Raw genomic sequence first — 115343 nt, 5'->3', positions numbered from 1 at the left:
CCCGATTCCATATCCTGCTGGAGTACGAAAACGCAGATGGCGAGGACGCTATCTGGGCCGATTGTCCCAGCTGTGGGACAGTTGTCCATCCCGAACCCACTGACGATGCTTGAGCGCATTCGGGAGCTCGTGAACTCATCACAGCAGCTCCACGAATGCCGGCAGTGCGGCTGCACTGTCGACCAGTCGACGGAAATCTGTCCCGAATGTGGCTCCTCAAGCATTGCCCAGTATAGGGTCCACTAGCGACCTTCAAAACAGTCTCTGACGAACTGCACCACCAACTCTATCTATCATCTGTACAACTCCCCAGCTGTCGCGGGAGGTTCTCGAACTCCCCCCAGCAATACTCCCGCGACGTTACTCCCACGGATAGCGACCGTGGCGCTCGCGATGGGCGTCTCAATGACTGTCGTCTACTACGCGCTTGACCCGAACAACACAACCTGACGCAACTCGCACTCATTGTACTGACCAACTTTCGTCTTACCAGCGGCCGTTGTAGAAGCCCTTAGTCGTGGATATGGGTCTGGAGACGCTGGAACCAGAGCCGAATCGTTGTTACCGAGAGGTCGACGGCCTCACTTAGTGTCTCCTGCGTGATTCGCTGGTCGGCGCTCCGACTGGCGAGATACACTGCGGCGGCTGCGATGCCGACCGGATTCCCGTTGATCTGTGCAGACTCGGTGGCCTGCTCGGCTAGCTGGCTCGCGTGCTGCTGCACGTCGTGGGGTACCCGTTGGGGAACATCCGAGCAGACCTTCGGCACCCAGTCGACGGGCAGGGCAACCGGAATCGAGAGATCGAGTTCCGCCTGGAACGTGCGATAGCAGTTCCAGGCCTGCCCTTCCGAACACCGAGCGACGTCGGCTACGTCGCTCATCCGAACGACGCCGTTGCACCGGCCAGCAGCGTAGACGGCGGCCGCTGCACCGCCTTCGATCGACCGGCCGTGCAGGAGATTAGCGTCCTGGGCCTGCTGGAAGAGCGTCGCGGCTCGCTCTCTGACCGCGTGGGCCTGTTCAAGGGCGCTGACCATCCGCCGGATCTCGCCGAGGCCGTGCGCGAGGTTCCGATCGCGCTTGCTCTCGAACTTCGACTGACTGTGGAGTCGCCGCTGTCGAGAGAGTCGCCGCCGCCGACTTGCGGAGATGTCCGAGTTCTCGGCGGTCCCGATAGTCGTCGAGAGGCCTCGGTCGTGGCGCAGGACTGTTCGGGGAGCGCCGGTCCGCTTCCCTTTGCACTCGTCGTTGTACGAGCGCCACTCGGGGCCGTGGTCGACGGGCTGCTCGTCGACGACCAGGCCGCACTCCGTACAGTGGGTCTCCTGGCCACTCGTGGCCAGGCTGGCGCCACACTCGGGACAGTTCTGCGTCGATGCGTCGAGTCGTGTCTGGACACTTCGCGAAGACATGGAGAATCGCTCCTCTACCCGCCCAGGGAGTCAGAAAACAACCGCGTCACTGCTGATTATGCGTCGGGAAGCTTGCCGTCGGGACGGGGCACCAGCCCCTCGCGGATTTCGATATCGACACGCCGGAGGTGCTTGCACCGACCGGCGGTGTCGGGACAGGTACACGTCTCCTCGAGGACGTCGACCTCGTAGCGACTGTCCGACGCTGAGTGGACTTCGTAGACTCCGGGCTGTTCCAAGAAGGCGATGTCGATAGATTCGCGTTTGGCTCGCTTGGTGCGTGGCTCGTCTTCGGAATGGACTGCGAAGGGGTCCTCTGCTGGATCGGTGACGCCGCCATCGTCGACGCGAGCCTGCGCGACGCCCCCGTCGGCCATCGTTCGGCATGGCTCGCCGTCGACGTGCATCCCAAACTGGTCGTCTAGGGCGCCGGCGTTGATCCACTCGGGGATGGGTCGCTCGCCGGCCGTGAAGCCGACCCGCTTGCGGTGCTTGCACTCCTGGCCGGGGTTGTACTGGGACCAGGGACACTCGCACGTTCCCTGGTAGGTGTCGACGAGATACTCCGAGCCAGAACTGGAGTTGACCAGGAACAGACCGGGTGCGTCCCGCACTCGACCGATGGAATCTAAGACGGTCATAACCTCGGTCAGTGCGGCGACAGTGCGTTTGTCCGGGCCAGCCTCCTCGACGTCAATCTGTGTGCTCTCTGTGGTAGCCATGGATAGCAGGCGGGACGCCCCATTGGGACACCCCTCACCCACCGGGGGTGCAGAAAATTAGCTCGGGGTCTGCTCACCGGACTGGGCTTTGTCGCGTCGAAGCTCCCGCGCTCGCATCCGCAAGTGCGACTGGACCGGCGTCCGGTTCCGGTGCCGGTTCTCGTAGGCAAGGTACTGCTGGACGGTCTCGACCGAGTCCATACAGCGAATCCCGGCCAGGATCGGCTGGAGGTGATCGCTGTCCAACAGCCGCTCGGGTGGGAGTTCGTCGAGGATCGCGTCGCGATCGTCGCTCATCGCTGGCCCCCCGGACGCTCTTGCATCACGAACTCACGCGAGCAGAGTGCGGGCGGCCACCTCTCGACGAGGAACTGCATCGCGGGGACCTCCTCGAGTGCCACGGCCCCGGCAATGGAATGGTCCTCCAGGTCTCCGGTACCCGATCGTTCGGCCTGCCCGCGTTCAGTATCGTGTACGTCTCGCCAGGGGCCGCGACCAACGAAGACGGAACCTATCGGGACACAGACCACCGCTACCTCAACGAGTACGTCGCTCGTGACGGCGAGGCGGTTCGTGTCCCCGGCTCCGATCGGCTGTCGTTCCTGGGGCAGACAGACGCACAGAGCGACCTCCGGCGCTGGGCTTAACCAACACTGGAGGGGATAATCGCGGGTTCGTTGGTTAAGACGCAGCCGACCCCCATTTTCTGTTCCTCCAGAGGGTGAGAGGATGTCGACAGACAGTTCCACTCCGACCGAGGCAGCGACTCCTGACCAGTCCGGTGGCTTCCAGTTCACCAACCTCGCTGGCGACCACGAGATCGAGGCGGCCTACTCCTGGCGGTACGTCGACCGTATCCAATTACGGGAGGGCGATACAGTCCGAATCGAGGACACCGACGGCTACTACGCGGAAGACGAGGAGTTCTGTTGCACCTGTGGTGAGGAGTTCGAGAGCGAAGCAGCGGCCAAAACCCACCTCCGGGAGCAGGCAGTCCAGGGGCCGCCAGTGCCCACCGCCGACGCCCCGACCCCCATCTCCTGGCAAAAAGAGGTGACCGACGAGTGTGACGGGTTCGTCCAGCTCCACCTGGGTCGTGGTCGTTCCACCGGTAAGGTCGTCGACGGACAGGAGTATCTCGTCGCCGTCTCCCGGGAAACGTACACGCCGCCAGCAGGGTTCCGGTTTGACGCCTGGGGGCCACTGGAGTCCGGACGACTCACGTTCCCGTCGGGCCGACCACTGTTCTCGGCGCGGTTGCTGTCGCGAGCGCTCGCAACGCTCGTCGACGGCCACCGGTACTCCCCCGAGCGGTACACGCTGTACTTCCTGGGCGAGGACGGGATGCTCTTGGAAGGGCCAGCCGACGCTGTTCTCGTCGCGCCGAAACAGTCCTCACAGTAGCCCACACCGCGGTTTTCTGTTCCTCCAGCGAGTGAGAGGATGGCCACTCACCCACCAGCGAACTCGTTCCAGCATCGTCCGTCGACGACCTCCTGTGACTGTCCGATCCACGCTGGCGGCGATCCGTTCACGGCGCCGCTCGGGGTCCGATTCGCAGACCACGTCGACGTCGCCCCGATCGACCGGGAGACCGCAGCCGCCGTCTACGAGGCACATCATTCCTACATGGACTCGCTGCCGTCGGTCAACCTGGCACACCATGGGCTGTACTTTCAGGAGTCGCTCGTCGGCGCGTTGACCTACCGCTACCCGCTCATCTCGAAAAAGCGAATCCGATACGGCGTCGACGGCCAGCTGCGACCCGAACCCGTCGACGTCGAGGCATTGCCACGAGGCATTCGGCCAACAGCCCGCCGGGTCCTCCCGGCGACGGACGAGCCCGTCGTCGACAGCGAGGTCGTCGCTGGCGACACGATCGTTGAGGCCGCGCGGATCTGTCTGGGTGTGCGGATGCCCAACCTCGCGTCAGCAGCGCTGGCCCGCTCCCAGGAGCGATTCGTTCGTGACTACGAGGACCGCGGTATCCGGTTCCTGTTGACGTGGGTCCGGGCGGATTTCGACGGCGCGATGGTTCGGGCCCTCCGAGACAAAGGCTGGACCTGTACGGGATATCGAGAGCCCGGCCAAGCGAGCAACCGCGAGGACAAGCCGATCCGCGAGCGCTACAAGTGGCGGTTTCTCTGCCCGGTCGAGCGCGTCCGCGAGCAGTCGACACTCGGACGGTGGTCCGAGTGACCGTCCAGTGTTCGACCTGCGGGCAACACTGGGAGCGCGACCCCGCGCTGGAAGTTGCCTGCCCGTCCTGTGGCGCAGACGTCGGCAGCCAGTGTCGCCGTCCAAGCGGGCATCCCTGTGCTGTTCACGCTGGGCGAGACAAGCGAGCAGCTTCGACTTGATGCTCTTTCACCCGGCTCATGACGGCGGTTTTCTTGCCTCCAACCGAAGGAGTTGTTACGAGGGCTGCCATTCAAGTATCGAGGGAGTCAACAGATTAGTATGAGTCAGGTGGCACGTCAGATCGTTCGGGAACTCCATGACGAGCCACATTTAGAGGGACGACGAATCACGGTTCAGTTCATCAAGACACAGATCGAAGACCGTGGTCTCAGTCCTCGAACCGTGGCTGACCGCCATGATATTGATGTCGCGGATGTGTATCGTGCTCTCACGTACTATTACGATCACCCGGAGGAAATGCGGACCGTCGAAGCTGACAGACAGGCTGCGATTGAAGAGCACGAACACCTGACCACCGATCCTGAAGACGTCCGGAACTGATGGCGTATCGTATCTTGGCCGACGAGAATATTGAGCGTGCGACGGTCACGTATCTCCGGAAGCTCGGTCACGACGTGGAGTGGATTCGGGACGTCTCAGATCTTGGGGTCGGTAGTTCTGATATCGCTATCGCCAGTTACGCTACGTCGGAAAATCGGCTAATTCTGACCCAAGATGACGATTTTTTCACCGAACTGGACCTTTCTCAGAGTCCAGGGGTTCTCTTCCAGAAAGACCAGACGCTCGCTGCACGCGAGGTTGGCGACATCGTCCACGAACTTTCGGAGTATCTCGATCAAAAGGATGTCACGCTGGAATATGTCAGTTCTAACTGGCTCTGAGAGGGTTTGACAACTCGTCGGTTTCCTAATATTACAGGCCAGCTACCTCTCTCCCCCCGATTTTGTGTTCCTCTGGGGAGGTGATAGGATGTCTCGAAACCAGTCTCGACCCAGCAGTGTGGGTGTCTCGTGTCAGAATCGCTCGGCGTTCGTCGAGTCCATCGTGCAGAGCGCTCGCGAAGACGCCAGCGACCACGACCTCGAAGCCGTGGTCCTGCGAGCGGTCGCCCGGCACTCGGAGATCCTGGATCTGCCGGATGTTCTGGAACTGCGGACGGTCCTGGACGTCAACCTCGACGAGACGGCGCGGCTGGAAGTCCGCGTCGCGACGATCGTCGACGCCATCGAGGCGACGGTCGCTAGCTGGCCCCGACGGGAGGTCCCGGCATGAGCTCGGAGGGGACCGCAACGCTGGGCGATTTTGGTGCCGGTGGCCGGCGGTCGGAGGCGATGATCGACAAGGAGCAAGCAGCGATCGACGCCACTGTGGGGGAGTGGGAGTTCCAGGTCCACACGAGCAACTCGATCGGGTGGAACGTTCCCGACACGACGGCGGCGCTGCTCCTTCGGTCGACAGATCAGGGTTGGGCGCTCCGGCGGGCTGGGAAGTTGATCGGGTCCTGCGATACACTCGACGAGGGGCTTTCGTTGGCGCAGAAGCACACCGTCGTAGCTGGCCTTCCACGGCTTGAGCGGGTCCAGATCCTGGTCGGGGCAGACCCGTGCCGTCGTGTCGTCGAGCAACTCGACGACGAAGGGATACTGATTCCCGAAGTGGTAGTCGTAATCCGGAGACCGCCGGGCTCGCTCGACGTGTGTCTCGACTGCTTGGCTGGCCATTTCCCGACTCGGGAACAAGCCCTGCCAGCTACAGTGATGGTCAGCACAGATTGCCAGGAACCCAGTTTCAGTGGTCCGGATCGTCTCTCGATCGAGCGGTGTGCCGACACGGACGTCCGCTGCCCGTTCGATATGACGAGTTCGTGAGCTAGACATCCCGGCCTCCCTCCCCGCCGTCGGTGGCGAGACTCGTCTGCCTCGTGGCACGGAACCGGTCGGGGACGTCCTCGAACGCCGCCAGGCCTGCCTGCTCGGTGCCGTCGACGTCGACGCTGCTGTGGCGCGTTTGCCACGTGGCACGCTCGCGCTCGAAGCCCCCGTCGAAGGCCGAGAGCTCCGATTCTCTGGCGGGCGTGGCGGCTGCATCGAGGGCCTCGGCCCGGTCGGAGAGCCAATCCATCTGCTCGAACATCCCGTCGAACTCCCGCTCCTGGAAGGGGAACCGGACGGTCGCTTTCGGCGGGAGTGCTCGGTACGTCTCGCGACCGGTTCGAATCGCGGTCGGCCGTCCATCGAAGATCTCGCGCTCGCGAAGCGCGTCGACGTAGTCGCTGCCAGCCAGCACGACCAACTCCCGGCAGGGCGACTCCTGTTGATCGGCGGCAAAGGGGCGGCGAAGCCAATCGCCCACAGCCGAGTGGACACGAAGCGCCCACTGATCAAGGCGGGTCTCGGCTCGGTCTCCCGACGGGAGTTCGTAGTTCGGGTCTCCGTCGATCGGTTCGCCCCGCAGATCCTCGATCGTGGTATCGTAGGGGGCGACCGTCTGGCGGGGCATCAGGACGCCGTGTTCGGCGGAGAGGACGCCCCAGGCGTTTGCTCGTCGATCGGCGGTTCGCGCCCACTGGACGGCTGCCTCAGCGTACTTGCGCTTGACCGCGAAATAGGATGAGGTGTAGAGGTTGCGAGCGTCGGCTGGATCGTCGGTTTTTGCGTCGCCACAACCGATGAGCACGAAGCGGCCACGGGTTCGCTCGGTCTGCGTGTTGGTCATCGTTGACTCCCTCTCCTCCCCAGGGAGTCAGAATAATATGCCACCATATGCCCCTCTACAACACGGTTTCAACCAAATATCGGTACAAATAGGACCCATATATAAATATATATCTTAGTATAGAGCTAAAATGGTGGGATATACTAGAAAAACAACGAATATAGACAAATATATGGTAAATTAGGACATTCAAGCTATCATCTAGAACCAGATGGCTGCTAATTGTGTAATTAATTATGGGTGGAAACTTATATTCAGTACTGTATATTATAGTATTATTAAACTTATTATCAGATCAATGTAGTCTCCCCTCCCTCGGCATAAAGAATAGATATAAATTTATTTTGGTTGAACGTATGGCCAATATATGGGCTTCGCAACAGACTTGACTGCGTTCGACCACCGTGATTGGCAGACGACTACAGAGGGAACAGTTCGGTTTGCGCTCATCGGGCTGGGTTGGTGGACGGTAGAAAAAGCAATACCTGCAATCGAAGCAACTGATCACTGCGCGACGTCGGTGTTGGTAAGTAGTACTCGCGACAAGGCAGAACGGGTTTCGGACTCCGTTCGGACTGCGACTCGTGGGATCACCTACGAAGAATTCCACGACGGTGTGGCGACAGACGACTACGACGCGGTGTACATCTGCACCCCGAACGCCTTCCACCTTGACTACGCACGCTCGGCGGCAGAACATGGAAAAGACGTCCTTTGCGAGAAGCCAATGGAGGCAACAACTGAACGGGCAGCTGAGATGGTTGATATATGTGAGAGTAACGGCGTGTCTTTGTTGATCGGGTATCGGATGCATACCGAGCCAGTAGTACGACGTGCCCGCGAGATCATTAGAGAGGGTGTCATCGGCGAACCCAGATACGTCCATGGAGCAAACACTCAGCGCCTGCTCGACATTTTTAACAGCCCGAATCAGTGGCGACTTGATCCCGACCTAACGGGATATGGCACTTCGGTCATGGATCTCGGCATCTATCCGCTGAATACGACAAGGTTCCTGCTTGACGTGGATCCAGTGAGTGTCCAAGCGACGATGCGATCCGATCATGATGCATTCGATGCCGTACCCGATGAACATGCGTCGTTCTCGATAACATTCGATGATGGTGTCTATGCTACCTGTACGGCCAGCCAGAACGCAACTGCTAGGTCACATCTCGAAATAACCGGCACAGAAGGTACGATTCAGTTCGATCCCGCGTTCCACATGGAAACGAAACTCGCTGTCACCGTTGGCGAGGATACAGTTCGGTTTGATATGTCTCAGCGCGATCAGATGACCGAGCTATTTGATTACGCCGGCCACAGTTTCTTGACCGAGGAACCAACCAGTCTCGATGGTGAACACGGACTCGTCGATATGCGGACTATCGAGGCTATCCACGAGGCCGCTGACAGCGGTGAGCGGGTCTCGATTCGGACAGTATGTTAGGAAACTGGCAGTTTGGACTCTGGTGAGGATTACCACTCAGCTACGCTACCATCGTTATGTCGCCAGACGGGATTGTGCCAGTCGACATCTTGTTGGGCCATCTCCCGGACGTGGTCCTCATCGATAGTAATTCCAAGACCTGGATCCTCTGGAATAGCGACGTAGCCGTCCTCATACTCGAATACTGATGAATCTATGAGATAGTCCAGTACGTCACTTCCTTCGTTATAGTGGATGTCTAGGCTCTGTTCTTGAATGAGCGCGTTGGGTGCGCAAGCATCGACCTGGACACACGAGGCCAGTGCAATAGGGCCCAGCGGACAATGGGGAGCCATGGCCACGTCGTAGGCCTCGGCCATCGACGCGATTTTTGCGACTTCGGTGATACCACCAGCATGCGAGAGGTCCGGTTGGATGATATCAACACAGCCGTCCTCGAAGATCTCCTTGTAGTCCCACCGGGAGTACATCCGTTCACCGGTGGCTATCGGAATTGTCGTGTGTGCGGCGATTTCGGGGAGTACATCGTTATGTTCGGGGAGAACGGGTTCTTCGATGAACATCGGCTCAAGCGATTCTAGTTCTTTCGCTAACCGCTTGCTCATCGGTTTGGAGACGCGACCGTGGAAATCTATACCGACATCGATATCCTCACCGACAACATCTCGAACCTCCCGAAGCCTGTCTTTTGCAGCTTGGATTGTCGTTGGAGCGTCGACCCGTTGAACTTCAGGCACTGCGTTCATTTTCAGTGCGGAGAACCCAGCATCGACCTTCGCTTCTGCTTGGTCGGCCACATCCGCTGGACGATCGCCGCCGATCCACTGGTATACTCGCACGCGCTCTCGCGCTGGCCCACCTAAGAGTCGGTGAACAGGTGCGCCGAGTTCCTGCCCCTTAATGTCCCAAAGTGCTTGGTCGATACCCGCGATCGCACTCATGAGAATTGGGCCACCACGGTAGAAGCCGCCCCGGTACATCGTTTGCCAGTGATCTTCTATTCGGGACGGATCTGTCCCAACAAGGTATTTGTCGAGTAGCTCCTCTACGGCGGTCCGAACGGTACGTGCTCGTCCTTCGACCACCGGCTCCCCCCACCCAATCGTTCCATCGGCGGTCTCCAACCGCAGGAATAGCCATCGGGGCGGTACTTCGAACAGTTCGTAGTCAACGATTCGATTTGTTGTGTCGCTGGCCAGTTGTGAACTCATGCTTGCTCCTGTGCACATCCATCTCTTGCCGCAGCCTCATACTGTTTCAGGCAGTGTAAATTTGGATGTTAAAAGACAGTTCTCTGGCAACCTATTTAATGTTTTGGGACAGTAGGAACCGTCTCGCTGCTGTGGCAATTCATATTATGTGAACACAGATTAATCCCTCTCAGCCGACCGAATTGATCACAGTAGGATACTGGATAAACGAGCGTCACAGAGACTAATCCGTTGCTTTACTTGCTCAGCCATGGCTACGGGACTTGATGAATATGTTCATATATCGTGAATATTGTATGTGCATCGACACCAACTGTTGACCGTTTCTCCAGCATCATCTCGATCCAATATCAAGTGTACATCTGTTAGAATATGGCACTAACAGTGGCCGATTCAGTACTCGGTAAACCCCCGATCGCGTGCTTTGATCTCTGGTTTGACATCCTCGATTTCTGTGAGATATTCTAGTAACGTTTCACGGAGATCGTCAGCTACGTTGCGGTAGTTAGGACGACCAGCAAGGTTGACCTGTTCAGCGGGATCCTCGTAGAGATCATAGAGGTAACGCTCGACGTACACGTCACTCGCCGGGTCACCGTTGCCGCCACGCCAGCCAGTGAGCTTCGGTGCGGCGACAGCGTATTTCCACCGATCGGTACGAATCGCTCTTCCGATTTGTGATTCACTGATTTGGATGAACGCTTCGCCATCTTCGTCGAGTTCATCGCCGCTTACAACGTCGAGAAGGCTATCACCGTGCATAGAGTCTGGCGTTGGCAGCCCGGCAGCATCGAGAAGCGTCGGGGGAATGTCGATGAGACTAGTAACACGATCAATGTTCCTCGCATCTTCGAACCCTGGACCAGATAGCAGTGCAGGCACCCGGACTGCGGATTCATGGGGCGTTCGTTTGTACTCTCCAGGACGTGTCCGGAAGTGACAGCCATGGTCAGAGGTATACACGAAAACCGTGTCGTCACGTGCCCCTCGATCCGCCAGTCCGGTCAGTAAGTCGTCGACCGCTTCGTCCAATCGTTTGATCATCCCGTAGTAGTCAGGAAGCTCTTCGAACCAATCACCTGGTTGGGACTTGAGATCGGCAGGAATAGATGGTTCCGAACCGTGTCGCTCTGCATAGTCCTCAGGAGCAACGAATGTCCACATATCGTTCTGATGGTGGGGTTCGAGATACGAGATGACGAGAAAGAACGGTTCGGTCAGGGTTTCGATGGCTTCGAGTCCGTACTCGGTGAATGCGTCCGTCCGATAGCTGTTGAAAGTGACTTTCTCTCCTGACTCGTCGTAGAGATGTCCTTCCGTCGGTTGAGAGGTAAATTCAGGAACGTCGGCAGCACGCCAGAAGTCCATGTACCCGCCCCGGAGCGACTCCGGCACGGGATCTTCGAAGGTACCGGCGAGGTACCAACCCCCAACAAACCCTACATCGTAGCCGGCCTCGGCGAACTGCTCAGGCAGTGTACGCACCCCATCGTCAAGTCTCATTCCGCCACGCCAGACGCCGGTCTCCGTAGCGAACTGCCCGGTCTGGATACTGGCTTGAAACGGCATGCAAACCGGTTGGGGGGTTATTGCTTGTTTGAGTACCGTCCCGGACTCGCCGAGCGTATCGAGAGTCGGCGTGAGGTCCATCGGTGAACCGTATACACCGAGCGTATCCCACCGTTGCTGGTCCGTGAGCACCATCAGTACGTTGGGGTGAGATTCTATTGAATTCATGCCATAACCCCACTCTGTGCCTCGATCACTCTGTCCGACTGCCAGGGATCGCGACTCATTGCATCACCTTGTTGCGAATCGAGGTTGCTGTACTCCCGACGATACTGGGTATGTCGTACTCGGACGATTCCATCCGCATCCGCTCAGCCGGTCCGGATACAGTCACTGCACCGACGGCGGTCATCTCCGAATCAGTAATCGGGGCTGCGATGCAGTGCCGGTCGAGATCTAACTCCCCACGGTCACGGGCGAGCCTGTCATCTCGAACAGACCGGAGTTCTTCACGGATCGCATCTTTGTCGGTGACCGTATTTTCAGTGTATGCGGTGGGCTCGTAGTCGTCCAGTACGCGTTCACGCTCGGCGTCCGGAAGGTAGGCGAGGATCGCCTTCCCGCCGGCTGTCGCGGGAAGTGGAACGCGCTCCCCCTCGAATAACTCAGTGCTGGGCCGGGTCTCGTCTCTGATGGAAACCATATAGACTCCCCACTTTCCTTCTTTAATCATCACGCTCGCTACTTCACCTGTCGCCTCTGCGAGCTTCTGTAGTGGTTCGTGCGAGACACGATACAGTTCCATCTGTGCACGCACGCTAGCTCCGATCTCCATAAATCCGATACTCAATCTGTATTTCCGGTTTTCTTTGACTACGTAGTCTAATTGCTCCAGAGTCGTGAGGTGCTTGTGTACAGTTCCCTTCTGTAAGGAGAGTTCGTCAGCTAACTCACTGACTCCGACGGCTTTTCTCCCGGTCATTGCGTCAATGACCCGAAAGCTCGTCACCGTGGTCTTCGCGACGGGCTTGTCCAAGTCGTCTACATTTGGGATGAGATGTCTGGGCATGAGACAGTGTTCAGACGCGAGCCATATAATTCTATTCATGGATTATGAACACGAGTCCTTACTGTTACACTTACAAAACATCTCTTTGATAAAGTGAGTCCCACATGCACGGGACTGCCGAGGGTTCGGCACGTTGGCCGTTGCTACACAAATTTGTCTATACCACCGTCGAGAAAGACTGATAATTCATTTGATGAGTCTTCTTTTCTACCGGCAACGCTCGGGTCGTGGCAATCGGAAATACCAGAAGTACATCTGTTACCTTCGGCGGCGAATACATTTCACGCGACTCCACTGCCAGCGAACCGACCAAATTGAAATCTGTTCATATTTTGTGAATAGCATACTCTTGATGCTGCTTCTCTGCCTTCATTCATTAACGCAAACACCGTTTTCCAGGCGTGAGTCACCAACCCACACAAACTGGGAAATAGTTCATGATATGTGAATTTCTTATCGCAGGCATTGACGCGTTTCTGAGTCTCATCTTTCCGATAGCGCGGGTGGTGCGAGACGACGATGTGCGAGGAGAGTCAACAGCGTGATACTGTAGTCGAACGACAGCAGATGAGGCATCGATAGAAGCACGTCCCACTGTGTCGCCTACGTCCCGTTCACTCAAGACGTGGCAGATATTCCTGATTGGCGTCGATCAGTTCCTCGGTCATCTCGTGGATCTCGGGAAGAGTCAACTGTGCCGCCGTGAGTGGGTCTTGTTTGACTGCACGGTGAATCTTCTCGCGATCGTTCTCCAGTGCCCCCTCGACGACGAGTTGGTAGACGTTAGTGTGCTGTTGGGGGAAGGTACGGATAGATTTGGGGAGTTCGCCGACAGAGCATGGATGAAGACCTGTCCCGTCGACGAGGACCGGAACTTCTACACAGGCGTCGTTCGGCAGAGATTCGATGGCGTTTGTCTCGTTGCTGACGTTGAGGTTGAACCGTCGGGCCGTATCCGTCTCGATAGAGTGGATGAGCCGTGAGGCGTATTCCTCTGAGCGTTCGACACCGACGTCGTCCAAGTCAACGCCGAGTTCGGGATCGTCGCGTTCCTCCGATCGGGCCTGCCACCCTTCGAGGTACGTTCCGGTAGGCATGCGTTCGGCGTAGTCTGTTCCCCCCATCTCCTCGATACACCCATCCTCGGTCCGGAAGTACGGGACGTACTCCGACATATGGTGGGAGGATTCAGTTGGGAAGTAGCCGAAGTGGTTCATCATCTCGAAACGAACGGTGTCCCGCTCGTAGGTTTCGGGATCGTCGTAGGCCTCGTGCAGTGCTGGATAGACACTCTCGCCGTCGTGAGTGGCTTCAATAAACCACGCAACGTGATTGACACCTGCAACCCAGTACTCCAATTCTTCTTCGGGAACATCGACGTAGTCCGCGATGGCTTCGGCGGTGTGAGGGACACTGTGGCACAGTCCGACTGTTTCGATCTCCGTCGCCTCAAACATCGTTTGGCAGAGAATCGACATCGGGTTGGTGTAGTTCAGTAATAGGGCGTCTGGGCAGACCTCTTCCATATCACTCGCGATGTCTAGCATAGTCGGGATCGTTCGCAGTCCACGGAAGATGCCTCCTGGGCCTATCGTGTCCCCGATGGCTTGCTTGACGCCGTACTCCTCTGGAATTCGAATCTCGTTTTCGAACGGCTCGGTGCCGCCGACATTGATCATGTTCAGGACGTAGTCGGCGTCCTCTAGCGCCTCGATACGGTCGGTCGTCGATTCGACTGTCGCGTCGAGTCCTTCGTTTTCGACCATCGCCTCGGCTACTTGGGTCGTCTGATTGAGTCGATGCTCGTCGATGTCCATCAGGGCGATGGTACTCTCCTCCAGCTCGTCGAATGAGAGGATATCACCGACTAGTTTGGTTGCGAATACCATGCTCCCTGCTCCAATGAAGCTTATCTTCGGCATACGTGCTATCGTGCTTGATAGGTAATAATAAATGTATCGCTGATCAGATCCACGCTACTCTCTGTGCTACCAATATCCCACACACTCTCGTCATTACTCTACAGGAGAATTAGGCCATTTTGAGACCGATTTCAAGCAAATTTCCCAAGTCCAGTATCCACTCCTTGACCTCGTTATACGTTTCGCGAGGTCCGCGTTGGGATTGACTGATTTTGGGGCACCCCCTTCCGACGACGTAAAATATAAATAGTAACAATTAGATGGTTGAACCGGACAGACAATGTCTCCAAGTCAAAGCATCAGCCGTCGACGCTTAGTGAGTGCCATCGGTGCGGGTATCGCAACAGGAATTGCAGGCTGTAGCGGTTCCGACAACCAAGCAACGACTGACACTTCCAATAGCCAAGAGGGAGGAAACAGTAATTCGCAGACGACAACACTCAACGTGGCAAGTTGGGGTGGTGATGTCGAGTCCGGTATCGTCGAGAGTATCCTCGAGGACTACGATTCATCTAACCAGAACATCAATGTCGAATACCAGAACATCCCCTTCAGCGAGTACTCGACCAAGCTTCAGACGCAGTTCTCTGGGGGAACTGAACCCGAAGTCTTCTATCTGGCCTCGGGTTCAGCACCTCAGTACATGCAAAACGGTGCGTTGCTTGCTCTGGACTCCTATGTAGAGGGGTCGGACGGGTATGCATACGACGACATCCTGGACAATCTCCTTTCGGCGTTCCAATACGAAGGCACAACCTACGGAATTCCGAAAGACTTCACCCCTGTTGGCCTGTTCATAAACGGGGGTCACCTTGAGGACGCAGGGGCGAACACCTCGCCAGAAACCTGGAGCGAACTTCGCTCCGCATTCGAGACGGTCAAGGCGAATACGGATGTCGAGTATCCGTTCGCGTTCGGAAGCCGACCACGAAACACCCTTGTTCAGCTCATCTGGCAGAACGGTGGACGCGTGCTTGCCGAGGATAACTCGGAATGTGTCGTCGGTTCCACGGCTGCTATCGAGGCACTACAATACCTTCTCGATCTCCGTAATGACGGGCTCGCAGCCGTCTATGGGAACGAAATCAGTCCGACGTGGGCAGCGCCGTCGCTTGGTCAAGAGACCGTGACAGCTGCAATGACCGGTGCCTGGTCGATCTCGACACTCAACGAAGAATACGGGTCGGTTGCTGATTCGTTGTCGGTCGCGGATCCGATGCCGATTCCAAGTGGTGGGCAACAGGCGACGATCGTGTTCACAACCTCGTGGTCGGCCTCCTCACAGCAGGACACCAAGCAGGCCTCTGCGGAGTTGATAAAGTCTCTCACCAGCAAAGAGGGGATGTGGCAGTGGACAAAAACCGGGACTGCACTGCCTGCACGGGAGTCACTTCTTGATAAAGAGTTCTACGACGACCGACCGTTGCTCGACGGGATGACGAACTTGGCCGATTACGGGCGGCCGTTCCTGTTCGGAATCAACCATTCGGAAGTCGTCGACACGGTCATGTCTGAGGTAGAAGGCGCTGTGACCGGCGCGAAATCTGCTGATGCGGCCTTGAAAGACGCCGAACGCCAACTCAACAGCGAAGTATTCTAGTAACGATGGCAGATACGACACTCACCGACGTTAGAAAACGTTTCGAGAGTGACGGAAACGACGTGGTCGCTGTAGATGACCTGAGCATCGAGATCAAAGATGGAGAGTTCTTGGTCCTCGTCGGACCGTCAGGATGCGGAAAATCGACGACTCTACGGCTCATCGCCGGGCTCGAAACTATTTCCGATGGTGAGATCAAGATCGGTGATACTGTCGTCAACGACGTTAAGCCCAAAGACCGTGACATCGCTATGGTGTTCCAGAACTACGCGCTGTATCCGCAGCGAACTGTCCGCGGGAACATGTCGTTCGGGTTGAAAATGTCGACCGATTTGCCCGACGAGGAGATCACTGAGCGGGTTGAGGACGCGGCAGAGATGCTGTCGATCACAGATCTGCTCGATCGTCGCCCCAAGGCCCTTTCCGGTGGGCAACAGCAGCGCGTGGCGTTGGGCCGGGCCATCGTCCGCGACCCGGAGATCTTCCTCATGGACGAGCCGCTCTCGAATCTCGATGCGAAACTCCGGACACAGATGCGGACGGAGCTTCAGGAACTACACCAACAGCTCGGCGCAGCGACTGTGTACGTGACCCACGACCAGACAGAGGCGATGACCATGGGCGACCGTATCGCAGTCCTCAACGATGGACAACTCCAGCAAATCGGGACACCGCTGGAGTGTTACTACGAGCCCGCAAACCAGTTCGTCGCGGGTTTCATCGGTTCACCGTCGATGAATTTCATCGAAGGGACACCGGCTGATGGAGAGCTCCAACTGGACCTGATACGGTATCCCCTCACTGACGAGCAGCAGTCGGCAATCGAATCGGCGGCCGCGAGTTCGGTGACAGTGGGGATCCGACCTGAAGACATCGAACTAACCGACGAAGATGGGCCTCGGACGATGGAGATGAACGTCAGTGTCGTGGAACCGATGGGGAGCATGAATCTCCTGCATCTCGAACAAGACGGTATCGAAATAACCGCTTCTGTTACTGGCGAACATATCGTTGACGAGGGAGATCGTGTTCGCGTTCGGTTCCCTGCTGACCGTATCCATGCGTTCGACCAACAGACCGGCACTGCGGTGTTCAATCGCGAACGCAGTGACGAACGACCCCCCGGGATTCTCAGTCGAGAGGGGGTGTCAAGTCATGGCCGTTGACGATAAGACAGACTCCGTCACCGTCCGACAGCGGATCGGCCGCCTTAGCGAGTCCGTTACCAATTTCGGACACGCCGATCAGAACAATCTTGCCGGATTACTCCTTCTGCTCCCGAACTTCGTCGTATTCTCGCTCTTCCTTCTTGGGCCGGTGCTGTTCGCGCTCTTCCTCTCGACACAAAACTGGAACGTGTTCACGAGTTCGGGCGAGTGGGCGTGGACCACGCTCTTTGGCGTCCGTCTTCCAATTCAAAACTACGTCGAGGTACTGACGCCGTGGCCGTGGGAGAACAACTGGGCATCGTTGCGGAGTCCGTCGTATAATCTGTGGTGGTTCGCACTTCGTAACACCATCGCATACGTCATTGTCGTTGTCCCCGCACAGATCGTTGGTGCTTTCTTCCTCGCACTCGCACTCGATATGCGCATCCGTGGGAAGAAACCACTACGGGCAGCCTACTTCATGCCCGTGATGCTGACATCTGCAGCCAGCGGTGTCATCTGGCGGTGGCTGCTCGCGAACAACGGGGTCGTCAACGAGTTCCTGCGTCCGTTCGGGCTCGCGAACGCGTGGGCGAACGACCCCGGGACGGCACTCGGTAGCCTCATGCTCATCGGCCTCTGGGGCGGTATTGGATTCAATATGATTTTCTATCTCGCTGGCCTACAGAGTATCCCCGAGGAACTGTACGAGGCTGCGCGTATCGACGGCGCGACCGGTTGGCAACGCATCAAAGAAGTCACGTGGCCCAATCTACGGAACACGCACTTCTTTGTCATTGTTCTCTCCATCATTGGGACCTTCCAGGTGTTCGGTATCGCGCTCGTTTTCGCCAGAGGTGGGCCGTACCATGCGACGACGACCACAGTCGTGCTTATCTATCAGACGGCCTTCGAGAACAGTAATTACGGAGAGGGAGCGGCGATGGCGTTCATACTGTTCGCAATCGTCTTCGTATTCAGCTATTATCAGTATCAGCTCAATCAACAGAACGAGGTGTCGTACTAATGCCACGGTCAAACTACGATTATCCCGGATACGAACGGTCGGGTACAACCTACTGGACGAAGACTACGATTCTCTATGCTGGAGTCATTGGGGGAGCCTTGCTCTGGTCGCTCCCGTTTTGGTGGATGCTAGCGACGTCGATCACGGCGAATCCGTCGGCAGCGTCAATCAAACTCTTGCCGTCGAACCCAACACTTGAACACTTCCAGACATTGTTCAGAACCCAGCCAATCGGTAAGTGGTTCCTCAATACAATCGTCTTCGCAGGATCAGTCACCGCCTTCAATCTGGTGTTTGACAGCCTTGCCGGCTACGCACTCGCGAAAGTGGACTTCGTCGGCCGGGAGAAGTTCTTCCTCCTGTTCATGTCGACAATGATGATCCCGGCGATGGTGACGCTGATTCCTGTCTACGTATTCTTGGCCGAACTCGGATGGGTGAATACCTACCAGGGACTTATCGCACCGATGATAGCGAATCCGATCGGCATCTTCCTCCTACGACAGCATTTCAAGGGGATGCCTTCGGCACTCGGTGACGCCGCAAAGATTGACGGCTGTAATGAACTGCAGACCTTCTACAAGGTGTACTTGCCACTGGCAAAACCAGCACTCGCAACGCTGGGGATCTACACGTTCATCATGACGTGGAACAACTTCCAGTGGCCACTCATCATCTCAAGCAGTGATCAGATGTACACGCTACCGGTTGCGCTATTCAGCGTTCGAAATCAGTTCTTTACCGAATGGGGCCTCGTAATGGCTGCAGCGGCTATCATCGTGATGCCTGTGATCCTCGTCTTCCTTTCGGCCCAACGGTACTTCATTCGTGGAATGACTCTCTCGGGTGTGAAGGGGTGACTGATTCGATCCGATACCCTCGTTATCGACGCGCGTAACCAGTCCGAATTTTTCCCGCTCCATCACCGAATAGTTCTTCGAAAGCGACGGTTTCAGTCACAGCCAGAAGCCCAGGGCCCAAGAGGACGAAAGCCGGGGGAAAAATCTGCGTGAGGGAGATTATCAACCCGCCCCAGACGAGGTACAACACGGTGAAGGCAGGCTCTTCGACGAGACTGTAAGCGGCTCGTTCCATCGTCTCCCGGAATCCCGATCTGGACTGTGATTGCGTTCGCATCCGGATACTGGCCGCTCTGAAAACCCAGACAAGAACGATCACGATCAGATAGAGGCTAAGTAGCGCCCAGAGGAGTGCAAAAAGATTGGCACTCGTCAGGCCAATTAGCAGGTACAGATATCCCCCACCTGCGATAACAAGCAATAAGACACTGTACGGAAGGCCCACGAATAGATTGTTTCGCCACTCAAAAATGAACATGGTAAGGCGGTCCCGTTCACTAATTGGTTCTCCCTCTGACTCGGACGAAATCGTCTCGATCCACATCTCGATAAGCGCAATGATTGATGCACCGATCGTGAGTAACAGAATCGAACCAAGAATAGTTAATAAACTTGACCAGGCGAGTGTGAGCGCATCTTTGTAGCTAACCTGTATAATGCCACGGCAAACATCTCCCAGGCTAATCTCAGATTGGGCCATTGTCTATATGTTCTATTCACAGGTCAGTACATCATAGTATTTGTCTAATCTATTCAGACTGCCGCGGTAATCAACAGGTTGACAGAGATAAGGAAGCTGAAATTAGTGTCTTTAATCATGATCGAGACTTATTCAATAGGATGTAAGTCATAGTATAACGGTAACTGAGAAAAGTAATAACAAATTTACCAAATTTCAGCATAAGTACTCCTAACTATGTACAAAAATTTGATAAATACCAATATATACTTCTCTTTTGTACATATAAGAGATAATTATATATGTGCTCAAACTATCTTAGTCGGCGTCATCCCCTCGCGATATTCGATTCGCTCTCGTTCGTGCTGATCGCGGAAGGCGAGCGTCTGGCCGTTCTCGTATTCGACGACGATGGCGTCCTCCAGAGCCTCCGCAGTCGCCCGGCTGCCGTCGACGGCCCAGACGGGGTCCATCGGCTCGGTCTCCAGCGGACTCCGAGTGTCTCCGCTGCTGGGCCAGACGCCCTTGTCCTGCCAGAATCGCTTGATCCAGTCCAGACTCTCGCGAACCGTCTCCCGGATCGAGAGGTGGTCGGCCGTGCCGTAGCCGTGTGGCGTGAAATACTCGCCGTGCAGCGCCGCCAAGTGGATGCCATTCCAGTCGAGCCCGACGATATCGGCTGGCTCCTCGCCGGTCACACGCGGCTGTGTGAGCGCCTCGATGGCCTCGTACTGTTTGGGCGGACTCGCACCCAAGAGATGCACCCGCCGCCCGCGCCAGTCCACGATATCCGTGTACTCGTCGGCGGTCTTGTTCGAGTACCCCAGGGGATACCCCAGTACGATGTCCTTGTCGATCGCGTCGATGGCTGCCCGGCACTTCGGGACGATGATGACCTCTGTCCCCGGAAACTTCCGCTTCAACTCCCGTGCGGCCTCGTTGTACTGTCTGGCCTCCTGGCGGTCGTATGCATCGCCGAGTATCCCGACCGACGGCTCGTGGGCCTCGAACCGCTGGATGTACCGGTCAAGGTCGGGATTCCGAAAGTCGTTGTCGAGGATCTCGACCGGGACGTCGACGTTCCGGAGCGAGGACTGGTAGGAGTAGTCCTCGCGGACGCCGACGGCGAACCCCCGTGCATAGGCGTCGATCACGAAGGGTTCGCGATGGAGGAATCCGATGTAGTCTGCGCGCTGTGCGTCGCCGATGGCCGTCGCTGACCAGGAGTGGAGCGTTTCTGAGGACATCGAGTATCGCGCGCCACTGTCGGGCGCGCCCAGCTGGCAAGCGCGCCACAAAACCCGCCCTACTGGTTACAGAAAGATGGGCTAGGGTGGATTCGAGCGCGTATTGACAAGCGTGGGGTCGTCACGTTCCAGTGCTGTTCGCCAGCATTTCAACACGGCTCGCGTGATGACTTCGACCGCTTCGACCTCGATACACGAGGGAACTCTCGTGCTCGCATCCGGTGGTTCGTGGAAGTGCTTCTCTGCGACGTTCGGTTCCGGATGGCGATCGAAGCGAAAGTCGATGCCATCTGGTTCGGTGTAGTGACATCCTCCGCGCCGTGAACGGCGCGGCTTCCCTGCATAGGAATACCAGCTAATCGCTGGCAGTGGGTTTCGACCCGAACTCAATGAGCGTCATCTGCTCTGATTCGCTCTGTTCGGTGTGGGTCGTGGTGCTGTCACAAGCACTCCCGTCCCGTGACGAGTCATTGCCTGCCGGTTTCAGCGGCACGCTCTCTCCCCACGGGTCTGCCCGCTGTGCGATATTGATAGCGCCGTTTATATCACCCTCAAACGTCGTGATATGGCACTCGTCATGCGTACAGTGGAACTCTCCGCCACCGTCTCGATAGCCGATGTGACCACACTCGTGGCATGTTTGCGAGGTGTATGCGGCGTTCACGTATTCAACCGGGATACCCGCCTCTCGCGCTTTGTCCTCGATACGGCCTTGCAATCGAGCGAACGCCCATGCGTGGAGTCGACGGTTCATGAATTTGCCACAGTCCAGCGATTCGCGGATGTACATCAGGTCCTCCATCACCAGAACTGGCTTCTCGAATTGCCGGGCGTACTCGATAGCCTGCCGAGACGCCTTCTCGACAATATCTGTGAGGGCGTTCTGGTAGTGGTCGAACCGTTCGTCTATCCGCCACTCGGCGGCGTCACGCTCTTGCAGTCGTTTCAGGGTGGTGTGCATCTCTTTGCGGAGATGCTTCGCACGGCTCCCGTCACACACAAGCGGGCGGGTCGGTGAACCGTCTCTGAGGGCACAGCCCATGATAAGCGACGATTCACCAATATCCAGACCGATGTGCGTCACGTCGTCGCTGTCGGTATCATAGTCGGAGTCTTCGGTTGAATACTCGACAGCGATGTGTAGCGTCCACGACGCGCGATTCTGTATCAGCTGGAGTTGACCGGGCGACACGTTCCCGTCCAGTAGGTCAGCCCACAGTTGCTCCTGTTCAGGGTTGATGCAGAGCGGAATCCAGAAATTCGTCCCACGTCCGGGTTGGGGGACTTCCCACACGTAGCTGTGTGTTCGGTCCTCTGAGTAGTCGAAGTGAGCGGCACGGTTGACCATCCGCGTCGGGTGGTCGTCACTCAATTCCTGTGCGTCGTCTAACGACGGCACGTAGTTTTTGAGTGCGTCTTTGACCTGATACGGCAGGTCGTAAGGCGTCACGATGTCGTTGACTGCCGACTGCGTATCAGCGCCCGCCTCGAACGCTTCGTGTAGTCCCTCATGATACAGGTCGTGGAGTTCCTGTAGCTTGCGCTCTTTGTGGGCTGTCGGCGGCGCGAGTGTCGCTTCAAGCGTCTTAGTCGGCATCAGCTGCTTCTAATCCCTTTTCGATTAGCTCGCGGTATGCTCGTGGGTGGCGGATGCCGTTTTCACGGGCATACTCCTTGACCCGTTCGTGTAGGTCGCCGTCCCGCTCCATGTCTACGTCGGTTCGCACAGAGCTATGTAAGTAATCATGTAACTAAACGTTTACGTCTGGTATTCAGTCAGGCGACAGTCCCGGCGGTTGTCGCCCGGAGCTTACGCGATTCCCTCCCGCCCTGTTCGTTCCTCGGTTCCGACTGAGCGTCGGAACACTCGTCACTCACTGGAAGGGCGGGATTCCCTCGCTATATGAAGATGGAAATTGTAGCAGTCTCGTTCCGTCCAGACAATGTCGAACCTCCCGGACGGGCTAGCGCCAAAGCCCTCGTCGACCGTAATATTCAGCTCTGGCTGTGGATCGAGCTGACCACTGAGGTCGTGATGGGTCACCAGCGGATCGCTCTTGAGAAAGATATCTCGGATTCGCTGGAGTGCCTCGTAGTTGATCGGCCCCGTATTCCCTGCAAGATACGTCATTGGTCAGACAACCACTTTTTCAGCATCGTAGAAGCTGATCGCTGCTTTCGCGAGGTAGAGATTCTTCTGGGCGGTTTGCCACGTCCTGTGGTCCTCCCAGCCGTCATGATCATCGGGGTCAAGCTGTTGTGCGAGTTCCGCAGGTGACTCGACGTCATGTTTGGTTCTGATCTCGTTGACTGTCTGTTTCAGATCCTGCAATGTCTCGACCAGTTCCGCTTCCGAGTACGCATCGTGCAGCTCCAACACCTGCTGATAGATATACATCTGATCGTTGCGCTTGTACAGCGCGCCCTGCCCACTGTCAATTGTCTCGACGAGTCCGATGTTCGTGAGTTCCTTGAGCTCATCACGAACTACTGGCTGACTCGCTCTGGCTTTCTCGGCTATCTCGGACGCCGGCGTTGGCTCAGTCGTTCGCGTGATTACGGCTTTGATTCGCTCTCGCGTCGTTGTCTCGTCCTTCCAGTCACTAACAGCAGCCTCATTTACGTCGTCGTATTCCTCGGTTGGATCGAAATTCATGCGTATGCCCTGTCTCGTTTTCGGGGACGCCGGATCAGTTGTCGATGTTGCATCCGATATCGTGGGAGATCCACCATGCCCTACATAAGATATTATTTGAGGTGGAAATATAACTTACGCCAGAACGACTTTCGAGCGAGAGGGGGTGGCCCTTGATCTAGTTATCTGACCACCTCATGGGCCGAATATTTAGCCGACACAACTCTCTCCGTCCGTTTCTCGTATTCGATCGGCACTATCCCTCGACGGCGTCGATGAGATCCGCTGCTGTCGACGAGATCCGATCTAGTCGGTCCCGCAGCGTCTCGGCCGCCTCCCCATCCCAGGCCGCGAGATAGAACGCCGAGTTGTCCGGGTCCAGTCCGAAGTGTCGACTGACGATGTAGGCGACGGCCTCGGCTTCGACCTCACGCTTGTCCCGCTCCGTCTCGTCCTCGACGTCGAAGTGGAGCTTGGCGTGGGCGAACTCGTGGATCAGCACGCTCGCGACCGCGGCCCTGTTGTCCTGGTGTTTCACCTCGACCACGGGATTGGTCGTCGTCACGCTCCGGCGCGAACAGACGCCCTTTGCCGCCCCATGGTCCCAGTCGTCGGAGTCGACGAGCTGGGCGTCGACGCCGATCTCGTCGGTCGCAGCCAGGAGGTCCTCAACGAGTCCAGCCGGGTCGCCGTGGGTCTCGGTCTCCAGTTCCGGGAGTGGCTCGCCGTCGGTCTGGGAGATGTCGAAGACGCTGGCGGGGCGGAATCCAACCAGTCCGCGCGACCACTCGTCGGGGTCGGTCTCGTCGTAGTCACAGTCAGTGTTCTCGTGGTAGGACGGCGAGTTCCCGCACTTGGGACACTTGTTCGTGATGATCGGCGCCCAGATCCAGATAGCCGACTCGCCTTCCTGGACGTAGCGGTCGAACTCGTTTTTCCAGGTGTTGTACCCCGCAACGCGGGTCGCTTTGGGACACTGCATCTTGATCAGCAGCGTGTTCCGCGCCGAGTAATCGTGGAACTTCGATTGGACGTCCAGCCAGCGCTGGAATTGCTCGCTGGCCTGGGCCTCGTCGGTGAGATCAGCGAGGTCTTCGACCCACGCATCGAGGCGATCACGCATGTCGTCGGCACGGCTGTCCGAATCGTCGAAGGTAGTGGTCTGGTGGCTGTGCTCCTGGTCGGGGAGGTTGCTCTGTATCGTCGACATCGGTCTGTGTCGGATCGCGCTCTCGGGCACGATCCCGCACCTCCCCTGGGGGGCAGAAAATACCGCTGCTGTGTGGGAGTGTCTGTTCTGGCTGTCAGAGTGCAGTGCTGTTTTCAGAGCTACTGGGAGGATCAGCCGATCAGTAGGTGTGCAAAATGAGCACGGTGAACTGACCCTGAGATTCGAAGTTATCGGCACCACGGAACGAAGTTTCTATCGACGACGAGGATGTGCGATAAACTGGACCCGCTATGAGAGGTCGGATAGCAGCGTTGCGACGAACTGTATTTTCTCTTGGTATTCGACGCCGTGTTTGAGGAACGACCCCATATCATCGATATCCCACTGTCCGTGCTTGTCGATGTATAGCAGTAACAATCCGTCAAGCAGTAATTTCGCCCCATTTCGGTGGCCTTGATGAATCTCGGTCTTCAACCCATCATGAACGAGTTCGTGGCGTTTTTCTTCTAGCTCTTCGACAGCGCGCTTCAATTCGGGACGAAACGATTTGTCACCGCCATGGTGATAAGTAAGCGCGAATTCACCACGGTCAACCATCTTGTCGAAGTCACTGGCGTTTGAATAGTCGTTGGTATTCGAGAGGATCTCAATCCCTCTCCAGAAACTGAAGAACGATTGCCGAACAGACCGCTCGGTTATCCCGTCTTGATACGCAAGTAGGGCACTGACAATATACCCCTCATAGGTTCCCTTGTCAGCGTCGTAGTCAAATATCGGAACGTCGCTGATTTCGTCGATGTCGCTTGCATGGCTGAAGGTGATCCGACCTATCGACCGTCGATAGTCAAAATCCATTCCGCGATACCTAACAAAATCTCCGTCTTGGAATATCAGGTAGAACGGTGGTTCTTGATGCCTTGTCCATTTTTCGTACGGAGCTCGGTCTGAACTCCCTGGTTGCGGCATACTAGCTGACCAGAGTTGGTCGAAGAAATTTATTTCAGCGAAGCGTGTTTCGACGTGTTCAGAGGCCCTGTGTAGGGCATAGAACTCGTCTCTGGATTCAATTTCGACCTTCAAATAGGTCCACTCACGACGTTCCAACGGATGGTCGGAATAGTCGTTCGGGAGTTCATCGATGAAAGAATCGAAGTTGGATTCATCGTCATTTTTCGCCGCCCTAAGATGATCTTCCCACTGGCTATTGTCGATTTGCTCTGCTTTCGATTCATAAAGCTCGACTTTATCGGGGAAATGCTTGCTCCGTATCATTATCGGAAAAACAAGCGTGTACGTGTCCGGTGGTGCCCCTAACCAATCCGAGAAAATCTCGTTCTTCTTAGTCTGAAAGTGAACGCTCAATTGGTCTTTGGTGAGGTCTGTCCCTTGTGTTTCAGCGATTTCAAAGAGTCCTTCGTGAAATTTCCTGTATAGGCCGTTATTCGTGATTCGGTGGCGGTCTCTGTCGAGGCCGAGATCTCGGATGGCGTTGTAGAGGTTTGTTTTGAACAGAGATTTCTGGCCCATTGAGATACGTACTTCGTCGGTCCCTGGTGGTTTCCAGATCCGCTCGTAGGCGTCGTAGAATCGCTGGTCCATGATGTAGGTCTTGTTCGGTTGTTATGTTAAGTTGGCTCCCTGGACTGACCGACGAAGTGATGAGGAAAACAGCAAAGACAGAGTTTATCACTCGCTTTCGGCTGCTTCCCACCCCTTGTGGAAGTACGCCAGCGCTGTGTTGGACTCGAACAGTTTCCCCGACGGGTTGTGACAGATCACTTCGGCCTCCGGGATGAACGAGAGCGTCCCCTCGTCGGCTAGCCGCTTGACGAGATCGCGGGCTCGTTGCTCGTCGATCTCGACGGTATCTGGCCGCTGTCGGTCGCGGTCCTGTGCGATCTGTCGGCGCTCGAAGCGTTCGTAGTCTGGCATTGCAGGGTCCATTGTGTTCACGAGGGTCGCCCCTCACTCCCCTGGGGCGCAGAAAACCGTGTTAACCAACAGACGTGACAAACAGGTCCCGGTGTTGGTTAAGACACACCACCGCTTCCGGAGAAAAACGCCCACTCAGCTACTCTTCGGGCATTTTCGGCGCGATAATGAACTGGCAGGCTCCGTCTGCGTCGGGGAACTGCGATTTGACGACCAGCGGCAGTTCGTCTCCGATATGGAGAACACGGTTGGCCCCGCTGGGTAGCCCCTTGCTTACCGATGTGGCCAGATCGGCGTCAAAGGCTGCCTGGACGTCAGCGGGGTCGAATGCCACCAGATCGGTCGCCTCGCGCCGGTAGACCATGCTGTCGGTGTCTCCGACAGCCTCGAACCGGAGTTCGCCGGCGTCGGGGTCGACGGTCAGATCGAACCGGTCGTTGGCCTTCTTCGCCGCCCTGAGTGCGAATTCGAAATCCCCCTGGTCGAAGTGGGCCGTCGCTGGCAACTCCACGGGCGGAATATTCGGTGGGTTGCGGAGCAACTCGACTGGTTCGAGGTCCACAGTTCGGGAAATCCCGTTGATCGTGATTTCCAGCGCCCCCCTTTTGAGTGAGAACTGCGCGAGGTCCTCTGGCTCCCCGATCGAGAGTGCCTCCCGGACCCGGCCGACAGCCACCCCCAGCGTCCCCGGATCTGTCGTGAACGTCTCGAAGGAGTCCCCGTCGACACTCAGATCGACCATCAGGTGGTTCATGACGTCGCCTGCTCTGATCGCGAGCGTCGACGTCGACACACCAACTCGAACCTCGTCCGCAACCGCTCCGGCTGCGGCGAAGATCTGGTCGAACACCTGGACCTCGCCGCTGACCCGGAGGTGGCGAGGCGCATCCAGCCCGAACAGGTCCTCGGTATCGAGGCCGTCTGGCTCGTCGCTCGCCGAGGATGCTTCGGACCCGCTGACGTCGGGGCTGTCGGTCGTCGTGTCGGTACTACTCGGAGCTGAGGACTGTGACATCTCGAATACCCTCCACTTCCCGGAGGGGAACACAAAACGGGAGGCGGTCTAGGGAACGACCGAAGCGAGCCGATCGGTTCGGTAGTCGACCGTCCACGTCGAGAAACTCGTTCTGATCCGATACTCTCTGACGGTCGCGACGGCTTCGAGACAGTCGCCGGACTGCTCCCAGGCGAACTCGTAGCCAGCGATGATCTCGCCGTCGACGCGGTCGCCGACGGAGTGGTCGGGGCCGTCCCATTCCGCAACGATCGGCTCTCCACTGGTCGGTGGCTGGATGCCACGCCCGACGGTGCCCTGGATCACCGACGGGTCGGTTGCCAGACTGGCCAGCTGGGCCAGGTCGGGAGCGTCGATCGTCCGTTCCTCGCCGTCCTCGTCGACGAAGGTGTGGCGAGTCCGGCCGCGGAGCGAGTCGTAGGTGCAATGGTCGATCACCGTTCCGTCGATGTCTGCGAGCAACTCGACGAAGCGTGCGGCGCCGGCGAGGACCTCCGGATCGTCTTCTTCGATCTCGATAGTGCCCGCCGACGTCGCGACCTGGGTTGTCGGCCCACCATCGTCCGGGCGGTCGACTGGCATACAACTGCACAGCAGCGTTCCCTCTGGCCCTGTCAGCACCCAGGGCTGGCGGCCACAGGGGATGAGCATGTACTGGCTGGCCGTGTAGCGGCCCCCGCCAGTGAGCACTCGCAGCGCCTTCTCGATGGCCTGTCCGTCGATGCCAAAGCCGTAGTCTTCGCTGCGTCCGTCGACGAAGGCAACCTGCGTCTCGATCTCGCTGAAGTCCCCGTACGTTTCCGGGATGTCGAGTAGGCTCCCGTCGCCGTGCGTGGCGACGTAGGCTCCGACGTCGCCCTTGATCACCCACCGCGTTTGCTGGGGACGAGCGCGGCCTGCCGAGGTGTTGATCGAGGAAGTTGGTCGGCGGGTTCTGAGCCCCCAGTCCTCGTCAGGGGTTGCCCACTCGACGCCGTCTCGATCGGGAGCGCTGACGGTCGTGGCACACCGGGCAACGCTCTCTGCGTCGGGACTGAGGTCTGTATCGTCGTCGATACTACTGAACGATCGGAGTGACTCGGTCATGGAAAGATCCTCTCCACCTCCCAGAGAGGGCAAAAATAGCGAGATAATCACGATCAACATTCCAGGAGCACATCGTATCCCTGGCAGACATGAATCAATGGCGTACAGTCCACAGTTCGAGCCCTGGGGGGTGATTTCCTTATACGCAGAACAGACGCAACACTACGGCCTTCAGGTCGTGGATAGGCGCCGTCACTCAAAGACACATTCCACCGGCACCGATAGGTCTGGATATCCAACCCTAGTCGGTGTTTTTCGCTTGCGTACTGTGGTCAGCAATCGTCAAACGTTCAGTTGTTTCGCGAGACGTCATTCCTTACTCTGGGGAAGTCCAGGACCTGCTGTTGAACAATTAGCCATCGGGATCCAGTGCCAACTCCAGTTCGTGCCGGTCTGCAACTGTTGCCCGTCCAAGGTGCATCGGTCGATCAGTTCCCAGATGGATAGTTTCAATTGGTAACTCCGTCGCGAGAATTTCGCTGAGTTCTGCTATCGAGTAGTTCGTGTGATAGAGCAAAGCCTTGGCGAGCCGTCGGTTCACCCTGGTCGGAGATGGCGTACTCTGGTACGCGATGTATGGAGTAAAATTCAGGAGGTATTGAGGCGATTCGCGATCGAATCGAATCGTAACATGATCCTTAGTTTTCTTACTGAGAATATTGACCTCGATCTGTTCCGGCGACAATCCAAGTTCTGGATGACGTTGTAAGACCTCATGGACGTACGATTCGATATATGCAGAAATGCTCTCACCGGCGTAATCGTTCATGATGTCGCTGTCGACACACTGGTCACACATAGCTACCCCTACCGTCGTCATCACATAATATTGTGACTGCTACCTTAGGATCGAGAGGGGTGCTGATATTACATGAATTTTGTCAGACTAACACACAGCAGGGGGCGATCTATGCAGAAAAGTACGGTGCAGCCCTCAGCCGGTCGGTGATCTCTTCGACTTGGTCGCACCCACAACGACTGCAGACCGCTAGCTCTTCTGGCACAGCATGTTCGGTGTCACAGGCCTTGCAGGCGAAATACCGCAGCTCAAGCATACTTACAGTATGGCTGCCGGCGACTTAGCATGTCCCCCTGCGGGAAGGGGTAGGAATCCACTCGAACGCAGGCTCGAGCGTCACTACCAGATGCTCGCTATGTAGCAGTGGTTGTCCGTTACTGCACCCGCAGTATCATCCGAAAGTGCAAACCGAGAGCGAGTATTGTTTTGATCTGTTTCATCGGGTCGCATCCTCATCAGAATGAGTTGTATTCCTAAACATGTGTCACAAGTAGCTACTATTTTGATGTTGGAGCGGAACGTTTGATCAAATGTCGTTACTTTTCGACCATATCATCGGGCAGTTTTCAGTTGCCGACGCGACTCTTCATGCTGCGACTCCCGACGAACTCGAGAAGGGTGGGCCGGACGTACCAGTACGACCAGTCGCAGAGTTCGCCCAAAACCACGACGAGTTGGTTCATCCGGAGGAAGACTGGACCTGTATACCCCTTCACGAACAGGGGGCTGCGACACGCACTGGTTCGTTTGTGGCCTTTACCGAACACGCACTACACGGACCGATTTGTATCTTCGAGCAGGACGGGGATCGTGAGTTTATCGACGTCGACGACTTTGGGGCCACGAAACTCGCCGACAAAATCCGATTCTGGCACTCGGATTGGATACCCGAAACCTATCCGCCCACCTACGATTCTCCGATCGATGATCACGAACCGGCCCGCAATCCAGTCGAGGCCGACCACCTGATCGACGAGTTGCTTGCCTATGTCGAAAACGAGCGCGATGCGACGCGGGCCGCGAATCGTGACCGAGCAACCCGGCAGTCACCATCTATAATCTACGAGTCGGGTGGGGACGCGATCCCCGCCATGCACGCTCTAGGCAAGAGCGATGATGGAACGTTCGAGTTCCGTGTTGATCTCCCATCGCACCTCGAATCGCGCCGAGATGGTGACTGGGCGTTCTTTGTCGAATCCGAGTTCGGCATCCATGAGGGTAATGAAGTCTTGCTGGACGTGTGTGACGGAGAGGGCACTGCTGACTGGGCTCCACTCCGAGCAGAGGTTTCACGGGTTCGGGGGTTGAATATCTGGCTCACTCTCGATTGGGCATCGATCGACAACGCAACTCGGGTTGGTAGCGCGCTGACTAAGGACACTACAACGTACGGAGTGAGTGCACTGCTAAACCCGGTTCCGTTCGACCGTGAACGAGAGGCAATCGAAACCCTCAGAGAGCATTCATTTCAACCGGTCCTAGCAGGATCGCGTCCGATCACGTTTTCTAATGGGGCTGCTGCGCAGAGTGAACAACTCGACACCGCACTCAACCAGGAACAGCAATTGGCGGTCGAACACGCGCTCTTGGCCGACGATTTGTTTTGTATCCACGGCCCACCAGGAACAGGGAAAACTCGCACCCTCATTGAAATCGTGCGACGGGCAGCAGCTGCTGGTGAGAGTGTTCTCGTCTGCGCAGATTCGAACCAAGCGATCGACAATCTCCTCGTTGGCGCCTCCACGACAAATGAGGCCGACCCACGATCCTTACATGCACATGGTCAACACGGCGACGGTGAGTTCACACTGACACGCCTCAATGCCAGTCACTCCGACAGTTCGAATGTCCGTCGCTGGTACAGTGATGTCCCTGGCCATCCCGACGTCGTCGCGGCAACGAACAACACTGCAGCCACGATTGCGCGGGAATTCGACCTCGTTGTCCTCGATGAAGCGACACAATCGACGGCGACAGCCTCGTGTATTCCACTTGCGAGGGGTGACCGAGTGGTCCTTGCCGGTGACCACCGTCAGCTGCCACCGTACAGTGCAAGAGAGGAACCCCCAACATCTGCGTTCGGCCATTCCCTGTTCGAACATTTCTATGCGACAGGTGGTGTCTACGAGGGCGTTGGCATCCAACTCCATACACAGTACCGGATGCACAAGGATATCGCCTCGTTTTCGAATGAGGCGTTCTACGACCGAAGCCTCCGTAACGGCCGGGCGGTCGACCCACTTCCTGACCGATCGCCTGTCGAAGGCTACAATATCGGTGGAACTGTCGAAACTATCGACAACTCGAAAGCGAATTCGACTGAAGCTCGCTTAGTCACCCATCTTGTCATGGAACTACAGGAGGAGCTTCCACCGGAGGAAATTGGCGTGATAACACCGTATACAGCACAGGTGTCGAAGATACGTGAGATGCTCGCAGCCAATCTGGAGGAGGCTCGCGATGTGACCGTCGACACTATCGACTCTTTCCAGGGTAGCGAACGAACAGCAATCGTGCTCTCACTCGTCCGGAGTAATGGCGATGGTGACCTCGGGTTCCTTGGCCGACCGGTGGATGGGCCACGACGCCTCAACGTGGCCCTCACGCGAGCGAAACGCTACTGTGCAATCGTTGCTGACTGGCATACACTCCGCTACGAAACCGATGGAAAATCCAATTCCCTGTATACGGATTTCTACCAACACTTCGACACTAAGTATCGAATACGGACTGTCGATCCTGATTTCCTTCCTGTTTAAATACATATATGATAGGGGGGTGATGCCTCTGCGGCGAAGTGCTGACAGATAATAAACCCGGACATCGCACGCTATGTCCAACAGGGAGCCTAGGAGTTACGGGGGGACGATGACACGATCCAGAACCAGATAGCGAACGACTGCGGAGCAACGAGAAAAGCAGTCGCAGAGACGTTCGGCGAGATTCCATATCGAGGTGGGTCGTTTGAGACCAAACGAACCGCCCTCCGGGAAGTTTTCTCCAGTGCCAATGAGGAGTTGACCACATCATATATATCTGAACAGGGAATATGAGGCAATAAGATGAGGCAAATCCGTTTGTGGAATCTGATTGTTTGTGTGGTTGTCAGTAGCATTTTAAATAGGGAGGGATATTATTCGGATGAGTGATGATATCGAGTGGAGCTTTACCGATGAGAGGCCATCGGAGATAGCAACCATTGTCACAGAATCGCGTGATTTAGATATCGCGAAATCAGTTCTCGAGCGAGATCTAAAAAAGGCCAAACGAGCTGGTATTGATATCAATCAGGCCCTTCGGACCCTCCTTACTGCCCATGACCAATCGCGAACAGAACCGTGGGTTCTTGATATATACGGGGTAGGGACGGTCCGAGGCTGTCGTCTCATTGAAGCAGGATTCGATGAGTTGGAATCGATAGCCCAAGCGGATATAGAATCACTCACTGAAATCAAAGGAATCAGTCGGGATTATGCTACTGTCATCAGCGAACACGCTCAAGAGCTACTTGGGCAGCGCGAGTCGACAATAGATGCGATTGCTGCAGAAACGAGCGAGTCCAAAGAGCAAATCGAACGAGACCTGAGTTCGCTGGGTGCGTCCGGTGTTGCACCTAGCCAGGCCCGGGAGTTTCTAATCGACCAGTATAGCGCTACTCGACCACGCCTCATTGATATCGAGAAGGTCGGGATGCGTATTGCTTATTTCCTCACAGAAGCGGGCTTCGACACGCCAAAGGCAGTGGCCCAAGCCACAGCAGAGGAACTACTGGATGTTCGGTATATCGGGCAGACAAATGCTGAGAATATACTACAATCTGCGATGTCACTCACCTCCTCAGCCGCCGATAGTACGGAGGGAGATGAAATTGAGGAGCAAAAACACAGTGGAGCGGAAGAACAGAACCATGATTCCCAAACAGATACCTCAGATCAGGCCTACAAAATTGCTTGTTTTGGAGGACTTACCGCCTATGAGCTGATACAGGATCCAGAAACTGGACTGGAACTGGCGAGTCAGGTGGCAGATGATCTCCGATCGGAAAATATCGATTGTGTCCTATACACCGGAAATCGGGCATCTAATATCGATTCCGTCAATATGGATTTCGAGACGGCAGTGGAAGCCACGGTTGATTTGTTTGCCGATGCTAATTTTGATGCTCCAGTTGGATTCGTTCTGGGCGCGTACGATACCTACGGGGAGTCTGTTGAGTCAAACGCGACACCGGCTACTAACTATGCTGAGTATCCAACCTTCCAAACACACGGCTTCCCACGTTTACCGGACGACATAATATATATTCCACCTGATAGCATTGTAGAGATCGGCGGTATCCGGTTAACCCAGAACCCAGATCTAGCTACGCCAGAGACAATTCATCTCACGCATCAGAGGTCAAATCAGGGCTCTAAGGAATCAAAAGCCGACATTTTCGGTGATGGCATCCACGGATACTACCATGGCAACAAATTAAATACGATCGCGGTTACGTATGATCTCGGCTTGACTAAAGAAACGGTTCCTGGGGGGTATCATATCCTGACTGTGGGTTCGGAAGGGATCGAGACAGAGGAATTCAAACGACTGGGAAGAGTCGGCCAACTCGAGTGCTGGGAGCACACTGCGATAGGGCGTCAGTATCTGCACGGACCAACAGAATGTCCATACTGTGAAAACAGTGATGTAGAATTGGAGACACCAGGAACAGCCCCACTTTCGGAGCAGATTCCAGGCCAAACAACATGGCAATCGAAACTGGTTGCGTCATCCCAGTGTAGAATCAACCAAGCCACACTCAACGCGTATTACCACAATCACGGTGTTCGTCGACCGGTCAAAACTACAGAAGAGGATGTGCCCTCAGAGGCGGGTGCCGAACGGAAGCTAGATATTCAGGCTCTAGAAGCCGGTATATTGCAAGGGGAGTGGATTTTCTCCTGCCCACCTAGCACCGTAGATGACGTCTGGAATCAGCTACTCGAACTAGTCGATGATGGCGAGTTGTATGATGCACGTGTGGATACGAAACTCCACATGAAGTTAGGAGACTCCGATCGTTATTACCTGTCAGTTTTGGTACCAAACTACTTTGATTCTAACGAGGTGAGGAGAGTCATGAGACAAATCAAGGGAGAGGGACTTGTCTCAGATAGTTTGTTCTTCAAACCGCTACTGTATTCAAAATTACGGGTTACAAGCCAGAATAAGGCTGAATTCAGCTTAGAGAAAACCACAAGGTACCAAGAAATGACTGAATAACACCTGTCTCGTACGAGGCAATAGATGTTATTTTTGCCGGTAACAACAGATTTAATAATCCATCATGAAAAAACTTGCTTGTCTCACACCGAAACAACATTGAGACAATGAGACCAATGACGACACACCAAAATAAGCTCTCTGAGATAGATGGGAGTGAGACCCGAGTTACTGTCCGAGCGGAAGTTACAACCCTAACACAGCTGAATACGCACTTCTACGTACAAAAGGGACCACTTCGTGATGGGTCGCTTGATTCGGACGAGTGCGTTAAAGTCTTGCTTGCAAAAGATGGACAGCCGAACCGTCTGAAAAAGTATCACGAGTATCAGTTCACTAACGTTCGAACTCGGTTTGAAAGCTCAAACCGTCCGTGGGGACCCGAGGTTCAAATCGTCATTGACGAGTACAGTACCGTCGAATGTCTGGATGACGACGACAAAGACGGCTACTCTAGCCATGATCCAACGGGTGGGAGTGGTCCCAGCTCGGGTGGAAGTGCTGGGAAATCGAAAACACGGGACAGCGAGATCCGGAGTAATCTAAATCTGACGCGCGGGGGTCCATAGAACGCCTCCCTTGAGAGGATCGGAACCTAACTGACACACAAATATGCCAATTATGTCACAATCAGCGACAGCTTCGGTTCGTCAGCACGAAAAGAAGGTCTACATCCTTCGGCTTGAGGGAGAGAACTACTACGTAGGTGCAACAGGTGATCTGGACCGTCGCCTTCGACAACATCGATCCGGCCAAGGGGCTAAATGGACACAGAAACATCCGGTCATTGAGCTTGCTGCCTCTTCCAATCCGGTTTCCAAGTGGCGTCAACTGGAACGTGAAGTAACCCTCCGGATGATGCGAAAATACCACTGGAGTAACGTTAGAGGAGCATGTTGGACGGCCCGGTGCCTGTCCTCAGCTCCCCCTGCACTACAAGAGACAAACAGTGGAGTCAATAAATGACCCGCACGCTCAGAGAAATCAAGCGCTACGGTGCTGACTGGGATGAGAAACGCAAACAGGTACTTTACCGTGATGATTATACATGCCAGCGCTGTGGCCACAAGAGCGGCCCGCATGCCGGTGATGATGGCCGCATCCTCCAAGCGCACCATATCAACAAGGTGTCTGATGGTGGGTCAAATGAAAAATCAAATCTGGTAACCCTCTGCCGGCCCTGTCATGGGGTTCAGCACCCTGATAATGATACCTTCGACAATGTCCGTGGCTATGCACAAATATACGCTCATCAGAACGCTGACGACCGTGTTGCGTATGTAAATTCAAAAAAGGAACGCGAATCACGCCAATCCTTTATTGACCGAAAGGATTCTCACTACTGTGAGCGCTGTGGCCGTCCCGTGAGTTCCGAGATGGAAAAGTACCTCTATCCCAATATTGATTTCAGCGAACGCGGCACCTATGAACACCCCGCCGAGAAATTCGGCGTCTTGTGTGGTCCGTGTACAGGCCTGGTCGCGAGCGCTGATGACGATAACGTCAAAAACCTGGTCCTGGACATGCGCGGCAAGGCGTTAAAGAACCAGATTATGATGGTTAAAGGAGAAAAGGACCAGGCTTTGATATCGGGGTCGAATAAGACTCGAAAGTTTGGAGCTACACGTGATCCTGTGAATCGGAAAGAATGGCTCCTGTTCAAAAGTCCATATCGCATTATCCATTGGCTGTGGCGGAAGTTGGGCACACCTGCGCTCACCATCGCGCTCTTTCTCTTGACAAGCCCACTGCTGGATAGTCGCAGTGTGGCCTTAGCGTCTGCAGTTCCCGAGATTGGTTCCGGTGCATCGTGGTTTTATGTCGTCGGTGGTGGTGCCATTGTCTGTGTGGCCTCAGCATATGTTGTCCGTTGGTCAATCGCGGCAATTTCTGATCAGGTGTGGAAGACGATTGATAACACCATGGAGCCACATCACTTCACTAAGCCGAAACTGTTCACTCTCAAGCGTCGGCTTCGTAGCGTCCGTAACTGGCTCATAATCCCTTATCTCCTGTTCGGCGTCCTGTACGCGATAGTGACCATCCTCTGAGAAACTGATCCTCTGGGCGTTGATTAGATCGTTTAACCTCCTCTCACGACTGAAGTGGCGGTAAAGAGCTTTCCTACGAGAGTGAGACTATTTCGGATTCTTTGCACCGACTTCGCACTGTTTTTGTCATAATGCGTTTTCAGTTGCCGAAGGTCACCGATGGATCCGACAACGACGACCTTCGGAGCGCGCGGGCACCATTGTACCGGATTTTCAGAGAGAACCGTAGACTGCTTCGCTCCCTGCAGAGGCTACTGAGCCGCTGGCTCTTTGTGCCATGCGTTTCGCGGTTTCGATAGTTGCGAGATTTACGAGCCCGACCACAAACCGGAGAAAAGGTTACAATCCACCAGCCAGCCACGCTGCTTGTGTGATAATCCAGTGCATATAGAATACCGTGTTTTACAGAGTGGTGGCGATCCACCGCTGGGAACATAGACAGTGACCGGGTTCAATACTATGGAGATGACCCAGTATCGGAGAACTATCTACACCGGATCAACCGTATTCAATCCCAGTGATCGAGGCTCGTTTGGCTATTGTCTTGTTTCTGGCTGGCGGAATGAGCACCACTCTCGCACTCCTGAGACAGTTTTGACAGTCGGCTTTTGATTTCCGTGGCTGATGAGACGATAGCCGTTGTTTCACCAGAACGGAGGGTTGAAAGCCCCTTGTCGGGCTTTATTCCAGACTCATGATCGGGAACGAATACTGTCCGATTCTGATCGACAGCATCCTCATACTGTGACATAGTCCCCCCAGAGCCGTCCGTCGCAACAATAATCAAGCCCGGGCTCAACGCTGAGATGGTCTCATTGCGGTCGAGAAACGCGTATCGTGCCGGTTCGGCAGACGGTTCTCGATGAGAGAGGAGGAGCCCGCCTTGCTCGACGATGTCTGCAAACAAATCTGCGTTCTCTTCTGGATAAAGCCTGTTGACACCTGTGCCCAGTACTACGATTGTCGCACCAGTCGCGTCCAGTGCTCCTCGGTGTGCTGCCGCATCCGCGCCCAGAGCACCGCCACTGATGATTGTATAACCATCCGCAGCAAGCTCTCTCGAGACCTGTCGTACCCACTCTTTGCCCGCCGTGTTAGTGTCTCGAGAGCCTGATACACTCACTGATGGGTCTTCCAACCGCTCAACATCCCCTTTCGCATAGATAACGAGGGGGCTGTGGAACTGATCTAACGGTTCAGGATAACGGGCGTCGTCGATGCCGATAACCGAGATTCCATTGGCTCTGTAGCGATCGAACCGCTCACTGTAGGTACGAGACAGATTGGGGAGATTGCGTAGCTGGTCCACAGTGTCCTGGGTGACATAATGGAACTCCTCAAAGGCAGCCAGCGGGCTCTCCACGATGGCTGACTCAGTATCAAAGGCGCGAAATAGTTCGAGGGCTCGCCGGTCGCCGATACCATTTATCTCAGTGAGCGCGAGAAGCGTCGCTAGCTCATCCGATTTCATCGCTCGATGCCTGCGATTATCTCCGATGCGTAGGCCTCGGGTTTCTCTATATCTATAACCGCGCCTTCTTCGACACCGGGCGTGAAGCCAAGCGTAAGCCCGATTACCCGCCCTGCACCTGCCTCTTGGAGTAGATGAGCGCCCGCCAGTAGCGAGCTCCCTGTTGTACAAATGTCGTCAAACAAGAGAACCGTTTCACCATCCAGTTTGGTGCGAGCGCGGAGTGTATCCTCGGGATTGACAGCGACATCCTGACGCTCATCGGCTGACTTGCCTCGTTGCTGACTGGCCGTCTCTGTCCGTTCGAGCATCGGGGTGTAGACGATCGACGTTTCCACGACGGCATCTCTCGCCAGCTCGACCAACTGTGGACTGAGACTACCAGCCTCGTGTCCCGGAAACACCGTGATGTAGTCGTAGTTCCAGTGATCACGAAGGAATCTGCGGTGAACCATATCCTGTAGCCGCCGCCGGAATGATGGGATAGCTCCGTCACGTCCGTGTTTGGCTATATCCTGCAGTTCAGTGAACGCCCCCGATGCCCGCCGGTACCATTCCAGCCCGAAGACAGGCAGCGACTGATCGACTGGGGAGAGCGCCGGCGGGTCGATACGCCGAAACAGGTGGGTGAGTTTTCCGTAATCAAGCAGGAATGACTCGACGTCTGACTCCGAGGTTGGCGTCGCATCAACAACCGGTCCAGTAATCGGGTCACCAGTGGCCTGCCCAGGGCCAGAGAGTTCGTCAAGTTCGACTAGCTCTCCACCGGGTACAGTGGAGAATAATTCTCTGTACAGGTCCGCTATGGGCACGGTCTCATCGGAGGCACCGACCTCCGTCGGGAGGTCAGGATAGACCGGAAAGTCGTTCAGTATCCCCATCGCATACTGCAGCCCTTCGACTGAGGTGACTATTTCCGGGAGTGGGTGGCTCCCACCCGGCGGCACGGGTCGGACGAACCGATGCGTATTCTCTAACCATGTGTGTTTGGCCAACCAGTCCTGTGTCTCACGGTGATAGGGCTCGGTATCTATTACCTGATACTCTGTTACCCAATCACCATCACCAAACGTGTCTCGATAGTCACGTATCGGGAACGAGAGACGGTCCTGATGTTGCGGACCGAATCCCGCGAAGGTCACGTCCGGACTACCGTGACTGAGACATGCATTGAGCAACACATGGTACTGTACACAGGGGTCGGTAAGGTCGTCAGGATGGATATCAGTCCCAGCGACCTGCATCACCGTCCCGACCACTTCCCGAACACTTCGGATTGCCTCATAATATTCTGACAGCGGATTAGGGGTGATGTCTGCGTGGTCTTGGCTCTCGTCAGTACCCCGCTGGTTGGACACAGTACCTGTGGGCTTGCTGTCGTTGTGACTAGAGTCCGGTTCCTCTTTTTCCGCGGATTCGCCCTCTGTTTCACTAGATGCGCTGTTGGATTCCGCTTGCGCGTATTCGCTCTTTTTCACATCTGACAGCATCTGTCGTATCTGTCCTGAGCTGAGTCCGGTAGCTGTTTTGAGTTCACTATGGGAACTTGCAGACAACTGCTCGGTTGTCGTGATACCTGCCTCTGCGAGCGCATATCCAGCGGTCGGTCCCAGTCCACTAATAGCGTACAACCCCCCATCTCGCTCCATATCGATAGCATACCGACGGATATGCTCTAGGGCTTCGTCCCTAGAGGCCCCCCGCTCTCCGAGGATTCCAACCGATTTTTCGATGTCATTTTCTGACAGTATTGAAGAATATGCTGCAATGGCCTCCATAGTCGGTTCTGGTGTTTTCCCCTCGTATGGATCGCTGCCCGTAACAGAACCGGCGGTATCGGTCGCAGTCTCTTCAGAGTTACCATCAGACGCAACCAAATCTCCCGGGTGGTTACCAGTCGCACGTTCGCCAGCGAGTGTATAGTACAGTGATAGTGTCTCGTCAAACGTCTCGAAAACTAGCTCTCTGACGTCACGGCCGCATATATCGGCTAGACTCAGATCAAGAGTGACTACGAATCCATCGCTTAATTCGTTGGCTCGCTGAGTAAGTTCATCGGCGTCAATCTCTGACATGGTCTCATGTTTCGTAGCAAGAACAAACTCCGGATGCGAAGACAAAAATTCGGACACTTCGGAACCGTGTCGGCGAAGATTCTCTTCGATATCCGCAACCACTGTGTCATCTGCCCATGGGCCAAGGTAGAGGCCACAAATCACTTCGCGCTGGAAAAATCCACGAGCAGAACCGACATCGAATCCGAATTCGAATTGGAGCCCTGATGACGGTTTGCCGAGTGACTGATATCCCTCGTGAGCCACGCCGACCCAGAGATACTGTGACGCGTCGGGATCCGGTGGCCCGACGTATGGCGAACCGGGACTACCTGACCAGTAAAAATGTTCGAGGTTCTCATCTGCAGAGAATATATCCTCAAGTTCCGTACGCAACTGACCGAGCGCTTCTGCAAACTGTCTTGAGTCCGGAGACTCGTCATCAGTAGTAGACAGCTCATCAAATTCGTCGCGTGCAAACTCGATGCTCATCTCGATACGCTCACACTATCTCAGATTGATAAAAAAACCTACCGCTGATTTCGTTTCGTGTGGCGGATATATACTATAGAGTATTAATACGTGAACTCGATAGACGCTATGTTTCGAGGCAAAATCGCCGGGTATACCGGTACAAAACACTTGGATATATCTGCAAACAATAACTTCATAAATGAGTAGTGATACACAGTCGTTTCCGGTGGTAGAAGAGACAGCTCAGCCAGTGACCGGACAGCTGCGCGATTCTATCGATATGTACACGGGACAGCCCCCTGCAGTTGTCAGTATCAGCGACATCCATGGCTTCCTCGGGGATGCTCGGAGTGCCTTGCTGACGCTCTCTGATCATCCAGATTACGACCCAGTGGTGACACAGGATACGGACGGCCGTCTCCACTGGGCTGACAACAACTACGTCCTTGTATTCAACGGCGACCTCATTGATCGTGGGCCGCAGAATATCGAAACCCTACGGCTAGTCGCACGGTTGCGAGAAGAAGCGCCACTGGGTCGAGTCCGGATGACTCTCGGGAACCACGAGATGGCAGTCTTGACACCTAGCTTGTTTAGCTGGGATGGTTGGTTCTGCACCGACGTTGGTCCCGAAGGCCGTCAGTCATTGTTCAGTGCCATACTGGACGGCCACGTGGTCACAGCCTACGAGGGATATAGCGTGACGTATGTCCATGCCGGCCACAGTGAGCCCTACGATGTCGAAATAGTCAACGACCGCCTCATCGAGGCGACTGCCCAGTTGCGAGACGCTCATCAAACGCTGAACGACCATTCAACACAACAGGCAGTCGTCGACACGTATCCCCTCGTACTGGGCATGGGTAAGAACCATTTGAAACACCCCCCTGCTGGGCTCGTCTGGATAGATTTCCAGTATCTCTCGTCGGACGCGCCACCACAGATTGTCGGGCATACACGGCATGACTCAGTGACGCAAAAAGGACAGGTACTCTGTCAGAACGTCATTCGAAACACACATTCTACCCCTGGTGGGGAAGCTGTCCTCGTCGAGACACCAAACAATCTTGTCTCTCTGTGCCGGGCACCAGCCGGTGGCGTACATAGAACAGCATACACCCTGTAGCAACCAGGACGGCGATTTACTGCTCCTCTTTGCCGCATTCGTTCACCCCGGTTCCTGCGAGAAATCTCTGCAGGTGGGTTGGATCCGTTGCCCCATTCAGTAGAATCTCAGTCAGGAGTTTGCGGAACTGCACTAGGACCCCCGTATTTTGCTCTTCTAATTGTAGCAATAGCGACTCCCGGATTTCTATGATTGGGCCAATATCTGTTTGCACTACCGACACAGCGACCTCAAGTGCCTTACGAGTGTTTCTCGGATTATCACCTCGGAGAAGTGGATTTAACCGGCTGCGTTGAATCGCCATAAGGCGGTGGAATTCACTGTTTGACGGCACGCTTGATGTTGTAGACGACACACATCAGAGCGATTTCTCGGAACTCACGGAACCATGTACGCGCTCGCACGGCGATAGTGATCCTCAGAAGTTTTGTATAGTTAGGTAGACTGCCAAAGAAACCCGCTCTAACCAATCTAAAAGGCCAACAAAGTACTCTAATCGCGTTTAAGGAATACGTAGAGAAGCGGTGGGTGGAGTGAAACAGCCACACAAAATCGCGTTTAGAGCCATTGAGATTCGCAATATTGGCCGCCACATATAAATGTAATCTCGCACAGTCGTCGTTCTGAGAGAGACCTGTTCATGATCTCTCCTGCCATCTCAGTCGTATCTATCGAAAAATGCCGACGATCACTAAAGCCGAGCGAGCGCTTCACAGCTGAATTGACGGTCTCAGTCATGGAGCGCTGATTGTAGCGCTGTTTGTCGATTCTGGCGTTGTGAGCGTGGTCGTAGGGAGCGAAGATGCGGTGCTTGATGAGCGGTCTGATGCCGAGTTCACGCAGTGCTTTGCGGAGCGCTTGCTTGTCATAGCCTTTGTCGGCTGCCAGAGACCGCAGATCGCCCGCATTCCGGCGGGCGATCTGCTCAGCGAGGTCTGCGTCGCTTCCTTCCCGGGTCGTTGAGCAGTGTACGTCAAGGATTGCTTGGGACTCTGTATCGACGAGTTTCGTGACTTTTAGCTTCTGTACGCGGTAGCTGATTCGCTGGCAGTAGTGGCGGCTCGCTGCTGAGCGTTCGTAGAATGTAGCGTCGATTGCAGCGTGTTTCGAGGGATCGTGTAGCTGCGCCGACTGGCGCAGCAACACTCGACAGACGCTCATTTCGATTCGGTCGAACGCTTTACACAACGTGGATGGAGAGGGGAGATCGGCCGTGCTGAGGCCGATCTCCCCGGTTATTTGTGGCATCTCTTTGAGCAAGTCAATCGTCATCCGGTAGGACGTATCAAGGTAAATCCGCAGACAATGCAGGGAAACGATGGCATAGTCGGCGAATCCGCCGCCACCTTCCGGGGCGGCGGATTCGTCTCCATCACCGGTAACAACTTGAGCAATCGCCACAATCTCACCAGTGAAGCGGGAGATTTGCGTCATAGACAACCGCATCCTCCCGCTTCAACTCCTTTGATTTAGCGACCTATCCCGACGCCATCTAGCGATTCAACAGAGCCCGTAAAAGACAGGATGGTCCTCACTCGGTCGGAGCACGTCGTCGGGGCCTTCGACCGACCGGGCGAAGTGGGGATACTCTGTCCCGATCGAGTCGAGTGGGTACTCGGCTAGGGCGGCGAGCAATTCGGAGTCGATCCAGTTGGTGTGTCCCGACAGCATCGTGGGAATGTCGTTGTTCTGAAACGTATTCATGTGTCTGCGTCTTCGGGGTGATTGTTTAATTTTGTCACTCAATCGGTTCAAGCTACGACGGGAGGAACCCTACCACAGCGAGTTGCCAGCTAAACCCGAGTCCCAGTAGAGTCAAGACTGTGTAGTGGAGTCGCGCTCTCAGTGACCAGTAACTGTTCCACCACGCGAGCACTGTCCCGACCGTAGTCACGATAGTAAGAACCGCGATGACGGTTGGTAGTGCGAGTGCGATCTGCATCGGAAGTGGTTGCGTGATGAGTGTGAGGTCGCCACCGGTCTCCAGGACGAAGACGAGAAGTACGACAAACCCAATCGAGATGCTGCTCAGGCCGACGCCTGCTGCACGGGTAAGCCACGAGGGGTCGCTCAATCGGCGTTTGATGCTGTGAGTGTAGCCGCTTCTGTCGACATCATCGTCCTGTTCGGTTCGGTGCTGAGAGATGTGCTGTTCTGTCATTTGGAGTCCTCCATATCAGGTTCATCGTCGGTACGATACTGTTTCCACTGCTGCCAAGCGCTGTATCCGCCCTGACCAGCCAGTGAGAGCCCAAAGCCAGCGACTGCCGTCCCGAGGACTCCTCCGGTGACGAGCTGGCGTTCGTGGAACGGAACTGGTTGGTAGACGCCGGTCGGTTCGCTGCTCACGTTCAGCACGTCCACATCCCCATCTGTTATTTCGAAAGCGAGGACATCGTGGCCGCCAACTTCCTCGTATACGTACGGTTCAGTCTCGACCCACTGTTGGGCCTCATCTTCGAGAGTGGTTGTGCGAAGGCGGCCGTCACTTGCGGGTTCGACAGTCAGATGTGCGAGCATATCGGCGAATTGAAGTGGTCCACTCTGCGGGAGAGAGGAGAGGCTATACTCGCCGGCGACCGTTTCTACGCGCTCACGACTGCCAGATATCGAAGTCGGTGTCGGTGTCGTCGGTGCCTGCTGGAGATCGTACTCCGCGACGACCTCGTCGACGACAGCTTTCGGCCCTTCACTCGGATTGCTGTTGTAGACGACAAAGATCCCGACATCGTGGTCTGGGGCGAGCAGCAGGTAGCTGCTGAAATTGACGGTCGCACCCGAATGGCCGATAAGATTGGCGGCGGGGTTTCCGTACTCGTGGAACCCGTACCGCCAATTCGTGACTGCCGGGTGACGGACATGATGGCGGCTGTGCATCTTCTCCGAGGTCTCCGCGTCGAGAATCCGTTTGCCGCCGACTGCGCCGTCGCCGAGGTGTGTACTCATAAACGCAGCCATGTCCGTCGCTGTCGCGCTCAGCGAGCCCGCGGGGCCCATATTGATGTACACGTCGTCAGTTGCCAGGAACGACTCACCGTCACGGATATGCGGGGTGGCGAGGTCGCCGGGCTGGTCGGCCGGGACAGGCTGGGCAAACGTGCTGTGGGCCATCCCGAGCGAGTCGAATATTTCCGACTGTACGTACTCCTCGAACGTCGTGTCGTGAGCCTCGGCCACGACGTGACCAGCGAGTGCCGCACCATAGTTGGAGTAGCCGACGAGTTCACCGGGTGGGCGGATACGCGAGCGCTGCTGAGCGGTGAGTACTGTCTCTAACGAGTCGAGAGCAGCTGGGTCGTCGACGATATCCGGGTCGAGCTTGGATTCGAATCCGGCAGTGTGAGTGCCAAGATGCTGGAGCGTCACGGGGTCGTCGTATGTAGCCGGAACTGTAACAGCGGAGTCACCGAGATACGAGTTGATATCAGTATCCAGGTCGAGTACTCCCTGCTCGACGCCTTGCATGACGGCGGTGTAGGTGACGAGCTTGCCGACTGATCCGACTCTGAACACTGTCTCGTCGGCTCGGACTGGGACATCGGAAGCGGCGTCAGCAGTGCCGTATCCTTTGGTGAGGATGGGCGTGTCTCCGGAGACGATGGCGATACTTGCTCCAGGGGTCGTCGTTCCGATCCGTTCGGTCATCACGTCGTCGACGAACGCTTCGAGTTCGTCCACGTTCGGGAACGAACCGTCACCAGACTGTGTGTCGGCACTCTGAAGATCTGTTGCGATGCTCGTTCGACCGGCTGCAGTTCCGAGGCTGGCAAGTCCGAGGCTACCCAGACCGGCGAGGAATGACCGTCTCGTTGTTCTATCGGTACTGTCGTCAGGGGTGGAGGGTTGTGGTCGTGTCATCAGTCCGAGCTGCTGCGTGTAACGTGGTTGCCTTGCAGAACGGTTCGGTCACGATTTCGCCAGTGTGTCCACAGTAGCACGATGACGTACCCGGCGAGGACCGCTACGAAGAGTGGAATGCCGCGGGAGGCGCTCCACAGGCCCGTCGCAGTGTGTTCGACTGCCAGTAGACTCGGGACGCCGGGTGTTTCTGCTGCACCGATGCCGAAGACGTTCATGAGTGCGTAATTCACACCGAGGTGGAGGCCCATCGGGAGCGCGAGCTGGTTGGTACGGAGATAGGCGATGCCGAACAGGCCACCGAGCAGTCCAGTCTTCACGAAGACGAGTCCAACGTTGGCGTCCGCGAGCACTGCACCTGGAAGGTGGACGAACGTGAACGTGAGTGTGCTCACGACCAAGGCAACACTGGTTGCGACAGGCTGGCTGCTGTCGCGGGCTGTAAGTCCCTCGACAGCGTTCGTGATGAACGAGCCACGGTAGATGTACTCCTCGTAGAACGCGACGCCGACGAACGCGGCGAAGAAGACGAGTAGCCACCCGAGCTGTGCCGCGTTTGGGAGGAGTGTCTTGCTGGTCACTCGCAGGGAATCGGTGGAGAGCGCGATGGCGATGGTCATCACGACGATGAGGGCCCCGAATCCGGTGCCAACGATGAGGTCGCGCCACCAGTCGCGGGACAAACGGTACCCGTATTCGCGGACTGGTCGGTCGTCGAGATACCGCGCGGAGAAGCCGATGACACCCAGCATCACGAGAGTGGTTCCGCCGAAGGCAACCACCATCATTGCACCCCGAGACAGATCGAACATGAGTGCGGCTACGCCTGCGAAGCGTAACGCCAGGAAGCCAGCGAGGACCGGGATGAGTATGCGCCAGACAGCGCGAACGCGGTCGCTTTGTTGGCTCCAGACAAGCGATTGCAGGTGGGTACTGACACTAGACATACGCCACCTCCGGCATAGCGAAAGAATTCGGCTGCAACGGTTCGTCTGTCTCGGGGTGACAATGCGTCTGGGGTGGGGCGTACATGGTGGGTCCGTGGGTCGGAAAGTCGCGGATGTTGGGTCGATGAGCGAGCGTGTGCATGGGAGTTTACCTCGGAGTGGCGGTTATGACGGTGACGAGCCCGAAGAACGCAGTAGATGCGTTCTTGACGGGTATATCAGCCTGTTCGACGGTCTCCAGCGGTTCGTGATTCAACCGGCAGCCGTTCTTCTCGTAGTGGGACTCAGCACGCCAGTCTTGGAGCCAAGCCAGTGGTGCAGCGTCGCTGCGCCTGTGTTCGAGCAGCAGAATCTCGCCGTCAGGGGTACAGACTCGCTCCATCTCGTGGAGCGCTGCAATCGGGTCGGGGAACGTGCACGTGGAGAACGACGAGATGACGGTGTCGAAGCTGTCGTCCGGGAACTCGAGTGCTTGGGCGTCCATCTGCTGGACCTCGCCGTCCAGTTCGAGCTTGTCAAGCTCACTGCCTGCGTGGGCGAGCATCTCGTCGCTGATGTCGATGCCGACGATCTCACTCGACGACGGGAGGTAGCGGAAGTTTTGCCCGGTGCCGCAGGCGACGTCGAGCACTCGGCCGTTCGCGTGTCTGAAATGCTGGCGACGGTACCGACCGGCGAAGAGCCGGTCAAGCTGTTGCCAACGGGCGATTTTGTCAGCCACCTCAGCGTACGCGTCGGCGATCTCGGCAGCCGATTTCGAGCGCTTTTGTGCTGACTGCTCTTGGTTGGTATTCTCGCGTTGTGTCCGATACTGCTGGCCTGTCGAATCGTGGGGATCGGCTGATTGCATGTATTGGGACTCCGCTGACGGCGATTATTGGTCGGTCCAGCAACACCAATAAAGTTATTGGAAATTTGATAATTTGTCGGATCCGCTTCAAAACCTGAGTTGAGCAGAAAACCGGAATTACACACCCCTGATGGCAATAGTCGAAGAAACCCCCAGCTAGCACCGTCGTCTGCTCAACGGCAGTTTCGTAATACTGTTGTCAGGAATGACGAAACTCACCGCTTTCGCCTCGCACGCGCTCCGTCCGCACCACCGTTGCAGTCGAATCAAGATAGAGTCGAACTGCGTCTACTCCATGGCGCAACACAACTTCGTACTCGTCGGGATCAGACGCCGTCTGCTCTGATGTCCAACGACCTTGATAAAGATATTCGTGAAACTCCCAGAGACCCCGCGTTGTCACATCGACTCCATGATCCCAGTGGAACGCAATCGACGCCGGGTGGTAGACAACACTGTAGGTCAACGGGCTATTGTATTCCCGGAGACACTCTTCGCAGGTACTCGCCACCACGAACGAATCAGCATCGGGTAACGGGGATTCAGGCACCGAAACCACGTCGGCAGACAGGTGCGCCCCGCACTCCGGGCACATCCGCTGCCGTATCTGCCTGGCATCCTCCGCACTGCGTAACTTGACGCTCTGTACGAGTGAATCACCGTCCCGCGTTCTGGCTTGTGCTGGCGTGATCGGTTGTCCCGTCACCTGTTTCTCACAAGCAGTACAATCTATCCGAAAAAACTGATGTGAGAGTTTCGCCTCCAGCGCTTCCTCACCGCAGAAGACGCATATTCCATCGACCGGTTCAGGCCCGAACCGCTCTGGTTGCTGGTAATTTCCCGACAGGATGAATCGAACGATGCGCTCACCAGCGTGTGAAAGAGAGTATCCATCGTCACTTTTCCGCAGATAGGTGCCTGTGAGTTCCCCAAGGTGGTACGACAGCTTCGACGTGTTCTTCACATCGACGTGGTCATATATCTCAGAAAACGCGAGTTCGGCAGCCCCGGATCCAACTTGCTCAAGTTCGTACTGCGCAATGGCGACGGCACGAAGAATATCAACCCGTGTGTCGTCAGCGAGAAGGCCAAAAATATCCGTCGCAGAACGGTTTTCGACCATAGTCTTTCGTATCAATTTCCAGTTTAGCGAAGATATTGAAAGCTTTCATCATACTCTTCAATGAGAAATACCACGACAATAGGCACGGAGGTAACTAGCTATGATGAGTACTATATTCAGAGTCTGCTAACGGAGTCCAAATTTCTTAGTTCCCATATCCCAGATTTGCTGAATGTATGACTGCAGCGTACGACCCGGTTGAATCACCTGACGAAACGACTATCTTCCCTTATCATAATCTCACTCCACCAACGAAAGCAGATGTCTATCAAGCACGCCACATCGTCAACCGGCATCTTCCACGGACGCCGCTCGTTCGAAGCGAATCGTTATCGGCGAGGTTCGACGCTGATGTCTATCTGAAACGGGAAGACACGCTCCCGACAGGTGCATTTAAAGTTCGTGGTGGCATTAATTTGGTTTCCCAGCTTGACGCCGAGTTTCACGAACCTGGACTGATCGCTGCAAGTACTGGAAATCATGGTCAATCCGTCGCATATGCCGGGCGCACGTTCGATGTACCCGTGACCATTGTCGTACCCGAAGATGCGAATCAGTCGAAGGTAACAGCAATGAAACGACTTGGTGCGGAAGTTCGGTTCCACGGCGAAGTGTTTGACGACGCCCGAGAGCACGCCGAGGAACTCGCTGCGAACGAAGGCTACCGGTACGTTCACTCGGCGAACGAACCGGCACTCATCGCTGGCGTCGGCACAGCTGGGCTCGAAATCATCGAGGACTTACCCAATATCGACTACCTGTTTTGTCCGGTTGGCGGCGGATCCAGCGCAGCGGGTTACTGTCTCACCGTGGGTGCACTGGCGGATGCAGACGTGATTGGTGTGCAGTCAGAGGCCGCGCCGGCAATGCACCGCGCGTGGTCAGAGGGACATCTCACGCCTCACAACCGCATGGAGACCTTCGCAGAAGGAATTGCGACGCGAGTTCCGTTCGCGTTGACGCTGGATGTGCTTCGAGACCAACTCGACGATTTCGAACTCGTGAGCGAGCAGGCGATTGAAAACGGTGTCCATGAATTACTTACCAAGGAGAGCATTCCTGCGGAAGGTGCGAGTGCAACCAGCCTCGCAGCCATGAGACAGCGGCAGGACGAAGTTCAAGGACAGACGGTCGTCTTCCCTATCTCAGGGAGAAACATCTCTCCAGGCGCGTTACAGGCCCTTCTCGAAGGGAAGGGACTCAATTGATCCTTCTGGTATGACGATGCAGCAGTGTATTCCATAGATACGATTGGGAGTTCGATGGGGTGAACTGCCTGTCCAGCTAAAGGCCCCACCTCGCTGGACGCGAGTACCAGCCTGTGATTATTCCAACCACCGCGGATACTTTTGATCGATCTGGTTGTGCAACTCCACCCGTGACTGTTGATGAGCCGTTCTCCAACCGTCCAGGCACGCTCCGCTCGGGGCGAGTCCTAAGTCCCATTAGATCACTCAAGCATCCGTCGATAATCATGACCAGAGTCTCTTGCCACACTCTGTTCATACTGCGAACGAGATGGTTTCATCACCTTCTGACTCAAACCCGACAGTGCCCATTTGTCGGCGTAAATAAATGTGTCTGAGACACCCTGGAGAACAAAGGTGTCAGGGAGCGGCGGTGGCCCCGTCTCCGGGGTCGTGAGCAAGCGGCGATACGACGAGATCGTCATAGGGGAACAATGGCTTCTTTGCCCGCCCGACTGTCTCGAAGCGGATGACGCCCAGCGCTTCGAGTGTGGTCAGTTCTTCGTGGACATTCTTCTTGTCACGACTGACCAGTCGTGCTGTTTCGCGAATGCTTTCGGGTTCTTCATCTCTGATTACGCGCAAGAGTGTGTACGTCCGTTCGTTGAACACGTCGGTCAGCTGGCTCTCGTTCGGGAACCGAACAGTGGCCGGCCGGTCAAGGTGTTCTCCCTCCTTGAGTTTCTGAATGGCTTCGAGGCCCTCTTCGTACGGATTGGTCTCGTGGTCAACCGTAACTACGAGCACGTTCTGTTCAGTCATGGGTATCACCGTTGTCGTTGGATGGACCGAACCGTGGCTTCGGAATCTCGTCCCAGAACCGTTCGTAGAGTTCCTCGATGCCCGGGAACTTGACGAACTCTGGTTCTGGGTCGGGAGCGACGTGTAATTCGTGGCCTTTCGTATCCTCGTGTGAGTTATCGTAGCGACGGATCGTTCCGTCGTCAAGCGTCTCGGGACCGGCGGTCAGGGCTCCATAGTGAAGCGTGTACCGCCACCCCGATGGATAGGCATCGTCGTCTGTCCGCCGAATCGACACGCGAACGACAGTCCCATCCTCGTACACTGTGGCGTTGTCGTATCCATCGAGGTCGTCGGCCGTTGGTTCCATCCGGTACTACGTTGGTTTCGTGGCCAACGATATAGGAGTGTTGGTTCCTCAAACAACGTTATAGAGACAACGCTGTACTGAGTGATTCGGCTATGAATTGATTCGCCATAGGGCGAGAAGCACGATCACTTTTACAGAGGGCTAGCACCTCTACTTAGCCCTAATCGTAGCAGTGCTGGAGGCAAATATCCCGTCTGAGAATTGGCACCACACTCTTATGATATCTGCTACAGGAGGTCTATATATGGGTCATCTATCAGATTTTCATATTCTACACGTTGATGACGAGCCGGATTTTACTGACATGGTAGCTGACTTTCTCGAACGCGAGGACGATGGATTCATTGTCGAGACCGCAACGAGCGCTAGCGAAGGATTAGACAGACTTGCTGACGAGGACTTTGACTGTATAATCTCTGACTACGATATGCCCGAGCAGAACGGAATCGAATTCCTCAAAACAGTTCGTGAAATGGCTCCTGACCTGCCGTTCATCCTGTTCACCGGCAAGGGGTCGGAAGAAGTTGCCGGCGATGCCATCTCCGCAGGCGTTACTGACTACCTGCAAAAAGGGCGTGGCACTGACCAGTACACCGTGTTAGCAAACCGGATCCGAAATGCTGTCGAACGATATCGTGCCGAGCACGCCCGAGAGCGTCAGCGCAAAGCCAGCGAAACCGCACACGAGGGCATCAGCATCCTCAACGAGGACGGCGAATTCATCTATGTCAACCAGGCGTACGCAGATCTCTACGGCTACGATCCCGAAGACATGCTTGACCAACACTGGGAATTGGTGTATCCCGACGACGAAGTAGCAGTCACACGGAACGAGATTTTACCGACGGTCGCTGATGAGGGCTCTTGGAGCGGCGAAACGACCGGCCTCCGAGCCGATGGCACTACATTTCCCGAAGACCACCGGATCGTCCAGACGGATTCTGGAGAATTGATTTGCTCGGTTCGAGACCTCTCTGCAGAACAAGAATTACAGATCGAACTGACGCGATTTTCGACGCTCGTAGAGACGCTCAGTGACCCAGTCTACGTGCTTGATGAGACGGGACGGTTCGTATACGTAAACGACGCGTTCGTCGAGATGGTCGGGTACCGCCGCGAAACCGTTCTCGGCGCGACACCAGCACTGATTAAATCAGTGGAAGCAGTCGAACGAGCGGAAGCCAATCTCGGTCGGATTCTCTCATCGGACGGTCCCAAGAGCGTGCAGTTCGAGATCGAGATTCAGCCCAACGATGGGGGGCCGATTCCCTGCGAGGACCATATGGGTATCTTACCCTACGAAGGGGAGTACTTCGAGGGTTCGGTCGGGATGTTGCGTGACATCACCGAGCGCAAAGAGCGCGAACAGGAATTGAAACGGCGGAACCAGCGTCTCGATGAGTTTGCCAGCGTCGTCTCTCACGATCTCCGGAACCCACTCAACGTGGCTACCGGTGGGATAGAACTCGCACAGGCGGAGTATGACAGCGAACACTTGGAGCGCGCCGAACGTGGTCTCAATCGAATGGAGGCTTTGATCGATGACCTCCTGACGCTGGCTCGTGGCGACGAGACAATCACTGACCGCGAATCGGTCGACATCGTGCAGATTGTCGAGGAGTGTTGGTCGAACGTCGAGACAGAGGACGCCACGCTCGTCACCGACGTTGATTGTACAGTCAATGCCGACGAGAGTCGGCTGAAGCAGGTATGTGAAAATCTCGTTCGTAACGCGATCGAACACGGTGGCGACGACGTGACCGTGACTGTCGGTGAGTTTGAGGAGGGGGTCTACATCGAAGACGATGGTTCGGGGATCCCCGAGGACGAATACGACGATATATTCACTGCGGGATATTCGACGAGCGACGAGGGAACGGGCTTCGGGCTGAGTATCGTCGAACAGATTGTCGAGGCCCACGATTGGGAGATACGCGTCACAGAAGGATCCAAAGGCGGTGCGCGCTTCGAAATCATCACCAGTGAGTTCGTTACTGCGTAAGTCTCCTTTCAAGATCGACTCATCTGACGACTCGTCTGACAGTCCGTCGACGAGCGGTCCGTGGCTGCCGACGGATTGAAGATGATTGTTGGCGCCGGAGCTCGGGCTAGCCTTGCCTGAGAGGATGTCTGATGCTACTGTTTGGGCGCACTGACACCTGAGATGACGATACGGATTCCGTCTTGATACGACGTATCGAGCGTCGCCTCCCAACCGTGGGTCTCGGCGAGCATTCGGAGGTTTGGGAGTGTCAATCCGGCCTCGGCATCGGGAATCGCGCTCCCATACTCGAAATATGAGGCCGGGTCGGTGTTGCCAGTCGGCGCACCGTCATCGGTAATTGCAAAGCCATTGTCGGTGACGGTAACGGTAATCTCGGTCGCACCGTTGTGTGCACCGAATGTGAACGAATTGACAAACAGCCTTTCGAAACGTTCGGGATCAGCCGTGAGTTCTGCACTGTCCTCAATCGAGAGGGTACCATTGTCAACGTCAGCAGTCGCCCATGCCGCCTTCGCGATAGTTCCAAGGTCAACCGTCTCGGTCTGCCTATTTTCAACGGTTTGACCGTATCGAGCGAGCTTTGCTAAGTCATCGACAATATCTGCCATTCGTTCTGAGGTGTCCGAGGCGGTCTGCAAGCTATCTCGAGCCAAATCCACCTCACCGTCTTTGACCGCGTCGCCAGCGATGTCGATTCTGGCGCTGACAATCTGCAGTGTATTGAGCAGTTCATGCCGGATAGCAGCGGCGAACCCTTCCAATTGTTCATTCTGCCGTTCCAGCTCTCGACGCTGTCGTTCGGTCCGAGTCACATCAGTAAACAACAACATCCGGCCGATGCCAGTCTGGCCCAGAGAAAAGCGCGTGTCACTGACCAGATAGTGTTTGGTCTCGCCGGCGCTGGTCCGGTCAAGGATCCAGTTTCGGTCGCCAAGTTCCGTGCTCGCGGGTGGGATAATGGCGTCCAGCGGTCCCCCCGTCGCCCCTTCTAGGTCCGGGAACAGCTGCTCAGCGCGTTTATTATAATGGCTGATTCGATCATCGCGGTCCAAATAGATGACCGGCGCGTCAACGCCGTCGGTGAGTTGGACGGCGAGAAACTCTTCTTCGAACACGTACAGGACGCCGATTGCGAAGACGGCGACACCAAGCGGCTCGTAGTTGATATCAATGAGGGCATCGCTGGCGAAGCCGACGATATCGAACACCACAGGGAGGCCAGTAATCCCGACGAGCACGGCCAGTGGCCGTGTATCGTAGTCGGCGTCCAGAAATAGTTCGTACAACATGAAGAAGCCCACCGCGACAAGCGCATAGGAGAGCCCGGTAACGACCCAGTGTAAAGTACCGTGCATGATTGTCTGATGCGGGAAGGGCTCGGTGACGAAGGTCGTCTGGAAGTACCAACCGTGGATTGGGTTCGTGAGTTTCACTGCGACGATAGCGAGATATAGCGCCACCGCGAGACGTCTATACATCTTATCCCGGTGAAAGGAGCGTCCGGTGTAGGCTGAGGTGAAATAGAGCCAAGCCCCAACGGTAGTGAGTCCGATGATCAGGCTGAGCGTGTAGGCTCCGTAGCCTAACGCAGGCGTTGGCGCGACCAGAAAAGCCAATTGTAGCGCGGCCCAGCCGCCACTCCCGACCAGCAACGCGACCAACCCTCGACGGGTATCGGTGTCTGTGACCTGCCTGGCACGGCCGAGAGCGGCTATACAGCCGAGCGCGGCCAGTCCGTAGGCGAAAACATATGCCAAAAACGCTGGAGAAACACCGAGAACGGTCATCTATCAGAGTTAACTGACTGACCGGTTTGAGTCCTGTGCCCATATTACGACAGTTGATAATCACACCACTGTAGTCAGCCAACTATTGTTATTCTTCAGATGCTCGTTGAGGAGGGCACCACTGCGAATCAGCCCGAGAAGACGAGGGCGTCTGTACCCATGTGTTCCCACAAGGGGGAACAACTTATCCGACCGGCCTCCGTACTCCCTACTATGAGCCAAGAATCGCTCGACGATACGATTAAATTCCGTGCTGGCCCGCTCAAGGAGGCGGCAAACGAACTCGATGCCGTCCATCTTGGTGGCATCAATATCAGTGAACTCGGACGTGAGGGGCTTACCGAGATGCTTCGGCGAGCGATGACCGACGACGACAAAATCGCGATTTACGAGCGCTACACGGCGGGCGATATCTCAGAGGACGCTGCTCGAGTGCTGCTCGGTGAGGAGTTCGATTTGATCCAAGAGGACACTGAGGCCTTCCGCGAGGCTACTGAGGCCGACACCAGCGACTATCTCGTCTGAATGGCTGGTGGTGACACACGGTATCCGATCCTCGTCGATACGGATACGCTGATTGCTGTTGCGAATAGCTCTCTGTGGGCCCAAATCACTGAACACGTCGGCCTCACGACGACAAACGTCTGTAAACAGGAGCTAGAGCGACACGCCGAGGAGGCGCGCGAAACCGCACCTGAAGGAAGTCGTCCGTACCGACTCCATCACGGAAGCCGTGCTGCACTTGCGGCGCTTGCGGATGACGACACACCGCTCACCCAAGTAACGAGCGTGCCCCGGCCCCACGGCGCGGACGCTGGCGAGGAATCCCTCAGACAGGAAGTGGTACAGAACCCAGCGGCCATCGACTATGTAATCTTGATGGACGCGGCGGGCCGGCGCTCGATCCGCCGGGCTGTCGACGATCAAGACGAAGATATCCGTGTCGTGGCACCGCCGTTTCTGTTCGACATTCTCTACGATAACGACCTCATTTCTCGTCACGAGTTCTGTGAAGCGTGTGGTGAGCTGTTGGAACGAGAAGGGTGGACCGGATACAAGGCTGTGAAAGCCGCATGGGAGGGGATTCCGATTGATTGCAGCGACATTCTTGACGACAATCTGCTCCCGTGACCGAACTAGCTCCCGCAGCGACACGTGTTGATTCGATATCGCTCGCGGACTCCTTCGAACGCTACCTCCAAGACAAGGGGAAAGGGCGTGGTGGCGACGGCGGGAACTACCGTCGTAATGCGGCCCGCGAACTCAAACGGTTCGGCCGGTGGGCTGCCGGTGACTGCGGTCGGAACGAGTGGACAGGAATCGTCCCCGAAGATGTCGACCGGGACCCGTCCTTCCAGGATCTCGATGAACGAGTGTTCCGGGCGTACGCCCGGCATCTCGGCAGTGACCGCGCGCTCAAGCAAAACACCATCCACACGTACTATCACTACATCTCTGCGTGGTGTGGCTGGTGCGCGAACGAGGGATATCTTGAGGGGCACTACGCCCGGCGGGCAAGCGCGATGGCACCACTCCCAGAGGACGACGGTCGCAAACCCGGTGACCAGCAGATATGGACATCTGAGCAGCGCCATACTCTTACCCGGCACGTTGAGGAGCGAGTCAACGATGCAATCGAGACGTACAGAACTCTTCCGGAGGATGTCGATCCCCTCGACAGGCAGCGAGCGCGATACGCGATTCTGAAGGCGGCTCGTGATCGCGCTCTTGTCTTTGTTATCGCATACACAGCTGTTCGAGTTGGTGAAATCCTTCGTGACCCGAACGATCCAAGGCGGCGTGGTGTCCGGTGGGGACAGATTTCGCTAGACGACGGGAGCATGGATGTCTACCGAAAGAAACAGCAGTGGGATGTTGCGAGTCTCCCAGATCCTGTGATCGAGCCACTCCGGAGCTATCGAACGCTGATGGACCCACCGACGGTACAATGGCCAGTATTTCCAACGTTCGATCAGCGGACCCTCGCAACGCTCGTCCAAGACGGGCCAGATACAATCGAGGAGCAACGTGACGAGTACGCTCGGGACTTCTTGTTGGCTCTCGACGAGGATATCCACCCACCGTCGATCACGACCGATGGGGCCCGGTCGATTCTTCAACGGCTCTCAGACGCAGCGGAGGTCGACATTGAGCATCCGAAACACGATTATCTCGCTCCCCATGGTGGCCGACGGGGAATGGGCGAAATCCTTGTCCGCGGGTTCGGGTACACGGTTGCTGCTCGGTATCTCGATAGCTCAGAGAAGATGATCCGTGACCGCTACTCCCACATCGAGGCCGATGAATTAGGTGCGCTCGCAACCGAAGCAATCAACGAGATTGATTCTATTTGAAGATGCTGAGATCACTGTTGGTTGCTGACTAATGGCGGTGAGACGGTTGAATCTACCTGCATGCTGGGAGAAGCACGACCAACATTCCAGGGGCACATCGTACCCTGCTGACAGACACGAATCAATAGTGTCTCGTCCACAGTTCGAGCCCTGTGAGTAATTTCCTTATTCGCTTACGTACTGTGGTCAGCAATCGTCGAACGTTCAGTTGTTTCGCGGGACGGAACCAGGAACCTTACCGAAGTTGGTCTCGCTGCTCGGACAGGAATGAGACGAGGTCGTCGACCGCATCCGCTGGTAGCGTTTCCTGTCGGAAGACTCCCTTGAACGAGTCTTCGAAGCCGTCCTGTTGGAGTCGATCTAACACTATTTCGATCTGACCATCGAGCTTCTTCGGCTCACCTCGATGGACGTGCCGTTCGATACGGTCGAACTCCGCACGCGTGCTGATGACGACGAGGTCGCGGGTGTCAGCTTTCCGGCCGCTGTGGAGTTTCATCGCGAAGAGGAGGGCTGGCTCCGGGATTCGACCATCGAGGTCTTCGGCGACGTCGAGCGATTCGACGGTGCTGTGTTCGTGGGGATAGCGATACGACCACTCCGCGTCCGTCTGTCGGCACCCCATCGCGTCGACGAGTGCCTCGAACTTGACTTCGTTATCTCCGACCTGCTTCGTGTACTGGACCATCCGACCGTCGTACTCGTTCGCGACGTCCTTCTCGAACTGCTTCTCGTACCCGAGGTCGCGAAGGAGCGAGTCGTACTCATCGAGTGCCGTGTCCGGAATTACGGTGTCGATGTCCGTCGTGAACCGCGTCTGGAACGCCGAGACCGCCCAGCCACCCACGAGAACGTACGGCAGTTCGGCGTCCCGCACCGCCCGATGCGTGTCGACGAGTTCGGATTGGCGCTCGGGGAGACTCATTTTATCAGCTCCGTTAGTCCCCGCTCATCGCGTTGTGGTGCGACGCGTCGATGTCCCTGTCGTACTCGTCGGCGATGATCTCCAAGGCGGGCTCGTATGCCGGGCGGTTCTCCATCATCTGGTCGATAGCGTCGTCCAACGGAATCACGGGATTGCCGTTGACCCACTCGGCGTCGATGCTGTCGGTCTTCGGAAACAACATGTAGTGGACGTTCCCGTCGACATCGCTGGCGTCCGGGCGCTCGTTGATTGTCGTGTCGACGCCGAACTGCTGGAAGAACGCGATCCAGCGTTCGACGTCACGGTCGTGGACTTCGATGAACACCGGGTAGTCATCGTGACCCCGGGCGATCTGGTAGCCGCCGTGCGTCCAGACGTACGCAGCGTCGATCTCTGTGTACGCGAACTCCATGCCGCCGAAGTGCGGGATGACGTACGCGTCCTCCTGGGAGATGGTGTCGCGGCTGTACAACGCAGCAATCATCTCGGCGTACTGCTGACGCATTTCGTGGTCGGCGATCTGGAGACCACTATCGGTAATAGCGACAATTTCAGCGTCTTCTAACCGCTCGATCCAGTCGTACACCCACGAGTACGAGATGTCAATCTTACTCGCGACACGATTGATAGAATCGCCACGCTGAACTGCCAAAACAATCTTTGCGGCCGTGGCGTCCATTAATTCGATCATTGTTGAAATTGCCTCCTAGTCTACGCCGGCGGTCTAGCTCTCAGTTATCGCTAGAGAGATAGTGATGTATAGAACTTCCGGCTAGGTGCAGGAAATACATAGAATCTCGGAATAGTGGTTCCTAACCAACGCAGCACCCACTAATTACAAAGAGTCTCAACCGAGAGATTAGAATTCGAATAAACGGGGGTGAGAATCTCAGTCCAATTGACCTAGATCACCGCGATAATCACGATCAGTTTCATAGAGAGTTGCCACCTCTGCTTAGGTGCGAGACTGAGCGGATATCGAGCAAGCAGATACCGAGCCAACGGACAGTTCTAAAGAGTAGATTTCGGAACTTTCGGGCCGAGTCAGTGACTCAGTTGTCTTGTCCAGTGACGGCCGGGATTCTACCAGCTCCGATAGATGTTCAGACAGCTGTGCAAGATACACAGCGCATAGTCAGCACGGGGTCACGTTCCGCTTTCAGGCACCCAAACTGGTCAGTACAACGACGCGACCGACTGCACGCTCCACGTCCGCTTTCGCGAGAGCAATGATGACGACCCCGAGGAAACGCGGAAAGCGATCGGCCGTGGTGAGACACTTGGGCCGCATCTGGAGGTGGTGTACCACGACCCGGCCGACGTCCATCGTGTGACCCGCCTCAAATCACTGGAATTACTTCGTGCCATCGTTCAGCACGAACCAGCGATATCCGGGAGACCGCTCGCCTCGTCGATCGTGACGTGAGCCAGGTCCACCGGAACCTCACCGAACTCAGCTCCATCTGATTGAACTCGTTGACGACGGCCAGTCCAAGCGACCGACCGTCTGGTACGAGACAATCGATATCGACCTTCCGTTGCTCGCGTCCGAGGTCGGGTCTGACGAAGCGACTGCGTAGCGAGTGTGATGATTCGTTAGAAGATTTTATCACCTGTCAATCTGGCATAAGTTGCATGACCGGCAAGAATTCACTTACTCGCCGTAGATTTGTGTTGGGGATGTCAAGTACTGGTCTACTTTCAGTTGCGGGGTGTGTTGGTGGAGGGGAGTCCGAAGATGATATTGAGGATTCTGATGGAGATGGGGTAATCGATAGCGAAGACTACGCCCCTCACGATCCAGAAGTTCAAGAAAAAAGCGATATACAAGCTTCGTCAACCGAGACTTCAACTGAGACTCCATCACCGACCTCCACCGAAACTCCAACGTCATCAAAAGCTACAGAACAAGAGGCATTTGAAAATTATCGCGCCGGATATCGAGATGTGTTGTCATCGGCTGAGACAACTGAATTAGCTGCTAAGGACTACAATAATGATGATTATTTCGAAGCCGAACAGCACTACCAAGAGTCACGTGAAACAAATCGTGAAGGAAAACAGAATTTCGAGAGTGCGCTTGAATTGATTGACGAATCTGAATATCCGGAGGCATACGAATCAGTACAAGCAAGCATAGAGTTCTCTTCTGTTGCGATTGAGTCTAGAAGTGTAGCTATCGATGCATGTCAAGCCGCACAAGACGGGAATTTTGAACAATCTAGAGAGCTAATGAACGAGGTTTCAAACGACTACTATGAACGTTTGGACAAAATAAACAACGATGTCTTGGACCTTGATCAAATGAGGGAGGCACTAGGGATATAACTCCTATCCAGTCAATACACACGCGCATCTTGCATCTGACCACGAACTTATAATTGGCCTTAGACACGTCTCTGTATGAGCGAAACCTTGCCAGAGGACCGGTCGCCCGAGCCGGTCACCGTCGAGTCGATGATGAGCGACCTCAGCTCGCTCGGCGTTGAGACCGGCCAGACGGTGCTCGTTCACGGGTCGCTCTCTGCGCTCGGGTGGGTTTGTGGCGGGCCGCCCGCTGTCGTCAACGCACTCCAGCGCGTCGTCGGCAAAGACGGGACAATCGTGATGCCGACGCACTCGCCCGAGAACAGGGACCCCGCAGACATGGAACATCCGCCGGTCCCCGAATCGTGGTACGACACCATCCGGGAACAGATGCCGCCGTATCGGCCCTCCGTCACGCCCACCCAAGGGATGGGTGCAATTGCCGAGTGCTTCCGCTCGTATCCGGCGGTACACCGGAGCGACCACCCGCAACACTCCTTCGCAGCGTGGGGAGCTGATGCCGAGTTCATCACAGAGGGCCATGCATATGACTACTCGCTCGGTGAGAAGTCGCCGCTGGCCCGCGTCTACGACCTTCACGGCGACGTGGTGTTTCTCGGCACGTCCCACGCGAGTAACACCTCGTTGCATCTCGCCGAGTACCGCGCCGAACTCGACCTCGATACCGTAACCCACGCTAGTGCGGTGCTCGTCAACGGTGAACGCGAGTGGGTCCAGCGGAAGGACATCGATTTCGACGATGAAGACTTCCAAGACTGTGGCATGGCCTTCGAGCGCGAACATCCAAATGCGTTCGAAACGGGACAAGTGGGGGCCGGCAACGCGAAACTCATTGACCAGATAGAACTCGTGGACTTTGGTGTTGAGTGGTTCAAGTCGAACCGCGAGTGATACTTACTTTTTCTGTACTGACCATCAGTCTGGTCGGTAGAGCATTCGGCGAGAAGCACGAGCAATTTTCAGCGGCTCAGGATGCGCTTCATGAAAGCTTGCTCTCGGCTGACGATCTCCCAGGGCGATACAACTTCCCGAACACTTAGGCCGACTCGCGCGTATGCATATAACATCGGCTACAGTATCCGCCCCCGACGGTGTCGAGTTCGTCGAGGAGGACGACGGCCGGGTGACGGCCCGACACCTGGAGTCGGGCGTTGCGTCGTTCGGTGACACTGAGGCGGAGGCACTTCGACAACTCGCCGACGCGCTGGAGTCACACCGCGGCGAGGGCGACCCCATCGACGACCCCGAGGCGTATCTCCGGGAGCAGGGTATTGACGTAGAGATCGGCGAGGCCGGTCCGCCGTCGTGGGAATAGTGTGGTTCGGACGACGTTCTCCTCTGACGAGGTTCTGGAGAACTGACCAAACATGGGTACGTCCCGGTCGGCGGAAAGGGGAGTCACACAACACTTCGGTATGAGAATCCCGACACTGGCGAGATTCGGACCGTGACGGTTCCGAAAGCCGATCCCATTCCCACTGGGACGCTTCAAGATATTGCTGACCAGTGTGGCGCCGAGGAGTCTCACTCACTCGTGGTCGCGACGGACAGGTGTTTGTGTGATTGTCGCACGCTAACACATTCCCTTGCTCTCCCGTTACAAGTGCTTTCCGGAGGCTCAAACCTGGAAGCGAACAATCACTATTTCTTCAATACACCTGGGAATAGACTGGGATGTGACCTCCACCAGCCACGCCCTGACGGTCTTCAGTACCTGGCGCGACACCGCCACAAAATGGCTTGAGACGACCGAGCGGTCGGTACAGAAAACCGTCGCCGCAATCACCCTCCTCGCCCTGGGACTCCGACTCGTCGGACTCGGCTCCCGGCCCGCACATTTCGACGAAGCCCGCGTCGCCCACTGGGCCTACCATCTCGCAGAGAACGGTGGGTTCTTCCACCGACGAATCGTCCATGGGCCCCTGATACAACACGTCGACAGCTGGCTCTTCGCACTGTTCGGCGCGACCGACACGACGATGCGGGTATTCGTCGCAATCGTCGGTGGGCTCCTCCCACTGACAGCGCTGTTGTTCCGGGCACATCTCCGCCGACTCGAAGTACTCGCGCTCGCCGGCCTTCTGGCAGTCAATCCCGTTCTGCTGTACTACTCACGGTTCATGCGGTCGGATATCCTCGTCGCCGCATTCATGTTCGCGATGTTTGGGTCGCTGGTTCGCTTCGTCGACACGCGTCGGGTTCGATTCCTCTATTTGAGCGGGTTCTTTGGTGCGCTCGGGTTCGCCTCGAAGGAGAACGCTCTCGTGTACCTCCTGACCTGGATCGGTGCGTCCGGTCTCATGATAGGGAAGCGGCTACTCGTCCCGGCGGGGTACCGCTCGACTGTTCGGTTCTTGTTCTCCAAGCCATCGCCACGAGTCGTCGGCGAGCGAGTCCGTGCCCGACTCCACGACCTATCGACTGGTGCCGTGCACACACTCGGATCGGCCTGGCAGCGTCGATCCCGGCCACTCCTCACGATCGGTTCCTACACCAGCCACGTTGTCGGAGCCGTACTCGTCTGTTGTGCCATGCTCGTGTTCATGTACGCCCCACGTGGCGACGCCCTCGGACTGCTGTACCCGGAAGCGGCGATTTCCCGTCAGCCGATCCCGTTCTGGCGTGGTGTGACCTCCCCGAACGCGTTCTGGCCGATGGTTCACGATACGGCAGTGTACACTGTCGAAGAGTACACTGCGTGGTTCGACCCCGCGAGCACCAAGGCCTCGACCGAGGACGGGGGCCTCGTCACTGTGCTCAAGGCTGCGGTCGAGGCCTCCCGGGGAGATTACGAGGTCCTGCTGAAGGCACTCGGTCTGACGGCACCTGCAGTGCTCGGACTCGCCGTCCTGGGATACGGCCGAGATCGACTCGGAGCAGGAGAGGCACGACATCTGATCCCGTTCACTTTCTATTGCGGTGCAGTATCGATCGTCGGCTACCCGATCGGGACCGACATCGCTGCGCCGTGGCTGGCTGTCCACGTCGTAGTACCGCTGGCAGTCCCTGCGGCAGTCGGTGCCGTTACTATCTGTCAGTGGGGCGCCCAGGCTTTGGAGAGCAGTGACGGTGTCAGTGTCGCCCTGTCGGTCGTGACCGTCGTGTTGCTTGTCGTGCTCGTCGGAAATACCGCCGTCTCGAACGTCTACGTGGACGACACAGCTGACGAGAACCCTCTAGTACAGTATGCACAGCCTGACGACGATCTAACCGAGCACGTGCAGACGGTCGACAGAATCGCCAGCAATCACGACTCCGGACCCGACGTACTCTTCTACTACGGTGAAACGGGCTCGGAGTACGACGACCGGCGTGCCTTCGTGGAGGCGGACGAATCGACCTGGAACAGCTCGGCATTCCCCCACAGATACCACTGTATCAGATGGTACAACAGTCTCCCGCTGGGCTGGTATTTCCGAACGGATGACGTCGCCATCTCGTGTGAAACCGACCAAGCACAACTCTCGACACTGGCTACGGACGGTTCTGTTCCCGTGATTATCACGCAGTACGTCGATCAGACAGTGCCAACACAGCAGCTCAAGCGAGCCGATTACAACCGACGGGGATACTACCACAGAGCTGGCGGTCGCTGGGAGTACACGTCTCTCTGGGTGCATACCTCGTACGCCCAGAACAACACATCCTCATCGCTGCCCGGTGACCGCACCATCTTCGACCAGAGACGGGCCACCGACAGCCCGACCTGAGAACCCTCACCTGCTCTGGACCGCTCGGCAGTACCAGCCGACACGACCGATTTCTCTCCTCACCGCCCACCGCAAGCTGTCAGTCGTGTCCTTCAGCAATGGTCACTCCTCGTCGGTGATGCCGACGACGATCGTTCGTTCCGGAGTGTCACCGACGCGTACCGTCGCAGTCGAACTGGGACCACCGTCGACCTCCACAGTAACAGTGTACTGGCTGACAGGGAGCAGGTTCACCGAGCACCCGTCCTGTCCTGGCTGTGGAGGAGTGGGTCACTCCAAAGACCCACCTGTGGAGACTGCGCTTCCTGTGGGAACTCCGGTTGTTCCTGCAAAGCCCGTCGTCGAAGCAGGAAGCCCCTGCCGCAAGAAACGAGCGGCTACGCGCGAGTGAGTAGGCAGGGGTAGTTCACAGAATATCGAGGCGGAAGCCACGGGGCTTGACCCCGAGGTTGTTGACTCGGGTAGCACAGTGTTGGCTATATTTAGTGTCCGATACATCTCTCGCCTCGTCCCGGTCTTCCGGGAACGACTCCTCTCACGAGTCGAGAGTATCCGAACCCTGCCAGCAGCAGGATAGCCAGCGACTCGGAGCAGAAGGGCCAACAACCGGAACGATCTCCAGGAGATTTCACCCCCAAAGATGGATGGTGGGCCCCTAGTCGCCCGCCTTGTTCACCACCGTGACATTCGATTCGTTCTGTTCGATGGTGATGTGGTCGGAGGTTGCAGATGCGTTCCGAACGTTGATCGAACTATTTCCATCAGCCAGCTTGATATCCGATCGGTCGAGTTGGATTTCGACCCCAGACTCGACGATGGTCTCTCTGTCGAGATCGACGGTGATCATCACCGAACTGCCGTTCCCGTCGGGACGCCGAAGTTCGATATCAACGTAGCCGTCGGCGGTCGATTCTGTGACAGTCGCTTGCAACGTCCTCGCATCCAGATGCGCCCGGACGTTGTAACTCGTTTGTGGGTCGGTCACGACGAGACGCTCAATCGACTCTTGCTCGTCCTGTGCTAGCGACCGGGCTCCATCGGTGAAGTTCAACTGAACCTCGTCCACGTCCGGCCTGGCAGTCTGTACTGTCATCGTCTCGTTGGTGGCGTTGACCGTCCCGCGGACGAATGGGAGACAGTCGTTGGCGGGTCGAACGCGGATACCAGCGATATCGAGCGGCGCTTGACGTGCCGTCGACTCGTAGTACTGATTGACCTGCACCTCGAGCCGAGAATATTCACCGAGGCCGGCACGAGAGTGGGTCGCGTCGACGACCCGTTCAGCGAGGCGCTGGCGCCCGACTTCCTGGACGACCATGCCGTCGTGGTGAGTGACGAGCGTTACTGTCACGTTTCCGACCTGGTGGGTGGTGCTAGTGTGGTTCTGAGTATCGAGGCGGAGGGCACCACTACACGTGTGCTGGGCCTGCTGGAAAGTGTACTCGCTGCCGTTGGCTACGCGAACTGTTTCAGTGACCTGTTGCTGGTCAGTGTCCAGCTGGACGGTCGTCGTGTCGTTATCAGGACCGTCAGCGGGGCCAGCGGATGAACTGGCACCTGCGATGACAGCAGCACCACTGGCCGCAAACAGCACAATCGCGATACCGAAAGCGTACGTCGCGAGTCTATAGTCACGTTGCATACTGCTCACTCCGTTCGAATCGATCGTGTCGTATCATTGTATTCTCCGGCAACAGCCGGGCGGAGACCGATCGGGCGGCTGCGGGACCCTCGGAAACGGCCCCGCAGTCCACTGCAACTGGTCGTCCCGACTGCTGTGCTCGTGGGGTATACGAAAACCCTTGTAAATCACCGTTGGAAACGGCGATGAAACACGTCTGAAACGAGTTTCATCGCTGTTTCACGCCCTGGAAACCATCAGATTCTTACTGCCGATATTACCAGTCCCAATCATGCCCGTGGTCCCCTCCTCCCGACTAGTGTTCGTCATGTCACTGGTCGTCCTCGGTAGTAGCCTCGGCGTGTTCGGTACTGTCACCGGACTCGTGCCTGATGATTCGCACCGACTGACGATCGAGAACGATGCCCTCGTCACCACACCCAGTGGTGGACAACCACAGGTGTTAGTCGAGGACGTTCGTACTGTTTCTCGGATCGAAATACGCCGAACAAATGGCTATACAGTCGTTCAGGCGATCGACCGTGAGCCGCCAACCGTGCCGACAGAAACCCGTCTACGAGCGCAGCAGATCGTCTCCGCTGCCGACACTGTCGGTGCGGACATCCCACCACCGAATAATGCAACATACGCTATCCGTCGGATACCAGCAGGACTCGCCAGTGACCGTGCGGCGGTCATCGGTGCGGCACCGAACGCCTCACTACGGACAACGCTGCCCGCTAATGCGTCCGCGTTCACTGTCCAACGGCAAAACGAGACCATCCTTTTCGAGCGGCGCGAATCCTGGTGGAGTACGGACCGCGTGCTCGTGATCGTGGCACCAGCCGATTCCGAAGGGCAATACAGTATTGTGGTTGATCTCAGCACCGCAACCGTCGAATCGCTTGTTCGACTCGACAGAGGTGGCCGATGACACAGATACGCCCGCGTTCTGAACTGCTTGTGGCTGGAATCCTCGTCACCGCTACAGCAATCCTCGTGGTACATTTTGTCGCTGCGAGACCAACGATGGTTGCTTTCGGCAAAAGTGGCACACGGATCGGGACCACAGGGTGGCAGTTCTCACTCCGTGATACTGTCGCAATTACGCTTGCAGCTGCCAGTGCCGGAGCCAGTGCGACGGTGCTTCTCTCTCACAACTCGACGTCGAAATCCACGACGGAGGCAACTTCGTCTGCCGACCGATCCACAGACAGCTCCAGCAATGAGCTTCTACGGGCCCGGCGAAGTGAATGGGAAACCGTTGCAGAACGGCTCGCAGACAATGAGGAAACAGTGTATCAGGCAGTACTCGACGCGGATGGAGTCCTCCCGCAGAGTGAAATTGTCGAGCAGACGGACCTATCGAAGGCAACCGTCAGTCGTACACTTGACAGTTTAGAGACGAGAGAGATCGTTGAACGCAAGCGCAGAGGGATGGGTAATATGGTGTTGCTTAGATAAAAATAGTATAGAGGGTGTCATAGAACTCTTGTCACACCGTGATGATCGTGCTTCCCGGATTGTCTCCGCGTTCGTAGTTGGTGATTGCGACAACGAGGCGAAGGCACAGAGCGAGGAAGACCTGTGCTCGTGCATGGACGCGGCCTCGGGCGTGCGTTCGCCCGAGGCCGCAGTCCTTCACTGATTCGTTGGTTCGTTCGACTCCAGTACGGCGGTTGTACGTCTCATCCAACGTGGACTGCTTCAGCTGAACGTCCTCGCTGTGTTGTTCGATGCGGTCTTCGACCCTGTACTCGATGTCTTTCGGGTCGTCAGTGTTTCGTGCGTTGTACGGGGCGACTGGCACGACCCCTGCGGCCAGCAGGTGGTCGTGCCAGTCGAGCGTGTCGTAGGCGCTGTCACCGACCATCCAGATCGGCTTGGCGACGGCGAGCGCGTCACGTGTGACGCGCATCGCCGTCTCCTCTGGTGCTTGCTTACTCTCTGTGAACTCGGCTGCAATCGGGATCTTTTGCCCGGTCGAGACGATCGTGCAACCGTAGCCGTAGTAGTACTCGTCGTCGGTTGGATCGTAGCACTTCGACGCGTCTTGATCGGCGGGCATCGCTCTCACGTCAGTTGAATCGATACAGTAGGTCACATCGAGCAGGCCGCGCCGGGCGGCCTGCTCGACGAGTCGGTCGAAGACCTCGTCGACGACGTGTTCGAGGTCGGTGAGAAAGCGATCGACCGCGTCTCTCGACGGCGGTCGATCGAACCCACAGCTCAGCCAAACGACCGTGTTCCGAAGCTCTCGCTCAACGGGACGAATGCCGTAGATGTCGTGGTAGTAGCAATGGAGGAAGCCACGCATCAGCTCTGGTGGTTCGTGATCTCGTGTTCGCCCCGTCTGCGCCGGGGCGAACACGTCGAACTCTTCGAGAAACTCAAAGGAGAGATGCTCAAACAACGCTAGCGTCTCGGTTTCCGCGACATTGAAGAACGACTCTACCGAAGGATCATCTTGCAGGGTCGCTGAACTCATCCACCTCAGCGTTCACCCTGCTCTTTGGTGTGCTACTCGTTCTATGACACCCTCATAGTATATCGTACGTAGCGTCACATCCCTCAGCCATTCCAGGCCGACTGAATATTAGTTAATATTCAAATATATGCGACAGTTCTACCCTCGAATCGCTGGGTGAAACACCGGGTCACATGTATTCACTGATCCCAACAGCGTACTCCGCGACAGCCACGAGCAACAACGTCCCCAGCATCAGGACAGTCCCGATAGCCGCAATCTGCTGGGGTGACGTGTTGAAGAAGAGATTGAACAGTCGCAGCGGGAGCGTCTGGCTCTCGGGACCTGCCAGGAATAGTGAGACGATGTACTGGTTGAACGAGAGGACGAATGCGAAGACAACACCACTGATGACACCTGGTTTGATGAGTGGGAGGGTCACGTGGAGGTACGTTTCCAATTCTGTAGCACCGAGGTCCTCCGCTGCTTCCTCCAGTGAGTGATCGAAATTCTGGAGACTCGCTGTCGTCGTCCGAATTGCGAACGGGAGTGTGATGATGACGTGCCCGACAAGGAGCGTCCAGAATGACAGTTCGATCGCGATCCCGAAGTCCGACCGTAGACGGCCGATGACCAGCAAGATCGCGAAGCCGACGAGGATCCACGGATAGATCAGCGGTGAGAGGAACAGCGTCTCCAGAGTTGCCGAGGATTCGAGCCTCGACCTGACGAGCCCGATCGCGGCGAGCGATCCGATCGCACCGGAGAGTGCAGCAGTAGCCACCGCGAGCTGGAGGCTGACACTCAGTGCTTCGACGATTCCGAGATACGACACTGTCTCGGCCAGTGAACTGTACCACGTCAGCGAAAGAGCCTTCGGTGGCCACGTCCCGTATGGCGTCTGTTGGAATGAGATGACGACGACGATCAACAGCGGGGCCAACAGGAAGAGTACCGTCGCGTAGACCAGCATCCGGTAGCCGACCGTCGCGACAAGCGGGAGGATGCGGTCCCGAACTGTCGAGGTTTGCATGGTACGTTCACTCATTGGACTCACCCTGAAGACGGAGACGTGCTCTGTGATAGCCGACGATGACGAAGATGGCGACGACCAGGAGGATCATCGAGAGAGCACCTGCGAACGGCCAGTTGTTTGAGCCGGTCACCTGCGTGACGATGATCGTGGGGAGTACCTTGATTTTGCCACCCAGTATCGAGGGCGTGACGTAGGACGCCATCGTCAGCAAGAATCCCATGAGCAGGCCGGCCATGATACCCGGCAACGCAAGCGGGAGTACGACCTTCCGGACTGTCGTCAGCCGGTTCGCCCCGAGATCCCGTGCCGCTTCCTCAAGGTCCCGTGGGATCGTATGGAGCACGTTGATGATCGGGAAGACGACGAACGGCAGGATGATGTGGGTCATCCCGATGACGATCGCGAGTTCGTTGAACAGCAGTGACGGGGGGTTCTCGGCGGAGATAAACGGGAGAAATACCAGTACAGTCTGTACGAGTCCACCGTCGTTCAACAAGACGAACCACCCAAACGACCGGATGACGATGTCGATGGTCAAGGGGGCGAACGTACTCAGGACGATGATGCGGCCGAGCCACCCGCCAGTCCGGACGGCCGCGTACGCCAGCGGAAACCCGAGCAAGAACGTCACGAGTGAAACATAGAGTGCGATTTTGACTGTCCGGATAGTGACAGAGATGTACAACGAGACGTCGAAGATACGGGTGTAGTTCGCCAACGTAAACGCTCTGATGATCTCGCCATCGACGAACGAGTAGAAACTATATCGGATCAGCAACAGGGCGGGTACGATAATCAAGAACAGTATCGCGATGAGCGCTGGGGCTAGGAGGAGCGCCGTCCCGAGTCGGGTCCCACGGTATTCCCTGATGAACGACGATACCGCTTCGTTGGCCTCGGAGACTGAAGACGAGATGGTACTCATCGGTCAGGCCTCGACGAGATGGGTATCTTCCGGTTCCCAAGCGAGTGTCACTTCCTGGCCTTCTGACACGGTGACTTCGGCGTTCCCTTCGGCCACGTACTCAACGCCATCGACCGAGACAAAATATTGTGTTCGGGAGCCGGCGAACAGCACTTGTTTGACCGTCCCCTGGATCGCGTTCTGTCCGTCGCCTGTGTCAGCCACGACAGAGAGTCGCTCCGGTCGAACGAACGCGAGTGCTTCTCCTGCAGGTGTTCGTTCGTTCGCCACGTGCAGCGTCTTTCCATGGGCCTGGAGTACCGTTCCGTCCTCGTCCTTGGACAAGGTCCCATCGATGAAGTTCGCATCGCCGATGAAATCGGAGACGAAGCGACTCGTCGGGTGGTTGTATATTTCGTCGGGCGTCCCGATCTGTTCGATTTCCCCCTCGTTCATCACGGCAATACGATCGGCCATGGTCAGGGCTTCGTCTTGATTGTGTGTGACGTAGACTGTCGTGATCCCGAGACGCGTCTGGAGCCTGGTGAGATCGATCTTGATACGATCACGCAGCTGCTTGTCCAGTGCTCCAAGCGGTTCGTCCATCAACAGGACGCTTGGCTCGACGGCGAGTGAACGAGCTGTCGCGACCCGTTGTTGTTGGCCACCAGAGAGTGTTCCCGGCTTTCGATCCGCCATTCCGACCAGATCTACAAGTTCGAGAGTTTCCTGAATTCGTTCTTCAATCTCGTCTGCAGGTACGTTCCGACGTTTGAGGCCGAAGGCGATGTTCTCGCCCACCGTCATGTGAGGGAACAGTGCGTAGTTCTGGAACACCATCGAGGTGTCGCGTTTGTGTGGAGGCACACCCGTGAGATCGATACCGTCGAGTTCGATTCGTCCCGCTGTGGGATCTTCGAAGCCAGCAAGCATCCGCAGTGTCGTCGACTTCCCAGACCCGGATGGACCCAGAAGAGCAAGAAATTCCCCGTCTTCGACGGAGAGGGAAATATCGTTGACTGCGACAGTGTCCCCGTACTCCTTTGTGACGTTCGTAAACTCGATCATTGGATCGGAGGTCATCAATAGGCTCAATTTCTATCTGAGGCTATTAAACATTCCGACCATAACGAAATACTGTCCCACGATGAAATTTTTCATTGGACTAGAAACGATATATTTGTGAATAATGGGATTAGGACCAAAATAGCTATGTGAGAGAAGCTACGACTAGCGGACGGAACACCCATGCGAAAAGATACCAATAACGATAGCAGACGCTCGTTTCTTCGTGCAACAGCCGGAATCGGCGCACTCGGGCTAGCAGGTTGTCTTGGAAACGGTGACGGCGGTTCGGGCGGGAGTGGATCCGGAGGCGGCGACGGAGGCTCTGGCAGCGATGGCGGATCTGGCGGGAGCTCGGATGGCAGTAGCTCTGACGAACTCGATTTCGGTGGGCAGTCGATAAACGTCATGTTGAACGCGGGTGCACTGGCAGAACACCAGCGCCGGAACGTCATCCCCGTGGTCGAGGAGAAATACAACCTCGAGGTCAACGACGAACAGTCGACGACCGGACAGATGATCACGAAGCTCCGGTCGAATCCCGAGAACCCGCCGGACGTCATCGACGTGAACGTCAACGGCATCTACGAGGCACAGCGAAACGACTGGTTGGCGAGTTTCGCCGACCACACTGACATCGTCAGTAACTACAGTTCTATCTACGACGAGGCGAAGTACTACAACGACACTGGCGTCAGCTGGTACTTCGGTGAGCTCGCGCCGATCATCAATACGGACAACTGGGATTCGATGCCAACTTCGTGGGTCGAAGTGGTCGAGGAGGCGGATAACATCGCGATTCCGCCCTTCGCCTGGACGCAGGGACTCTTCCTGTTGCTCGCATCGAGTATCGAGACCGACCAGGGCTTTGACTCGGATTCGCTTGACGTAGAGACAGGGTTCCAGTGGCTCGAAGAGCACGTGAAACCGAAGCACAGCCACACGATCCAGGGGATCTCCCAGGCGAAGCAGCTTCTCCTGAGCGGTGACGCTGACGTGTTGTTGCCAGCGTGGGACATCTGGGTGACTGACGTATTCCTGCAGGGCCAGCCGTTACGGCCGGTGCGGCGACCAGACCCTGTCGGGATCGCAGCACACGAAGGAGTCGCAGTCCCATCCGGCGGAAATGTCGAACCGGCGATGGCCTACGTGAACGAGCTGTTATCACTGGAGGCACAGAACGCCATGCCGGAGATCGTCGGAACCGGACCAACCCACAAAGAGGCAGAGCTCCCTTCGAAGATTCAAGAGTTCGGTGCCCCGACGATCGAGGATGTTCGTAGTGGCGCACTGAAGACGCCGAGCTACGAATTTATGTGGGAGAACCAGGACGGCTGGGGCGAACGCTGGAATCAGATCTTCGCGGAGTGAACACCTCATGCACCCACGAACTTCCAACTCGGCCGCAACGTTGGACCATGCAGTAATCGTCGGCTCAACTCTCGATCGGCTCGTCGACGCCTTCGAGGACATCGGGCTGGAAGCAGCGTACGCTGGGCCGCTTGCGAACGACGTCAATCACCTCTCACAGCTGGCGTTTCCCGACGGTTCGTACTTCGAGCTGTTGTCGACGATCGAGCCCGAGCAAGAATCGCCGTGGTGGAACGACCACCTGAAACGCGACGGTGGTCCCTGTGCATTCGCCCTCGAGAGCAGTGATATCGCAGCGGATACTGACCGGGTCCGGGCGGCGGACGTCCCGGTCGATGGTCCGACCGAGTACGGGCGAGAGCGACCGGACGGAACCTACTTCGAGTACGAGCTCAGCATCGTTGGCGAGGGTGGCGTCGCGACCAAATACCCGTTCCTCATCCAGGATCATACACCACGGTCGAAGCGCGTCGAGTGGCCCTCGCCGACAGTTGCCCAGACAGCACTGACTGGCATCGCGTATGTAGTCGTCGGGGTGTCAGATATCGAGGCGTCCAGTGACGCCTACAGGGCAGCTTACGGCCTCGACGAGCCAATTGAGGAACCCATCCCGGCCCTTGGAGCAACAGCCTACCGGTTCCCAGAGTCGCCGATCGTCCTCGCGACACCGACAGACGAGGACTCTCTCTTGGCCGAGCGAATCGAACAGCACGGGGAACGGCCCGCAGCCTTCCTGCTGGGGACCGATTCGTTCACTGAGAGTTCGGATCGGTTTGAACTCGACGTGACAGACCAGCTTTTTGGCTACGAATGTGGCTGGCTCGAAAACGACGGTCTCGAAGAGATCGAAGTGCGAATCGGGATTCTCGGCGACCAGTAGCCGCGGGATCCGAATCTACAGTTCCGGTTCGTCGAGTGCGATATTGACCGTCTTTGTCTGCTGATACTGGCCGAGCGTCTCGCGAGCACACTCGCGTCCAATCCCGGAGCGCTTGAAGCCGCCAAACGGCGTGCCTGGCACCAGCCGTCCGTATTGGTTGACCCAGACAGTACCGGCTTCGATGTCCGCTGCTGCCCTATGTGCTACGGAGAGGTCGCTGGTCGCTACCCCGGCAGCGAGCCCATACTGGATGTCGTTTGCAGTCGAGATTGCGTCCTCGTAATCAGTGAACTCGATGACCGAGGCAACCGGGCCAAATATTTCCTCCTGTGCCAGCCTGGAATCGTTGTCAACATCCGCGAAGATCGTTGGTTCGACGAACCAACCGTCGGCCGTCTGTGGATCCGCGGGGCTGTCTCCGCCGGTAACCAGACGGGCGTCACTCTCTTGGCCGAGGTCGATATACTCTGTCACCTTCTCGTACTGGTCGGCCGACGCGAGTGGCCCCATCGTGGTCTCTTCTGCAAATGGGTCGCCGACAACCACCGACGCCGCCTCGGCAGCGAACAGATCGACGAACTCCTCGTAGACGGCTTCGTGGACCAGCGTCCGCGAGAACGCCTCACAGGACTGGCCAGCATTGTAGAAGATCCCACTGGCGGCGATCTCGGCCGCCTGCTCGAGGTCCGCATCGGGGAACACGAGGAACGGCGACTTCCCACCGAGTTCGAGCGTCACGGGCGTGATGTTCCCGGCCGCTGCACCCATGACTTTCTCGCCCGTGGTGTCCTCACCGGTAAACGAGAGTTTGTCCACGCCAGCGTGAGCCGTCAGTGGGGCCCCTGCCTCCTCGCCGAACCCGTGAACCACGTTCAATACGCCGTCCGGAAGGATGTCAGCAGAGAGCTCTGCGGCACGGGTGAGCGATAGCGGTGACCACTCGGCCGGTTTGACGACCACAGTGTTGCCTGCGGCGAGTGCCGGGCCTAGTTTCCACGCCGCAAGTATCATGGGGTAGTTCCAGGGAACGATGAGCCCCGCGACACCATATGGCTCCGCGCGAGTGTAGGCGTGGGCGTCATCCGCAAACGGAATCTGTGTTCCTTGGTCGCTCCTAACCAGATGAGAATAATACTCGATATAGTCCAGCGCCTTCCCGACCTCGTATGTCGCTGCGTCGATCGGTTTCCCGACGTCGAGCGCTTCGAGTCGTGCGAGTTCCTCGACGTGGTCTCGGAGTTGCTCGACCCACTCGACTATCAGATCGGCACGTTCCGTACCGGCCAGCACACCCCACTCGGTCTCGAATGCGGCGCTGGCCGTGCTGACCGCCCGGTCGATGTCCTCCGCTCCGCATCGTGGTACCGTCGTAAGGACTTCGTCGGTCACCGGGTCACGTGTCTCGAAACGGTCGCCGGATGCCGCAGTCGATCGCTGCCCGTCGATCCAGGCGTCGAACGACTGGTCGTTGGTCGCCTCCTTGACTGCCGTTTCATGCCGTCTTCCCGTCTCATCAGGGTCTCGTGCTGTCATTGTCGATTAGTTTCCTCGTCTTGTATCGCTTCGATCCAGTACGTTTTCGGCGTGGTGAATTCCTTGATGCCATGGGAACCGAGTTCGCTCCCGTATCCGGAGGCTTTCGTCCCGCCGAACGGAACACGTGGATCGGACTTTACTCTCTCGTTGACGAACGCAACCCCGGTGTCCAGCCGGTGAGCGACACGCTCGCCCCGCTCGGTGTCGGAGGTCCAGACGCTCCCCCCCAGACCGTATGGGCTCGCGTTGGCACGGTCGACTGCTTCGTCGTCGCTAGCAACGGTGAAAACGGCGGCAACAGGCCCGAATAACTCCTCTGTTGCTGCCGGCGCATCCGGCGGGATGTCAGTCAGTACCGTCGGTGGATAGTAGTAGCCGGTGCGGTCGACTGGCTCACCACCCAGGTGGACACTGGCCCCGGCATCAACGGATTCAGTGACCTGTCCGTGGAGTTCTGTCAGCAGATCCTGACGAGCCATCGGCCCGATGTCGGTCTGCTCGTCGGTCGGATCGCCGACCGTCAGTGACTGCATCTCCGCCACCAGTCTGTGGACGAACTCATCCGCAACCTCCTCGCGAACGATAAACCGTTTGGCAGCGATACAAGATTGCCCCGAGTTCTGTGTCCGTGCGTCCACAGCGGACGCCGCGACGCTATCGACCGGTACGTCTTCGAGGACGATGAATGGATCACTCCCGCCCAGTTCTAGAACAGTCGGTTTCAGCTGTTTCCCGCTCTGGGCGGCCACGGCTCGGCCAGCAGCAGTACTCCCGGTGAGGGTTACCCCACGGATGCGATCATCTGCGATGATGTCGGCCACGCTCTCGTCCGGAACCCGTATCGACTCGAGGACACCGTCCGGATATCCAGCCGCCCTGAATGTCTCCTCGATCAGCTCTCCACAGGCCGGAACGTTGGGTGCGTGTTTGAGGACGACGACGTTCCCAGCCGTCACTGCAGGTACAGCGAACCGGAACACCTGCCAGAATGGGTAGTTCCACGGCATCACTGCCAGGAGCGGGCCGAGCGGTTCGTAGGAGACGTAGGTCTTAGCTGTTGGCTCAGTTCCGACGTGCCTGTCCTGAATGTGTTCACCTGCACGTTCCGCGTAGTACTCACACGCCCAGGCACATTTCTCGATTTCAGCGACTGCCTGAGCGTGGGGTTTCCCCATCTCGCGGACCATCGTCGAGGCGTAGTCGTCGTTCCGTTCTCTCAGGACCGCGCCGAGGTCGCTCGCGAGGCGCCGGCGGTCCGTCAACTCCCACTTGGACCACTCGGTCGCTCGATCGTCCGCAGATGCAAGTACAGTCTCTACCGCAGCCTCCGAGTGGTCGCCGTACTGTGATAGGGGCTCCTCTGTCGCGGGATTTGTATTAGGCATCAGCCATCTGCTCCTGGGCGACGGTATCGAGGGCGGTCTCCAATGCTTGCACCGCCCGCTCTAGCTGTTCGCGAGTGATCGTCAGTGGCGGCTGGAACCGCATGACGTTCTTGTAGAAGCCACCCACGCCCATGATTATCCCAGCCTCGCGAAGATGTGTAGCCACGTCAGCAGCGACGTCCGGTGCAGGTGCAGGACTAACCCCGAGTGGGCCCGTCTCATTCCCAGTGTCGACGAGTTCCACACCTTGCATCAACCCCAGTCCTCGTGTCTCCCCGACGAGATCATACTCAGACTCTAGCTGTGCCAGCCGCTCCGAAAGCCAGTGACCCTGTGCCCGTGCATTGTCGACGACTCCGTGTTCTAGTTCCTCGATCGTGGCCAACGCCGCAGCACACGCGACCGGATTCCCACCGAACGTCGACAGGTGATCACCAGGGTCAAATGCGTCAGCAATCGCTTCTGGCGCCGTAAAGACACCCAATGGTAGGCCATTGGCAATTCCCTTTGCCTGTGTGAGGATATCAGGAGTGACGTCAAAGTGGTCCACAGCCCAAAATTTGCCCGTTCGGCCGTATCCACTCTGTACTTCATCGACGATGAGTAGCGCATCGTGCGCGTGGGCAATCTCACGAACTCGCTGGAGCCATCCATCCGGCGGAACAATGATTCCTCCTTCCCCCATCACCGGTTCAACGACAATTGCAGCAAGATCGCCTGCAGTCTGACTCTTGATCGTCCGTTCGAGTGTCTCTGCACACCCCGAATCACAGTCTCCAGCGCATTGCTGACAGCGATATGCGTATGGAGCAGGCGTATGAGTAACATCGTTCAGAGTCGGCGCCATCCCTGATTTGTAGGATTTGTTTCCGGTCAGGGCGAGACTTCCCAACGTCCGTCCGTGGAACGCCATCTGAAGTGCTACGATCTCTTTGCTGCCAGTATACTTCCGGGCGAGTTTGATAGCACCTTCGACAGCTTCGGTCCCGGAGTTACAAAAGAACGATTTCGACAAATTACCGGGCGTCACAGCGGCAATTTTAGCGCCCAGCTCGGCTACAGGTTCGTTTGGGTGGACGTACGAGCACCCGTGGACAAACTCTTCGAGTTGTGCTTTCGCTGCTGAGACCACTTGCTCATTGTTGTGTCCGACATTTACGACAGAGATCCCAGAAAAGACGTCCAGATATTCGTTCCCATCGAAGTCCTCGACAGTGCACCCGGACGCCGTTTTAATAGGTACGTTGAGGTCCTTCCAAATCGGCATTACGTAGTCCTCGTAGTCCGTTTCCACGTCGCTGTTGGCTGTGTTCTGTTTCATACTATTGTGACCTATCCTCACGATCGTACAGAGGGATTACAAACGGCGAATCAATAAAACTTCCGTACTAAATCTCAATTCTCCACTAATACTTGGATTCAGTCCAAGTAATATTCGTTCAGAGAAACAGAGAGATGTAGCTACTGAAATAAACGATGAGCAGCGCCACACCGATTAAAGAGTGACAACACCTTACCGAGATATCTCAGCTGGTCACTCCGAGCCAAGTTCGTCGATCAGCGTCTCAAGATTAAAGTCCACGAACGGATGTTGACTATGTTTGACAGTCTTGATGACAAATTTTGACGAAGTCCGTTGGACTGCATCTATCGACTCATACGCCGAGATGAGTTCTTCGACCATTTCACGGGATCGAACACTTGCGATGACGATGAAATCGGTATCACCCATAGTGAAATACACCTGATTGACACCTTCGATATCCGCAAGCTGTTGTCCCACTTGGTTATGATAGTCCTCATCGTAGATGGCCTGAACCTCGGATATCGCGCGCATTGACAACCCAAGTTTCTCCATATCGACCTCGAAGAGATCGTTTTTGAGTATCCCCTCTTCTTGTAGTTTATCAAGCCGATAATGGACCGTCGACTTCGGAATGTCTGTTACCGAGGCAATATGTTCCGGGCTCCGTGAGCGTTCTTCGAGCGCAGCATACAGGATTCGTACGTCTTTTTCGTCCATGATTTCACCAGTTGTAGGTTGCAGTGTAGTCCTTTTCAAGTGCTGACAGGCAATCTCGCATCGGTCGTGTCAGTCGCACAGTCGGTGGGTGTCGGGCAATTTGGGATGGAACCGTTGTAATGCTAGTCATGCGGTCCCCGTGCAGATATCCTCGAAGTTCGTTAACACACGGGTAGCCGTGGACTGATCGAACGAGGCAGATCCTGGATTCCAGTCCGATGGACGGTCTTCAACCCGTTCGGTGAATTCCGGATGGAACTGGACTGTCCACACAGGTGCGGATGTGTGGCGTGTACAGAAGTGCTCGTTGTACTCGGTCCGCGCGATTGGCTCGAGATCTTCTCCAGGCTCTGTCACCAGATCGCTGTGTAACACTGGGACAGACGGTTTAACACCGGTCAGAATCTGATCGTCGGCGATCCGATCCATAGTCACGAACGTGGATCGGCGCCGATCTTGTTCGACAGTTCCACCCAGCGCCTGGTTCACGAGTTGGTGCCCGAAACAGATGCCCAAGAGTGGTAGCTCTTTTTCAATACAGGAGCGTACGAGGGTTGATTGTTTCCTGACCCAGTCCGTGTGGTCAGGATCGTACACACTGGCAGTCGACCCGGTCAAAATGACTCCATCGTACTCCGTAACCGTGGCCTCCTCATCAAATTCTTCGTATACTCGGTACTCCACGTCCCGAAGAAAGTGGCAGATCTCCGGCCCGAGGTATCGGTAATCCGGCTTCACTTCGTTATCCAGAACCACGATCATCGTCCTGTATTTGGAGCATATCCAAATAAAGATTTTCTACATGGATTCAGTCCAATCTGATGGGGTTCCTCCACGCTCGCTCCTCCAAATCAACGCCGTTCGAAGCCCTCAATCCGGCCATGAGTGAGTGGCACGCGATATTTCGGCAGCGACTCCATCTCATCGGGCAAATGCGAGATGACGAACCGACCTCAGAACGGGGACCGCGACATGGCTGTGGCTCACGAGCGGTCGCTACACTGGCCGGGTGGTAGCTTCCTGCCTGTGTGTTCGAGGTCACTCGTTGGTGGTACGAGACGGGACGATCACCGTGGGACTCCCTCTGGGCCATCAACGGCGACGGTGACTCGATTAACATCGGAGACGTGCCATTCCCCTCAGTACCTTGATCGTGTTCAGTGTGGCACACAGCTCCATTGTACCCGGTCGCTCGATTGCCTGTCGTGGCATCGCTAAGACCTGCAAGTCGGTCTGGCCGATAGCCTGGACGAGCTCCCGCTGTCCCTGGATCACTCGCAGTCCCACGCAGGCGGCGCTGGTACCTGGGCGGCAACTCCGTACAGAGGACTGCCCGGACAGATTTCTCGAGGATGGCAGTGGCCAACAGCCAGGGGCCGCTGTCGTAGTCTGCCAGCGTGATACTCTCACCGCGTTGGGGAAGGCTCATGCACCCCCTCGAATCGAGTCGCAGTCCCGCAGTTCAGAAAATTTATCCCGACCCATCACCGACCTCTTTGATGGGTCCCGGTTCCCGCTTCGCAGTCCCCTTCCACACGCCCCGAGCGCATCCACCGGGGCCCGACTGACTCTGTGTTCCGGCGCTGATCGCGGGTTTCCCCTAGTACCCCGCGGTTCGGCGCCCCCTCTTTGGGTTTCCAATGTGTTCGATAGAGACGATTCTCGGTGAGAGAGCACTCGCGCTTCAGGTCGGGGTAGGTGGTCATCCGGACGTGTGCAGGCAATAGATGTGGTAGTCCAGGCAGCCTGTTGACAATAGTCGTCAGGAGCCACCTCCCGGATAGTAGACCGACCGAGTATGGCATTGCTGTATGGCCTGCAGTGAGCCGTGAACTTGTCGTGATGCAACAATTACATCTACGTTCGACAGCGTAGGGGACGCTGCCGGCGTAGCAGAGTTGGCTTTGTCCGGCACGATTGTCAGAGGCACGCGGCGACTGGCCCTGTCGCCTGGCTCGATGGGGCCAACGGTCACGCAGAGACATACGACAGCGATTCTCACAGCGGTAGTTAAGCTGGATACCCACGTAGGACTGCGCAGGGACCCGGCCCACCACCCTTTCGGTGGCAGTGTGCCTCTGACAACATCCACCCGGGTCCCGGTTCTGTCTCGCTGAGTGTCGACTGACGGGCTCATCGCCGATCACCGCTGTCGGCGACGACCTGGCAGGTGTCACGGACGCTCGGGAGCAGTTCGGCCTGGGCCTGGAGCAGTTTTGTGCCGTCGGGTGAGGCGAGAGACGTTCGTGCGCTCGTTTAGATAGGCTTTGAGTGCGAGGCCGTAGGGCTCGACGCCGGCGATGGCCGTCAGGAGAGCCCGCTGGAAGCCTGTGAGTTCGTGGCAGGTCGTCATGTTGGATTACCTGCGCGCGAGGTGTTGGCGGGTCAAACGGCCGGGAGTGGGCCTCTCGTCGTCGGTGGGCTTAGTTGTGCGCATGGATTCGGTGGGACGCCGCGGTGGGTGAACCTTGCTCTATCTCCTTCTCTGGAGCAAGCATTATTAGCCCTTGCTCTGTAGCAAGGGACGCACTCAGCATAACTAATGACTCAGGCAGGTGAAAGACTGGCACAGTGACAGAGAAACCCGGCCCGGATCCGACCGCTGATCGGAAGTCCATACTCGAAGTACTGGCCTTGGCATATCCTCCGGTTCTGGGAACGAGCGATATCGCTGAGAGGACAGGTGTGAGCCGGCAAGCCGCGGATCAGCGCTTGCGGCGGATGTCAGAGGACGGTCTCGTGGACACTCGCAAAATCGGCCGTGTGCGCGTTTGGTGGATTACTAACGACGGTCGAGCGTACTTGGATCCTGACGAAGAGCCGGGGGTCCAATAAACACCGGCGCTACTCCCGATTTTCGTGCGGTCAATCTCTCCCCGTGTATCAAATTGATTGGGGCGCTATCTCGCTCTTTCCGGAGAAAGGGAAACTGTCTCTGCTACGTCTCCAGCAGTGACGAATGGAGCCTGGACAGATCCAATGATATGGAGCCTCTCTTCATCGGTTCATTGGTATCGGGTCACGAATCGACATAGTTCCTCTCTATACCCTTGGTTGCTCCGCAGCAACAGATTTTCGTTGGTCCGGAACAACAGCAATACATAGGAACACCGAGGCGCGTGGTTATGGAGAGGACCGATGGCAACTACGCAATCCGCTTCACAAGAACGTACCGACCTCCCGTACCTACAAGTGCATATCATAAATTAGTGATCGGGACGCCATGACGTTCTTCACGCTCCAGGCTTTTGAGCGTCAATCCCATGAAGTCTCCCTCGTGCGTGTCTGAAAGTCACGTCGTGGAAGCAAGATGCCTGACCTCACGCGATTATGATTCCACTGCTCTCATAAGGTGTCGAGTGCGCGAAGTGCATCGACAATATCAGCTGGACGGAACGATCCGGACTGATTCGAGATGGTACTTTCGCCCTGGAACACAGCCTGGGCAACAGCAGTAAGTTGTGCATCGTCGCTGGCATCGAGTTGAATATCGGCTACGGTCGTCGGGAGACCGATGGTAGCAGCGAACGAGGCAACGTCTTGAATTTCGGATCTGGGTCGTCCTTCGAGAAATAGCTGTGCGAGGAGGCCAACACACACCTTTTCCCCATGAGTTGTGTCCGTGTGCACAGTCCTCGTAATTCCGTCGTGGATCGCGTGGGCAGCAGCCAGTCCGCCGTTTTCGAACCCGAGACCCGACAGGAGAATAATCGCTTCGGTGACGTTGGCAACCGCCGGAACAACCTCATCCGCCTCGACAGCCTGGACCGCTGCCTCCCCGTCCTCACGAAGGATATGGCCACACTCCGAGGCTATCGAGAGCCCCGCACGTGTTGGTCGACCACCTGCGACCGTCTCACCCGTGCCGGTGGCAACCGCGTTGGCTTCGTATTCGGTTGCAAGTGCGTCGCCGATGCCCGAAATAAAGAACCGCGCTGGGGCATTTGCAATGACCGTTGTGTCCGCGATAACGAGGTCAGGTCGTTGGTTATGGACGATCCCCGAATCGAGTGTACCGTCAGAATTGTACAGGACAGAGAGACCACTTGTCGGTGAATCAGTCGATGCAACCGTCGGAACAGCTATCATTGCACCACCGACTGCAGCACGGATCGCTTTTGCCGTGTCGGTTGTCTTGCCCCCACCTGCGCCGACGACGACGTCGGCGTCGGCCCCACGTGCGATATCCGCCAGACGGCTGATTTCGGGGGCCGTACATTCGCCGTTGAAGCGGGCGACAGTAAGTGAACACTCGGTATCGGCAAACGACGCTTCGACCTGATCACCAACGACAGCCAGCACAGTTTCGTCTGCCACAAGCAGGGCATGCGACCCGAGTCGTGTCGCAGCGGTCCCCAACTCGGATAGAACATCGTCTCCCTGGAGATAGCGACCAGGAGAGACAAAGGAACGTGACATGGTCTGTTTTCTGTCGCCCGCAGGTATTACTCTTACGTGTGGTGAAACAATAGAACCTCACGTTCTGCACAGAGAGACAGTAAAGTATCAGTTTGTATCGACAGAACACAGTTTAGAATCGTTCTGACCTCGGGAACCTGTGTGACGAGTGAGTCCGCACTATGACAGAGGGTGACGAGGGAAACGTTCCGAGGAAAACGGGTCAGATACTAGTAGAGTTCCGGAGCCCGGTACTGGAATAACATCCGTACTTGTGTTATTCCTCGAAATGGACAGGTCATAAACCCATCCGGAAAGAACCCCTTGACGGACTACCACAGCATGTAACAGATAGTGTCCTTGGTTCTAAATAGCGGGACTGTTTGAAAATGTCCCGCATTCCAGAACTTTCCTGATACTTCTCCCAACAGGCGGAATGGTTATGTAGCGGCGTTCACAATTGGTAGTCGATGTCCGATTCCAATCACGAAGCAAACGGAGACACTGTACAGACAGTCCAGACCTCGTTCAGGATCTTAGCTGAATTGGGGGTCAAGCATGGCGCAGGTGTCACCGAAGTTGCGGATGCCCTGGATCTCTCGAAGAGTGCAGCACATCGTCATCTCTCTACACTCCGGGCGGAAGGGCAAGTCGAGCAAGTCGATGGCGAGTATCGAAGGACAATCGGTAGCCAGACGGCGAGTCTGGAGATGGCCTTCGGCATCATCGAAGTACTGAAAGAACACGGACAGGCAACACCGGAGGCAGTCGCCGACGAACTCGACACGCACACCTCGACAGTCGAACGGTATCTCTCGTGGCTCGAAACAGAGGACTACGTGATCCAGCGAGGAGACAACTACGAGAACGGTCTGCGATTTCTCGACATCGGGGAGCGTGTTAAACACAGCACCGGCGTGTTCGATGTCGCCGCCGAGGAAGTCGATAGACTGGCATCTGAGAGTGGGGAACTGGCGCTGTTTAGTCTCGAAGAGCACGGCCAGAACGTGTTGATGTACAAGGCCAACGGTGCAGATGCGATTCAAACGTCACACGAGATCGGGCTCCGCGAACCGCTGCACTGTAGTGGGCTGGGGAAAGCAATCCTCTCGAAACTCCCCCAAGAACGAGTCGAATCTATCGTCGAAGAGCGGGGGTTACCACAATTTACTGAGCAGACGATCACTTCCAGAGAGCGGCTCTTCGAGGAGCTGAAACAAACGCGTAATCGTGGCTATGCCATCGACGACGAAGAAGCCAAGCCGGGGATTCGGTGTGTCGCCGCCCCCGTCGTCTTCGGAGATGGTGACCTCCACGGTGCGGTGAGTGTGACGGCTCCACGGAGTCGGATGAAAGGCGAGCGGCTGGAGGAGCGACTGCCAGAGCTCGTAACTGGCGTGGCAAACGTCATTGAGGTCAACGCGATCTACGTCTGAAACTGGGGGAGTTGCCCTGATAGATCTAATAGCGCGACGTTCAGGCGGTCTGTTCCAGTCGGTGCCCATCTCCAGCGAGAACGTTCTTCTCTGTCTGACTATCGAAGAGATGGAGATTGGTCTCGTCGAACGTGAGCGAGATCGGGTCACCATGCTCGGGCTTGAAATCGGCCGACGCTCGCACGGTACACTCCTCATCACTCAACTGGACGTAGAGGAAATTATCGGACCCCACCGGTTCGACGACGTCGATCGCCGTCTCGACTGTGTTGGTCGCGTCCGATTCGGCAATCGAGATGTCTTCAGGTCGGATGCCGAGGACGAACTCATCTACTGTCGCATTCTGCCGGACTCGGTCGGCTCGGTCCGGGGAGAGCTCGTACTCAAACTCGTCGTGGACGAGTGTGTCCCCCTCGAGTCGGACGTCGAAGAGGTTCATCGCGGGGCTTCCGATGAAGTCCGCGACGAAGAGGTTCGCCGGTTCGTTGTAGATCTCGTCTGGACTGGCGACCTGCTGGATCGACCCATCGGCGATAATGACGATCCGGTCGGACATCGTCATCGCCTCCTCCTGGTCGTGAGTGACGTACATCGTCGTCGTATCCAATTCCTCGTGGATGCGCTGGAGCTCTGTCCGCATGTGCATCTTGAGTTTCGCGTCCAAGTTCGACAGCGGCTCGTCCATCAGGAAGACTTCGGGTTCGCGGACGATGGCGCGACCTGTCGCGACGCGCTGCTGTTGCCCACCTGAGAGTCCGGCCGGTTGTTTGTCCAGATGCTCACTGATCCCCATCATCTCCGCAGCGGATTCGACACGCTCGGATATCTCTGACTCGGGCAGATCCGTCGTCAGCCGAAGTCCGTAGGACATATTCTCTCTGACCGACATGTGTGGGTACAGTGCGTAGTTCTGGAAGACCATCGCGATACCCCGGTCTCGTGGATGGACATCGTTGATGACTCTGTCTCCGATCTTGATCGTTCCGTCGGAGATGTCTTCGAGGCCCGCAACCATACGCAACACCGTCGACTTTCCGGAACCGGACGGGCCGAGTACAGAGAGAAACTCTCCGTCCCTGATTTCGAGGTCGATGCCTTGGACTGCGACGACTTCGTCGTATCGCTTCTCGACGTTCTGAAAGGTAACCTGACTCATGACCGACTGTCCTAATGTGGCTCAAGCAAACATATATAATTTATCCTTTGGAACATTAATACGCCGTTTTTCGACGGTATAGGGCCTGAAACGTCCCTACTGGATCCGGGGGCTTCGTCAACGAACAAAAATTATAAATAGGGCGATTTCATTGGGGCTAGATGATGCCACGCGACTATCAGCGTTCCAAGACCAGGCGTAGCTTTCTAAAAACGGCCGGTGCAGCCGGCATCATCAGCCTCGCAGGCTGTGGTGGAAACAGTGGGGGGGACGGGGGTTCGGATAACGACGGTGGAAGCGACGGCGGGTCCACGGGCGGATCTGGCTCCGGAACGACGACCCTCCAGTTCTGGACGCTGTTCGCTGGCGGTGACGGTGAAGCGATGAAGGCGATGGTGGACCAGTTCAACGAGGAGCATGACTCGATTCAGGTCGAACGGCAGCGCCAGCCGTTCGCGGAGTACTACGACAAACTGTTCACTGCTATGACGGGTGGGAACGCGCCTGACCTCGCGGTCTTCCACACGACTGAACTGCAGCGATTCGCACAGGCGCTGCAGCCACTCGGCGACACGCTCTCGTCCAGCGCGGGCGACAAGTACGTCTCGTCTATCTGGGACTCGACGGAGTTCGACGGCTCCCGCATCGCGGTCCCACTGGATACGCACCCGAACGGGCTCTACTACAACAAGGACATTTTCGAAGAGGCCGGTCTCGACCCCGAGAGTCCGCCGACCTCGTTCTCGGAACTGCAGGAAGCCGCGAACACCATCGAATCGGAGACGGACTACCTGGCGTTCAGCCCGGATCCGTACAACCGATTCCAGGTGCGCCAGTTCATCGCGTGGCTCCGCGGCCGCGGCGGCTCGTTCCTGAACCAGGACAAGACCAGCGCGGAGTTCGGCGGCGAGGACGGTGTGGCACTGGGCGAGTTCTACGGTGACATCACCAGCGAGTGGGGGTGGGACCAGGCCGATGCGACGGAGAACCGTGGGACAAAGGCCTTCCGCTCTGGTGACATGGCGATGACCATCAACGGGACGTGGTACTTCGGCGTCCTCCAGCAGCAGGACTTCGAGTGGGGTATGACCCAGCCCTTCGTCGGTCCCGAACAGTCGACCGACCTCACGTGGGCCAACAGTCACACGCTCGGAGTCCCCGCCGGCACCGACAAGGCCCAAACTGCGACCGAAGTCGCGGAGTGGCTCACGCAGACGGCTGGGCTGACCTGGGGTACCGATGCCGGTCACCTTCCGGCGGCCACCAGTGTTCTGGAGTCCGACGAACTCCAGTCGGCCACGGTCTGGGAGAAGACGCTCTCGACGTACAACGAGATGGCCCAGAACGGGGCACTCGCCTACATGCCCAGCACGGAGAACACCCAGGACTACAAGCGCCCTGTCAACAAGGCTATTCAGCAGATCTACTCCGGCCAGGCGGGGGCGGCCGACGCCATCCCGACCGCTGCAGACCAGGTCACGAGCAACCTCCAGGGATGACCTACGATGGCAACTGAAGACAGTTACTCGTTCCTCGGAAAGCTCCGGGCGATAGACCTCAGTGACGCCGAGACGCGGGACGGCATCCTCTTTGCGCTGCCGTATCTCGTGCTGTTCTCGGTGTTCCTGCTCTACCCGCTGCTGAAGGGGTTCTACATGAGCCTCTTCGCCTGGAACGCCTTTGCGCCGGCCCAGTCGGAGTTCATCCTGTTCGAGAACTACACGCGGATGTTAGGCGACCCAGCGTTCTGGAAGTCGGTCCGGGCGACGGTCGTCTTCGTAGCGCTGACTGTCCCAACACTCGTCGTCCTCGGACTCGGCCTGGCACTCGGCGTCAACCGTGACGTCAAGGGCAAGCGGATATTACGTACGGTCTTTTTCAGCCCGTACGTGCTGACCGTCTCGGTTGTCTCGCTCATCTGGGCCGAGTTGTACGCGCCCCAGTACGGCATCATCAACTACTACATCGGCTTCTTCATCTCGAACCCGCCGTCGTGGTTGAACTCATTTACCTGGGCGATGCCCGCCATCGCGCTCGCGACGATCTGGTGGACGGTTGGGTTCAACTTCGTCATCCTGCTTGCGGCCCGTCAGAGCGTCCCCGAGCGCCTGTACGAGGCCGCGCGCATCGACGGGGCCAGTTCCTGGCGTGCGTTCAAGGACATCACCCTCCCGCAGATGCGGTCAGCGATCGTGTTCGTCACCACCGTCCAGTTCATCTGGTCGTTCCAGGTGTTCGGACAGGCGTACATCATGACCAACGGAGGTCCTGGCGAGTCCACCCAGACGCTCGTGATGTACCTCTTCAGGATGGCGTTCAACGAAGGGCAGTTCGGTTACGCGGCCGCTGTGGGCTACTTCCTGTTCTTCGTCCTGGTTGCGGTCTCGTTGGGGAACTACTACTTCGTCAGCGGAGGTGAGAGCGCATGAGCATTGCACGTCCCGATATCCTGTCGGAACGCGTCCGATCGATCGGTGTCTACGTCGCGCTGTACGGAGCTGCAGCGATCTTCCTCTTACCGTACGCTTACATGGTATCGACATCGATCAAGCCCGAGCGGTTCACGTTCACGAGCCAACCCTTCTGGATTCCGCCGGATATCACTTTCCGATGGTATGAGGCCGTCCTCGCGGGCGCACCCATCGTCCAGTGGGGCATCAACACGTTCGTCATCGCGGCGACGACAACGGTGCTCGTGGTCATCCTCGATTCGATGATCGCGTTCTCACTGACCAAACTGGATTGGCCGGGCAAGCGCATCGTGTTCTCGATCATCGTCGCCTCGTTTATGGTGCCGGTGTTCGCCAACATGGTACCGCTGTACACCATCATCACCGACTTCGGGCTCATCAACAATCCGCTGGCGGTCATACTGCCGTTCAGCGCCATGCCCATCGGTGTGTTCCTGTTCACGCAGTTCTTCAGTGATCTGCCGGACTCGGTCATCGAGGCCGCCAAACTCGACGGCTTCTCGACGTTCCAGATCTATTATAAGATCGTGCTGCCCCTGATGAAGCCAGCTATCGCCGCACTGTCGCTGTACACCTTCGTGTACACGTGGAATCAGTTCCTCTGGCCGCTCATCGTCCTACAGGGACAGAACCAGTTCACCCTCCCGGTCGGGATCGTCACGATGCAGCCCACCCAGGTGTTTCAGCCGGGTGCCGAGATGGCTGGGACGTTCCTCGCTGTCCTCCCGCTGTTCGTGGTGTTCCTCCTGTTACAGGAGCATCTGGTGAACGCCGTGCAGATGCAGGGGACCACAGGATAACATGAGCCGCCATTCGACACCGTCGAACGACCAGATGCGAACCGCGGAGTCGAGTTACCAGACGAGCGATCGGTCAGCCGACTCAGAGGAGTTCACAACCGGATCGGTGTTCGATCCCGAGTCGTCCGCGGTGACCAACGGTTGGCGTCACGGCGACGCAGACGATCCGGAGGACGAGTCCAACGCCACCATATCCACACTTCGGTTCGTCTATCGATACAGCACTGCACTCGTTCCGGCCAGCGTAATCTGGGTACTCCTCTCGATTCCGCTCGTGACGGCCGGTCCTGCCAGTGTGGGGCTCTACGCGACGGTCATCTCTCTCAGGGAGACCGGACGGGTCGACAGTAAGTACGTGGTCGATACGGTTCGTTCGAACCTTGTGCCAGCATCGCTCTTCGGATTCGTGCCGATAGCATTCGTCGGTATCGCGGCGTTATACGTGCTGAGTGGTCTCTCGACGGGTATCGCCGGGATGGCACTAACTGCAGGCTCGCTATACGCTGGACTCTATCTCGGTGTCCTCCTGATGCCGACGTTCGTCATGATGGCCACCGGCCAACAGCCAAAATCCGCACTCAGAGACGCCTACCTGTGGGTCGCCGGCGAACCGACGGTTGGCCTCCAGTTGTTACTCGTGACAGTGATCGTGTTCCTCGCGACGCTCGGACTCACCATCGGGTTCGTGCTCCTGTTCGGCGCGGTTGCAGCAGCCTACCACATCGAACTCGTCTCGCGAGCAACGCGCGACGACGACACACCACTGAGCGGTACCGAGATGTATCGGACTGTAAACAAATAGCGTTCTTTCTCTCTGCTTCACGACGACGATGTGGACGAAAACTACATATGGTATCTCAAGAAAAACCACACAAACTGACCGTATCAATGAACGAAAGACAGCAAACAGTCGATACTGAGTCGACGTCCGTCTCGTTAGACGGACCGTGGCAGCTCCGTAGCGACCCCGACGGCGTCGGAATCGACGACGGATGGGCCGAGCCGGCGGCGGACTGGGACGACGATGAGACGCGTACCGTCACCGTGCCACACGCGTGGCAAGAGGTTGATGGACTCGAAGACTTCTGTGGTGCGGTCTGGTACCGTCGGACGGTCACCATCGACGAACTGTCCCCCGACCGTGACGCCCTCCTGAGATTCGGTGCAGTCGACTACGAGGCGACGGTCTGGGTCAACGGACACCGCTGTGGCGAACACCAAGGTGGCTATCTCCCCTTCGAGGTCGACGTGGGTGACGCACTCGAACCCGGACAGAACGTCGTCAGTATCAGGGTCGAGGACCCGGAGAATATCGACGAGATCCCCCACGGTAAACAGGGCGACCCGTGGTACACCCGAGTCAGCGGCATCTGGCAATCTGTCTCGCTCGACCTCCGCCCACCCACGCGGGTTTCAGACGTTCGGGCCACACCGGACCTAGACGCCGATTCGGTGACGTTCCAGCTCGAAGCTGTCGGGCTATCGGCCGACGAGACGAACTACGTGGCCAAGGTCCGGGTGCTGCAGGACGACGATGTCATCGAAGCATCCGAACACGTTTCGGTCACCCCAGACGCCGAATCTGAAACGGGCAGTGCTTCTGTCACAGTCACACTCGACGAACCAGAGTACTGGCATCCATCTGACCCAGTCCTCTACGATTTCGAGGTCGACCTCGTAGCTGATTCCGGCGTGTGTCACACCTTCAGCGACTACTTCGGGATGCGATCGGTGTCGTTCGAAGGGAGACAGCTCTACCTCAACGGAGACCCGCTGTTCATCCGTGGGGCACTCGACCAGGGATACTATCCCGAGACCCTCTATCGCCCCTTCGAAGCGGGCCTCTTCGAGCGAGAGATCGAGTTGGCGAAGGAACTCGGGTTCAATCTGTTGCGGAAACACATCAAGCCAGCCCACCCGGACTTCGTCGAGGCGGCTGACCGACTCGGGATCCTCGTGTGGGAGGAAACGGCGAATCCCGCCCGCTACACCGAACGGTCGAAGCGTGAAGTCCGCGAGCAGGTTGAGGGACTCATCAACCGTGACTTCAACCGCCCCTCCGTCATCATCTGGAGCCTCTACAACGAAGAGTGGGGTATCGGTCACCATCAGGACGAGACCTACGTCTGGGACGACCCCGAGAAACAGGAGACACTCGGCCAACTGTACGAAGCGGCCGCCGGCTGGGATCCGACGAGACTCGTCTGTGACAACTCGGGGTGGGCCCACGTCGCGACGGACATCAATGATTACCATCAGTACTTCGCAAGTCCGGACCGTGCACAAGAATGGGCGGCGAACCTCGATGAGATCATCGCGAATCCGGGCGACAACTACGCCGCCGAGTGGACGGACCCGGAGGAGACACCCATCGTTATGTCCGAATTCGGGACGTGGGGGCTCTGTGATACGGACCGTTTGGAGGCGTTCTACGACGGACCGCCGCCGTGGTTCTACCACTCGTTCCTCATACCCGACGAGCATCGTGGCGAGGAACTCGACTCGCACCATCTCCATCTGGAATCGGGCGTCCGCCGGTCCCCAGCAGGGTTCAAGGAGCGGTATACCCAGACATCGTTGCCGGAGATGGTCGGTGATATCGGAGCCCTCGCTGAGTCCTGGCAGTGGCGTCAGTTCGTCTCCCTCAAAGATCAGATCGAGGAGATGCGGACGCGTAACGAACTCGCTGGATACGTTATCACGGAGTGGACGGACCTCGAGTGGGAGTTCAACGGTATCCTCGATTACCTCCGTGAAAAGAAGGTCTTCCACAACGAGTTCGCTGATGTGAACGATGCCTTCGCGGTTGTTGTCGAACCCGAAAACCACGTCTGCTGGGCCGGAGAGTCGGTCCCACTGAGTATCTCGGTCATCAACGACACCGGTGTCGATGGTGAGGCGACGGTAGAGTGGACGGTCCACGACGATGGCGAAGTCCTCAACGAGGGCGGACGGGAGGTTCACGTCACCGAGTTCAGTTCGACTGCTATCGACCGACCAGCACTCACGTTCGAAGCGGGTGAGGAACCGCGGACGGTCACCATTGAGGTGTCTGTCGAAGGACCAGCGGGAACGGCGACGAACTCCGAACCGCTCGTCGTCGTGCCGGCCCGACACGCGGTCTCGACGGACATCCACCTGTTCGTGACCGACGACATACTCGCGGAGAGACTTCGGGGTGCCAGGTATCGCGTCGTCGACAGGGTGGCTGACGCCGACCTCATCGTTGGGAGTGGAACAACCCATCCCGTAGACGAGGGTATCGCTGACGGTACCCCAGCACTATTCCTCCCTGGTCCTGACGAGTTCAGTCCGGAGACATCGCTATTCGACTACCGTGAGCTCACACCGGGCGAAAACTGGAACCTCGCTACGTCCACGTACGCACAGGCGAGCCCGATACTCGCTGATATCGCGGCCGACGATCGCCTCGGTTGGGGTTTCGAAGGCATGTATCCTAATGCGGTCGTGACGGACCTCGACGCCGAAACCGACGACGTTCACGTCGGGTACGTCGAGGGCTGGATAGCGAATTGGGGGAGCCCTCTGGTGGTTCGAGATGTCGGAGCCGGAACTGTCTGTTCCTGTACCTTCCGGATAGGTCACCAGTACGGCGACCACCCGACAGCGACGCTCCTGCTCGACAGACTCATTACAACGCTCGCAACAGGATCCCCTCGAACCGGCGACTAGTACTCGATAGATCAGGACACATATCTAACAATGACGCAAATAACGGATTACCAACTATACGAAGTACCGCCACGGTGGCTGTTCTTACGAATCGAGACGAGTGACGGTACGGTCGGCTGGGGCGAACCCGTCGTCGAGGGACGTGCCAGCACGGTCAAAGCGGCAGTCACCGAACTAATGGACAACTACTTGCTGGGACAGGACCCCCAACCGGTAGAAGACCACTGGCAGACGATGTATCGAGGTGGCTTCTACCGAGGTGGGCCAATCCTGATGTCTGCTATCGCTGGCATCGACCAGGCACTCTGGGACATCCGCGGAAAGTTACTCGGAGAACCGGTGTACGAGCTACTGGGTGGCCCGGTCAGAGACCGGATGGAGGTGTACCATTGGATCGGAGGCGACCGACCCGCAGAAGTCGGTGAAAACGCAGCCGAGACGGTCGAATCAGGATTCTTGGCGTTGAAAATGAACGCCACATCTGAGTTCCGTCGCATCGAGTCGCCAGCAGCCGTGTCCGAAGCGGCCGACAGACTGCGTGAGGTCCGAGACGTCGTCGGCCCAGAGGTGAACGTCGGTATCGATTTCCACGGCCGCATCTCGAAGTCCATGGCAAAGCGCCTCGTGTCGGCTCTGGAACCCTACGACCCGATGTTTTTCGAGGAGCCGGTGTTGTCGGAACACAACGACGCGCTCCCAGGCATAGCCAAACACACATCTGTCCCGATTGCCACCGGCGAGCGGATGTACTCTCGTTGGGATTTCAAGCAAATCTTGGCGGACGGGAGTGTGGATATCATCCAACCGGACCTCTCACACGCCGGTGGAATCACCGAGGTGAAAAAGATCGCCGATATGGCTGCTGCGTACGACGTCGCGATGGCACCACATTGCCCACTCGGGCCGATTGCACTCGCATCGTGTCTCCAGGTTGATGCCGTCTCGCCCAACGCAACGATTCAGGAACAGAGTATCGGCATCCACTACAACGAGGGGACAGACGAACTCGCCTATCTCGAAGATCCATCGGTGTTCGAATACAGTGACGGCTACGTCGACCTACCCGATGGACCAGGACTCGGTATCGACATTGATCACGAAGTCGTCAAGGCCTGTGCAGAGGACGTCAACTGGCACAACCCAGTTTGGCGACACCCGGATAATAGCGTTGCCGAGTGGTGACACTATCGCTGACACAGTTCCCCCCGATCAAGACTGCGGTACACAACAACAATAACAAGACACATGACAGGACGCGAACGCTGGACTGAAGCACAAGCATGGGACTGGTATGGAGAACAGGACTGGTTCGTCGGGTGCAACTATCTCCCGTCGACTGCGGTGAACCCCACCGAGATGTGGCAATCGAGGTCTTTCGACCCAGAGACCATCGACCGAGAGCTTGGCTGGGCGGCCGAGTGGGGGATGAATACTGTACGAGTCTTCCTCCAATATCTCGTATGGAAAGACGATCCAGAGGGACTCCGTGACCGTCTCGAACAGTTCCTCTCCATCGCGGACGAACATGAGCTAACGGTGATGCCCGTGTTCTTCGACGACGTGAAGTTCTCCGGCAAGGAGCCGTATCTCGGCCCGCAGAGAGAGCCGTTGCACAATACCCACAACAGCCAGTGGACACCCAGCCCCGGCCACGAACTCGTCGTCGATCGATCTACCTGGTCCGAACTTGCGACATACGTCCGTGACATCATCTCATGTTTCAACGATGACGAGCGGATCTGTATCTGGGACGTGTACAACGAACCTGGAAACAGCGATATCGACGAGGCGTCCAATCCGCTGCTCCGGAAATCGTTCACATGGGCCCGCGAGGCAGACCCTTTACAGCCGATTACGGCGGGCGTGAACTGGGATCCGAACCGGGAGGACCAGAACCGTATCGGCTCGGTTGAGGCGGATGTGGTTTCGTTCCACGACTACAGCGAACTCTCGTTCACGAAAGAACGGGTTGACGACCTCCAAGAGTGGGATCGCCCGCTGCTCTGTACGGAGTGGCTTGCCCGGACCCGCGACAACGAGGTCGAGACGCACCTCCCATACTTTCGGAAGCAGGGTATCGGTTGCTACACCTGGGGGTTCGTGAACGGGAAAATCCAAACACATCTGCCGTGGAGCACCGCCCAGACATCGATCGCGGAGGCCATCGACGGCGAGGAGACGGACACGTGGTTCCACGACCTCGTATACGACGACGGTACCCCTTATCGTGAACGGGAGTACGAACTGTTCCAGAAGTTCGTCGTTCGAAACGACGGGAGACAGGACGACACGTGACATCCTCCCCGTCGTGAACGGCGGGGCTTCCCGTCCCGCAGGTGGGATATTTGCCGGTCTACGACACGACTTGTTCTCTCGTCCGAAACGTCCCGCTCTCGCGGTCGAATAGATCTCCGAATGAGGGTTTCAACAGAGCCACTCGAAGTCATCGACAACGGGCCCGTAATCCCGGAGACGGTTCAGGATCTCTTTGTTCGTCGCGAGTACGACTAGCTCGTCCATCTCGACGTATTCGGTTCTGTATCGTGATCTGGTTTACTCAAACGCCCGGGGGAGAGTTCACCATCGATACGAACAGCATGGATAGAATTGCAGTTCAAGTCAACACATCCATAGGTGTGAAAGAACATTCTACGTGTATATTACCAGAGAGTAGTAATGGTATTCGAAAATATAAATATAGATATGGCAAATATGAGATTTAAGACCCTAATTTATATACAGACATTGGTAAATCGGGGGATAGATTCGATAGACTATTGCATATGGGAATACTGTCTCTGAACAATTTACGTATTGGAGTCTCCTGATAGGGTTTGTCCTACTGTCTGGCCAAGCAGTGACGATTCATTAATCACTGATCAACGAAACCACAGAATTATACCACTGGACATACTTGGCTACCAATGTACTAATCAGTACATCCAAGTGCATGATTACACAATATATAAGACAAGCTACTGGCGGCAGGGACTTCGAATTCAGCGAGGCGCGTACGATAGCCCAACTGGTCCTCGAGGAAGCAAGCGACGCACAGATTGGTGCGTTGCTCGCTGCCCTCCGTACAAACGGTGTGACGACGGCCGAGATCTCAGGATTCGCAAAGGGAATGCGCGATACCATGGAGACAATCGACCCAGACCGCTCTCCTGTCGTCGACATCTGTGGCACCGGTGGTGACGAGTACAGTACCATCAACGTTTCCACGACCAGTGCGATTGTGGCAGCAGGGGCGGGAGCGACCGTCGCCAAGCACGGGAACTATTCAGTCTCGTCTTCCTCAGGGAGTGCTGACGTGCTGGATGTTGCAGGTGTCGATATCGCGGCTGACCCACAGGTTGTCGAAGCAGCTATCGAATCACAGGGGATCGGGTTCATGCTGGCACCGGTGTTCAATCCGGCGATGGAGGCGGTCATCGGCCCACGCAAGGAGATCGGAATACGGACGATCTTCAACATCCTTGGCCCGCTCACCAACCCTGCAGGAGCTGATGCCCAGGTTCTCGGCGTCTACGATCCGGAGTTAGTCCCCACGATGGCCGAAGCGCTGGCCGAGCTAGAGGTGGACCGTGCACTGGTGGTGCACGGCTCGGGCCTCGACGAGATCGCCGTCCACGACGAGACTGTCGTCGCTGAGGTCACCGACGAGTCCGTGGAAGAATACAGACTCACTCCCGAGGATCTGGGCCTGGAAACACACGAAATCGAATCCGTTGCCGGTGGTACGCCCGAAGAAAACGCGACTGATCTTCGGGAAATCCTCACGGGCTCGGTTACTGGCGCGAAGCGGGATATTATCCTTGCAAACGCGGGTGCCGCGGTGTACCTCGCTGGTATCGCGGAGACGATAGAAGAAGGCGTCCAGTGTGCCCGCGATGCGATCGATTCAGGCGATGCTGCTGCCAAACTCGACGACCTTCGTGAGTATTGACGGCGATCAGTAAACAGCAATACTGAGCTTTCAGAAGTAGACCCTAATGACGCAAATGAGCAACGAAGCAGACCGTACACGAGTGATGGGAATCTTGAACGTCACCCCGGATTCGTTTTCCGACGGCGGACAGTATCTGGCGGTCGAGGACGCCGTCAGACGCGCTCGGGAGATCAACGAAGCTGGTGCGGATATTCTCGATGTCGGTGGAGAGAGTACCAGACCAGGGGCCGATCCAGTTCAGAGCGGGGAAGAGTTGGAACGGGTCATCCCTGTCATCGAACAGCTAGCTGCGGACTCGGAGATTGATACGCTCATCTCGGTCGATACGTACAAACCCGGTGTTGCAGAGGCAGCCCTGGACGCTGGGGCCGACATCATCAACGATCAGAACGGACTTGCCGATCCCGAAATGCGCTCGGTAGTCGCGACTCGCCAGTGCAGTGTCGTGGCCATGGACGCGCTCAATCTCCCGGTCGACCCGGGGTATTCTCCGGAAACCGGTGACATAGTCACTGAAACCCGAGGTCGGCTAACCGAGATAGTCGAACGTGCCCTTGCCGATGGGATTTCACCAGATCAGCTCATCTTAGACCCCGGGATCGGTTTTGCCACAGGAGATGGGGGCGATATAGAACTGATCGCTCGGACCGATGAAATCGCAGTCCTCGGATTTCCCGTTCTCGTTGGTGCGTCGCGTAAGTCGTTCACCAGCGAACTCGTGGAACTGCCTCCACAGGATCGACTCGCACCGAGCCTCGCCGCCCATCTCGTCGCTGCCAGAAACGGAGCTGACATCGTCCGTGTCCACGATGTCGCTGAAACCGTGCATGCACTCCGCACGGCAGAAGCCCTGTGGGACTGTCGCAGCACCCGATAGAATCACTCTATCGCTGTGGCAGAGTGATGACCCGCGACTACCCGGTCTGTATCTCCGGGACGGGAGTTTCGTGTCGGTGGTTTCCACAACACATCGCGACTCCTCCCGTTGATGGTCGTATACAGCAAGAAGTGGCACTGACTGGCCCGCCTGCGAACGCTATAGCCACTCCAGACAGACAGGCTCCGATACCGAGAATCGTTCACCGGACTCTGTCAGCTCGCCACTGGCAATATCGATATCGAAGACGACGACCTCGTCCGTATCTCGGTTCTCGACGTAGAGCTGTTCCCCGGTTGGGCCGATACTGAAGTGACGGGGCCACCGGCCTCCGGTGGCTGTCTCACCGATGCGGTGGAGTTCGTTCCCATCGATAGCGAAGGCCACGATCGTATCTCGGCCCCGGTTCGAGGCGAACAGGTATCGGCCCGATGGATGCACGTCGATCTCGGCTGTCTTGTTGCTCCCCTCGAACTCGGGAGAGAGTGTGGCGACGTTCGATTGCGTATTCAGGCCGCCATCGTGAGTGCGTTCGAAGACGGTGACCGTCGAGTCCAGTTCGTTGATGACGTAGACGTACTGCCCTTCCGGGCCGAAAGCCAGATGACGTGGCCCAGCTCCCGGTGCAGTCCCCACTTTCCGGTGCAGGATAATATCCTCCGCAGAGGGGCGGATCTCGTAGATCACGATTTGGTCGGTACCGAGGTCCGGAACGTAGAGGTATTCGTTGTCCGGGCCAGGGTTGACCGAGTGAGGATGTGGACCTGTTTGTCGCTCTGGGTCGGTTCCAGAGCCGCTGTGTTCTCTCACAGCGGTCGGTCCCCCTACTGCACCGTCAGATTCGATCGGGAGCATCGACACGGCACCGCCCGCATAGTGGGCGACGAAGAGGAACTGTCCTGTCGCGTCGACACTGCAGTGGCACGGACTAAGCGCCCCGCTTTCGATGCAATTGACGAGGGTCAGCTCGCCAGTGTTCTCGTCGACTTCGAAGGCTTTGATCTCCCCCTCTGGCTCGGATCTCACTGCAACATAGATGTAGTCTCCATTCGGGTGCGCTGTAACGAATGTCGGGTCCGGGCCAGCGACGATAGAGTCGAGGTGCTCTATCGTGCCGGTCTCGCCGTCGACCGAGATGGTATGGAGTCCTGCTTCGGTTGCCTCGCTGTACGTTCCGATAACTGCCTTATTGGGTCGTGTTTTCATTTTTGTTTTCGTCCGTTCGTTCTCGTGTGAGGGGCGTCTGCGACGATAGACTGCTGTTCACTTGTTGGGAGATTCGTCCCACGATTCACCGTTGTCCTGGGGCCGATAACCGAGCTGTTCACGGGCGTTCTGGATAGAGAACCACCGGCGGTCGTTGTCGCTGACACCGTTGAATATCCCGTAGGTCACCCCGGAGTCCTGTAGACAACAGTCGATCAAGTGAGCGAAATCTCGCCGAGAGTGCCACGTCGCTTTCGTCCGGTTTACAGACTGTTGATACGCCGCATCGTTCCGGCTGATCTCACCCTGTTCGACGCGCTGCTCGGCAGGCCCGTAGGGGCTGTCGTAGGGAGCTGACTGAACCGTACAGATCCGTAGCGCGTAGAACTGCTGGGGCCACTCTTTGGCCTCGACGTAGTACCGGCCGATGTCTTCGCCGAAGGATTTCGTCGCCCCGTACAGCGAATCCGGACGCACTGGATCGGTATCGTCGAGCAATAGTGGGTGGTCCCACTGATAGATCTCGGGTGCTAGCTCGGCTTCGTACAACCCCTGGACATGATTGGTGGATCCGAAGACGAAGGATTCGACTTCTGCGTCCCGCGCGGCCTCCAGGACGTTGTACATCCCGAGAATGTTCGGTTCGAAGACGTCCGACCAGTCGCCGTCGGTGTAGGGGTACGCTGCGAGGTGAACCACGGCATCCTGGCCATCGAACGCGGGACGGATTGCCTCGTAGTCGGATACATCGGCTACGTAGGTGTCGAACGAACCGTAGCGATGGTCTTCGGGCCGGTCAGAGCGGTTCAGGTAGGTGAATTCGTACTCCGGATTCTCATCCAGGTGGTCGATGAGGGCAGTCCCACACCGACCGTAGGATCCGGTGACGAGAACGTTCATGGGGCAAATCTCGGTTGAGTCATCAAATAATCTTGCGATATATTCGCACAGCGTTTCTGTACTGCTATGCTTGCGGTTACAGCGACTGGCGGACTTCCGGTATCACCCTCGTCGGGAACACGCGAGCAGGCCGTTGAGGTACGCGATGGCGTGGGCACGGGAGCGATGGCCCCACTCGGTGTCGTCGACAATTTCCGGTACGTGGTCCGGGACCATGACCCCGTTGAACCCGACATCCTGCAACGCCTCGATCGCGTCCAGCGCATCGAAGTTGCTCTGCTCGTCGTCGACGAAGGTCTCGGTGAAACTGGGCCACGTGCCGATGACGTCACGGAAGTGGACGAAGACGATGTCGTCGCTGGAGCCGAAGTGCTCGATCACCTCGGTGACGTCCGTATCGGGCATCTCCGAGAAACACCCGAGACAGAGTTTGAGTCCGTGATTGTCGCTTGGCACGAGTTCCATCGCGCGCTGGAACGCCTCGAAGCTCCGGAAGAGACGGGGAATCCCACCGAGTTGCTCGACCGTCGGTGGGTCTGCAGGGTGGAGCGCCATCTGGACGCCTGCTTCCTCTGCGACGGGCAGGACCTCCTCGAGGAACCGTTCGTAATTGTCCCAGAGTTCCGACTCCTCGTACTCGCGTTCGACACCAGGAGCCTGCTCGTACGGATCGGAGATATCCTCGATGTCGAAGCCCCTCCCTCGCGCACCGCCACGCAGACGGACGGTCTGTGAGGTGCGCATCGGGACGACGCCGCGCGGATTCCACTGGTAGCCAAGAATCGGGATGTCCGCCTGTCCGATGTTCCGGATGAGTTCTTTGATGGTCTCAAGTTGCTGTTCCTGCCCGTCTTTGCCGAGCATGATCTTCCCGTAGACGTTGTAACTCAGCGACTGAATCCCCATCAGACGGAGCCCCGCGTCCTCGGCGCGTCGGCGTGCTTGCACCAGTTCAGAGACGGACGGGACGACACCCTCGTCGATGGTGAGCGTCTCTTTGTCGTTGCTTCCCTCGTCTTCGAAGACGTCGCCACGCGGGTCGCGATGGTCCAGGAAGATGTCTTCGACGCCGATCTGACGGCAGAACTCTAGTCGTTCGTCTGCGAGGGTCCGCGTTCGGAGTCCACTGCGCAACGGGAGTGATTCCACGTCGGGTTTCGTATCTCGTGTCATGTGATAACGTATGTTGTCTTCTGTGTTAGCTCTTTGTCCGGGGACTGCTCACTAGATCAGCCGTGCGATATCGTCGTCCAGCTGATTGTAGAGCTCTTCAGCCTGCTGTGCTTCCGACGACGACAAGGGGCGGATCGGTTCACGCACGTCCCCACCGTGCATTCCGGCGAGGTCGATGCCCTTCTTGACCGCCGGGACACTGATGGCGCCTGCGATGGAGTTGTTCTGGCCGGTCTGGTCACGGAAGTTCTGGTATGGCAGACAGATGTCCCGGAGCGTCCGGGCGCGTTCCCAGTCCTCGTCAGAGAGCGCCTCAAACAGTGCGAGGCCGACTTCCGGTCGGAAGTTGCTCACGCCAGCCGAGAACCCCTCCGCACCTTCGGCCCAGAACGAGACTGCGTACGGTTCTGCCAAGCCGTTGACCCAGACGACGTCGTCGTCGCCCCTACTCGCAGCAGCACCGAGCTTGATCGGATCTTTCAGGGCGTACTTGATGCCTGCGACAGCGTCGATTCTGGATAGCTCCGCGAGGTAGTCGACAGACGGATCGAAGCCACGGACGTACGGTACGAGGGGGGTCTCGGTCGCATCTGCCAGTTCGTGGTAGTAGTCCAGCAATCCACGTTCGTGCAGGTACGTGTGATCGGGCGGCATGATCATCATCGCATCGACGCCGAGACGATCGTAGGCCTGAATCAGGTCACGTGCTGCCGACGTACTCCCTCCGACACCAGCAAGGACACAGGCATCAGAGGGGAGTCCTTGCACACTCGCTTCCGTGACGTCCACGCGTTCCTCCTGTGACAGGGAGTGGTACTCGCTGATGTTTGCAGCGGCGAGGAACGTCCGGATTCCCTGTTTGTAGTGGGACTGTGCGTTCTTCTCGATCTTCCAGTGTTCGATTTGCCCGTCGTCGTCGAAAGGAGTCAAGAGACCGACCGCCACACCTCTAAGATGGTCTCTGACCTCGTCCATACCGAGTGGCATTACGTAGACACACTAACTTCTAGTATAAAAAACTGTCTATAATTTCGGTGCCGATCGTCGACGACACAGGCGAGTCGGCCGCAGGACGGATCGAGTTACCGGTCGAACCGCTCGGCAGACTGGCGAGAGAGTCAGTAACTCCGATAGACGGTCTTCGTCGAGGTGAAGAAATCGAGGCCAGCGTCACCCTGCTCCCGGTACGTGTTCGTCGAGGAGTCTTTGTACCCACCGAAGGGGACGTGCAACTCCAGGCCAGTCGTCTTCTGGTTCACCTTCGCGACGCCGGACTCGATACGATCGACGAACCTGTCGCCCTCGGAGAGGCGATCGGTCACGATGCTCGCCGAGAGTCCGTAGTCGGTCTCGTTCGCTAGCGCAAGTGCATCCTCGAATCCAGTGGCCTCGATGACAGACAGCACTGGGCCGAAGATCTCCTCCTGTGCGATGCGCATGTTGTTGTCCACGTCTGAGAACACGGTCGGCGCGACGTAGAATCCGTTCTCGTACTCTCCGTCGGTCAACCGGGCACCGCCAGTTTCGAGGGTCGCACCTTCCGCTTTCCCGATGTCGACGTACTCGAGGGTGGATTCGAGTTCGCTACTCGAGACGTGGGGCCCCATATCTGGGTCGTCCAGGCCTGGACCGATGTCGACCGATTGAGCACGTTCGACTATCTTCTCGACGAACGCCTTGTAGACATCCTCGTGGACGATAGCCCGGGACGCGGCAGTGCATGACTGGCCGGTGGTCCCGAAGGCCCCGTTGGCGACGATCTCGGCCGCTTCGTCGAGGTCCGCGCTCGGCATCACGACGGTCGGGTTCTTGCCGCCCATCTCACACTGAACGCGCTTCCCTTCCGCGGCGGCAGTCTCCGCGATATGGGTTCCGACAGCTGTGCTTCCAGTGAACGAGACACCGTCGATATCGTCGTGCTCGACCAGTGGCGTCCCGACCTCGGATCCCGAACCTGTGACCATGTTCGCGACCCCGTCCGGGAGTCCGGCCGCGTCGAGGCACTCGAAGATGATGCGTGTCGGGCCAGGCGAAGCAGTTGCAGGCTTGATGACGACCGCGTTCCCGGCCGCGAGGGCCGGAGCAAGTTTCCAGGCCGGGATCGCGATGGGGTAGTTCCACGGCGTGATGAGTCCGACGGTCCCCAGCGGTTCGACCTTGGTGTAGAGGTCCGTGTCGCGGCTGCTGGACGCTTTGTACGTCCCGCCGAGATCCAGTGCTTTCTGCCCGAAGTAGGCGAAGATATCGATCGCTCGCTGGACTTCGCCGGCCGCTTCGGACCACGCTTTGCCCTCCTCTCTCACCAGCGTCTCGATGGCTTCCTCTTTCCTATCGGCCAGCAGTTCGCCCGTTTCTTTGAGTACCGTTCCCCGTTCGGGGCCCGGCATGGACGCCCACGTGTGCTGTGCGTCGTCGGCGACCTCGATTGCGTCGATAGCGTCTGTCTCGCTCGATTCCTGATACGTCCCGACGACTTCGTCGGAGTGTGCTGGATCGATGACGTCGAAGGTCTCGCCAGCGTCGGCAGTGACCCATTCACCGCCTACGTAGTTCTCGTAACTCTCGGACATCGGGCGTAGATATCAGATACCCACATACAAATGTTTTGGTGAGCGGGCCAGAACGTCAGTGGGGCGGCCCTGTGATTACGAGTACATCGAGTTGACCTCGATGACGTTGGCTGCCTGCGCGATCTTCTCCGAGAGGTCGTCCTGGATCCGCTCTTCGGACATCCGTTGAGAGGGTGCCGAGATACTGAGCGCGCCGAAGACACCTCCATCGGGATCTGACACTGCCATCCCGATACAGCGAACGCCCGGGATGTTCTCCTCGTCGTCGATGGAGTATCCACGTTCGCGCGTCTCGTCCAGTTCCGCTATGAGTTCCTCCAGCTCGGTGAGAGTATGTTCGGTCCGTGCTGTGAGATCGTGCTGTTCGAGTACCTGTTCCGCATCTTCGCGGGGTAATTCGGACAGTATCGCCTTCCCCAGAGACGTCGAGTGCATCGGCATCCGCTTGCCCACTTTCGATGCCGTCTCGACCGCGGAGTCACCCTTCGATTTAGCGAGATAGACTACCCTGCCGTTTTCCTCTGCACCGAAGTGAACGACTTCACCCGTCTCCTCCGCGAGCGTCCGAACTTGCTCCCGCACGATTTCGCGTTTCGCGATCCGCTCTTTAATTGACTCCGCGATGTCGACGAAGCGCAGACTGAGATAGTACGAATGGCCGTCTTTCACCACCAGCCCCTCGTCTTCGAGCGTAGCGAGATGACCGTGGACAGCACTCTTCGAGAAATCCATCGCCTCGGAGATCTCCGTGATACCGGCCTCCCCACGTTCCTGGAGAATGTCGATGATCCGGCAGGTCTTGCGGACCGCCTCTATTTTCCGCGGCGTGTTTGTTGGCATGGCTCAAACAACGGTGCGGCGTCACTTAGGTCTTGTTCTCTCCTATCGAATCCTGGGCCTCAGATCGTCTCTGTGCCATATATTGGACGTAGGGATTATTCTGTCCTGAGTGGTTGTGGAATCATCCTAGGGTAGACAGCCCGGTCGATGGGAAGCAAACAATCGGAGTCAAGCCAGTACATTCACTGTAAATAATACGCGTACGCCTGTTATTTTAGTGGTCTAGATTCGATTTCGACGGGAGGGTCACGATATTCCCGAGCGAGATGAATATTCGCTGCTCACGGCTACTCGCGGACGCGTTGTTCACCAAGTAAGAAACGGCCGTATCATGTCTTCAAAGTCCGATATTCTAGCGATTATGGTGATCGTTTTGGAACTGTAGGATCGCTGTGGAACCGATGATCAGCGATTGGATAACGTATGTACGGGTGTTATTCAAAAGCGGATTTCGCCTCCGCACTGCGGCAGTGCCCCACTGAGACAGATGACTCGCGTCGTAGTTCGTTCCTCGAGAACACAGGGGGCATACTCCTCTCTCATCCACGCGCGCATCGCGAATCAAAGCTAGCGACTGTCGACAGACGGGCTAGTCTCGTCCGCACCACCACACCGTATAACACGATATTCCGCCGGTACGAACCCCTCTGTGTCCTGATTCGCTGAGAGCGAATCGGGTGGGCTACCGCCCATCCACCCCGTCACGGGGCAAATTGTCGTTAGATATTTATATCTGAATGGGCCATCTGGATACATGGGCTTCGTTGATGACAGTTACCTCCTCGAGTCGGAGGCGGCTGTCGAACTCTACGACAGCATCCGAGATCTCCCGATAGTCGACCCGCACAGTCATGCCGACCTGACCGAAATCGTCGCGAACGACGGGTGGGACGATATCTGGGAGGTAGAGGGGGCGACAGACCATTACGTGTGGTCGGTGATGCGCAAGCGTGGCGTCCCCGAACGCAAGATCACCGGTGATGCTTCGAACAAGGAGAAGTGGATGGCACTGGCAGCGGTCTTCCCCGAACTCGCGGGAAGCCCGACCTACGAGTGGATCCACCTCGACCTGCGACGGCAGTTTGGTATCGAGAAACCGGTCTCCGCGGAGACTGCCAAAGAGATCTGGGAAGAGACTCAGGAACAGCTATCGTCTCCTGACATGCAACCCCAGCAACTGCTCGAGTCGATGGACGTCGAAATCCTCTGTACGACAGACGATCCCACGTCCTCGCTCTCCGAGCACGAGCGTGCAGCCGACGACATCGAAGGGCTCGACGTGCGACCGACGTGGCGTCTCGACCGAGCGTTTCACGTCGACAGTGGGTCGTGGAGCGAGTTCGTCGAGGAACTGGAGTCGGTTACCGGAATCCAGACGGATACTCTATCTGGGTTCCTAGACGCGATGTCACAGACACACGACTACTTCGCCGAACACGGCTGTCGGGCGAGCGACCTCAGTCTGACCGAACCGGTCTCCAGACCGGTCAGCCGAGAGCGTGCTCGGTCCCTGTACAGACAGGCCAGGGACGGCCAGAATCTCTCGGAAACAGGGGTTCGAGATCTGCAGGCGTTCATTCTCGAAGAAGTGGGGAAGCTGAACGCAGAGAAGGACTGGGTCACACAGCTCCATATCGGCCCGGTTCGTGACTACCGCGACTCGCTCCACGAGACCGTCGGTACCGACGCGGGAGGTGACGTCTCGACACAGTCGATCGAACTGACTGATAACCTCCGGCACTTCCTGAACACGTTCGACGACGAGACCGAGATCGTCCTCTATACCGTCGATCCGACGCACTACCCGTCTCTCACGACGCTATCGCGGGCGTTCCCGAACGTCAGCGTGGGTCCTGCGTGGTGGTTCAACGACAGTCCGTTCGGAATGGACGAGCAGTTACGGCAGGTCGGCAGCGTCGACTTGCTCGCGAACCACGCCGGGATGGTGAGTGATTCTCGGAAGCTGATGTCCTTCGGCTCTCGGTTCGAGATGTTCCGCCGTGTTCTCTCGAACGTACTCGGAGAGATGGTGGAACGCGGGCAGATGCCGATGGCACACGCTGACCAACTGGCGACGCACCTGGCCTACCAGCGGCCGAAGTCGCTGTACGGTTACACAGAACATACATAACTCTCCACTACGACCCATACTGTAGACGATAATGACTGTCCCAAACAGCTTCGACATCGACGGCAAAGTCTGCGTGATAACCGGCGGATCGGGAGTCCTCGGCTCCGAAATGGCGAAAGCGATCGGTGAGAACGGTGGGAAGGTCGCGCTCCTCGCCCGTGGCGAGGAAGAACTCGAGGAGAAACGCGTCGAACTCTCCGAACAGGGGATCGACGTCATCACGATCCCCGCGTCAGTGCTCGATCGTGCCGAACTCGATGCGGCCGCCGAGACGGTCGTCGACGAATACGGCCGTATCGACGTGCTCGTCAACGCCGCCGGCGGTAATCACCCCGATGCAACGACCGGATCGGACACGTCTTTCTTCGATCTGCCGAAAGAGGGCCTCGAACGTGTCGTGAACGTCAATTTCGTGGGAACGGTGCTCGCCTCGCAGGCCTTCGGCAAGTACATGGCCGATCAGGGGGAGGGGGCGATTCTGAACGTGTCCTCGATGAACGCGTTCACACCGTTGACCAAGATTCCGGGGTACTCGGGTGCGAAGGCCGCCGTCTCGAACTTCACGGAATGGCTGGCTGTCCACATGGCACAGGAGTACTCCCCCGACATTCGCGTGAACGCAGTTGCGCCTGGGTTCTTCCTCACCGAACAGAACCGCTACCTGCTGATCGACGAGGAAACCGGTGAGTACACTGACCGCGGCCAGTCCATCATCGACAACACCCCGCAGGGCAGATTCGGTGATCCGGAGGACCTCTCGACGACCGTCCTCTGGCTGATTTCGCCCGGTGCCGAGTTCGTCACCGGGACCGTGATTCCTATCGACGGCGGCTTCTCCGCATTCAGTGGTGTCTGAGACAATCGGTTTCCCGCTAATAATCGGTCTCGCCGGATAGCACGACTGTCTCCATAGTCCAACAGCGCAGCTCGGTTCGAATCGAATAACTGGCTGGTCTCTTCTCTGTGGATAGCGAGTCTTAGACGCTCGTCCTGCTGTCCAATTGCGCTCCCGAATGTGGTGATATACCACATATACCAAAAACTATTAATATTATTGTCTCTGTAGAATCCATCGCAGCATGTCAGACAACAGTGGCGTACATAGACGGCAGTTTATCCGCGCAGTTGGGGCAACTGGAATCGCTGCATCGCTGGCGGGTTGTTCCGGCGATGGCGGGTCGTCGGGTTCCGCCAGCGGTGGCGGCGGGAGTTCCGGTGGATCGACCACGCTGAAGATGAATCTGCTCTCCCGAACCCCGAAACAGGCCATCGAGCAGTTCGAACCCGCACTGCACGAAGCGGGACTCTCTGAAGACATCAGCATCGACCTCAGCACGAAGTCACCGGGCACGCTCGAGTCACAGTATCGGCAGTGGCTCAACGCAGGCCGGAGCAGTCCTGACATCCTGACGATGGACGTCGGCTGGTCGATTCCGTTCATCCGGCGCGGTCAGTTGCTGAATCTCAGTGAGGCCCTTCCCGACGAGGACATCCAGACGCTCGAAAACGAGTACAACCCCGAGAGCGTCGATTCGAGTCGTGGCCGCAACGGGAGCATCTTCGGTGTCCCGCTCATCATGGACGTTCGCGGGACGTGGTATCGCCGTGATCTCGCAGAGAAGGCAGGCTACGATCCAGCGGGTGAGAGTTGGGGCACGGAACCGAAGTCCTGGGAGGAGTTCTCCCAGGTGGTCGCGGATATACAGGACCAACAGGGGCTCCAGTATGGGCTCACGATGCCGTTCGAGTTGTCACAGACGATCACCTGCTGTACGTTCAACTCCATCATGTCCCAATGGGGTGGCGCGTACTTCGGCGGTCGAGAGAACCTCTTCGGGCCTGTCGGGGACCGGCCGATTACGGTCGACGACGAGCAAGTTCTCGAGTCACTCCAGATGCTCCGTACGTTCATGTGGGGCCAGGAGGACCAGCACTCGCTCGACAACGACTCGTTCGTCGGCGGAATCGTCCCCTCCGACGTACTCGGATGGCGGTACACAAAAGATCTCGACGCGTTCCTCAACGGGAACGCGTTCGCGTATTCGGTCGGAACGGCTGGCTTCGCCGCGCTCGCTGCCTCGGAAGACAACTTCGGCGAGGCAGTGAACGAGAAACTCGGCCTCATGCCGAAGCCGTACGGAATCCAGGAGTCCGAGTCGAAATACGAGAACGTCGGCGGGACGACGTCGCCACTGGCAGGGTACAACCTCTCGGTCAATCCCAACTCCAGCAAGCAGGAAGCGGCGCTGGAAGTGCTTCAGACGGTTATGAAAGACGACTTCCTCGCCCAGTGGTTCAATCTCTCTGGTTTCCTGCCACCGAAGCTGGAACTACTCCAGTCCGAGGACGTCACGAACCACCCCCTGTTCGGCCAGTACATGGACACGTTCTCGGTGATGGCCGAGAACGCCATGCCACGCCCCGTGACGCCGATCTACTTCCAGGAGTCGGAGGTCATCTCCCAGGAGGTCCACAACGTGGTCTCCCAGAGTAAATCGCCCGAGAAGGGGATGGCCGACGCCAAGCAGAAGTTACAGAACATCGAGGAAAGCTATGGCCAGCAGTAACCGAACCGCTGAACAACAGGCGTCGATCGTTCCGAACAGTCTCCGACAGAGCGGCGCCTACGTGAACGACTGGGTCGAGAACCTCTCGGAGACCAAGTTCGCGTATCTCGTGCTCGCACCGACTCTGGTGATATTCTCGCTTATCGCGCTGTGGCCGATCCTCTTTACCCTCCGAACGTCGCTCTTCGCAGATAGCTTCAGTCAGTTCACCGGCGGGTTCGTCGGCTTGCAGAACTACATCGAAATCGTGACTGGCCAGCGTGGCGCGATACTCATTCGTCCGTTTATCGACCTCAGTAATCCGTTCCGGAGCATTCTGCCGACGACGATGATCTACACGGCCGCCAGCGTCATCTTGATCACACTACTCGGCTTCGTGCAGGCGCTCGTCCTCAACAAGACGTTCCGAGGACGCTCGATCGTCCGGACAGCAGTGCTGATTCCGTGGGCTGTTCCGATCGTCATTCAGGGGATGATCTTCTACCTCATGTTCATTCCTGGCGGGCTGGGAACGCGAGTGCTCCACGATATCGGACTCGTCGGAGCACGACCGCTCAGCAACAGCGCCACGACCGTCGGGATCGTCACGCTCGCAGCGGTCTGGAAACGCTCTGCGTACGTCGCGCTGATCGTCCTCGCAGGGCTCCAGGGGATCGACGAACAGCTCTACGATGTCGCGAAGGTGGCTGGCGCCTCACGCTGGCAGCAGTTCCGCATGATCACGCTGCCGCAGGCGATCCCGACGCTCATGATCGCGATGTTGCTGACCTCGATCGCGTCGATGCGCGTCTACGGACAGATCGACGCGATATCCAACTGCAGTACGATGCCGTCGATCACCTGTGCAGTCGTCGGAACGTTCAACGGGAGCCTCTACGGAACAGCATCGGCGCTCGCGTTCCTCACGGCCTTGCTGATCGGCGCAGTCTCGATGGTGTACCTCCTCGTGCTTAGCCGGTCGCGGGCGGGAGGGATCTGAGATGGCGACCGACACCTCACTATCTGACCGGCTGTTCGCGCTCGGGCTCGACGACGATTCCAGCCCGCTGTTCCGGTACACGTTCTACGGCACGACACTGCTCATCTTGCTCATCTCGCTGTTCCCGTTCTACTACCTCCTGATGTTGGCACTCTCGAAGCCAGGCGACACGACGCAGGCCGGTCTGCTGCCGGCAGGGTTCGACCCGACGTCGTTCCTGGGGGCGTTTCAGGCCGTCCCGTTCCATCTCTATATGCGCAATAGCCTGATCATCGCCACGGGCGTGACGGCGTTCGTGTTGGTATTCGCGAGCCTCGCTGGCTACACGTTCGGCCGGATGGAGTTCCGTGGGAAGCGGCCACTCTTCCTCCTGCTCATCTCCATCTCGTACTTCCCCGGCGCGACGTTCATCGTCGGGCTGTTCAAGCTTCTGACCGGGAACGTGACCGTGTTGGGCGTCAGCAGTCCGAACCTGTTCAACTCGCCAGCAGCAGTCGGACTGCCACTCACGGCGCTTGCACTCCCGTTCGCTATTCTCCTCTTGACCACGTTCTACGGGCAGATCCCCGACGGACTCGAAGATGCCGCCCGCGTCACCGGCTCTACTCGGATCGGCGCACTCTACCGCATCATCGCGCCACTCTCCGCTCCCGGGCTCGTCACCGCAGGCATTCTCACCTTCATCACCGCCTACAACGAGTTCTTCTTCTCCCAGCTGATGACGACCGGGTCTCCCCAGAACTGGTCGCCCATCGTCTGGGGGCTGTTGCGCTACCAGACCGAACTCTCTGTCAGATACGACCTGATGGCGGCTGCGAGTCTCATCGGCGTCGTGCCCGTCGCGCTCATCGTCCTGCTCGCACAGCGAAAGATCGTGAGCGGACTCACCTCGGGCTCTATCAAGGGATAGTCTCACCAGAGGACTGCAACCACCACCCAACCGAACAATGACACACCTCAAACTAGACGGAGTAACGAAGCGGTACAGCGACGTCGTCGCGGTCGACGACATGAATCTCGACATCGAAGACGGGGAGTTCATCTCCCTCATCGGCCCCTCGGGCTGTGGGAAGTCGACGACACTTGAGACAGTAGCCGGACTAACCAAGCCGACAGACGGTCTCATCGAGATTGCCGGGACGGACGTCACGAACAAGCCACCGAAGGACCGGGACATCGCGATGGTGTTCCAGAACATCGCGCTGTTCCCGCACATGACCGTCCGGGAGAACATGACCTTCGGCCTCCGGCTGAAGAACTACCGGGAGCCGGAGATCGACAAGCGAGTCGACCAGGCTGCCGATATCCTCCAGATAAACGGGATGCTCGATCGGATGCCGGACGAACTCTCGGGCGGGCAGCGACAGCGGGTCGCTATCGGCAGAGCGATCGTCATGGACCCCGAGGTGTTCCTGATGGACGAGCCGCTGGCGAATCTCGACGCGAAGCTGCGAGTGCACATGCGGACCGAACTCCAGCGCCTCCAGCAGGAACTGGACGTGACCACGGTCTACGTCACGCACGACCAGGCCGAGGCGATGACGATGTCCGACCGTATCGCCATCATCAACGACGGCCACCTCCAGCAGTTCGCGCCGCCTCTGGAGTGTTACAACGAACCAGCGAACCTGTTCGTCGCAGGCTTCGTCGGGTCGCCAAGCATGCGATTCGTCGGGGGTCGGATCGAGGATGGCTCCTTCCATGCACCCGACCTGAGCATCGATCTCGATGTCCCCTCTGCTGTCGAGGTTAGCGAGGGCGACGACGTCGTTCTCGGTGTCCGACCCGAGGACGTCTATCTCGACGCTCACCGCACGACAGCGACCGCGACGGACGTAGTGACGCTGGAAGTTGACGTGGTCCAGCCGATGGGCGACGAGCTCGTCGTCTATCTGCGTCCTGAAGGAACCGACGTCGCCTTCGAGGCTAATCTGGACGACGGAGAGGAGGCCGACACACAGACTGGCCAGCTACTGATGACCGTCGAACCGACTGTCGATATCGCACCTGGTGAGACGGTCGACATCGCACTGGACCGCGCACAGGTCCACCTCTTCGACGGGGCGACCGGCGACGCGGTCGTCCACGGACTCGAACCACGCGTCGAACCGGTCTCAAACTAAGGTCGAACACCCCGGTATCGGCCTCGATGGGCCCGGACTGGAGGATCTGCAACGAACCAGCGACCGCAAGACACCGCCAAACGGTGACTCGTCCCCAAACGTTTATATGCAGATGTACCATCATCTATAATCGATGCAATTGTTAGCCTATCCGCGAGAGACAGCCTCGCTCGACGGGACCTGGCAGGCGATTCCAGACCAGTACGAGATGTTCCGTGACTACTTCGACGACTTCATCGAGGACGACGAGGACGAAGTCGCGGCACTACCCGACGACGACGGCCAGCCAGCACTGAGCTTCGAGTCGATATACGAGCCGAGTGCCTCGGGCAACGACGACATCACCGATTTCAACATCTACGATGGCTATTCCGTGGACGTCCCGTCGAGCTGGGGCGAGGAGCTGCCCGAGTTCCGTCACTTCGAAGGCTGGGTGTGGTTCGCTCGAACGTTCGACCGCGCCGATATCGACGAACAGGATCGGACGTTCCTCCGTTTCGGGGCGGTCAACTACAAGGCCGAAGTCTGGCTCAACGGCGAACGCCTCGGCGAGCACGAGGGCGGCTACACACCGTTCAGCTTCGAAGTCACCGACCACCTTCAGGACGGTGAGAACGTGGTCGTGCTCCGGATGGACAACAAGCGCTACGAGGACGGAATCCCCAACGAGAGCACCGACTGGTACAACTTCGGTGGGGTCAATCGCTCGGTCGATCTCGTTTCCGTCCAGGAGACATTCCTGCGGAACTTCAAGGTCGAGACAGCAGTCGGGGACGATGTCGTCGACGTTCGGGTCGACGCCTGGCTCGACGGGCCCGATGTGAGCGAAGCGGGCGCGGTCGCGCTCCCAGAACTGGACGTCGATCAATCACTCACTCCCGACGGTGATGGACGACTCAGTACGGAGTTCTCTCTCGAACGGGACGCACTGACGCTGTGGAGTCCCGACGATCCGCGCCTGTACGAGATCGAACTCACCTACGGCGATGACACGGTCACTGACCGCGTCGGTCTCCGTGACGTAGAGGTCCAGGGCAGTGACGTGCTGATCAACGGCGAGAAGGAGGTCCTACGCGGCATCGCTCTACACGAAGAGGTCGCCGGGAAGGGACGCGCACTCGACACCGAAGACGTCCAGACCCGCTTCCAGTGGATCAACGAACTGGGCTGTAACTTCGCACGGCTCGCCCACTATCCACACACAGAAGAGATGGCCCGCACGGCAGACGAGGAAGGGATTCTCCTCTGGGAGGAGGTTCCTGCATACTGGGACATCAACTTCGGTGACGAGGAGATCCAGGAGCTCTATCGGCAGCAACTGCGCGAACTGATCCAGCGTGACTGGAACCGCGCGTCGGTCGTGCTCTGGTCGATTGCGAACGAGACCGACCACAACGACGAGACCCGCAACGAGGTACTTCCCGAGATGGCCGAGTACGTTCGGGGCCTCGACGACACGCGACTCGTGACTGCAGCCTGTTTCGTCGACGAGACCGACGACGGACTCGAAATTCGGGACCCACTCGAGGACCACCTGGACGTCGTCGGCATCAACGAGTACTTCGGCTGGTACTACGGCGACGCCGACGATATGCAGCAGTTCCAGGACGACCCCGACGGGACGCCGGTCGTTATCTCCGAAACCGGCGGTGGCGCCAAGTGGGGCAATCACGGTACCGAAGCGGACCGCTGGACCGAGGAGTACCAGGCGGCGATCTATCGCGGCCAGACGCAAGCGATCATGCAGAACGAGCAGATCGCTGGCCTGTCACCGTGGATTCTCTTCGATTTCCGGGCACCGATGCGTCAGAACGAGTACCAGCGAGGGTACAACCGGAAAGGCGTCGTCGACCAACACGGGCGGAAAAAGAAGGCCTTCCACGTCCTCCGGGACTTCTACCAGTCGCTCCAGGCCGAGTGAATCGGTCCGGTACCCCCGTCTCACTGTTGTACTGACCGCCTACAGATCCGCGTTCCGAATGGGTGGTGATGCAAGGACTCTGACGGAGCAGGTGGCTCAGACACCGAATCTGATCTCTATCTCGTCGGGGCCTGTGATGGAGATCCCGTCGTCGGTCTCGGTGACGGCGTATTGGCTGCTCGCAGTACGTTCCTGGACGGCGGAGAGTGTCTCCGTATCGGGAACGACTACTTCGAACCAGGATAGCCCTCTGCCGGCGACTGGCCTGGAGCGACGGTTCCACGTGTTCGCAGCGATATGATGGTGGTATCCACCAGCAGCGACGAAGCGTGCAGCTGGCAGCACCACCTGTCTCTCGAACCCGATGAGGTCCTCGTAGAACGCGCTGAACGCATCCAGCGAGGATACTTCGAGGTGAACGTGGCCCAGGTCCGTTCCGGCGGGAAGGTCTTCGCCGCCCGCCCCAGCCGCCGCAATCGGCTCGGTTGAAAGTTGGTGAGTGCCCATCTGAATCTGGCCGTCGTCGTCCCGAGGCCACTCCGCACGCGGGTAGTCCCGATAGATTTCGATTCCATTCCCCTCCGGGTCGTTGATGTAGAGCGCCTCACTGACGCCGTGGTCGGACGCACCCCCGAGATGCCAGTGTTCCTGAATCCGATCGTACGCGTCCCCCAGTGCTTGACGTGTTGGGACTCTGAACGCGTTATGAAAGAGACCAGCACCCGATCGGTGCAGTGTGCGGGCTGCAGATCCCCTTTCGAGGACCAGCAACGGTGTCTCCTCGACACCCAGCACGGCTGTCGTGTCGGTGCGGCTGAGTACAGCGAGACCAACGATGTCACGGTAGAAGTCGACCATCGCCGTCAGATCCGAGACCGTGAGTGCAGTCCGGCCGATGCGACTCTCTGGGGGGAGTACAGCTCTATCTGATAGCATAGCAGTCTGGAATGCTGTGTTAGAAAATCAGCCAGACCGCGATATTAGAATTGTCTTTCCCGGCAGAAGAGACGTCGCTCAGGCAACTGAATCGAGGAGGCCACGCATGTAGCCGATAGCGAACAGCCGTCCCTTCGTGTGGTAGCCGGGATTCGAGTTGTCTTCGCCGGCCATCGTCGGGACGTGATCGGGTCGCATCGGTACGTCGCTGTCGACGGCCTCTTCGTAGGCTGCCATCGCTGCGTGCATGTCCGTCGGCCCGTCGTCGTGCCAGGTCTCGACGAATCGGTCGGCGTCACCCTCGACGTCACGGAAGTGGACGAAGTTGATCCGGTCGCCGAACTGGCGAATGGCTGCCGGGATATCCGCACCCATCGCGGCGAAGTTCCCCTGGCAGAACGTGACACCGTTGTGCTCGCTGTCGACAACGTCCAGGATCCGCTCGTAGTTCTCGACGCTGTTGGCGACACGAGGAACCCCACGAACGGACTCGCGCGGTGGGTCGTCCGGGTGGAGGCCGAGTTTGACGCCTGCCTCCTCGGCCACGGGAACGACTTCTTCGAGGAAGTAGGCAAGCGCCTCGAATATCTCCTCGTGGGTTCGTTCCGAGGCCGGGACAGTCGGCCCACCCTGCATCTTCTCGTTGTCGTACCCGGTCACGTAGGACCCGCCACGGGACTCGATGTGGGCTTCGGTACGGGCCCAGCGGACGCCCGCCATCCAATCGTAACAGACGACAGAGATTCCCAGATCGCCACACGCCCGCAGGAACTGTTTGAACTCGTCGATATCCTCGTCTCTGCCGTCGAGGCCGAGACGGACACGGTCGG

107 protein-coding genes and 1 pseudogene (2 of these 108 cut by a window edge) are annotated in these 115343 nt (G+C 57.3%); 52 read left to right on the top strand and 56 right to left on the bottom strand.

Going from position 1 to position 115343, the window contains the following annotated elements; genetic code table 11:
- A protein-coding gene (locus Hhyl2_RS20115; protein ID WP_483552588.1) for a DUF7837 family putative zinc-binding protein crosses the window boundary here: on the top strand, positions 1-113 show its 3' portion. It extends 64 nt beyond the left edge of the window; the window shows 113 of its 177 coding nt (coding positions 65-177); the start codon falls outside the window, past its left edge; the stop codon is at positions 111-113.
- 398 nt (positions 114-511) lie between these two features.
- On the opposite strand, the gene Hhyl2_RS20110 is transcribed toward Hhyl2_RS20115, so the two are convergent.
- The 3 genes from Hhyl2_RS20110 to Hhyl2_RS20100 are packed head-to-tail and all read right to left on the bottom strand — an operon-like array spanning position 512 to position 2433.
- Positions 512-1414 carry a transcription initiation factor IIB gene (locus tag Hhyl2_RS20110; protein WP_483552587.1) on the bottom strand — a complete coding sequence of 301 codons (903 nt, stop codon included), beginning with the start codon at positions 1412-1414 and terminating at the stop codon, positions 512-514.
- Between the two features lie 56 nt (positions 1415-1470).
- A complete protein-coding gene (locus tag Hhyl2_RS20105; protein WP_483552586.1) occupies positions 1471-2136 on the bottom strand; it encodes an SWIM zinc finger family protein in 666 nt (221 codons plus the stop codon).
- Between the two features lie 57 nt (positions 2137-2193).
- Positions 2194-2433, bottom strand: a complete 240-nt coding sequence (locus Hhyl2_RS20100) for a DUF8129 domain-containing protein (protein ID WP_483552585.1) — start codon at positions 2431-2433, stop codon at positions 2194-2196.
- 119 nt (positions 2434-2552) lie between these two features.
- Between Hhyl2_RS20100 and Hhyl2_RS20095 the strand changes: the two genes are divergently transcribed.
- From Hhyl2_RS20095 to Hhyl2_RS20060, 8 genes are all read left to right on the top strand, one after another.
- Positions 2553-2783 carry a hypothetical protein gene (locus Hhyl2_RS20095; RefSeq protein ID WP_483552584.1) on the top strand — a complete coding sequence of 77 codons (231 nt, stop codon included), beginning with the start codon at positions 2553-2555 and terminating at the stop codon, positions 2781-2783.
- A gap of 82 nt (positions 2784-2865) precedes the next feature.
- Positions 2866-3540, top strand: a complete 675-nt coding sequence (locus Hhyl2_RS20090; protein ID WP_483552583.1) for a hypothetical protein — start codon at positions 2866-2868, stop codon at positions 3538-3540.
- Between the two features lie 39 nt (positions 3541-3579).
- On the top strand, positions 3580-4335 hold the full coding sequence (locus Hhyl2_RS20085) for a hypothetical protein (RefSeq protein WP_483552582.1): 756 nt from the start codon (positions 3580-3582) through the stop codon (positions 4333-4335).
- On the top strand, positions 4269-4496 hold the full coding sequence (locus Hhyl2_RS20080; protein WP_483552581.1) for a zinc finger domain-containing protein: 228 nt from the start codon (positions 4269-4271) through the stop codon (positions 4494-4496). Before Hhyl2_RS20085 ends, Hhyl2_RS20080 begins: the two co-directional genes overlap by 67 nt.
- Positions 4497-4596: 100 nt before the next feature.
- Positions 4597-4878: a DUF433 domain-containing protein gene (locus tag Hhyl2_RS20075; protein ID WP_483552580.1), complete on the top strand. Its 282-nt coding sequence runs from the start codon at positions 4597-4599 to the stop codon at positions 4876-4878.
- Entirely contained in the window at positions 4878-5219 is a 342-nt protein-coding gene (locus Hhyl2_RS20070) for a DUF5615 family PIN-like protein (protein ID WP_483552579.1), read from the top strand. The genes Hhyl2_RS20075 and Hhyl2_RS20070 overlap by 1 nt, the downstream gene beginning before the upstream one ends.
- Before the next feature lie 88 nt (positions 5220-5307).
- Positions 5308-5610 (top strand): hypothetical protein, encoded by a 303-nt coding sequence (locus tag Hhyl2_RS20065; protein ID WP_483552578.1) that lies wholly within the window; start codon positions 5308-5310, stop codon positions 5608-5610.
- Complete coding sequence (locus tag Hhyl2_RS20060; RefSeq protein ID WP_483552577.1) at positions 5607-6206, top strand: hypothetical protein; 600 nt, start codon at positions 5607-5609, stop codon at positions 6204-6206. Before Hhyl2_RS20065 ends, Hhyl2_RS20060 begins: the two co-directional genes overlap by 4 nt.
- A gap of 1 nt (position 6207) precedes the next feature.
- Here the strand turns inward: Hhyl2_RS20060 and Hhyl2_RS20055 are convergent, their stop codons facing one another.
- The gene (locus Hhyl2_RS20055; RefSeq protein WP_483552576.1) at positions 6208-7053 is read right to left on the bottom strand and encodes a DUF6884 domain-containing protein; all 846 of its coding nucleotides are present in this window, start codon (positions 7051-7053) and stop codon (positions 6208-6210) included.
- Between the two features lie 367 nt (positions 7054-7420).
- Here Hhyl2_RS20055 and gfo6 point away from each other — a divergent pair, with 367 nt between their 5' ends.
- On the top strand, positions 7421-8503 hold the full coding sequence (gfo6, locus tag Hhyl2_RS20050; protein ID WP_483552575.1) for a D-xylose 1-dehydrogenase Gfo6: 1083 nt from the start codon (positions 7421-7423) through the stop codon (positions 8501-8503).
- Positions 8504-8532: 29 nt separating this feature from the next.
- Here the strand turns inward: gfo6 and dgoD (Hhyl2_RS20045) are convergent, their stop codons facing one another.
- The 4 genes from dgoD (Hhyl2_RS20045) to melA form a co-directional block, all read right to left on the bottom strand.
- Positions 8533-9714 (bottom strand): galactonate dehydratase, encoded by a 1182-nt coding sequence (dgoD, locus tag Hhyl2_RS20045; RefSeq protein ID WP_483552574.1) that lies wholly within the window; start codon positions 9712-9714, stop codon positions 8533-8535.
- A gap of 393 nt (positions 9715-10107) precedes the next feature.
- A complete protein-coding gene (locus Hhyl2_RS20040; protein ID WP_483552573.1) occupies positions 10108-11418 on the bottom strand; it encodes a sulfatase-like hydrolase/transferase in 1311 nt (436 codons plus the stop codon).
- A gap of 88 nt (positions 11419-11506) precedes the next feature.
- Positions 11507-12292 carry an IclR family transcriptional regulator gene (locus tag Hhyl2_RS20035; RefSeq protein ID WP_483552572.1) on the bottom strand — a complete coding sequence of 262 codons (786 nt, stop codon included), beginning with the start codon at positions 12290-12292 and terminating at the stop codon, positions 11507-11509.
- Positions 12293-12906: 614 nt separating this feature from the next.
- Positions 12907-14214, bottom strand: coding sequence for an alpha-galactosidase (melA, locus tag Hhyl2_RS20030; RefSeq protein ID WP_483552571.1), 1308 nt, complete (start codon positions 14212-14214; stop codon positions 12907-12909).
- A gap of 316 nt (positions 14215-14530) precedes the next feature.
- Between melA and Hhyl2_RS20025 the strand changes: the two genes are divergently transcribed.
- The 4 genes from Hhyl2_RS20025 to Hhyl2_RS20010 are packed head-to-tail and all read left to right on the top strand — an operon-like array spanning position 14531 to position 18849.
- Positions 14531-15814 carry an ABC transporter substrate-binding protein gene (locus Hhyl2_RS20025; protein ID WP_483552570.1) on the top strand — a complete coding sequence of 428 codons (1284 nt, stop codon included), beginning with the start codon at positions 14531-14533 and terminating at the stop codon, positions 15812-15814.
- Positions 15815-15819: 5 nt separating this feature from the next.
- A complete protein-coding gene (locus Hhyl2_RS20020) occupies positions 15820-16980 on the top strand; it encodes an ABC transporter ATP-binding protein (RefSeq protein WP_483552569.1) in 1161 nt (386 codons plus the stop codon).
- Entirely contained in the window at positions 16922-17989 is a 1068-nt protein-coding gene (locus tag Hhyl2_RS20015; RefSeq protein WP_483552568.1) for a carbohydrate ABC transporter permease, read from the top strand. Before Hhyl2_RS20020 ends, Hhyl2_RS20015 begins: the two co-directional genes overlap by 59 nt.
- Positions 17989-18849 (top strand): carbohydrate ABC transporter permease, encoded by an 861-nt coding sequence (locus Hhyl2_RS20010; protein WP_483552567.1) that lies wholly within the window; start codon positions 17989-17991, stop codon positions 18847-18849. The genes Hhyl2_RS20015 and Hhyl2_RS20010 overlap by 1 nt, the downstream gene beginning before the upstream one ends.
- Positions 18850-18871: 22 nt before the next feature.
- Here Hhyl2_RS20010 and Hhyl2_RS20005 read toward each other — a convergent pair whose 3' ends face one another.
- From Hhyl2_RS20005 to Hhyl2_RS19950, 12 genes are all read right to left on the bottom strand, one after another.
- A complete protein-coding gene (locus Hhyl2_RS20005) occupies positions 18872-19549 on the bottom strand; it encodes a hypothetical protein (RefSeq protein ID WP_483552566.1) in 678 nt (225 codons plus the stop codon).
- A 287-nt stretch (positions 19550-19836) separates the two neighbouring features.
- The gene (locus tag Hhyl2_RS20000; protein ID WP_483552565.1) at positions 19837-20775 is read right to left on the bottom strand and encodes a DUF6610 family protein; all 939 of its coding nucleotides are present in this window, start codon (positions 20773-20775) and stop codon (positions 19837-19839) included.
- 81 nt (positions 20776-20856) lie between these two features.
- Positions 20857-21165, bottom strand: coding sequence for a toxin-antitoxin system TumE family protein (locus Hhyl2_RS19995; protein ID WP_483552564.1), 309 nt, complete (start codon positions 21163-21165; stop codon positions 20857-20859).
- Entirely contained in the window at positions 21131-22372 is a 1242-nt protein-coding gene (locus Hhyl2_RS19990; RefSeq protein WP_483552563.1) for an RNA-guided endonuclease TnpB family protein, read from the bottom strand. Before Hhyl2_RS19990 ends, Hhyl2_RS19995 begins: the two co-directional genes overlap by 35 nt.
- Complete coding sequence (locus Hhyl2_RS19985) at positions 22362-22502, bottom strand: hypothetical protein (RefSeq protein ID WP_168216048.1); 141 nt, start codon at positions 22500-22502, stop codon at positions 22362-22364. The genes Hhyl2_RS19990 and Hhyl2_RS19985 overlap by 11 nt, the downstream gene beginning before the upstream one ends.
- A gap of 407 nt (positions 22503-22909) precedes the next feature.
- The gene (locus Hhyl2_RS19980) at positions 22910-23431 is read right to left on the bottom strand and encodes a winged helix-turn-helix domain-containing protein (RefSeq protein WP_483552562.1); all 522 of its coding nucleotides are present in this window, start codon (positions 23429-23431) and stop codon (positions 22910-22912) included.
- Between the two features lie 235 nt (positions 23432-23666).
- The gene (locus Hhyl2_RS19975; protein WP_483552561.1) at positions 23667-24620 is read right to left on the bottom strand and encodes an ArdC-like ssDNA-binding domain-containing protein; all 954 of its coding nucleotides are present in this window, start codon (positions 24618-24620) and stop codon (positions 23667-23669) included.
- Positions 24621-24869: 249 nt separating this feature from the next.
- Complete coding sequence (locus Hhyl2_RS19970; RefSeq protein ID WP_483552560.1) at positions 24870-26180, bottom strand: hypothetical protein; 1311 nt, start codon at positions 26178-26180, stop codon at positions 24870-24872.
- An 87-nt stretch (positions 26181-26267) separates the two neighbouring features.
- Complete coding sequence (locus tag Hhyl2_RS19965) at positions 26268-26525, bottom strand: DUF8069 family protein (RefSeq protein ID WP_483552559.1); 258 nt, start codon at positions 26523-26525, stop codon at positions 26268-26270.
- Positions 26526-26652: 127 nt separating this feature from the next.
- Complete coding sequence (locus Hhyl2_RS19960; RefSeq protein WP_483552558.1) at positions 26653-27528, bottom strand: beta clamp domain-containing protein; 876 nt, start codon at positions 27526-27528, stop codon at positions 26653-26655.
- Positions 27529-27576: 48 nt separating this feature from the next.
- The gene (locus Hhyl2_RS19955; protein ID WP_483552557.1) at positions 27577-28614 is read right to left on the bottom strand and encodes a hypothetical protein; all 1038 of its coding nucleotides are present in this window, start codon (positions 28612-28614) and stop codon (positions 27577-27579) included.
- A gap of 352 nt (positions 28615-28966) precedes the next feature.
- A complete protein-coding gene (locus Hhyl2_RS19950; RefSeq protein ID WP_483552556.1) occupies positions 28967-29383 on the bottom strand; it encodes a hypothetical protein in 417 nt (138 codons plus the stop codon).
- Positions 29384-29943: 560 nt separating this feature from the next.
- On the opposite strand from Hhyl2_RS19950, the gene Hhyl2_RS19945 reads away from it, so the two are divergent.
- From Hhyl2_RS19945 to Hhyl2_RS19930, 4 genes are all read left to right on the top strand, one after another.
- Complete coding sequence (locus Hhyl2_RS19945; protein ID WP_483552555.1) at positions 29944-32172, top strand: DEAD/DEAH box helicase; 2229 nt, start codon at positions 29944-29946, stop codon at positions 32170-32172.
- Positions 32173-32554: 382 nt separating this feature from the next.
- A complete protein-coding gene (locus Hhyl2_RS19940) occupies positions 32555-34675 on the top strand; it encodes a putative phosphothreonine lyase domain-containing protein (RefSeq protein WP_483552554.1) in 2121 nt (706 codons plus the stop codon).
- Between the two features lie 612 nt (positions 34676-35287).
- Positions 35288-35641 (top strand): GIY-YIG nuclease family protein, encoded by a 354-nt coding sequence (locus Hhyl2_RS19935; protein ID WP_483552553.1) that lies wholly within the window; start codon positions 35288-35290, stop codon positions 35639-35641.
- Positions 35638-36726, top strand: coding sequence for an HNH endonuclease (locus tag Hhyl2_RS19930; protein WP_483552552.1), 1089 nt, complete (start codon positions 35638-35640; stop codon positions 36724-36726). The genes Hhyl2_RS19935 and Hhyl2_RS19930 overlap by 4 nt, the downstream gene beginning before the upstream one ends.
- 508 nt (positions 36727-37234) lie before the next feature.
- On the opposite strand, the gene Hhyl2_RS19925 is transcribed toward Hhyl2_RS19930, so the two are convergent.
- Together Hhyl2_RS19925 and Hhyl2_RS19920 are read right to left on the bottom strand one after the other, a co-directional pair.
- Positions 37235-38197 (bottom strand): DNA-processing protein DprA, encoded by a 963-nt coding sequence (locus Hhyl2_RS19925; RefSeq protein ID WP_483552551.1) that lies wholly within the window; start codon positions 38195-38197, stop codon positions 37235-37237.
- Complete coding sequence (locus Hhyl2_RS19920; protein ID WP_483552550.1) at positions 38194-40743, bottom strand: phosphoribosyltransferase family protein; 2550 nt, start codon at positions 40741-40743, stop codon at positions 38194-38196. Before Hhyl2_RS19920 ends, Hhyl2_RS19925 begins: the two co-directional genes overlap by 4 nt.
- 181 nt (positions 40744-40924) lie before the next feature.
- On the opposite strand from Hhyl2_RS19920, the gene Hhyl2_RS19915 reads away from it, so the two are divergent.
- Entirely contained in the window at positions 40925-41851 is a 927-nt protein-coding gene (locus Hhyl2_RS19915) for a metallophosphoesterase (RefSeq protein ID WP_483552549.1), read from the top strand.
- A 558-nt stretch (positions 41852-42409) separates the two neighbouring features.
- On the opposite strand, the gene Hhyl2_RS19910 is transcribed toward Hhyl2_RS19915, so the two are convergent.
- From Hhyl2_RS19910 to Hhyl2_RS19880, 7 genes are all read right to left on the bottom strand, one after another.
- Entirely contained in the window at positions 42410-43285 is an 876-nt protein-coding gene (locus Hhyl2_RS19910) for an IS5 family transposase (protein WP_483552548.1), read from the bottom strand.
- A gap of 66 nt (positions 43286-43351) precedes the next feature.
- Positions 43352-43555 (bottom strand): DUF2891 family protein, encoded by a 204-nt coding sequence (locus Hhyl2_RS19905; RefSeq protein ID WP_483552547.1) that lies wholly within the window; start codon positions 43553-43555, stop codon positions 43352-43354.
- Between the two features lie 52 nt (positions 43556-43607).
- The gene (locus Hhyl2_RS19900; RefSeq protein WP_483552546.1) at positions 43608-44012 is read right to left on the bottom strand and encodes a hypothetical protein; all 405 of its coding nucleotides are present in this window, start codon (positions 44010-44012) and stop codon (positions 43608-43610) included.
- Positions 44009-45529: a serine hydrolase domain-containing protein gene (locus Hhyl2_RS19895; protein WP_483552545.1), complete on the bottom strand. Its 1521-nt coding sequence runs from the start codon at positions 45527-45529 to the stop codon at positions 44009-44011. The genes Hhyl2_RS19900 and Hhyl2_RS19895 overlap by 4 nt, the downstream gene beginning before the upstream one ends.
- 179 nt (positions 45530-45708) lie before the next feature.
- On the bottom strand, positions 45709-46656 hold the full coding sequence (locus tag Hhyl2_RS19890) for a lysostaphin resistance A-like protein (protein ID WP_483552544.1): 948 nt from the start codon (positions 46654-46656) through the stop codon (positions 45709-45711).
- 148 nt (positions 46657-46804) lie between these two features.
- Positions 46805-47506, bottom strand: a complete 702-nt coding sequence (locus tag Hhyl2_RS19885) for a class I SAM-dependent methyltransferase (RefSeq protein WP_483552543.1) — start codon at positions 47504-47506, stop codon at positions 46805-46807.
- Between the two features lie 199 nt (positions 47507-47705).
- A complete protein-coding gene (locus Hhyl2_RS19880) occupies positions 47706-48629 on the bottom strand; it encodes a DUF7351 domain-containing protein (RefSeq protein WP_483552542.1) in 924 nt (307 codons plus the stop codon).
- Positions 48630-48805: 176 nt separating this feature from the next.
- Here Hhyl2_RS19880 and Hhyl2_RS19875 point away from each other — a divergent pair, with 176 nt between their 5' ends.
- Entirely contained in the window at positions 48806-49837 is a 1032-nt protein-coding gene (locus tag Hhyl2_RS19875; RefSeq protein WP_483552541.1) for a threonine ammonia-lyase, read from the top strand.
- 399 nt (positions 49838-50236) lie between these two features.
- Here the strand turns inward: Hhyl2_RS19875 and Hhyl2_RS19870 are convergent, their stop codons facing one another.
- Both Hhyl2_RS19870 and Hhyl2_RS19865 read right to left on the bottom strand, forming a co-directional pair.
- Complete coding sequence (locus tag Hhyl2_RS19870) at positions 50237-50638, bottom strand: HVO_A0114 family putative DNA-binding protein (RefSeq protein ID WP_483552540.1); 402 nt, start codon at positions 50636-50638, stop codon at positions 50237-50239.
- Complete coding sequence (locus Hhyl2_RS19865; protein WP_483552539.1) at positions 50631-50987, bottom strand: toxin-antitoxin system TumE family protein; 357 nt, start codon at positions 50985-50987, stop codon at positions 50631-50633. The genes Hhyl2_RS19870 and Hhyl2_RS19865 overlap by 8 nt, the downstream gene beginning before the upstream one ends.
- Positions 50988-51231: 244 nt before the next feature.
- On the opposite strand from Hhyl2_RS19865, the gene Hhyl2_RS19860 reads away from it, so the two are divergent.
- Positions 51232-52989 carry a PAS domain S-box protein gene (locus Hhyl2_RS19860; protein ID WP_483552538.1) on the top strand — a complete coding sequence of 586 codons (1758 nt, stop codon included), beginning with the start codon at positions 51232-51234 and terminating at the stop codon, positions 52987-52989.
- A gap of 134 nt (positions 52990-53123) precedes the next feature.
- On the opposite strand, the gene Hhyl2_RS19855 is transcribed toward Hhyl2_RS19860, so the two are convergent.
- Positions 53124-54779, bottom strand: coding sequence for a histidine kinase N-terminal 7TM domain-containing protein (locus tag Hhyl2_RS19855; RefSeq protein ID WP_483552537.1), 1656 nt, complete (start codon positions 54777-54779; stop codon positions 53124-53126).
- 213 nt (positions 54780-54992) lie between these two features.
- Here Hhyl2_RS19855 and Hhyl2_RS19850 point away from each other — a divergent pair, with 213 nt between their 5' ends.
- Genes Hhyl2_RS19850 through Hhyl2_RS19840 form a run of 3 tightly spaced genes read left to right on the top strand, consistent with a single transcriptional unit; the run spans position 54993 to position 57133 of the window.
- The gene (locus Hhyl2_RS19850) at positions 54993-55304 is read left to right on the top strand and encodes a DUF8065 family protein (protein WP_483552536.1); all 312 of its coding nucleotides are present in this window, start codon (positions 54993-54995) and stop codon (positions 55302-55304) included.
- Entirely contained in the window at positions 55305-55910 is a 606-nt protein-coding gene (locus tag Hhyl2_RS19845) for a hypothetical protein (protein ID WP_483552535.1), read from the top strand.
- Complete coding sequence (locus Hhyl2_RS19840) at positions 55907-57133, top strand: site-specific integrase (RefSeq protein WP_483552534.1); 1227 nt, start codon at positions 55907-55909, stop codon at positions 57131-57133. Before Hhyl2_RS19845 ends, Hhyl2_RS19840 begins: the two co-directional genes overlap by 4 nt.
- A 235-nt stretch (positions 57134-57368) precedes the next feature.
- Here the strand turns inward: Hhyl2_RS19840 and Hhyl2_RS19835 are convergent, their stop codons facing one another.
- The gene (locus tag Hhyl2_RS19835; RefSeq protein WP_483552533.1) at positions 57369-58058 is read right to left on the bottom strand and encodes a hypothetical protein; all 690 of its coding nucleotides are present in this window, start codon (positions 58056-58058) and stop codon (positions 57369-57371) included.
- Between the two features lie 13 nt (positions 58059-58071).
- Positions 58072-58737: a helix-turn-helix domain-containing protein gene (locus tag Hhyl2_RS19830; RefSeq protein ID WP_483552592.1), complete on the bottom strand. Its 666-nt coding sequence runs from the start codon at positions 58735-58737 to the stop codon at positions 58072-58074.
- A gap of 665 nt (positions 58738-59402) precedes the next feature.
- Between Hhyl2_RS19830 and Hhyl2_RS19825 the strand changes: the two genes are divergently transcribed.
- The 6 genes from Hhyl2_RS19825 (at position 59403) to Hhyl2_RS19800 (ending at position 64096) form a co-directional block, all read left to right on the top strand.
- Positions 59403-59525, top strand: coding sequence for an HVO_A0114 family putative DNA-binding protein (locus Hhyl2_RS19825; protein WP_483552591.1), 123 nt, complete (start codon positions 59403-59405; stop codon positions 59523-59525).
- 168 nt (positions 59526-59693) lie between these two features.
- Complete coding sequence (locus Hhyl2_RS19820) at positions 59694-60386, top strand: hypothetical protein (protein WP_483552532.1); 693 nt, start codon at positions 59694-59696, stop codon at positions 60384-60386.
- A gap of 75 nt (positions 60387-60461) precedes the next feature.
- Positions 60462-61277 (top strand): AAC(3) family N-acetyltransferase, encoded by an 816-nt coding sequence (locus Hhyl2_RS19815; RefSeq protein ID WP_483552531.1) that lies wholly within the window; start codon positions 60462-60464, stop codon positions 61275-61277.
- Positions 61278-61440: 163 nt separating this feature from the next.
- A complete protein-coding gene (locus Hhyl2_RS19810; RefSeq protein WP_483552530.1) occupies positions 61441-61701 on the top strand; it encodes a type II toxin-antitoxin system HicB family antitoxin in 261 nt (86 codons plus the stop codon).
- Between the two features lie 42 nt (positions 61702-61743).
- On the top strand, positions 61744-62130 hold the full coding sequence (locus Hhyl2_RS19805) for a type II toxin-antitoxin system HicA family toxin (RefSeq protein WP_483552590.1): 387 nt from the start codon (positions 61744-61746) through the stop codon (positions 62128-62130).
- On the top strand, positions 62063-64096 hold the full coding sequence (locus Hhyl2_RS19800; RefSeq protein ID WP_483552529.1) for a flippase activity-associated protein Agl23: 2034 nt from the start codon (positions 62063-62065) through the stop codon (positions 64094-64096). The genes Hhyl2_RS19805 and Hhyl2_RS19800 overlap by 68 nt, the downstream gene beginning before the upstream one ends.
- Positions 64097-64198: 102 nt before the next feature.
- On the opposite strand, the gene Hhyl2_RS19795 is transcribed toward Hhyl2_RS19800, so the two are convergent.
- Both Hhyl2_RS19795 and Hhyl2_RS19790 read right to left on the bottom strand, forming a co-directional pair.
- Positions 64199-64330 (bottom strand): hypothetical protein, encoded by a 132-nt coding sequence (locus tag Hhyl2_RS19795; RefSeq protein WP_483552528.1) that lies wholly within the window; start codon positions 64328-64330, stop codon positions 64199-64201.
- Positions 64331-64751: 421 nt separating this feature from the next.
- Positions 64752-65738, bottom strand: a complete 987-nt coding sequence (locus Hhyl2_RS19790) for a hypothetical protein (protein ID WP_483552527.1) — start codon at positions 65736-65738, stop codon at positions 64752-64754.
- 307 nt (positions 65739-66045) lie between these two features.
- Between Hhyl2_RS19790 and Hhyl2_RS19785 the strand changes: the two genes are divergently transcribed.
- Complete coding sequence (locus Hhyl2_RS19785; protein WP_483552526.1) at positions 66046-66651, top strand: hypothetical protein; 606 nt, start codon at positions 66046-66048, stop codon at positions 66649-66651.
- Positions 66648-67181: a helix-turn-helix transcriptional regulator gene (locus Hhyl2_RS19780; protein WP_483552525.1), complete on the top strand. Its 534-nt coding sequence runs from the start codon at positions 66648-66650 to the stop codon at positions 67179-67181. The genes Hhyl2_RS19785 and Hhyl2_RS19780 overlap by 4 nt, the downstream gene beginning before the upstream one ends.
- A gap of 31 nt (positions 67182-67212) precedes the next feature.
- Here Hhyl2_RS19780 and Hhyl2_RS19775 read toward each other — a convergent pair whose 3' ends face one another.
- The 4 genes from Hhyl2_RS19775 to Hhyl2_RS19760 form a co-directional block, all read right to left on the bottom strand.
- Complete coding sequence (locus Hhyl2_RS19775) at positions 67213-68205, bottom strand: transposase (protein WP_483548670.1); 993 nt, start codon at positions 68203-68205, stop codon at positions 67213-67215.
- 169 nt (positions 68206-68374) lie between these two features.
- Entirely contained in the window at positions 68375-69232 is an 858-nt protein-coding gene (locus Hhyl2_RS19770; RefSeq protein ID WP_483552524.1) for an ABC transporter permease, read from the bottom strand.
- The gene (locus Hhyl2_RS19765; protein ID WP_483552523.1) at positions 69225-70145 is read right to left on the bottom strand and encodes an ABC transporter permease; all 921 of its coding nucleotides are present in this window, start codon (positions 70143-70145) and stop codon (positions 69225-69227) included. The genes Hhyl2_RS19770 and Hhyl2_RS19765 overlap by 8 nt, the downstream gene beginning before the upstream one ends.
- A gap of 3 nt (positions 70146-70148) precedes the next feature.
- The gene (locus Hhyl2_RS19760) at positions 70149-71207 is read right to left on the bottom strand and encodes an ABC transporter ATP-binding protein (RefSeq protein WP_483552522.1); all 1059 of its coding nucleotides are present in this window, start codon (positions 71205-71207) and stop codon (positions 70149-70151) included.
- A 390-nt stretch (positions 71208-71597) separates the two neighbouring features.
- On the opposite strand from Hhyl2_RS19760, the gene Hhyl2_RS19755 reads away from it, so the two are divergent.
- Complete coding sequence (locus Hhyl2_RS19755) at positions 71598-72560, top strand: extracellular solute-binding protein (RefSeq protein ID WP_483552521.1); 963 nt, start codon at positions 71598-71600, stop codon at positions 72558-72560.
- A gap of 7 nt (positions 72561-72567) precedes the next feature.
- Complete coding sequence (locus Hhyl2_RS19750; protein ID WP_483552520.1) at positions 72568-73440, top strand: VOC family protein; 873 nt, start codon at positions 72568-72570, stop codon at positions 73438-73440.
- Between the two features lie 15 nt (positions 73441-73455).
- On the opposite strand, the gene Hhyl2_RS19745 is transcribed toward Hhyl2_RS19750, so the two are convergent.
- From Hhyl2_RS19745 to Hhyl2_RS19720, 6 genes and pseudogenes are all read right to left on the bottom strand, one after another.
- The gene (locus Hhyl2_RS19745) at positions 73456-74973 is read right to left on the bottom strand and encodes an aldehyde dehydrogenase family protein (RefSeq protein ID WP_483552519.1); all 1518 of its coding nucleotides are present in this window, start codon (positions 74971-74973) and stop codon (positions 73456-73458) included.
- The gene (locus Hhyl2_RS19740) at positions 74970-76361 is read right to left on the bottom strand and encodes an NAD-dependent succinate-semialdehyde dehydrogenase (RefSeq protein WP_483552518.1); all 1392 of its coding nucleotides are present in this window, start codon (positions 76359-76361) and stop codon (positions 74970-74972) included. Before Hhyl2_RS19740 ends, Hhyl2_RS19745 begins: the two co-directional genes overlap by 4 nt.
- Positions 76354-77682 carry an aspartate aminotransferase family protein gene (locus Hhyl2_RS19735; RefSeq protein ID WP_483552517.1) on the bottom strand — a complete coding sequence of 443 codons (1329 nt, stop codon included), beginning with the start codon at positions 77680-77682 and terminating at the stop codon, positions 76354-76356. The genes Hhyl2_RS19740 and Hhyl2_RS19735 overlap by 8 nt, the downstream gene beginning before the upstream one ends.
- A 213-nt stretch (positions 77683-77895) precedes the next feature.
- Positions 77896-78384 carry an Lrp/AsnC family transcriptional regulator gene (locus tag Hhyl2_RS19730; RefSeq protein WP_483552516.1) on the bottom strand — a complete coding sequence of 163 codons (489 nt, stop codon included), beginning with the start codon at positions 78382-78384 and terminating at the stop codon, positions 77896-77898.
- A 126-nt stretch (positions 78385-78510) separates the two neighbouring features.
- Positions 78511-79146 (bottom strand): type 1 glutamine amidotransferase, encoded by a 636-nt coding sequence (locus Hhyl2_RS19725; RefSeq protein ID WP_483552515.1) that lies wholly within the window; start codon positions 79144-79146, stop codon positions 78511-78513.
- A 1486-nt stretch (positions 79147-80632) separates the two neighbouring features.
- Positions 80633-80737 (bottom strand): annotated as a pseudogene (locus Hhyl2_RS19720) (DNA-binding protein); the annotation flags it as partial.
- 218 nt (positions 80738-80955) lie between these two features.
- On the opposite strand from Hhyl2_RS19720, the gene Hhyl2_RS19715 reads away from it, so the two are divergent.
- Complete coding sequence (locus Hhyl2_RS19715) at positions 80956-81219, top strand: winged helix-turn-helix domain-containing protein (protein ID WP_483552514.1); 264 nt, start codon at positions 80956-80958, stop codon at positions 81217-81219.
- 510 nt (positions 81220-81729) lie between these two features.
- Here Hhyl2_RS19715 and Hhyl2_RS19710 read toward each other — a convergent pair.
- Positions 81730-82803 (bottom strand): glycerol dehydrogenase, encoded by a 1074-nt coding sequence (locus tag Hhyl2_RS19710; protein ID WP_483552513.1) that lies wholly within the window; start codon positions 82801-82803, stop codon positions 81730-81732.
- Between the two features lie 449 nt (positions 82804-83252).
- On the opposite strand from Hhyl2_RS19710, the gene Hhyl2_RS19705 reads away from it, so the two are divergent.
- Positions 83253-84218, top strand: a complete 966-nt coding sequence (locus Hhyl2_RS19705) for an IclR family transcriptional regulator domain-containing protein (RefSeq protein ID WP_483552512.1) — start codon at positions 83253-83255, stop codon at positions 84216-84218.
- Between the two features lie 40 nt (positions 84219-84258).
- Here the strand turns inward: Hhyl2_RS19705 and Hhyl2_RS19700 are convergent, their stop codons facing one another.
- The gene (locus tag Hhyl2_RS19700; protein WP_483552511.1) at positions 84259-85374 is read right to left on the bottom strand and encodes an ABC transporter ATP-binding protein; all 1116 of its coding nucleotides are present in this window, start codon (positions 85372-85374) and stop codon (positions 84259-84261) included.
- 161 nt (positions 85375-85535) lie between these two features.
- On the opposite strand from Hhyl2_RS19700, the gene Hhyl2_RS19695 reads away from it, so the two are divergent.
- The 9 genes from Hhyl2_RS19695 (at position 85536) to folP (ending at position 97167) form a co-directional block, all read left to right on the top strand.
- Positions 85536-86873, top strand: coding sequence for an ABC transporter substrate-binding protein (locus tag Hhyl2_RS19695; RefSeq protein ID WP_483552510.1), 1338 nt, complete (start codon positions 85536-85538; stop codon positions 86871-86873).
- 6 nt (positions 86874-86879) lie between these two features.
- Positions 86880-87803: a carbohydrate ABC transporter permease gene (locus Hhyl2_RS19690; RefSeq protein WP_483552509.1), complete on the top strand. Its 924-nt coding sequence runs from the start codon at positions 86880-86882 to the stop codon at positions 87801-87803.
- Positions 87800-88645, top strand: a complete 846-nt coding sequence (locus Hhyl2_RS19685; protein WP_483552508.1) for a carbohydrate ABC transporter permease — start codon at positions 87800-87802, stop codon at positions 88643-88645. Before Hhyl2_RS19690 ends, Hhyl2_RS19685 begins: the two co-directional genes overlap by 4 nt.
- A gap of 1 nt (position 88646) precedes the next feature.
- The gene (locus Hhyl2_RS19680; RefSeq protein ID WP_483552507.1) at positions 88647-89447 is read left to right on the top strand and encodes a hypothetical protein; all 801 of its coding nucleotides are present in this window, start codon (positions 88647-88649) and stop codon (positions 89445-89447) included.
- An 86-nt stretch (positions 89448-89533) separates the two neighbouring features.
- Positions 89534-92338 (top strand): glycoside hydrolase family 2 protein, encoded by a 2805-nt coding sequence (locus tag Hhyl2_RS19675; protein ID WP_483552506.1) that lies wholly within the window; start codon positions 89534-89536, stop codon positions 92336-92338.
- A 30-nt stretch (positions 92339-92368) separates the two neighbouring features.
- Positions 92369-93520 carry a galactonate dehydratase gene (gene dgoD / locus Hhyl2_RS19670; RefSeq protein WP_483552505.1) on the top strand — a complete coding sequence of 384 codons (1152 nt, stop codon included), beginning with the start codon at positions 92369-92371 and terminating at the stop codon, positions 93518-93520.
- A 63-nt stretch (positions 93521-93583) separates the two neighbouring features.
- Positions 93584-94633 (top strand): cellulase family glycosylhydrolase, encoded by a 1050-nt coding sequence (locus Hhyl2_RS19665; RefSeq protein WP_483552504.1) that lies wholly within the window; start codon positions 93584-93586, stop codon positions 94631-94633.
- 655 nt (positions 94634-95288) lie between these two features.
- The gene (gene trpD / locus Hhyl2_RS19660; RefSeq protein WP_483552503.1) at positions 95289-96287 is read left to right on the top strand and encodes an anthranilate phosphoribosyltransferase; all 999 of its coding nucleotides are present in this window, start codon (positions 95289-95291) and stop codon (positions 96285-96287) included.
- 85 nt (positions 96288-96372) lie between these two features.
- Positions 96373-97167 (top strand): dihydropteroate synthase, encoded by a 795-nt coding sequence (gene folP / locus Hhyl2_RS19655; RefSeq protein WP_483552502.1) that lies wholly within the window; start codon positions 96373-96375, stop codon positions 97165-97167.
- 159 nt (positions 97168-97326) lie between these two features.
- Here the strand turns inward: folP and Hhyl2_RS19650 are convergent, their stop codons facing one another.
- From Hhyl2_RS19650 to Hhyl2_RS19625, 6 genes are all read right to left on the bottom strand, one after another.
- Positions 97327-98373 carry a lactonase family protein gene (locus Hhyl2_RS19650; protein ID WP_483552501.1) on the bottom strand — a complete coding sequence of 349 codons (1047 nt, stop codon included), beginning with the start codon at positions 98371-98373 and terminating at the stop codon, positions 97327-97329.
- Positions 98374-98430: 57 nt separating this feature from the next.
- A complete protein-coding gene (locus tag Hhyl2_RS19645) occupies positions 98431-99273 on the bottom strand; it encodes an NAD-dependent epimerase/dehydratase family protein (RefSeq protein ID WP_483552500.1) in 843 nt (280 codons plus the stop codon).
- Positions 99274-99375: 102 nt separating this feature from the next.
- Complete coding sequence (locus Hhyl2_RS19640) at positions 99376-100446, bottom strand: mannonate dehydratase (RefSeq protein WP_483552499.1); 1071 nt, start codon at positions 100444-100446, stop codon at positions 99376-99378.
- A gap of 51 nt (positions 100447-100497) precedes the next feature.
- Positions 100498-101433 carry a dihydrodipicolinate synthase family protein gene (locus Hhyl2_RS19635; protein WP_483552498.1) on the bottom strand — a complete coding sequence of 312 codons (936 nt, stop codon included), beginning with the start codon at positions 101431-101433 and terminating at the stop codon, positions 100498-100500.
- A 131-nt stretch (positions 101434-101564) separates the two neighbouring features.
- The gene (gene xacF / locus Hhyl2_RS19630; protein ID WP_483552497.1) at positions 101565-103016 is read right to left on the bottom strand and encodes a 2,5-dioxovalerate dehydrogenase; all 1452 of its coding nucleotides are present in this window, start codon (positions 103014-103016) and stop codon (positions 101565-101567) included.
- Between the two features lie 75 nt (positions 103017-103091).
- Positions 103092-103856, bottom strand: coding sequence for an IclR family transcriptional regulator (locus Hhyl2_RS19625; protein WP_483552496.1), 765 nt, complete (start codon positions 103854-103856; stop codon positions 103092-103094).
- A 754-nt stretch (positions 103857-104610) separates the two neighbouring features.
- Here Hhyl2_RS19625 and uxaC point away from each other — a divergent pair.
- From uxaC to Hhyl2_RS19590, 7 genes are all read left to right on the top strand, one after another.
- Complete coding sequence (uxaC, locus tag Hhyl2_RS19620; protein ID WP_483552495.1) at positions 104611-105987, top strand: glucuronate isomerase; 1377 nt, start codon at positions 104611-104613, stop codon at positions 105985-105987.
- A 31-nt stretch (positions 105988-106018) separates the two neighbouring features.
- Complete coding sequence (locus Hhyl2_RS19615) at positions 106019-106843, top strand: SDR family oxidoreductase (protein ID WP_483552494.1); 825 nt, start codon at positions 106019-106021, stop codon at positions 106841-106843.
- A 379-nt stretch (positions 106844-107222) separates the two neighbouring features.
- On the top strand, positions 107223-108554 hold the full coding sequence (locus Hhyl2_RS19610; RefSeq protein WP_483552493.1) for an extracellular solute-binding protein: 1332 nt from the start codon (positions 107223-107225) through the stop codon (positions 108552-108554).
- The gene (locus tag Hhyl2_RS19605; protein ID WP_483552492.1) at positions 108541-109533 is read left to right on the top strand and encodes a carbohydrate ABC transporter permease; all 993 of its coding nucleotides are present in this window, start codon (positions 108541-108543) and stop codon (positions 109531-109533) included. The genes Hhyl2_RS19610 and Hhyl2_RS19605 overlap by 14 nt, the downstream gene beginning before the upstream one ends.
- 1 nt (position 109534) lies before the next feature.
- The gene (locus Hhyl2_RS19600; RefSeq protein ID WP_483552491.1) at positions 109535-110443 is read left to right on the top strand and encodes a carbohydrate ABC transporter permease; all 909 of its coding nucleotides are present in this window, start codon (positions 109535-109537) and stop codon (positions 110441-110443) included.
- Positions 110444-110480: 37 nt separating this feature from the next.
- A complete protein-coding gene (locus tag Hhyl2_RS19595) occupies positions 110481-111656 on the top strand; it encodes an ABC transporter ATP-binding protein (RefSeq protein WP_483552490.1) in 1176 nt (391 codons plus the stop codon).
- 133 nt (positions 111657-111789) lie between these two features.
- Positions 111790-113577 carry a glycoside hydrolase family 2 protein gene (locus Hhyl2_RS19590; protein ID WP_483552489.1) on the top strand — a complete coding sequence of 596 codons (1788 nt, stop codon included), beginning with the start codon at positions 111790-111792 and terminating at the stop codon, positions 113575-113577.
- 96 nt (positions 113578-113673) lie between these two features.
- Here Hhyl2_RS19590 and Hhyl2_RS19585 read toward each other — a convergent pair whose 3' ends face one another.
- Complete coding sequence (locus Hhyl2_RS19585) at positions 113674-114513, bottom strand: VOC family protein (protein WP_483552488.1); 840 nt, start codon at positions 114511-114513, stop codon at positions 113674-113676.
- A 78-nt stretch (positions 114514-114591) separates the two neighbouring features.
- Positions 114592-115343, bottom strand: partial view of a mannonate dehydratase gene (locus tag Hhyl2_RS19580; protein WP_483552487.1) — the 3' portion only. It continues 208 nt past the right edge of the window; the window shows 752 of its 960 coding nt (coding positions 209-960); the start codon falls outside the window, past its right edge; the stop codon is at positions 114592-114594.

Source organism: Haloarcula sp. H-hyl2 (assembly GCF_056934385.1).
Note: the sequence above shows the minus strand (reverse complement) of the source record. Positions and strands in the feature narration are given on the sequence as shown.

Excerpts from the sequence above, each read along its gene's own strand:
- Hhyl2_RS20110 (WP_483552587.1), bottom strand. The coding sequence starts at position 1,414 with ATGTCTTCGCGAAGTGTCCAGACACGACTCGACGCATCGACGCAGAAC.
- Hhyl2_RS20105 (WP_483552586.1), bottom strand. The coding sequence starts at position 2,136 with ATGGCTACCACAGAGAGCACACAGATTGACGTCGAGGAGGCTGGCCCG.
- Hhyl2_RS20100 (WP_483552585.1), bottom strand. The coding sequence starts at position 2,433 with ATGAGCGACGATCGCGACGCGATCCTCGACGAACTCCCACCCGAGCGG.
- Hhyl2_RS20095 (WP_483552584.1), top strand. The coding sequence starts at position 2,553 with ATGGTCCTCCAGGTCTCCGGTACCCGATCGTTCGGCCTGCCCGCGTTC.
- Hhyl2_RS20090 (WP_483552583.1), top strand. The coding sequence starts at position 2,866 with ATGTCGACAGACAGTTCCACTCCGACCGAGGCAGCGACTCCTGACCAG.
- Hhyl2_RS20085 (WP_483552582.1), top strand. The coding sequence starts at position 3,580 with ATGGCCACTCACCCACCAGCGAACTCGTTCCAGCATCGTCCGTCGACG.
- Hhyl2_RS20075 (WP_483552580.1), top strand. The coding sequence starts at position 4,597 with ATGAGTCAGGTGGCACGTCAGATCGTTCGGGAACTCCATGACGAGCCA.
- Hhyl2_RS20070 (WP_483552579.1), top strand. The coding sequence starts at position 4,878 with ATGGCGTATCGTATCTTGGCCGACGAGAATATTGAGCGTGCGACGGTC.
- Hhyl2_RS20065 (WP_483552578.1), top strand. The coding sequence starts at position 5,308 with ATGTCTCGAAACCAGTCTCGACCCAGCAGTGTGGGTGTCTCGTGTCAG.
- Hhyl2_RS20060 (WP_483552577.1), top strand. The coding sequence starts at position 5,607 with ATGAGCTCGGAGGGGACCGCAACGCTGGGCGATTTTGGTGCCGGTGGC.
- Hhyl2_RS20055 (WP_483552576.1), bottom strand. The coding sequence starts at position 7,053 with ATGACCAACACGCAGACCGAGCGAACCCGTGGCCGCTTCGTGCTCATC.
- gfo6 (WP_483552575.1), top strand. The coding sequence starts at position 7,421 with ATGGGCTTCGCAACAGACTTGACTGCGTTCGACCACCGTGATTGGCAG.
- dgoD (WP_483552574.1), bottom strand. The coding sequence starts at position 9,714 with ATGAGTTCACAACTGGCCAGCGACACAACAAATCGAATCGTTGACTAC.
- Hhyl2_RS20040 (WP_483552573.1), bottom strand. The coding sequence starts at position 11,418 with ATGGTGCTCACGGACCAGCAACGGTGGGATACGCTCGGTGTATACGGT.
- Hhyl2_RS20035 (WP_483552572.1), bottom strand. The coding sequence starts at position 12,292 with ATGCCCAGACATCTCATCCCAAATGTAGACGACTTGGACAAGCCCGTC.
- melA (WP_483552571.1), bottom strand. The coding sequence starts at position 14,214 with ATGCCGAAGATAAGCTTCATTGGAGCAGGGAGCATGGTATTCGCAACC.
- Hhyl2_RS20020 (WP_483552569.1), top strand. The coding sequence starts at position 15,820 with ATGGCAGATACGACACTCACCGACGTTAGAAAACGTTTCGAGAGTGAC.
- Hhyl2_RS20010 (WP_483552567.1), top strand. The coding sequence starts at position 17,989 with ATGCCACGGTCAAACTACGATTATCCCGGATACGAACGGTCGGGTACA.
- Hhyl2_RS20005 (WP_483552566.1), bottom strand. The coding sequence starts at position 19,549 with ATGGCCCAATCTGAGATTAGCCTGGGAGATGTTTGCCGTGGCATTATA.
- Hhyl2_RS20000 (WP_483552565.1), bottom strand. The coding sequence starts at position 20,775 with ATGTCCTCAGAAACGCTCCACTCCTGGTCAGCGACGGCCATCGGCGAC.
- Hhyl2_RS19990 (WP_483552563.1), bottom strand. The coding sequence starts at position 22,372 with ATGCCGACTAAGACGCTTGAAGCGACACTCGCGCCGCCGACAGCCCAC.
- Hhyl2_RS19980 (WP_483552562.1), bottom strand. The coding sequence starts at position 23,431 with ATGAATTTCGATCCAACCGAGGAATACGACGACGTAAATGAGGCTGCT.
- Hhyl2_RS19975 (WP_483552561.1), bottom strand. The coding sequence starts at position 24,620 with ATGTCGACGATACAGAGCAACCTCCCCGACCAGGAGCACAGCCACCAG.
- Hhyl2_RS19970 (WP_483552560.1), bottom strand. The coding sequence starts at position 26,180 with ATGGACCAGCGATTCTACGACGCCTACGAGCGGATCTGGAAACCACCA.
- Hhyl2_RS19965 (WP_483552559.1), bottom strand. The coding sequence starts at position 26,525 with ATGGACCCTGCAATGCCAGACTACGAACGCTTCGAGCGCCGACAGATC.
- Hhyl2_RS19960 (WP_483552558.1), bottom strand. The coding sequence starts at position 27,528 with ATGTCACAGTCCTCAGCTCCGAGTAGTACCGACACGACGACCGACAGC.
- Hhyl2_RS19955 (WP_483552557.1), bottom strand. The coding sequence starts at position 28,614 with ATGACCGAGTCACTCCGATCGTTCAGTAGTATCGACGACGATACAGAC.
- Hhyl2_RS19950 (WP_483552556.1), bottom strand. The coding sequence starts at position 29,383 with ATGAACGATTACGCCGGTGAGAGCATTTCTGCATATATCGAATCGTAC.
- Hhyl2_RS19945 (WP_483552555.1), top strand. The coding sequence starts at position 29,944 with ATGTCGTTACTTTTCGACCATATCATCGGGCAGTTTTCAGTTGCCGAC.
- Hhyl2_RS19940 (WP_483552554.1), top strand. The coding sequence starts at position 32,555 with ATGAGTGATGATATCGAGTGGAGCTTTACCGATGAGAGGCCATCGGAG.
- Hhyl2_RS19935 (WP_483552553.1), top strand. The coding sequence starts at position 35,288 with ATGCCAATTATGTCACAATCAGCGACAGCTTCGGTTCGTCAGCACGAA.
- Hhyl2_RS19930 (WP_483552552.1), top strand. The coding sequence starts at position 35,638 with ATGACCCGCACGCTCAGAGAAATCAAGCGCTACGGTGCTGACTGGGAT.
- Hhyl2_RS19925 (WP_483552551.1), bottom strand. The coding sequence starts at position 38,197 with ATGAAATCGGATGAGCTAGCGACGCTTCTCGCGCTCACTGAGATAAAT.
- Hhyl2_RS19920 (WP_483552550.1), bottom strand. The coding sequence starts at position 40,743 with ATGAGCATCGAGTTTGCACGCGACGAATTTGATGAGCTGTCTACTACT.
- Hhyl2_RS19915 (WP_483552549.1), top strand. The coding sequence starts at position 40,925 with ATGAGTAGTGATACACAGTCGTTTCCGGTGGTAGAAGAGACAGCTCAG.
- Hhyl2_RS19910 (WP_483552548.1), bottom strand. The coding sequence starts at position 43,285 with ATGACGCAAATCTCCCGCTTCACTGGTGAGATTGTGGCGATTGCTCAA.
- Hhyl2_RS19905 (WP_483552547.1), bottom strand. The coding sequence starts at position 43,555 with ATGAATACGTTTCAGAACAACGACATTCCCACGATGCTGTCGGGACAC.
- Hhyl2_RS19900 (WP_483552546.1), bottom strand. The coding sequence starts at position 44,012 with ATGACAGAACAGCACATCTCTCAGCACCGAACCGAACAGGACGATGAT.
- Hhyl2_RS19890 (WP_483552544.1), bottom strand. The coding sequence starts at position 46,656 with ATGTCTAGTGTCAGTACCCACCTGCAATCGCTTGTCTGGAGCCAACAA.
- Hhyl2_RS19885 (WP_483552543.1), bottom strand. The coding sequence starts at position 47,506 with ATGCAATCAGCCGATCCCCACGATTCGACAGGCCAGCAGTATCGGACA.
- Hhyl2_RS19880 (WP_483552542.1), bottom strand. The coding sequence starts at position 48,629 with ATGGTCGAAAACCGTTCTGCGACGGATATTTTTGGCCTTCTCGCTGAC.
- Hhyl2_RS19875 (WP_483552541.1), top strand. The coding sequence starts at position 48,806 with ATGACTGCAGCGTACGACCCGGTTGAATCACCTGACGAAACGACTATC.
- Hhyl2_RS19870 (WP_483552540.1), bottom strand. The coding sequence starts at position 50,638 with ATGACTGAACAGAACGTGCTCGTAGTTACGGTTGACCACGAGACCAAT.
- Hhyl2_RS19865 (WP_483552539.1), bottom strand. The coding sequence starts at position 50,987 with ATGGAACCAACGGCCGACGACCTCGATGGATACGACAACGCCACAGTG.
- Hhyl2_RS19860 (WP_483552538.1), top strand. The coding sequence starts at position 51,232 with ATGGGTCATCTATCAGATTTTCATATTCTACACGTTGATGACGAGCCG.
- Hhyl2_RS19855 (WP_483552537.1), bottom strand. The coding sequence starts at position 54,779 with ATGACCGTTCTCGGTGTTTCTCCAGCGTTTTTGGCATATGTTTTCGCC.
- Hhyl2_RS19850 (WP_483552536.1), top strand. The coding sequence starts at position 54,993 with ATGAGCCAAGAATCGCTCGACGATACGATTAAATTCCGTGCTGGCCCG.
- Hhyl2_RS19845 (WP_483552535.1), top strand. The coding sequence starts at position 55,305 with ATGGCTGGTGGTGACACACGGTATCCGATCCTCGTCGATACGGATACG.
- Hhyl2_RS19835 (WP_483552533.1), bottom strand. The coding sequence starts at position 58,058 with ATGAGTCTCCCCGAGCGCCAATCCGAACTCGTCGACACGCATCGGGCG.
- Hhyl2_RS19830 (WP_483552592.1), bottom strand. The coding sequence starts at position 58,737 with ATGGACGCCACGGCCGCAAAGATTGTTTTGGCAGTTCAGCGTGGCGAT.
- Hhyl2_RS19820 (WP_483552532.1), top strand. The coding sequence starts at position 59,694 with ATGACCGGCAAGAATTCACTTACTCGCCGTAGATTTGTGTTGGGGATG.
- Hhyl2_RS19815 (WP_483552531.1), top strand. The coding sequence starts at position 60,462 with ATGAGCGAAACCTTGCCAGAGGACCGGTCGCCCGAGCCGGTCACCGTC.
- Hhyl2_RS19810 (WP_483552530.1), top strand. The coding sequence starts at position 61,441 with ATGCATATAACATCGGCTACAGTATCCGCCCCCGACGGTGTCGAGTTC.
- Hhyl2_RS19790 (WP_483552527.1), bottom strand. The coding sequence starts at position 65,738 with ATGCAACGTGACTATAGACTCGCGACGTACGCTTTCGGTATCGCGATT.
- Hhyl2_RS19785 (WP_483552526.1), top strand. The coding sequence starts at position 66,046 with ATGTCACTGGTCGTCCTCGGTAGTAGCCTCGGCGTGTTCGGTACTGTC.
- Hhyl2_RS19780 (WP_483552525.1), top strand. The coding sequence starts at position 66,648 with ATGACACAGATACGCCCGCGTTCTGAACTGCTTGTGGCTGGAATCCTC.
- Hhyl2_RS19775 (WP_483548670.1), bottom strand. The coding sequence starts at position 68,205 with ATGAGTTCAGCGACCCTGCAAGATGATCCTTCGGTAGAGTCGTTCTTC.
- Hhyl2_RS19770 (WP_483552524.1), bottom strand. The coding sequence starts at position 69,232 with ATGAGTGAACGTACCATGCAAACCTCGACAGTTCGGGACCGCATCCTC.
- Hhyl2_RS19765 (WP_483552523.1), bottom strand. The coding sequence starts at position 70,145 with ATGAGTACCATCTCGTCTTCAGTCTCCGAGGCCAACGAAGCGGTATCG.
- Hhyl2_RS19760 (WP_483552522.1), bottom strand. The coding sequence starts at position 71,207 with ATGACCTCCGATCCAATGATCGAGTTTACGAACGTCACAAAGGAGTAC.
- Hhyl2_RS19755 (WP_483552521.1), top strand. The coding sequence starts at position 71,598 with ATGTTGAACGCGGGTGCACTGGCAGAACACCAGCGCCGGAACGTCATC.
- Hhyl2_RS19750 (WP_483552520.1), top strand. The coding sequence starts at position 72,568 with ATGCACCCACGAACTTCCAACTCGGCCGCAACGTTGGACCATGCAGTA.
- Hhyl2_RS19745 (WP_483552519.1), bottom strand. The coding sequence starts at position 74,973 with ATGACAGCACGAGACCCTGATGAGACGGGAAGACGGCATGAAACGGCA.
- Hhyl2_RS19740 (WP_483552518.1), bottom strand. The coding sequence starts at position 76,361 with ATGCCTAATACAAATCCCGCGACAGAGGAGCCCCTATCACAGTACGGC.
- Hhyl2_RS19735 (WP_483552517.1), bottom strand. The coding sequence starts at position 77,682 with ATGAAACAGAACACAGCCAACAGCGACGTGGAAACGGACTACGAGGAC.
- Hhyl2_RS19730 (WP_483552516.1), bottom strand. The coding sequence starts at position 78,384 with ATGGACGAAAAAGACGTACGAATCCTGTATGCTGCGCTCGAAGAACGC.
- Hhyl2_RS19725 (WP_483552515.1), bottom strand. The coding sequence starts at position 79,146 with ATGATCGTGGTTCTGGATAACGAAGTGAAGCCGGATTACCGATACCTC.
- Hhyl2_RS19710 (WP_483552513.1), bottom strand. The coding sequence starts at position 82,803 with ATGTCACGTTCCTTTGTCTCTCCTGGTCGCTATCTCCAGGGAGACGAT.
- Hhyl2_RS19705 (WP_483552512.1), top strand. The coding sequence starts at position 83,253 with ATGTCCGATTCCAATCACGAAGCAAACGGAGACACTGTACAGACAGTC.
- Hhyl2_RS19700 (WP_483552511.1), bottom strand. The coding sequence starts at position 85,374 with ATGAGTCAGGTTACCTTTCAGAACGTCGAGAAGCGATACGACGAAGTC.
- Hhyl2_RS19695 (WP_483552510.1), top strand. The coding sequence starts at position 85,536 with ATGATGCCACGCGACTATCAGCGTTCCAAGACCAGGCGTAGCTTTCTA.
- Hhyl2_RS19690 (WP_483552509.1), top strand. The coding sequence starts at position 86,880 with ATGGCAACTGAAGACAGTTACTCGTTCCTCGGAAAGCTCCGGGCGATA.
- Hhyl2_RS19685 (WP_483552508.1), top strand. The coding sequence starts at position 87,800 with ATGAGCATTGCACGTCCCGATATCCTGTCGGAACGCGTCCGATCGATC.
- Hhyl2_RS19680 (WP_483552507.1), top strand. The coding sequence starts at position 88,647 with ATGAGCCGCCATTCGACACCGTCGAACGACCAGATGCGAACCGCGGAG.
- Hhyl2_RS19675 (WP_483552506.1), top strand. The coding sequence starts at position 89,534 with ATGAACGAAAGACAGCAAACAGTCGATACTGAGTCGACGTCCGTCTCG.
- dgoD (WP_483552505.1), top strand. The coding sequence starts at position 92,369 with ATGACGCAAATAACGGATTACCAACTATACGAAGTACCGCCACGGTGG.
- Hhyl2_RS19665 (WP_483552504.1), top strand. The coding sequence starts at position 93,584 with ATGACAGGACGCGAACGCTGGACTGAAGCACAAGCATGGGACTGGTAT.
- trpD (WP_483552503.1), top strand. The coding sequence starts at position 95,289 with ATGATTACACAATATATAAGACAAGCTACTGGCGGCAGGGACTTCGAA.
- folP (WP_483552502.1), top strand. The coding sequence starts at position 96,373 with ATGGGAATCTTGAACGTCACCCCGGATTCGTTTTCCGACGGCGGACAG.
- Hhyl2_RS19650 (WP_483552501.1), bottom strand. The coding sequence starts at position 98,373 with ATGAAAACACGACCCAATAAGGCAGTTATCGGAACGTACAGCGAGGCA.
- Hhyl2_RS19645 (WP_483552500.1), bottom strand. The coding sequence starts at position 99,273 with ATGAACGTTCTCGTCACCGGATCCTACGGTCGGTGTGGGACTGCCCTC.
- Hhyl2_RS19640 (WP_483552499.1), bottom strand. The coding sequence starts at position 100,446 with ATGACACGAGATACGAAACCCGACGTGGAATCACTCCCGTTGCGCAGT.
- Hhyl2_RS19635 (WP_483552498.1), bottom strand. The coding sequence starts at position 101,433 with ATGCCACTCGGTATGGACGAGGTCAGAGACCATCTTAGAGGTGTGGCG.
- xacF (WP_483552497.1), bottom strand. The coding sequence starts at position 103,016 with ATGTCCGAGAGTTACGAGAACTACGTAGGCGGTGAATGGGTCACTGCC.
- Hhyl2_RS19625 (WP_483552496.1), bottom strand. The coding sequence starts at position 103,856 with ATGCCAACAAACACGCCGCGGAAAATAGAGGCGGTCCGCAAGACCTGC.
- uxaC (WP_483552495.1), top strand. The coding sequence starts at position 104,611 with ATGGGCTTCGTTGATGACAGTTACCTCCTCGAGTCGGAGGCGGCTGTC.
- Hhyl2_RS19615 (WP_483552494.1), top strand. The coding sequence starts at position 106,019 with ATGACTGTCCCAAACAGCTTCGACATCGACGGCAAAGTCTGCGTGATA.
- Hhyl2_RS19610 (WP_483552493.1), top strand. The coding sequence starts at position 107,223 with ATGAATCTGCTCTCCCGAACCCCGAAACAGGCCATCGAGCAGTTCGAA.
- Hhyl2_RS19605 (WP_483552492.1), top strand. The coding sequence starts at position 108,541 with ATGGCCAGCAGTAACCGAACCGCTGAACAACAGGCGTCGATCGTTCCG.
- Hhyl2_RS19600 (WP_483552491.1), top strand. The coding sequence starts at position 109,535 with ATGGCGACCGACACCTCACTATCTGACCGGCTGTTCGCGCTCGGGCTC.
- Hhyl2_RS19595 (WP_483552490.1), top strand. The coding sequence starts at position 110,481 with ATGACACACCTCAAACTAGACGGAGTAACGAAGCGGTACAGCGACGTC.
- Hhyl2_RS19590 (WP_483552489.1), top strand. The coding sequence starts at position 111,790 with ATGCAATTGTTAGCCTATCCGCGAGAGACAGCCTCGCTCGACGGGACC.
- Hhyl2_RS19585 (WP_483552488.1), bottom strand. The coding sequence starts at position 114,513 with ATGCTATCAGATAGAGCTGTACTCCCCCCAGAGAGTCGCATCGGCCGG.